This window comes from Neobacillus mesonae (assembly GCF_023715155.1).
Lineage (GTDB): Bacteria > Bacillota > Bacilli > Bacillales > Cytobacillaceae > Neobacillus > Neobacillus mesonae_A.
Genome location: NZ_JAMBNQ010000003.1, coordinates 1 through 115,343, shown reverse-complemented (window position 1 = coordinate 115,343; position 115,343 = coordinate 1). Strand labels below are relative to the sequence as shown.

Annotated in this window: 90 protein-coding genes, 1 pseudogene and 1 riboswitch (1 of these 92 running past the window's edge); of the genes and pseudogenes, 29 read left to right on the top strand and 62 right to left on the bottom strand. The window is 39.6% G+C overall.

What is annotated here, in order from left to right; all coding sequences use genetic code 11:
- Together M3183_RS04905 and M3183_RS04900 are read right to left on the bottom strand one after the other, a co-directional pair.
- Positions 1 to 1,830, bottom strand: partial view of a heavy metal translocating P-type ATPase gene (locus M3183_RS04905; RefSeq protein WP_251467080.1) — the 5' portion only. 249 nt of this gene lie to the left of the window's left edge; only the first 1,830 of its 2,079 coding nucleotides appear in the window; its start codon is at positions 1,828 to 1,830; its stop codon lies off the left edge, out of view.
- Positions 1,823 to 2,194, bottom strand: a complete 372-nt coding sequence (locus M3183_RS04900) for an ArsR/SmtB family transcription factor (protein ID WP_251467079.1) — start codon at positions 2,192 to 2,194, stop codon at positions 1,823 to 1,825. Before M3183_RS04900 ends, M3183_RS04905 begins: the two co-directional genes overlap by 8 nt.
- A gap of 196 nt (positions 2,195 to 2,390) precedes the next feature.
- Here M3183_RS04900 and M3183_RS04895 point away from each other — a divergent pair.
- A pseudogene (locus M3183_RS04895) lies at positions 2,391 to 2,822 on the top strand (DUF2071 domain-containing protein); the annotation flags it as partial.
- Positions 2,823 to 2,942: 120 nt separating this feature from the next.
- Here the strand turns inward: M3183_RS04895 and chrA are convergent.
- Entirely contained in the window at positions 2,943 to 4,073 is a 1,131-nt protein-coding gene (gene chrA / locus M3183_RS04890; RefSeq protein WP_251467441.1) for a chromate efflux transporter, read from the bottom strand.
- A 188-nt stretch (positions 4,074 to 4,261) separates the two neighbouring features.
- On the opposite strand from chrA, the gene M3183_RS04885 reads away from it, so the two are divergent.
- Positions 4,262 to 4,516, top strand: coding sequence for a hypothetical protein (locus M3183_RS04885; RefSeq protein ID WP_251467078.1), 255 nt, complete (start codon positions 4,262 to 4,264; stop codon positions 4,514 to 4,516).
- A gap of 632 nt (positions 4,517 to 5,148) precedes the next feature.
- Here M3183_RS04885 and cydS read toward each other — a convergent pair.
- From cydS to M3183_RS04865, 5 genes are all read right to left on the bottom strand, one after another.
- A complete protein-coding gene (gene cydS / locus M3183_RS27420) occupies positions 5,149 to 5,259 on the bottom strand; it encodes a cytochrome bd oxidase small subunit CydS family protein (RefSeq protein WP_396953697.1) in 111 nt (36 codons plus the stop codon).
- Positions 5,260 to 5,273: 14 nt separating this feature from the next.
- Entirely contained in the window at positions 5,274 to 6,299 is a 1,026-nt protein-coding gene (locus tag M3183_RS04880) for a cytochrome d ubiquinol oxidase subunit II (protein WP_251467077.1), read from the bottom strand.
- Positions 6,284 to 7,642 (bottom strand): cytochrome ubiquinol oxidase subunit I, encoded by a 1,359-nt coding sequence (locus M3183_RS04875; protein WP_251467076.1) that lies wholly within the window; start codon positions 7,640 to 7,642, stop codon positions 6,284 to 6,286. Before M3183_RS04875 ends, M3183_RS04880 begins: the two co-directional genes overlap by 16 nt.
- Positions 7,643 to 7,728: 86 nt before the next feature.
- Positions 7,729 to 8,577: a cytochrome c oxidase assembly protein gene (locus M3183_RS04870; RefSeq protein WP_251467075.1), complete on the bottom strand. Its 849-nt coding sequence runs from the start codon at positions 8,575 to 8,577 to the stop codon at positions 7,729 to 7,731.
- A 148-nt stretch (positions 8,578 to 8,725) separates the two neighbouring features.
- Positions 8,726 to 11,167 carry a penicillin acylase family protein gene (locus M3183_RS04865; protein ID WP_251467074.1) on the bottom strand — a complete coding sequence of 814 codons (2,442 nt, stop codon included), beginning with the start codon at positions 11,165 to 11,167 and terminating at the stop codon, positions 8,726 to 8,728.
- Positions 11,168 to 11,421: 254 nt separating this feature from the next.
- On the opposite strand from M3183_RS04865, the gene M3183_RS04860 reads away from it, so the two are divergent.
- From M3183_RS04860 to M3183_RS04850, 3 genes are all read left to right on the top strand, one after another.
- Entirely contained in the window at positions 11,422 to 12,027 is a 606-nt protein-coding gene (locus tag M3183_RS04860; RefSeq protein ID WP_251467073.1) for a TetR/AcrR family transcriptional regulator, read from the top strand.
- A 127-nt stretch (positions 12,028 to 12,154) separates the two neighbouring features.
- Complete coding sequence (locus M3183_RS04855; protein ID WP_251467438.1) at positions 12,155 to 12,898, top strand: ABC transporter ATP-binding protein; 744 nt, start codon at positions 12,155 to 12,157, stop codon at positions 12,896 to 12,898.
- Positions 12,876 to 13,937, top strand: coding sequence for an ABC transporter permease (locus M3183_RS04850; protein ID WP_251467072.1), 1,062 nt, complete (start codon positions 12,876 to 12,878; stop codon positions 13,935 to 13,937). The genes M3183_RS04855 and M3183_RS04850 overlap by 23 nt, the downstream gene beginning before the upstream one ends.
- Before the next feature lie 53 nt (positions 13,938 to 13,990).
- Here the strand turns inward: M3183_RS04850 and M3183_RS04845 are convergent, their stop codons facing one another.
- The 8 genes from M3183_RS04845 to prfB form a co-directional block, all read right to left on the bottom strand.
- Positions 13,991 to 15,181, bottom strand: coding sequence for a PDZ domain-containing protein (locus M3183_RS04845; RefSeq protein ID WP_251467071.1), 1,191 nt, complete (start codon positions 15,179 to 15,181; stop codon positions 13,991 to 13,993).
- A gap of 449 nt (positions 15,182 to 15,630) precedes the next feature.
- The gene (locus M3183_RS04840) at positions 15,631 to 17,085 is read right to left on the bottom strand and encodes a S41 family peptidase (RefSeq protein ID WP_251467070.1); all 1,455 of its coding nucleotides are present in this window, start codon (positions 17,083 to 17,085) and stop codon (positions 15,631 to 15,633) included.
- Positions 17,086 to 17,526: 441 nt separating this feature from the next.
- The gene (locus M3183_RS04835) at positions 17,527 to 18,849 is read right to left on the bottom strand and encodes a murein hydrolase activator EnvC family protein (protein ID WP_251467068.1); all 1,323 of its coding nucleotides are present in this window, start codon (positions 18,847 to 18,849) and stop codon (positions 17,527 to 17,529) included.
- A 174-nt stretch (positions 18,850 to 19,023) separates the two neighbouring features.
- A complete protein-coding gene (ftsX, locus tag M3183_RS04830) occupies positions 19,024 to 19,917 on the bottom strand; it encodes a permease-like cell division protein FtsX (RefSeq protein ID WP_251467067.1) in 894 nt (297 codons plus the stop codon).
- A complete protein-coding gene (gene ftsE, locus M3183_RS04825; RefSeq protein WP_251467065.1) occupies positions 19,907 to 20,593 on the bottom strand; it encodes a cell division ATP-binding protein FtsE in 687 nt (228 codons plus the stop codon). Before ftsE ends, ftsX begins: the two co-directional genes overlap by 11 nt.
- 307 nt (positions 20,594 to 20,900) lie before the next feature.
- Positions 20,901 to 21,254, bottom strand: coding sequence for a cytochrome c551 (gene cccB, locus M3183_RS04820; protein ID WP_251467064.1), 354 nt, complete (start codon positions 21,252 to 21,254; stop codon positions 20,901 to 20,903).
- Positions 21,255 to 21,310: 56 nt separating this feature from the next.
- Entirely contained in the window at positions 21,311 to 22,174 is an 864-nt protein-coding gene (locus M3183_RS04815) for a YitT family protein (RefSeq protein WP_251467063.1), read from the bottom strand.
- A gap of 180 nt (positions 22,175 to 22,354) precedes the next feature.
- Positions 22,355 to 23,456 (bottom strand): peptide chain release factor 2 gene (gene prfB, locus M3183_RS04810; RefSeq protein WP_251467062.1). Its coding sequence is split into 2 segments (ribosomal slippage): positions 22,355 to 23,383 and positions 23,385 to 23,456, totalling 1,101 coding nucleotides; the frame shifts between segments, so codons are not numbered across the junction.
- 279 nt (positions 23,457 to 23,735) lie between these two features.
- On the opposite strand from prfB, the gene secA reads away from it, so the two are divergent.
- Positions 23,736 to 26,246, top strand: coding sequence for a preprotein translocase subunit SecA (gene secA, locus M3183_RS04805; RefSeq protein ID WP_251467061.1), 2,511 nt, complete (start codon positions 23,736 to 23,738; stop codon positions 26,244 to 26,246).
- Positions 26,247 to 26,398: 152 nt separating this feature from the next.
- On the opposite strand, the gene hpf is transcribed toward secA, so the two are convergent.
- Positions 26,399 to 26,950, bottom strand: coding sequence for a ribosome hibernation-promoting factor, HPF/YfiA family (hpf, locus tag M3183_RS04800; RefSeq protein WP_251467060.1), 552 nt, complete (start codon positions 26,948 to 26,950; stop codon positions 26,399 to 26,401).
- A 257-nt stretch (positions 26,951 to 27,207) separates the two neighbouring features.
- Here hpf and M3183_RS04795 point away from each other — a divergent pair, with 257 nt between their 5' ends.
- Positions 27,208 to 27,702, top strand: coding sequence for a spore coat protein (locus M3183_RS04795; RefSeq protein WP_251467059.1), 495 nt, complete (start codon positions 27,208 to 27,210; stop codon positions 27,700 to 27,702).
- Between the two features lie 42 nt (positions 27,703 to 27,744).
- Here the strand turns inward: M3183_RS04795 and M3183_RS04790 are convergent, their stop codons facing one another.
- The 6 genes from M3183_RS04790 to M3183_RS04765 form a co-directional block, all read right to left on the bottom strand.
- Positions 27,745 to 28,461 carry a ComF family protein gene (locus tag M3183_RS04790; protein WP_251467058.1) on the bottom strand — a complete coding sequence of 239 codons (717 nt, stop codon included), beginning with the start codon at positions 28,459 to 28,461 and terminating at the stop codon, positions 27,745 to 27,747.
- Between the two features lie 34 nt (positions 28,462 to 28,495).
- Positions 28,496 to 29,986: an ATP-dependent helicase ComFA gene (locus tag M3183_RS04785; RefSeq protein ID WP_251467057.1), complete on the bottom strand. Its 1,491-nt coding sequence runs from the start codon at positions 29,984 to 29,986 to the stop codon at positions 28,496 to 28,498.
- A gap of 96 nt (positions 29,987 to 30,082) precedes the next feature.
- The gene (locus M3183_RS04780) at positions 30,083 to 30,979 is read right to left on the bottom strand and encodes a nuclease-related domain-containing protein (protein ID WP_251467056.1); all 897 of its coding nucleotides are present in this window, start codon (positions 30,977 to 30,979) and stop codon (positions 30,083 to 30,085) included.
- Between the two features lie 434 nt (positions 30,980 to 31,413).
- Complete coding sequence (locus M3183_RS04775; protein WP_251467052.1) at positions 31,414 to 32,253, bottom strand: DegV family protein; 840 nt, start codon at positions 32,251 to 32,253, stop codon at positions 31,414 to 31,416.
- Between the two features lie 525 nt (positions 32,254 to 32,778).
- Positions 32,779 to 33,462 carry a response regulator gene (locus tag M3183_RS04770; RefSeq protein WP_251467050.1) on the bottom strand — a complete coding sequence of 228 codons (684 nt, stop codon included), beginning with the start codon at positions 33,460 to 33,462 and terminating at the stop codon, positions 32,779 to 32,781.
- A gap of 55 nt (positions 33,463 to 33,517) precedes the next feature.
- Positions 33,518 to 34,660 (bottom strand): sensor histidine kinase, encoded by a 1,143-nt coding sequence (locus M3183_RS04765; RefSeq protein WP_251467047.1) that lies wholly within the window; start codon positions 34,658 to 34,660, stop codon positions 33,518 to 33,520.
- 362 nt (positions 34,661 to 35,022) lie between these two features.
- Here M3183_RS04765 and M3183_RS04760 point away from each other — a divergent pair, with 362 nt between their 5' ends.
- Positions 35,023 to 35,658 (top strand): YigZ family protein, encoded by a 636-nt coding sequence (locus M3183_RS04760; RefSeq protein WP_251467045.1) that lies wholly within the window; start codon positions 35,023 to 35,025, stop codon positions 35,656 to 35,658.
- A 199-nt stretch (positions 35,659 to 35,857) separates the two neighbouring features.
- Positions 35,858 to 36,853: an LCP family protein gene (locus tag M3183_RS04755; protein ID WP_251467043.1), complete on the top strand. Its 996-nt coding sequence runs from the start codon at positions 35,858 to 35,860 to the stop codon at positions 36,851 to 36,853.
- Positions 36,854 to 36,930: 77 nt separating this feature from the next.
- Here the strand turns inward: M3183_RS04755 and M3183_RS04750 are convergent, their stop codons facing one another.
- The 12 genes from M3183_RS04750 to M3183_RS04695 all read right to left on the bottom strand — a co-directional run bounded on the left by M3183_RS04750 (position 36,931) and on the right by M3183_RS04695 (position 56,997).
- The gene (locus tag M3183_RS04750; RefSeq protein WP_251467041.1) at positions 36,931 to 37,977 is read right to left on the bottom strand and encodes a glycosyltransferase family 4 protein; all 1,047 of its coding nucleotides are present in this window, start codon (positions 37,975 to 37,977) and stop codon (positions 36,931 to 36,933) included.
- 198 nt (positions 37,978 to 38,175) lie between these two features.
- Entirely contained in the window at positions 38,176 to 38,916 is a 741-nt protein-coding gene (locus tag M3183_RS04745) for a WecB/TagA/CpsF family glycosyltransferase (RefSeq protein ID WP_251467039.1), read from the bottom strand.
- Positions 38,917 to 39,032: 116 nt separating this feature from the next.
- Positions 39,033 to 39,833, bottom strand: coding sequence for a teichoic acids export ABC transporter ATP-binding subunit TagH (tagH, locus tag M3183_RS04740; RefSeq protein ID WP_251467037.1), 801 nt, complete (start codon positions 39,831 to 39,833; stop codon positions 39,033 to 39,035).
- A gap of 51 nt (positions 39,834 to 39,884) precedes the next feature.
- A complete protein-coding gene (locus M3183_RS04735) occupies positions 39,885 to 40,715 on the bottom strand; it encodes an ABC transporter permease (RefSeq protein WP_251467034.1) in 831 nt (276 codons plus the stop codon).
- 116 nt (positions 40,716 to 40,831) lie between these two features.
- Complete coding sequence (locus tag M3183_RS04730) at positions 40,832 to 42,037, bottom strand: CDP-glycerol glycerophosphotransferase family protein (RefSeq protein WP_251467031.1); 1,206 nt, start codon at positions 42,035 to 42,037, stop codon at positions 40,832 to 40,834.
- Positions 42,030 to 42,428 carry a glycerol-3-phosphate cytidylyltransferase gene (gene tagD / locus M3183_RS04725; RefSeq protein WP_251467029.1) on the bottom strand — a complete coding sequence of 133 codons (399 nt, stop codon included), beginning with the start codon at positions 42,426 to 42,428 and terminating at the stop codon, positions 42,030 to 42,032. The genes M3183_RS04730 and tagD overlap by 8 nt, the downstream gene beginning before the upstream one ends.
- 186 nt (positions 42,429 to 42,614) lie before the next feature.
- On the bottom strand, positions 42,615 to 44,837 hold the full coding sequence (locus M3183_RS04720) for an SH3 domain-containing protein (protein ID WP_251467027.1): 2,223 nt from the start codon (positions 44,835 to 44,837) through the stop codon (positions 42,615 to 42,617).
- 323 nt (positions 44,838 to 45,160) lie between these two features.
- On the bottom strand, positions 45,161 to 47,680 hold the full coding sequence (locus M3183_RS04715; protein ID WP_251467025.1) for a glycosyltransferase: 2,520 nt from the start codon (positions 47,678 to 47,680) through the stop codon (positions 45,161 to 45,163).
- 21 nt (positions 47,681 to 47,701) lie between these two features.
- A complete protein-coding gene (locus M3183_RS04710; RefSeq protein ID WP_251467023.1) occupies positions 47,702 to 48,667 on the bottom strand; it encodes a hypothetical protein in 966 nt (321 codons plus the stop codon).
- Between the two features lie 114 nt (positions 48,668 to 48,781).
- The gene (locus tag M3183_RS04705; RefSeq protein ID WP_396953696.1) at positions 48,782 to 49,966 is read right to left on the bottom strand and encodes a CDP-glycerol glycerophosphotransferase family protein; all 1,185 of its coding nucleotides are present in this window, start codon (positions 49,964 to 49,966) and stop codon (positions 48,782 to 48,784) included.
- 195 nt (positions 49,967 to 50,161) lie between these two features.
- Positions 50,162 to 53,188, bottom strand: a complete 3,027-nt coding sequence (locus tag M3183_RS04700) for a glucosaminidase domain-containing protein (RefSeq protein ID WP_251467020.1) — start codon at positions 53,186 to 53,188, stop codon at positions 50,162 to 50,164.
- Between the two features lie 497 nt (positions 53,189 to 53,685).
- Positions 53,686 to 56,997, bottom strand: a complete 3,312-nt coding sequence (locus M3183_RS04695; RefSeq protein ID WP_251467016.1) for a CDP-glycerol glycerophosphotransferase family protein — start codon at positions 56,995 to 56,997, stop codon at positions 53,686 to 53,688.
- 405 nt (positions 56,998 to 57,402) lie between these two features.
- Between M3183_RS04695 and M3183_RS04690 the strand changes: the two genes are divergently transcribed.
- Positions 57,403 to 58,932: a glycosyltransferase gene (locus M3183_RS04690; RefSeq protein ID WP_251467014.1), complete on the top strand. Its 1,530-nt coding sequence runs from the start codon at positions 57,403 to 57,405 to the stop codon at positions 58,930 to 58,932.
- A gap of 325 nt (positions 58,933 to 59,257) precedes the next feature.
- Here the strand turns inward: M3183_RS04690 and M3183_RS27415 are convergent, their stop codons facing one another.
- Positions 59,258 to 60,529 carry a C39 family peptidase gene (locus M3183_RS27415; protein ID WP_396953695.1) on the bottom strand — a complete coding sequence of 424 codons (1,272 nt, stop codon included), beginning with the start codon at positions 60,527 to 60,529 and terminating at the stop codon, positions 59,258 to 59,260.
- A gap of 45 nt (positions 60,530 to 60,574) precedes the next feature.
- Complete coding sequence (locus M3183_RS04680; RefSeq protein WP_251467012.1) at positions 60,575 to 62,110, bottom strand: serine hydrolase; 1,536 nt, start codon at positions 62,108 to 62,110, stop codon at positions 60,575 to 60,577.
- Between the two features lie 271 nt (positions 62,111 to 62,381).
- On the opposite strand from M3183_RS04680, the gene tagU reads away from it, so the two are divergent.
- Entirely contained in the window at positions 62,382 to 63,311 is a 930-nt protein-coding gene (tagU, locus tag M3183_RS04675; RefSeq protein ID WP_251467010.1) for a polyisoprenyl-teichoic acid--peptidoglycan teichoic acid transferase TagU, read from the top strand.
- A 57-nt stretch (positions 63,312 to 63,368) separates the two neighbouring features.
- On the opposite strand, the gene M3183_RS04670 is transcribed toward tagU, so the two are convergent.
- From M3183_RS04670 to M3183_RS04625, 10 genes are all read right to left on the bottom strand, one after another.
- Positions 63,369 to 65,804 (bottom strand): S8 family serine peptidase, encoded by a 2,436-nt coding sequence (locus M3183_RS04670; protein WP_251467008.1) that lies wholly within the window; start codon positions 65,802 to 65,804, stop codon positions 63,369 to 63,371.
- A 162-nt stretch (positions 65,805 to 65,966) separates the two neighbouring features.
- The gene (locus M3183_RS04665; RefSeq protein WP_251467005.1) at positions 65,967 to 67,511 is read right to left on the bottom strand and encodes an Ig-like domain-containing protein; all 1,545 of its coding nucleotides are present in this window, start codon (positions 67,509 to 67,511) and stop codon (positions 65,967 to 65,969) included.
- A 170-nt stretch (positions 67,512 to 67,681) separates the two neighbouring features.
- Positions 67,682 to 71,950 carry a 5'-nucleotidase C-terminal domain-containing protein gene (locus tag M3183_RS04660; RefSeq protein WP_251467003.1) on the bottom strand — a complete coding sequence of 1,423 codons (4,269 nt, stop codon included), beginning with the start codon at positions 71,948 to 71,950 and terminating at the stop codon, positions 67,682 to 67,684.
- Positions 71,951 to 72,326: 376 nt separating this feature from the next.
- Positions 72,327 to 72,464: an FbpB family small basic protein gene (locus M3183_RS04655; protein ID WP_251467001.1), complete on the bottom strand. Its 138-nt coding sequence runs from the start codon at positions 72,462 to 72,464 to the stop codon at positions 72,327 to 72,329.
- A gap of 185 nt (positions 72,465 to 72,649) precedes the next feature.
- On the bottom strand, positions 72,650 to 73,945 hold the full coding sequence (locus tag M3183_RS04650) for a UDP-glucose dehydrogenase family protein (RefSeq protein ID WP_251466998.1): 1,296 nt from the start codon (positions 73,943 to 73,945) through the stop codon (positions 72,650 to 72,652).
- Positions 73,946 to 74,187: 242 nt separating this feature from the next.
- Positions 74,188 to 74,790 (bottom strand): response regulator transcription factor, encoded by a 603-nt coding sequence (locus M3183_RS04645; RefSeq protein ID WP_251466995.1) that lies wholly within the window; start codon positions 74,788 to 74,790, stop codon positions 74,188 to 74,190.
- A 170-nt stretch (positions 74,791 to 74,960) separates the two neighbouring features.
- Complete coding sequence (locus tag M3183_RS04640; RefSeq protein WP_251466993.1) at positions 74,961 to 76,082, bottom strand: sensor histidine kinase; 1,122 nt, start codon at positions 76,080 to 76,082, stop codon at positions 74,961 to 74,963.
- Positions 76,083 to 76,087: 5 nt separating this feature from the next.
- Entirely contained in the window at positions 76,088 to 76,825 is a 738-nt protein-coding gene (locus tag M3183_RS04635; protein ID WP_251466990.1) for an ABC transporter permease, read from the bottom strand.
- Position 76,826: 1 nt separating this feature from the next.
- The gene (locus tag M3183_RS04630; protein WP_251466986.1) at positions 76,827 to 77,729 is read right to left on the bottom strand and encodes an ABC transporter ATP-binding protein; all 903 of its coding nucleotides are present in this window, start codon (positions 77,727 to 77,729) and stop codon (positions 76,827 to 76,829) included.
- A 356-nt stretch (positions 77,730 to 78,085) separates the two neighbouring features.
- Entirely contained in the window at positions 78,086 to 78,235 is a 150-nt protein-coding gene (locus tag M3183_RS04625; protein WP_251466983.1) for a hypothetical protein, read from the bottom strand.
- Positions 78,236 to 78,455: 220 nt separating this feature from the next.
- On the opposite strand from M3183_RS04625, the gene M3183_RS04620 reads away from it, so the two are divergent.
- On the top strand, positions 78,456 to 79,511 hold the full coding sequence (locus M3183_RS04620) for a multicopper oxidase domain-containing protein (protein ID WP_251466979.1): 1,056 nt from the start codon (positions 78,456 to 78,458) through the stop codon (positions 79,509 to 79,511).
- A 101-nt stretch (positions 79,512 to 79,612) separates the two neighbouring features.
- Here M3183_RS04620 and M3183_RS04615 read toward each other — a convergent pair whose 3' ends face one another.
- A complete protein-coding gene (locus M3183_RS04615) occupies positions 79,613 to 79,777 on the bottom strand; it encodes a hypothetical protein (protein WP_251466977.1) in 165 nt (54 codons plus the stop codon).
- 127 nt (positions 79,778 to 79,904) lie between these two features.
- Positions 79,905 to 79,962: riboswitch (cyclic di-GMP riboswitch) on the bottom strand.
- Positions 79,963 to 80,139: 177 nt separating this feature from the next.
- Between M3183_RS04615 and M3183_RS04610 the strand changes: the two genes are divergently transcribed.
- On the top strand, positions 80,140 to 80,883 hold the full coding sequence (locus tag M3183_RS04610) for a M15 family metallopeptidase (protein WP_251466975.1): 744 nt from the start codon (positions 80,140 to 80,142) through the stop codon (positions 80,881 to 80,883).
- 481 nt (positions 80,884 to 81,364) lie between these two features.
- On the opposite strand, the gene M3183_RS04605 is transcribed toward M3183_RS04610, so the two are convergent.
- The 3 genes from M3183_RS04605 to wecB all read right to left on the bottom strand — a co-directional run bounded on the left by M3183_RS04605 (position 81,365) and on the right by wecB (position 84,694).
- Positions 81,365 to 82,552 carry a toxic anion resistance protein gene (locus M3183_RS04605; RefSeq protein WP_251466973.1) on the bottom strand — a complete coding sequence of 396 codons (1,188 nt, stop codon included), beginning with the start codon at positions 82,550 to 82,552 and terminating at the stop codon, positions 81,365 to 81,367.
- On the bottom strand, positions 82,549 to 83,205 hold the full coding sequence (locus M3183_RS04600; RefSeq protein WP_251466971.1) for a 5-bromo-4-chloroindolyl phosphate hydrolysis family protein: 657 nt from the start codon (positions 83,203 to 83,205) through the stop codon (positions 82,549 to 82,551). The genes M3183_RS04605 and M3183_RS04600 overlap by 4 nt, the downstream gene beginning before the upstream one ends.
- A 340-nt stretch (positions 83,206 to 83,545) precedes the next feature.
- The gene (wecB, locus tag M3183_RS04595; RefSeq protein ID WP_251466969.1) at positions 83,546 to 84,694 is read right to left on the bottom strand and encodes a non-hydrolyzing UDP-N-acetylglucosamine 2-epimerase; all 1,149 of its coding nucleotides are present in this window, start codon (positions 84,692 to 84,694) and stop codon (positions 83,546 to 83,548) included.
- 221 nt (positions 84,695 to 84,915) lie between these two features.
- Here wecB and zupT point away from each other — a divergent pair, with 221 nt between their 5' ends.
- Positions 84,916 to 85,725, top strand: a complete 810-nt coding sequence (gene zupT, locus M3183_RS04590) for a zinc transporter ZupT (protein ID WP_251466968.1) — start codon at positions 84,916 to 84,918, stop codon at positions 85,723 to 85,725.
- Between the two features lie 805 nt (positions 85,726 to 86,530).
- Positions 86,531 to 86,809, top strand: a complete 279-nt coding sequence (locus M3183_RS04585) for a hypothetical protein (RefSeq protein ID WP_251466965.1) — start codon at positions 86,531 to 86,533, stop codon at positions 86,807 to 86,809.
- A gap of 82 nt (positions 86,810 to 86,891) precedes the next feature.
- Here the strand turns inward: M3183_RS04585 and M3183_RS04580 are convergent, their stop codons facing one another.
- Positions 86,892 to 87,332 carry a ferritin-like domain-containing protein gene (locus M3183_RS04580; RefSeq protein WP_251466962.1) on the bottom strand — a complete coding sequence of 147 codons (441 nt, stop codon included), beginning with the start codon at positions 87,330 to 87,332 and terminating at the stop codon, positions 86,892 to 86,894.
- Between the two features lie 331 nt (positions 87,333 to 87,663).
- Between M3183_RS04580 and ilvB the strand changes: the two genes are divergently transcribed.
- On the top strand, positions 87,664 to 89,355 hold the full coding sequence (gene ilvB, locus M3183_RS04575; RefSeq protein ID WP_251466959.1) for a biosynthetic-type acetolactate synthase large subunit: 1,692 nt from the start codon (positions 87,664 to 87,666) through the stop codon (positions 89,353 to 89,355).
- Positions 89,356 to 89,463: 108 nt separating this feature from the next.
- On the opposite strand, the gene M3183_RS04570 is transcribed toward ilvB, so the two are convergent.
- Complete coding sequence (locus tag M3183_RS04570; RefSeq protein WP_251466955.1) at positions 89,464 to 90,303, bottom strand: YitT family protein; 840 nt, start codon at positions 90,301 to 90,303, stop codon at positions 89,464 to 89,466.
- 91 nt (positions 90,304 to 90,394) lie between these two features.
- Positions 90,395 to 90,946, bottom strand: a complete 552-nt coding sequence (locus M3183_RS04565) for a GbsR/MarR family transcriptional regulator (protein ID WP_251466953.1) — start codon at positions 90,944 to 90,946, stop codon at positions 90,395 to 90,397.
- Between the two features lie 394 nt (positions 90,947 to 91,340).
- Here M3183_RS04565 and M3183_RS04560 point away from each other — a divergent pair, with 394 nt between their 5' ends.
- From M3183_RS04560 to M3183_RS04550, 3 genes are read left to right on the top strand one after another with little or no spacing between them, the layout of a single operon-like run.
- Positions 91,341 to 92,732 (top strand): quaternary amine ABC transporter ATP-binding protein, encoded by a 1,392-nt coding sequence (locus M3183_RS04560; protein ID WP_285878626.1) that lies wholly within the window; start codon positions 91,341 to 91,343, stop codon positions 92,730 to 92,732.
- Between the two features lies 1 nt (position 92,733).
- Positions 92,734 to 93,585: an ABC transporter permease gene (locus tag M3183_RS04555; protein ID WP_251466950.1), complete on the top strand. Its 852-nt coding sequence runs from the start codon at positions 92,734 to 92,736 to the stop codon at positions 93,583 to 93,585.
- A 2-nt stretch (positions 93,586 to 93,587) separates the two neighbouring features.
- Positions 93,588 to 94,499: a glycine betaine ABC transporter substrate-binding protein gene (locus M3183_RS04550; RefSeq protein ID WP_251467436.1), complete on the top strand. Its 912-nt coding sequence runs from the start codon at positions 93,588 to 93,590 to the stop codon at positions 94,497 to 94,499.
- A gap of 99 nt (positions 94,500 to 94,598) precedes the next feature.
- Here the strand turns inward: M3183_RS04550 and M3183_RS04545 are convergent, their stop codons facing one another.
- The 3 genes from M3183_RS04545 to M3183_RS04535 form a co-directional block, all read right to left on the bottom strand.
- Positions 94,599 to 95,051 (bottom strand): NUDIX hydrolase, encoded by a 453-nt coding sequence (locus tag M3183_RS04545; RefSeq protein ID WP_251466948.1) that lies wholly within the window; start codon positions 95,049 to 95,051, stop codon positions 94,599 to 94,601.
- A 51-nt stretch (positions 95,052 to 95,102) separates the two neighbouring features.
- Positions 95,103 to 95,561 (bottom strand): hypothetical protein, encoded by a 459-nt coding sequence (locus tag M3183_RS04540; protein WP_251466945.1) that lies wholly within the window; start codon positions 95,559 to 95,561, stop codon positions 95,103 to 95,105.
- Positions 95,562 to 95,700: 139 nt separating this feature from the next.
- Positions 95,701 to 97,149, bottom strand: coding sequence for a S8 family peptidase (locus tag M3183_RS04535; protein WP_251466944.1), 1,449 nt, complete (start codon positions 97,147 to 97,149; stop codon positions 95,701 to 95,703).
- A 349-nt stretch (positions 97,150 to 97,498) separates the two neighbouring features.
- Between M3183_RS04535 and M3183_RS04530 the strand changes: the two genes are divergently transcribed.
- Positions 97,499 to 98,116 (top strand): 3D domain-containing protein, encoded by a 618-nt coding sequence (locus M3183_RS04530; protein WP_251466942.1) that lies wholly within the window; start codon positions 97,499 to 97,501, stop codon positions 98,114 to 98,116.
- Positions 98,117 to 98,188: 72 nt separating this feature from the next.
- On the opposite strand, the gene galE is transcribed toward M3183_RS04530, so the two are convergent.
- Positions 98,189 to 99,160 carry a UDP-glucose 4-epimerase GalE gene (galE, locus tag M3183_RS04525; RefSeq protein WP_251466940.1) on the bottom strand — a complete coding sequence of 324 codons (972 nt, stop codon included), beginning with the start codon at positions 99,158 to 99,160 and terminating at the stop codon, positions 98,189 to 98,191.
- A gap of 204 nt (positions 99,161 to 99,364) precedes the next feature.
- Between galE and M3183_RS04520 the strand changes: the two genes are divergently transcribed.
- The 4 genes from M3183_RS04520 to M3183_RS04500 all read left to right on the top strand — a co-directional run bounded on the left by M3183_RS04520 (position 99,365) and on the right by M3183_RS04500 (position 104,217).
- The gene (locus M3183_RS04520; RefSeq protein ID WP_251466938.1) at positions 99,365 to 100,183 is read left to right on the top strand and encodes an N-acetylmuramoyl-L-alanine amidase; all 819 of its coding nucleotides are present in this window, start codon (positions 99,365 to 99,367) and stop codon (positions 100,181 to 100,183) included.
- A 149-nt stretch (positions 100,184 to 100,332) separates the two neighbouring features.
- A complete protein-coding gene (locus M3183_RS27295; RefSeq protein WP_311315349.1) occupies positions 100,333 to 102,456 on the top strand; it encodes an SPOR domain-containing protein in 2,124 nt (707 codons plus the stop codon).
- A 186-nt stretch (positions 102,457 to 102,642) separates the two neighbouring features.
- Complete coding sequence (locus M3183_RS04505) at positions 102,643 to 103,941, top strand: NCS2 family permease (protein WP_251466937.1); 1,299 nt, start codon at positions 102,643 to 102,645, stop codon at positions 103,939 to 103,941.
- 117 nt (positions 103,942 to 104,058) lie between these two features.
- Positions 104,059 to 104,217: a hypothetical protein gene (locus tag M3183_RS04500; protein WP_251466934.1), complete on the top strand. Its 159-nt coding sequence runs from the start codon at positions 104,059 to 104,061 to the stop codon at positions 104,215 to 104,217.
- A gap of 735 nt (positions 104,218 to 104,952) precedes the next feature.
- On the opposite strand, the gene M3183_RS04495 is transcribed toward M3183_RS04500, so the two are convergent.
- The gene (locus M3183_RS04495) at positions 104,953 to 105,567 is read right to left on the bottom strand and encodes a GntR family transcriptional regulator (RefSeq protein ID WP_251466931.1); all 615 of its coding nucleotides are present in this window, start codon (positions 105,565 to 105,567) and stop codon (positions 104,953 to 104,955) included.
- 147 nt (positions 105,568 to 105,714) lie between these two features.
- Here M3183_RS04495 and garR point away from each other — a divergent pair, with 147 nt between their 5' ends.
- Both garR and M3183_RS04485 read left to right on the top strand, forming a co-directional pair.
- On the top strand, positions 105,715 to 106,602 hold the full coding sequence (gene garR / locus M3183_RS04490; protein ID WP_251466928.1) for a 2-hydroxy-3-oxopropionate reductase: 888 nt from the start codon (positions 105,715 to 105,717) through the stop codon (positions 106,600 to 106,602).
- Positions 106,603 to 106,611: 9 nt separating this feature from the next.
- On the top strand, positions 106,612 to 108,054 hold the full coding sequence (locus M3183_RS04485) for a four-carbon acid sugar kinase family protein (RefSeq protein WP_251466925.1): 1,443 nt from the start codon (positions 106,612 to 106,614) through the stop codon (positions 108,052 to 108,054).
- A 109-nt stretch (positions 108,055 to 108,163) separates the two neighbouring features.
- On the opposite strand, the gene M3183_RS04480 is transcribed toward M3183_RS04485, so the two are convergent.
- Positions 108,164 to 108,937: a DeoR/GlpR family DNA-binding transcription regulator gene (locus tag M3183_RS04480; protein WP_251466924.1), complete on the bottom strand. Its 774-nt coding sequence runs from the start codon at positions 108,935 to 108,937 to the stop codon at positions 108,164 to 108,166.
- 268 nt (positions 108,938 to 109,205) lie between these two features.
- Here M3183_RS04480 and M3183_RS04475 point away from each other — a divergent pair, with 268 nt between their 5' ends.
- Positions 109,206 to 109,979 (top strand): triose-phosphate isomerase, encoded by a 774-nt coding sequence (locus M3183_RS04475; RefSeq protein ID WP_251466921.1) that lies wholly within the window; start codon positions 109,206 to 109,208, stop codon positions 109,977 to 109,979.
- 56 nt (positions 109,980 to 110,035) lie between these two features.
- Here M3183_RS04475 and M3183_RS04470 read toward each other — a convergent pair whose 3' ends face one another.
- Positions 110,036 to 111,394: a four-carbon acid sugar kinase family protein gene (locus M3183_RS04470; RefSeq protein ID WP_251466919.1), complete on the bottom strand. Its 1,359-nt coding sequence runs from the start codon at positions 111,392 to 111,394 to the stop codon at positions 110,036 to 110,038.
- A 298-nt stretch (positions 111,395 to 111,692) separates the two neighbouring features.
- Positions 111,693 to 112,718 carry a 4-hydroxythreonine-4-phosphate dehydrogenase PdxA gene (gene pdxA, locus M3183_RS04465; protein ID WP_251466917.1) on the bottom strand — a complete coding sequence of 342 codons (1,026 nt, stop codon included), beginning with the start codon at positions 112,716 to 112,718 and terminating at the stop codon, positions 111,693 to 111,695.
- A gap of 263 nt (positions 112,719 to 112,981) precedes the next feature.
- Here pdxA and rpiB point away from each other — a divergent pair, with 263 nt between their 5' ends.
- Both rpiB and glpX read left to right on the top strand, forming a co-directional pair.
- A complete protein-coding gene (gene rpiB, locus M3183_RS04460; protein WP_251466915.1) occupies positions 112,982 to 113,443 on the top strand; it encodes a ribose 5-phosphate isomerase B in 462 nt (153 codons plus the stop codon).
- 136 nt (positions 113,444 to 113,579) lie between these two features.
- Positions 113,580 to 114,551 (top strand): class II fructose-bisphosphatase, encoded by a 972-nt coding sequence (gene glpX, locus M3183_RS04455; RefSeq protein WP_251466913.1) that lies wholly within the window; start codon positions 113,580 to 113,582, stop codon positions 114,549 to 114,551.
- Positions 114,552 to 115,343: the final 792 nt, after the last annotated feature.

Here is a 115,343-nt window from a genome sequence, read left to right as displayed (position 1 = left end):
CGTATCCGTCCCGGCGCCGCCCATTGCAATGCCGACATCTGCTGCCGCAAGTGCAGGTGCATCATTCACACCGTCGCCGACCATGCCGACTCTGCCAAATTGAGTTCCTATTTTCTTCATATAATTCAGCTTATCCTCCGGGAGCAGCTCTGCTTGAATGCTGGTGACACCTGTCATCCGGCCGATTGCCTCAGCTGTTTGCTGATTGTCACCTGTCAGCAGAATCGTATGATGAATTCCCAGCCGATGAAGCTGTTCAATGACAGACTGACTGCTCTCGCGCACTTCATCGGCAACCGCAATCAATGCGAGAATGTCACTTTTCGTTCCGGTAATCATCACCGTTTTTCCATCGGTTTGAAGCTCCATAATCTGCTCCATGATCTCCGCCGGTATTGTTTCAAATAATTTCATATTCCCAATCCGATAGTCGACGCCGGCAATGGATCCTTTTATGCCCATGCCTGTCAGCGCTGAAAAATTTTCCACTGTATATTTCTTATTCACATCTGCTGCTTTTTTGATAATTGCGCCGGCAAGCGGGTGCTGGGACATACTTTCAAGGGCAGCTATTTTTTCAAGCAGTTCGCCGTCATTTGAATAATTGATAAAGTCAGTGACAACCGGTGTTCCATTTGTCAATGTCCCTGTTTTATCAAACGCAATAGCTTTTAACGCGCCAAGCTCTTCTAAATAGCTGCCGCCTTTGATTAACACCCCATTGCGTGCAGCATTCCCGATAGCTGTAACAATCGAAACCGGTGTTGAGATTACCAGTGCACACGGGCATCCTACTACGAGTACGGCAAGGCCTTGATATATCCATTCCTGCCAATCTCCTAAAAACAATGGCGGAACAATTGCAACAAGTGCAGCGACCGCCATTATAACCGGCGTATAATATTTCGCGAAACGGTCGACAAACTGCTGTGAAGGTGCTTTTTCTGCCTGTGCATCCTCTACTAATTGGATGATTTTTGCGATGGTTGTATCATCAGCAAGCTTTGTAACCTTCACTTTTAAAAAGCCTTCTTCATTTAATGTCCCGGCAAACACCTCATCATGGACTGCCCTTTCCACTGGAACGGATTCGCCGGTAATTGCCGCTTGGTTTACAGAAGAAGCACCTTCGATAATCACGCCATCCATGGCAATCATCTGCCCCGGTTTCACCAGCATGATATCGCCGATAACGATATCCTCCGCTTTTACCACCAGCTCCTGGCCGTTACGAACAATGAGAGCTTCTGACGGCGTCATTTCCATTAAAGAGCGGATTGAATTCCTTGCCTTATCCATTGAATACCCTTCAAGGACTTCGCTGATGGCAAAAAGAATCACGACAACCGCCCCTTCACTCCACTCGCCAATTATTGCTGCACCAATGATGGCAACTGTCATCAGCGTTTTCATGTCAAATTCAAGATGGAACAAGTTTTTTAAACCCGTTTTAAAAAGCCGGAAGCCTCCGAGCAAAATCGCCATTGCAAAAAGAATATTGCTTGAAAAAAGGTAACCGGTGATTAGAAACAGCCCCGACAGTCCTAGAAGGGAATACCGTTTCCAAAGCGGCTCTTTTGGAAGATCTGGCATTTTTTCTTTTTCGGGATAAAGTGTTAAGTTTTCAAACGCACCAGCTTCATGCAATTGTTCAAGACTTGCATTTCCATAGACTGTAAGTTTTGAAGCGCCGAAGTTAACTTGTGCATCCACAACACCATCCAGGTGCTGTACGTTCTTTTCGAACTTGGCGGCACAGCTCGTTCAGGAAAATCCCTGTACGCGGTAGACTTGTTTTTCAAGAGCCTCTCCCTCATTTGAACTATTCACGTTCTGCCACCTCTTCCTGGTGCTCTAAGGCGATATGAATTAATTGTTTTACATGATCGTCATCAAGGGAATAATAGACGAGCTTGCCTTCTTTGCGGTATTTCGCAAGACCCAGGCTCCGTAAATGCCGCAAATGGTGAGAAGCGGTCGCGGTCGTAGCCCCGACAATATGAGCAACGTCGCAGACACAAAGCTCATTTTCCAATGTAAGAGCATAAGCAATTTTCATCCTGGTTTCATCGGATAATGCTTTAAAAATCTTCGTCACTTCAAGAATGTGACTTGTTTTCGCAAGCTGCTGCCGGACGTTTCTTGTTTTATCATTATCGACACATGTAATCTCGCAAACATCATGATCTTTCATAGATTCACCTTCTTCATTCAAACGTTCATTTGATTATATCTTATTCAAATACCGGTTTGAATGTCAATCATTTTGAAAGATGTTTTTAAAAATGGGCTGGATGATAAAGCAGACTTGGGAACATTTATTGTTTTGCCATTGGGAGGCTGCACCAGAACAGCTGCAAAACCTTATCCCAGCTTAACTTGAGTTAGATTTATTTGCCGGCAAAGCTTGGCTGACGGTCCTATCATTTAGGGTTAATCATCAGCGTTTTCGGTTTCTGCCGGAAATTCCACTTTTGAATCGGTATTTAGAGTTGAATGTCAGAACATACGTGAAGGTTGGGGATACAGCAGGTGTTTACTTTTTCTCGCTTGACGCTAATCACTTGCCTAGTGTCGCAGGAGCACGATTGGCTGCATTGCCTTATCATTTTGCAAAGATGGATTTTTTTCGAAAGGAGAATGAGTTTGTTTTTAATAGTAAGCAGGTATTCAGATTTTCTATGAGTTATACACCCAGTGCTGTGTGTTCGCGGACGATTCCCGAAACTTTGGACGATTGGCTGCTGGAGCGCTATTACTTATTTACAAAAATGGACCGCTGTTATTACACGGGAATATCAGCCACAAAAGCTGGAGTGTAAGCGGGGCAAATGTGGAGTTATTAACAAATTCAGCGGCACCATTGAATTTATCAGGAGAACCTCTGCTTGTTCATTATTCTTCAACAAAAGAGGCGTTTTTTTTTTCATTAAAACGGGCTTTTAAAAAATAACGCCTCCGACTGCCCCCAAAACCACAATGACCCACGGCGGCAGTTTCCAATACGCTAACAGGCTGAAAAGAATAGCGGCCAGTGCAAAGTCCTTTGGTGCTAAAATGGAACTCGTCCAAATCGGATTATAAAACGCGGCAATCAAAATCCCCACCACTGCTGCATTAACCCCGATTAATGCCCCTTTAATCCTCGGGTTTCGCCGCAGTGTGTTCCAAAAAGGCAGCGTGCCTAAAACGAGAAGAAATGCCGGCAAAAAGATCGCCAATGTGGCGAAGACTCCTCCTGCCCACCCTTTGGCGACAGCTCCAATGTAGGCCGCAAACGTAAATAACGGTCCAGGAACAGCCTGGGCTGCACCATATCCCGCAAGAAACTCTTCCTTCGACAGCCAGCCCGTTGGGACAAATTCCCGTTCCAACAATGGCAGCACCACATGCCCGCCGCCAAACACCAATGAACCAGAGCGGTAAAAACGATCAAATAACGTCAGCCAATAGGAAGAGGTGATTTCTTTTAAAAAAGGAAGAAAAATGAGCAGGGCAAAAAATAAACCTAAACAGACGACTGCAAAACGATGTGTTAGTGGAAACGATATTTCCGCTGCTGTTTCCTGCTCTTCTTTGTTTTGTTTAAAAATGAGCACTCCAGCAGCTGCCGACAATAGGATAATGCCAACTTGTGTAAAGGCGGCCTGCCAAAACAGTGTGGCAGTCAATGCAAATAAGGCAATTGCTTTCGTCGGTTTATCAGGTGTTAATTTTTGCGCCATACCTGCGATAGCATGAGCAACAACCGCCACCGCAACAATTTTCAAACCATGAATCCAGCCTGCTTCATAGATGTCCATTCCCTGCAGGAGTAACGCAAATAGGATTAAAATTGCCGCAGATGGGGCAGTAAAGCCGATGAAGGCTAATACTCCGCCGAGAACACCCCCTCGTAGAACACCAATTCCGATTCCAACCTGGCTGCTTGCGGGTCCAGGCAGGAATTGACAGAGTGCCACTAAATCGGCATAACTGTTTTCATCGAGCCATTTTTTCCGCCGGACGTATTCTTCATGGAAGTAACCTAGATGGGCGGTGGGCCCGCCAAATGATGTGAGTCCGAGTCTCATTGAAACCAAAAGAATTTCCAATAAATTGTTTCGATTGGACTTCGCCAATACCTCATCTCCCTCTGCCGCTTCTCTATATATATACTTTAGTAAATAATGACAGAAATGCCAATCAGAAAGGGGCTGAAAAGGAAAAATTACTCTTAAAATAAATTCATTTTTACCTTCATGGCTTTTTAGGGGTACCATTGGGGAAAATATTCACTTCATTTTTACCTCCGGGCCTTGATTCCAGCATGGTGCAGGAAAAATATTCCTTTTATTTTACCGTTGGAGTCTTATTCGGTGCTCTTTTGGGCAGAATCAAGCCCGCTTTTTTACCGCCGGGCCTTGATTCCAGCACGGTAAGGGAAAAATCTACCCTTTATTTTGCCGTTGGATTCTTATTTGGGGCTCTTTTGAGCAGAATCAAGCCCGCTTTTTTACCGATGCTCCTGTTTTGAACTCGTTTTGGGAAGAATTACTGCCTTTTTTTACCCGATGCTCTTGCTTTGATCTCGCTTCGGGAAGAATTACTGACTTTTTTTACCCGATGCTCTTGCTTTGAACCGCTTCGGGAAGAATTACTGCCTTTTTTTACCCGATGCTCTTGCTTTAATCTCGCTTCGGGAAGAATTACTGACTTTTTTTACCCGATGCTCCCGTTTTGAACTCGTTTTGGGAAGAATCACCGGCTGTTTTTTACCGATGCTCTTGCTTTGATCTCGCTTCGGGAAGAATTACTGCCTTTTTTTACCCGATGCTCTTGCTTTGATCTCGCTTCGGGAAGAAATTTGCCTTTTTACTATTACCACCCCATGAGTATGGGTAGGGGCAATAGAACACGCCTCTTTTTACCGCAGCCTCTCTTTTACAAGCTCCACAGGAATTAGAGCATGTTTCTTTTTACCTTAAACCACCTGCTGCTCGCTTTAGGGGCAATAGAACGCGCTTCTTTTTACCAAACCTCACCTACTGCACGCTCTTCGGGCAATAAAGCTCGCTTCTTTTTACCAAACCTCACCTACTGCACCCCATCCGGGTAATAGGGCTTGTCTCCCCTAACATCTTTAAAACACAGCGAAGGAAATGACACCTACTTCCGCCCCTTCCTCACCATATTATCCATCGGAGCGAGCCAGAATGCCGCTGCAATTGAGGCAAGCACGACCAAAAACGGTGCATAAAAGATTAAGAAACTTTCCAAAAGAATTTCCCTCCCTATACATGATCATCACGATTGCCTTGTACATATTCCTTGTTAAACAAAAACAGCCGCAGCAGCAAGTACAACGATGGGAGCAACAGTCCAAGCCCTGCAATAAACGCAATCACCAAGGCAGTAGCCATCGCCTCATTTGTAAAGCTGTCATAAATCGTGAGATGCGGATACATTAAATACGGATAATGTGAGATACCATATGCCAAAAAAGCAAGTGCGAACTGCCCGGTTAACAGCGCAAATGCCAGACCATAGGCAATCCGCTTCCAAAGCAAGTACACTGTTCCGGCAAACAAAAGCACGGACAGCCCAAACATCCACCAGAGTTCAAGAAGCCGGCTGTAATGCTCAGGGTTATGAGTCCGCATTTCCACAATGATGCCTGCGGCTGTAATAATTGCCGGAAGCGACCAGCCAAGCGCATACCTTCGCAGGAGCTTAACCGCTCCCCAGTCCTTCGCTTTTTGTGAATACCATGTTAAAAACACAGCAGAAATATACAAAACCGACGTCAGACTCAGCACAACAATGCTCCATGATAACGGACTCGTGAATAATGACCAATAATCAAGCACTGGTCCGGAACGCTCGAGCTGAACAAAGCCGCCCTCGGAAATCGTCAATACAATCGACAAGGACGCCGGTATAAACAATCCCGTAAGGCCATACAAAAGGGTATAACGCCGATGTTTCAACCCTCCATATATCGTAAAAGCATAGTAAGCACCGCGGATGGCTAACAAAATTATTGCTATACTGGCAGGCACAAGCAGTGTCGAACCATAATAGTAGGCTGTTTTTGGAAAAAACCCTACAATCCCGACAAAGAAAAACACTAAAAAGACATTCGTCACTTCCCACACCGGGGACAAATATCGTTGAATCACCTTTGTTAAAATATGCTGTCTTCCTGTTAATGCACTGTAAGCATTAAAGAAGCCCGCACCAAAATCAATAGAGGCCACAATTATATAGCCAAACAGAAATACGCCCAAAACGGTAATTCCAATTATTTCAAGGTCCATTTTATATCACCTGCTTTCTCTGCCCGCCGGTCAGCTATTTCCTGTTCCACCGGATTGCGGCGGAACATCCGCCATAACACCAGCATACTTCCAATCCCTAGAATCAAATACAATCCGCAGAAAAGCCAAAGCATCGTATCGACTTGACCGCTTGTCGTAGCTGCAGTACTTGTCCGCATAATTCCTCTAAGAATCCACGGCTGCCGTCCTACCTCCGCAAGCCACCAGCCAGCCTCAATCGCAATAATCGATAATGGACCGGCGAGAACGAGCAGCCAGCGAAACCATTTGGATGAGATAAACCGCCATCTAAGCCACATCCCCGCCAGATAAGACACGGATAGACCAACCATCCACATTCCAATCGTGACCATTACATCAAACAAATAGTGAATATAGAGCGGCGGAATATCCTCCTCGGCAAATTGATCTAAACCAATCACACTGGAGTACAGACTGCTGTGGGCCAAAAAACTGAGGGCATATGGAATTTTTATCGCATATTTCACTTCATCATCAGCGAGAACTCCGTACAACATGAGCGGGGCGCCTTCTTCTGTTTCAAAATGCCACTCTGCAGCAGCTAATTTTTCCGGCTGATATTCCGCTAAATATTTGCCGGAGAAATCCCCGATAATTGCAGCAGCAATAGAAAAAACAAATCCAAGCTTCATTGTTAAAAATAACGCTTTTTTATGATATGTATGGCTTGAGCCTTTCAACAGCCGGTATGCCCCAATGGAAGCCAGCACAAAAGCAGAAGTCATATAGGCGGTCACCAACACATGCGCCACTTTCGTCGGCATGGCCGGATTGAACATTGCTATTATTGGTCTGACATTCACAAGCTGGCCTTTCACCAGATCAAATCCCTGGGGCGCATTCATAAATGCATTCACAATCGTAATAAAAATGGCTGAAAATGATGCCCCAAGTGCAACCGGAATTAACAGCATCAAATGTCTTTTCTGATTTTTAAACCTGTCCCATGTGTAGAGATAAATGCCTAAAAAAATGGCTTCAAAAAAGAAAGCAAATGTTTCCATGAACAGCGGCAGAGCAATTACATTACCCGCCAGCTCCATAAAATTCGGCCACAACAACGAAAGCTGGAGCCCAATCGCCGTCCCGGTCACAACACCAACTGCAACTGTTATGACATAGCCGCGAGTCCACCGTCTCGCTAATAAAGTGTAGTGTTCATCCTGTTTCTTAATTCCTACCCATTGAGCAATCATAATCATCAGCGGAACGCCAACGCCGATGGTTGCATAAATAATGTGGAAGGATAATGTTAATTCAGTCAAAACCCGGCTAAAAAATACAGCCTCTTCATTTCCCATATCTCATTCACCTTTTCCTTATCCCGAAAAAATCCGTCCAATAATCGATAATCCCAAAACAAATGCCACAATAAAAGAAAGCCATATCAGCCCTCGTTCCTGTTTTTTATAAATAGAAATTCCCCCTTTCCATTACTTTTCTCCAATTCCCAATGTTGTACTCTTTTTCCAAGACGAAAAGTAAACAAAATCGAAACTTTATGGATTCCCAGCATCAAAACTCCTGCCAGCACTTGGTCCCATTGCGAGTGATAACCAGAAGGAAGGATTGGCAAACTCCCATACCCTGAAACGGGCATACATAGGGATGCAGTCATTTTCGTCAAATAAGGCGAATCCGCCCCGCCCATCATGGCACTGACAATAAACAGCAGACAGGCTGGCATTAAAAATAACCCGCTTAGAAAAGCAAATCGTTTCTTTTCTGCCATGGATTGATCCCGGGCAGCAATGGGCCGCCACATGGCAAATGCCAAAGCGAGCAGCAGGATCCGATAGCCATATTGAATAACTGAGTATTGCATACTAAAAGTTAACACTGCAGGAACATGGTACAGTAAGAACAAAACAGCAAATATGATTAATGATGCGAACGGCTTTGGAAAAATTTTCACTGCTGGAATCGTGCTTATTTTTTCAAAAAAGAGCATGGGAATCCCTAATAAACAAAGCGGTGGAAAAATAAAAAAGAGAATGCTCATTTGCACCATATGGGTGCTAAAGGTAAGATGACTCAGCGCCGAAAGCGGGCTCCCGATCGTTACATATAAAACAGCTAAGCTGCCAAAAAATAAAAGCGGCTGAGGCTGATAGATCTTCAATTTCGTGAAATAGATAACAAATATTACATAGACGAGGGCGACGAGCAGCAGAACGGTTAACAGCGGTTTGTTCCAAACCAATTGTCCGCTTAAAAGCAACCAATCATAAAACATGAATCCTTCCCCCTCTGTCCTTATTCCTCTAGCTGCAGATACGACTCATGCTTTATCATTTCGCTATTTAAACTAATATGATAAAATCCCAAATTTAGAATAAAAAGAGCCCAGAAACGATGAACGTCTCTAGGCGCTTGAGCTTGTCTTATTTATTAAATTGTAAGGTATCCACCGATTCGGCATTCGCCTTTACATCTTTATCTGTAAATAGAATCGGTTTGAATTTCCAATTGGCATACATATCGATTTGATCTGCATAATGCTGGCGGACGGTCCCATCCTTACTGATAAAGCCGATCTGTCCTGGAGGCGTGATGTTGAAACCATGGGGGCCTTTCTTCGTCATTTCCACATAGTGATTCTCACTTCCCCTGTTCATTTCAGGAATAGGCTTATCAGATCCAAGTCCATGCGGGAATCCAATAAATGAACTGCCGCCAAAGGTTGTCATCCTTACTTTTGTTAACCATTGATCCATGTTTCTGCCATGCTTTTTTTCCAATTGGCTTAGCGTTTGTTCCAGGCTGTCAAGAATCAGCTGATCACGAGATATCCCATTTAACCAATCATAGTGGACGGGTGATTCGGCTTTTTTGCCTTGAAAGGTTCGTAAACACACGCCGCAGCCATATCCATGGTCAATGATATCCTTTAGTTCTCCATAACTGTCACCTAGATCTGCTTTAAATAAGGTATCAACTACATTTGCCCACCAGTCTTCAAAAATCGTAACTGCAGGGCTGTCATAATTTCCGTCCTTGTTCAAATCTTCATTGAGATTATTCCAGTTTTTGAGATATTGATACACTTCAGCGTATTTTGGATTTTTAGGAAGATTAATCTGAAGCGCTTCTAGTAAATAAGGTTTAAACCACTTTGTTCTTAAATTGGCTAGACTTGCGTTGTAATTGAAGTCATTGATTTTTTTTAACGTAATATTGTCAGCCGCTTTGGCTTGGTCTATATATTGCTGAACCCTTTGATCTGCGGTCCATCTAAAGCTTAACTCCCCATTCCGCCAATTAGAAGCCGGTTTATTATTCCAGTTAGCCACAAAGCCGGACTCTGGATTGATGATATGAGGATTGTTTTTAGGATTTAGAAATCCCTTCCAATCATATTCACCGGTTCCAGGTGTTGGCAGACGGTCATCAACGCGCTTGTCGCGGTTAGGTATCTTTCCAACATGGAAATAGGCGATATTTCCTCGTTTATCCGCATAATGCCAGTTAAGTGACATGGTAAATTTCCGGGCGGCTTTTTCAAAGTCATTCAAATTTTGAGCATAGTTTGATTCCAAATAGGCAGACCAGCTTTGTGCTTCCGTTCCGCGGAATGCCCACGCCTTACTATAAGCAGTATGGGTTGACTCATCTAGATAAATGACAGGGCCGTGAACAGTTTCGTAAAACTCTTTTTCCACACTTTTGGATTTCCCGTCTTTTGTGTGAACCGTAAAGGTCTCAACCCGCTTCTTCATATCATGCCATTTGCCCTTGTAAAAATATTGATGCGGATTGTCCGGGTTTATCTTCTCGCTGAAAATATCGACAACGTTGCCGTACCCCGCTGTTGCGGTAAACCCAATATCCTTAGTAGCACCGAACATAATAAATGGATACCCGACAAAAGCCGAACCTTCAATGTTAATTTTAGGGGAATGAAGTCCGACTTCATAGATAAACCCTGGGGCCGTGAGCCCTACTTGTGGTCCCCCGTACACAATCGCATTTTCGGACTTTGTCTTTTTAGGCCCTACAACCATAGCATTACTTCCTACCTTCAGCGGAAGGCCTAGTTCATGGGAATGATCCTCAAAGTTTTGCCGTAGTTTCGAAAGCTTGCCGGCAGCTGCCGTAACTTCTTTGGAAACCTGCTTCCCATTTTCTCTTGCCTCAGCTTGACCGGTTATTCCGCCATTCATGATACTGGTTGGTGATGCTGGGTCATCGACTGGGAAAATATCATCAAACATTTTTTTAGCTTTTTCAGCCCCAAATTGCTGTTTAAGTTTTTCTAAAATCGCTGCGTTTTGAACTTCCTGCTCCTGGTCCATAAAGACCGTCATCGATGACATAAACAATCTTAATACATCAACATCTGTCCATGTTTCCGGAGTGACATGGTAGTCATGAAACTCTTTCGATAATAATTGATCCGGATTTTTTAACGCTTCTTTCACATACTGGGTGATTCCTTCAGCAAAATAGGTCATTACTTTTTGTGAAAACGGATCCATTTTTGTGATCATTTGTTTAATCTCTTGATCACTGTAACCATCCCGCCTCATTCTCATATCGAGATCCAGGTATTTTTCTCCAAAAACTGACGCTGTCTTCCCTTCATTGCTAAGACGGAACATCATCATCTGGAATAAACGATCTTGTGCCATCGTATAGCCATAGGCACGGTATAGAGATTTCGTTGATTTTGCATAAATGTGCGGAACACCATATTGATCTCGAACAATTTTTACAGCATTTGTATTTTTGGAAACAGGCTGGTCTTTTGGCTGTTTTGCAAAAACCTGGGTAGAAGAGAAAACTAACATAAAAGTAGTGAAAAATACTAGAATACGCTTGTACATAAATACCCCTTCTCAATTGTTTTGTTGATTTTTCAAAATTAACTTAGTATTAAGATAACCAAAATAAATGTAACGTTACAAAACGTAGTATAATTTACAGTTATAGCATAGTAAATAATTTTCAGTTAATTTACAAAAATCAGTAATATTGGCATATGAAAATAAAACTGTAAAAAAGGAATACTTTTCCATTTTATACTTGTTTGCTAAATCATATATTGTGTTGAACAATGGTTCATAAAGGAGTGCTAACGATGAAAGAACGCATAGCAGATAAACGGGTGCTTCATACCAAACGGCTAATTAGAGATACTCTCACAGAACTGATGGAGGAAAAGGGATTTGAAGGGGTCACCGTTCGGCATTTGACTCAAAAGGCAAAAATTAACCGAGGCACCTTCTACTTACATTACCGGGATAAGTATGATTTATTAGAGCAAAGTGAAAATGAAATGATTCAGGGAATCGAAGAAATTGTTAATGATATCAAACCAATGGAAGCCATTGCCTATACAAGTCAGGATGAACCGTTTCCGATCATCCTGAAGCTATTTGAATATTTTCAGGAAAATGCAAGTTTTATGAAAGTCATCCTTGGTCCAAAGGGAGATGCTGCATTTCAAGTAAAACTCAAGGAATTAATTAAACAAACTTTTCTTCAAAAAATTGCTGATGGAGTCAGCAAGAACAATATGCTTGTCCCTGTTGATTTCTTGATTTCCTATGTCAGTGCAGCCCATGTAGGGGTGATCCAGCATTGGCTTGAAACCGGAATGGAAAAGTCTCCTCGTGAAATGACCTTAATTTTAGTCAAAATGACCTTATTTGGCCCTGGGTATGCCGCTGGATTGAATAGGTAACTGACGACATTGAACACTTTGCCCATTATTGTTCATTGTAATTCAACCTTCAGCATTTTAAGATTAAGGTATAGAAATAGTCAACACGGTGTTCATTCATCTGTTGGCTTTTGAGGAGGGGATTCACCTGAATTCAACCATTACAGTCGAAAACGTCAATAAAAGCTTTGGAAAAAAAGCAGTTTTGAATGATGTCAGCTTGACGATTGAAAAAGGACAATTGTACGGTCTAATTGGACCCTCTGGAGCCGGGAAGACAACATTAGTAAAAATGATTGTCGGTATGGAAAAAGCCGACTCTGGTTTGATTCATGTACTGAATGAAACAATGCCGAATCTCGATATTTTGCAGGAAATCGGCTATATGGCGCAATCTGATGCCCTTTATGTGGAGCTGACCGGCGAAGAGAATTTAAAATTTTTCGCCTCCCTATTTAGACTGAATAAAGAAGAACAAAAAAGACGGATTGCCTATGCTTCAGACTTAGTGAATCTGCGCGATGATTTAAAGAAACGGGTTTCTGCCTATTCCGGCGGGATGAAACGGCGTCTTTCACTCGCAATTGCACTGATTCAGGATCCAAAGTTATTAATTTTGGATGAACCGACGGTCGGAATTGACCCAGAATTAAAACTTTCCATTTGGGGAGAGCTTTTACGATTGAAAAATGAAGAAGGAAAAACCATTATCGTCACGACCCATGTCATGGATGAAGCCGAAAGATGTGATGTCGTTGCAATGGTGCGGGACGGCCGAATTTTAGCAAGCGGTACGCCAAGTGAATTAAAAGACTTATACAGTGCTGGCAGCTTGGATGAAGTATTCCTGAAGGCGGGGGTGAAACAGCATGAGAATCTCAGCCTTAATTAAACGAATTGCCCGGCAATTGCTGCGGGATAAACGAACATTAGGACTGATGTTTGTTGCCCCGCTCCTCATTTTAACCCTGATGTACTTTCTATTTAACGGGAATACGGTTGATTCCAAATTAGGGGTTACGGGAATGGATGACAGCCTTGTAACCGGCTTTGAAAAAGCAGCTATTCAGGTAAAAGAATATGATTCCGCCTCAAAGAGCACGGTTGTAGATGATGAACTGGATGGACTGCTTAAGAAGGATGCCGGTTCCGGAAAAATGACGTTGATTTTGCGTAATGACGATCCAAGCAGAGCCAAAGCATTGCAAATGAAAATTAATCAGGTCATCGCGGCACAGGCTCAGGCTAAACTCATCCAGCATCGTCCTGAACTTGCTGGCATGACAACGGGAGCCATCGATACAAACTATGTATATGGTGATAAAGATACTGTATTTTTTGATGTGTTAAGTCCCATTTTAGTCGGCTTCTTTGTATTCTTTTTTGTCTTTATTATTTCTGGAATCGGGCTGCTGCGTGAGCGGACAACAGGGACTTTAGAGCGGCTGATGTCTACGCCAATCCGCCGCTGGGAAATCGTCACTGCCTATTTGGCCGGCTATGGAATATTTGCGGTGATTCAAACCATTATTGTCGTGGTCTTTGCCATAACCGTACTGGATATTGTCATGGCTGGGTCCATTTTGCATGTGATTTTAATTAACTTATTATTAGCACTGGTGGCCCTTTCTTTAGGGATTTTATTATCTTCATTCGCGGCTTCTGAGTTTCAGATGATGCAATTTATTCCGATTGCGGTAGTTCCGCAGGTATTCTTCGCCGGAATTTTTCCTTTGGAAGGGATGGCCGGCTGGCTTCAGGCAGCTGCCAAAATCATGCCGATGTACTATGCCGGTGATGCTTTAAAGGGAGTCATGTATCAAGGTGCTGGTTTAAGTGAAATCAGCGGCGATCTCATCGCCCTTGTCATCTTTGCTGTCATTTTTATTGTATTAAATATTTTAGCATTGAAGAAGTACCGGACACTATGAAGATGGAAAAAAGCCAAAGGATTGGATCCCTTGGCTTTTTGAGTACATTCGATTCATGCGCCTTTTTCATAATCATGGTCATCCTGAACAAAGAGCAGACCGAGTTCATGATGATCGCCATCAAAAAGTGCACGTTGGACGAAGCGGATTTCACCGTTCTTATCAAGGACATCAAGTTTACAATGAGCACGGTTCTTCTGCAATGCCTCATAGAACGTTTTTTCATCGCGGACAGCTATTCCATTGACCTTGGCAATGGTCTCTCCAACCATCAGCTCCATTTTACTGGCCGGTGATTCCGGAATAATTCCAATAATCATCAAGCCATTGTTCTTTTTCGAAAAATAAAACGGCCGGCTGTCATCTGTTTGATGGGCGATAAATGCAATTGTTTCACGGCCGATAACCGCTAATGCCGCAAGTATAATGGAAACAAGCGGATACCAATAACCCACAACTGAAATGATTGTCGTGAGGATTCCCAATCCGACAACCTGCCGCCCATGCCTGTCAATTGCTTCTTTTGGTAAAGTGCCTTTAACCTGCTGGTGGAAACCAATAGCAAACGGAACAAAAATAAGGGCGTATTCTTTGGCTCCTAAATGAAATACCGGCCACCAGTCAAATGGAAGCTGCAATGCCTCACCTGGAATCAGCATAAATAACGGCAGCATCCAAAGGCGTTTAACCTCATGGACACCAATAGTTTTCCCTCGCTTACTTTTTGCCAGTTTCGGAGATGTTCCTTTTATTCCGTTTTTTAAAATAAGAATTCCTTCAGCTATTAATAAAAGTCCAAGAATCACTACTATGGAAGGATAAACAATTCCACCTATCGAATCAAACGTATTTGAGAAGAATGGAATCGACCAATGATTTTGTGAAAATAAGCTAACAGCAAAAAATGCAGCTCCCACTGTATATGCTGGCGACATCCAGCGTATGTTTGTCGTAAATGATAATAAAATGGTGATGCCGGCAATGAGAACAATTGCTGCAAATGGAACTGTGATTCCTGCTGCTATCACGATAACAGAAAGTGATAACCCGATGATCAATCCAAGCGGAAATAACTGCCGAAGCTCAAAATATGCATCCTCTGCTCTGACATGGAAGTTTTTCCGTTCACGTTTCACTCTCATGACACCCAATATTCCGGATAGGAACACAAGATAGTATAAAACAGGATGAAGAAATAACTTGCCTGTCCCTTTTAAAAGCTCCACAAGCCATATTTGCACCATTCCTTCCACCTGCCTCTATTAAAAATTTCAATTTTTTTATGTAAAAGACTCTTATCTTTTATTCTACCAAATTAGAACCATAAAGTGAAACTTCAATCAGTGGGTTTTTTGCCACTGATAGTTAGTTGAACCAATCGGGTTTTTACGGGCAGTTTTCAGCTAAACATTGAAGCGGGCGTCTTTGTGCCCGTTAATGCGGGATAAGACCTATTGCTGGTTTTAGAAAACAGTCATTTATGTTCTTCAATTTACTCGTCGGTCGTTTGTAGATGCTGATTCCGCCGGTTTTGAGCTGAATTCCGCCAGATTATGATTTTTTCCGCCTGATTGTCTTCTATTTCCGCGGAAATTTCCGGTGATTCCGCGGGAAACGACAAATTTTCCGCCAATCCTGCCAGGACAAAAAACAGCGAACCACCTGAAATGAAGTGTTCGCTGTTCCTGTTAAACTATTTCACTATCAGCCTTAGCGCTGTTTGCAGCTGTAGATCATTTTTTTGTTTTTTCATTTCTTTAATAACTGCTTCCTCTAATTTCCTAGCAGTCACTTCATCAATTTCCCCTGTTACCGGAAGGTCATTATACTGCTGGAATCCTTTTACAGCTGTTACGGTTTCTATACTAAAGTAACCGTCTGTTCTTCCAGGAGCAAATCCTAACCCTGCTAAAATTTCCTGTGCATTTTTTACCTGCTCATTGTTCATGTCCATTGTAAGCGGCTTTTCAATTTGAAGCGGGTGGGTGGTAAAAATAGCAGGCTGCTCAATCTCCACATCCGGTTTGATTCCCTTTTTGTGAATCCAGTTTCCGTCAGGTGTCAGCCATTTATATAGAGTCAATTTTACATTGCTTCCGTCTTCCATTTGAATTGCTTGTTGGACGGTTCCTTTACCGAAAGTGTTTTCTCCAATAAGCTTATATCCGGCAGCTTCCTGTAATGCTCCCGCTAAAATTTCCGAAGCTGATGCACTTCCCTTGTTGACTAAAACTAAAATAGGGTAGTCTTTTTTCTTTGAAAGATTGGAGAAGAATCGGCGTTTTTCTCCATTACGCTCTTGAATCTGGATATATGGTTTATCCTTCGGCACCAGCTCTTTTAAAATATCTTCAACACTGATTAACAGTCCCCCTGGGTTGCCGCGGACATCAATAATCAGTCCTTTAATATGATCATTTTCCAGCGCTTTTAGTTCTTTTTTAAAATCTGCCGCAGTATTTTCAGAGAAGGAGGTAATTTCAAGATAGCCGATTTTCTTGCCGTCTTGTTTCTTTATATCGCTGTGTACTGTTTCCAGCGGGATTTCATCACGCTTTACTTTTATTTCAAGCGGTTCATTTAATCCATTACGGGCAATATTTAAGGTTACGTAAGTCCCTTTTTTACCGCGGATTTTCATCGTCGCTTTGCTTAAATCGAGGCCTTCTACACTTTTTCCATCTACTCTTAATATCTCATCATTTGGCTTTAGTCCAGCCTTTTCAGCCGGTGAATTTTTAAATGGTGAGATAATCACAATTTTCCCGTCAACCATGCCGACTTCGGCACCGATTCCTTCAAATGAAGACTCCAAGGTTTGGGTGAATTGTTTGCTTGTCTCCTTGTCCATATAAACAGAATAAGGGTCTTTTAAAACAGAAAGCATGCCTTGAATTGCGCCTTCCTCAAGTTTTTTCTCGTCCACCTTTTCCACATAACGATTTAATATAAGATCATATGCTTGCTCGACCATTGATAGGTCTTCGTCCTTTGTGCCATTTGAATTCACGTTCATACTTTTCGGATCAGCATGATCAAGAGCTGAATTTCCTTCTTTTTTTTCTAAAATTTGTATCCCGGCATATGTTCCCCCGGCACCTATTAACAGTGAAAAAGTCATTAATAGGGCAACCCATTGTCGATTCATCTAACTCCTCCTTGTGAAAACTCCTGTCTATTCGTTCAAACACTTCGTATTTCTGCCCCACTAATAATAGGTATGACAAGAATGGACAGGTTATGAATGAGAAAAATGAATCTATTAAGAAAACCACAAACCCTTCAGAACAAGCACAGCTTGTTCTTGCGATGATTATTCTCAGCAGTTATCTTTAGTCAGCCCCGACTAGCAACGGTTCCTCTGCTTTTGGGCACAAGGTTATTGGCCGCGGGATGGTTAAAGCTGACGTCATGTGTTATGTGCAGGATACCCTTGAAGCTTATTGGAGGCAGCAATCCGGCTGGGAGCTCCTCGAAAAAGCTATCGCTTTTCCTTCGTGCGCTGCTAATACTGCCGAAGCCTTCCTTGTGGTGCTGGTCAATTTCTCAAGTCCCATTAAAAAAAGGAAGAGGCTCAGCCTCTTCCTTTTTACACACCTGGAATAATTCCAGATGGATTAATTTTATTCCGTTTGTCGTATTCCCATTTTCCCTTATGCAGTTCAAAGTGTAAGTGAACACCGTCAGCAGCACCTGTTGCACCCTTCGTACCGATCCGCTGGCCTTTCTTTACAACCTGACCTTCATGAACCGATCTGCTGCCGCTTGCCATATGGGCGTAAATGCTCGTATACAGCTGGCCATTTACAATGGAAGAAATGAAAACACATTCTCCATACGATGAGGACAGATATGATCTTGAAACTACTCCGTCTGCAACAGCAACAATCGGGTCACTACTTGTTTGACTGCCAAAATCAATTCCATTGTGGAAGGAATGATCATAGGACCTATAGCCATATCCGGAGGTTACCGGCCCGATTGTCGGTCTGGTGAAAGCACCGCTGGATACAGCAACATGGGGTTGTGAAGATGCAGTTCCTGCTGAACCTGAAGATCTTGTTGAACCCGAAGATGCAGTTGATTTGCTTTGAATTTGTGCCTGCTGTGCCTTTTTCTTAGCTTCAGCTTGTCGTGCCTTTTCCAGCTCAATCGCCTTATTGATGGCATTTTCTTGTGATGAAAGAATCTGCTCCTTCTCTTTCAGACTCATGACATTTTTTTCTTCCGCGGCTTTTTGACTGTCAAGAGTTTTCAATAATTTATTTTTTTCAGCCTTTTGTGCAGCTAATTGTTGATTCATATTCTTTAAGTCTGACAGCATTGTTTCAAGACCGGCAAGATCATTTTTCACCTTATCCTGCTTCTGCTGCAGTTCTTTTTTGTCTGCTTCCTGCTGTTTTAATATTGCCTGATCAGCCTGTACTAGAGTTACCACTGCATTAGCCCGGTCAATAAAATCACTAAAGCTTTCAGCTCCAAATAATACATCAAGGTAGTTAACCGCTCCCCCGTTTTCCTGGTAACTGCGGGCACGATCCTTTAATACTAAACTTCTTTTTTGCATCCGCTCCTGAATAATTTTAATATCGTCCTGGAGCTTCGCAATCTCTGTTTTTGTTTCACTTATTTTATTATTCTGGTCATTAATTTTTTTCGTCGTTTCATTAATCGTTATTTCTAGCTGCTCTAAAGAAACACGTACATCAGATTGTTGTTTCTGAATGCTCTTAATTTTATCATTTGCTTTATCAATATCTGAATTAACATCTGCTTTCTTCTCATGAATCTCATTTATCTTCCCATTTAATTCAGAAAACGATGCAGCTTCTGTTTTTGCGGCATATCCTGTAAATATCGTGCCAAACCCGACCGTTGCCGTAACAGCAAGGGTTAGAACTGTTTTCTTCATCCGGATTTTCCTCCTATTTTGATACTCTATGTATAGTTACATCATTCTTTATCTGTATAACGATAAAATTGATAGTATCGTTGTTTTCTATCTAAAAAGTATGGCTATTACTTCAATTTTCGATAAAACATTAAAATCAGGAAGGGCCGTAAATTAGCCCCTTCCTGATTCTCATTACGCTTTTAAAAATTTTCTAACGGACATTAAACTTCCCCATACACCGATCAAAGCACCCATTAATAGAAGAATGCCGGATACTTGATACATGAACGGATCAAATGGCAGAATCTTAATAAATGTGCCGTCAAGCTTAGGGTTGATATAATCAAAAGCACGGTAATAGGCAATTGAAATTAGAATGATTGGTAAAATTGCACCAAGAATTCCAAGCCATAGTCCTTCAAGGAAAAATGGCCAGCGAATAAAGGAATTGGTTGCCCCTACTAACCTCATAATTTTAATTTCTCGTCTTCTAGCAATAATTGTAATTTTAATAGTATTTGAGATTAGGAAAATCGCCGTAAAGAACAGACCGATGATAAGCACAGCTCCGACATTCCGGCTTGCATTAATAAACTTAAACAGCTTTTCCACTTTATCCTGGCCATATTTTACCTTTGCCACAAAGTTAAGTTTTTCAATCTTTGAAGCAGCCTTCATTGTATCGCCTGGGTTCTTTGTTTTAACAATAAATACGTCATTTAATGGGTTGTCCTGTTCAAAAAGCTTAAATGCCTTTCCTTCATCACCCATACTTTTAACTAACTCTTTTAATTCATTTTCTTTAGATGAAAATGTCACTGTTTTCACTTCTGGAATCTTTTGAATAGCCGTTTTTAATGTATCTTGATCATGTTTATTGGCTGCAACGTCGATGTGAACGCGGATTTGGACATCCTCTTCCACTGTCTGGGCCACTCTATTTAAATTCATCATTATCACAAAGAAGACACCGACAAGGATGAGGGTAACCGTTACAGCACTTACGGATGCAAATGTCATCCAGCCGTTTCTGCCAAGACTTTTAAGACTTTCGCGAGCATGCCGGCGAATCGTACTAACCTTCATAACCATATTCACCTCTTTGCTCATCACGTACAATTTTTCCGCCTTCAATAGCTATAACACGACGTTTTAATGTATTTACAATATCTCTGTTATGGGTTGCCATCACAAGCGTTGTTCCGCGATTATTAATTTCTTCGAAAATCCTCATAATTTCCCATGTTGTTTCAGGGTCAAGGTTACCGGTTGGTTCGTCAGCAATAACCACTTTTGGTGAGTTTACAATGGAACGTGCAATGGATACACGCTGCTGCTCACCGCCGGAAAGTTCAGTTGGAAGCATTCTTGCCTTATGTTTCAATCCAACAAGATCAAGAACCTCCATCACCCGTTTTTTAATAAATTTTGGTGAAGCCTCAATTACTTCTAATGCAAACGCAATATTTTCATAGACTGTAAGAGTTGGAAGCAATTTGAAATCTTGGAAAACCACTCCTATATTACGTCTATAGATAGGCACCTTTTTCATTTTTATTTTAGCCAAATCAATGCCGTTCATATGGATAGTCCCGGAAGTAGGCACTTCCTCACGATATATCATTTTTATGAAGGTCGATTTCCCAGCACCGCTGGGGCCAACGATATAGACAAATTCTCCCTGATCAATACGGACGTCTATTCCATTAATGGCCGTTACACCATTTCGGTACTTTTTATATACCTCTTTCATTTCTATCATAGTTATCACCCATATTTTAATTGTGAATAGCTATTATTCGACAATTTTCTATTTGTGTTTACAAAAACGAACACATTCTCAACATAATGCGCAAAATTTCGCATGGCTTTATTATAACATCAAAAATCGTCGATAAAAGCCATAAAAATATTACAGTTTTATTTCAAAGAATACAAATACTGACAATTTATTCTATTGATGGAAATATATCTTTTCATTGGAATATTCATTTTGTCGAACTTTTTATAAAAATAAATCAACAAAAAAACACCCTATCCTAAATGATAGAGTGTTTAATGATGGTCTATTATTTTTTTTCTGAAAGCCATTGAGCAACTTGTTCAGCATCGTCGCCTGAGACAATTCCGGGCGGCATTGTGCCTTTATCACCCGTTTTACCATTTTCTGCTATTTTAAGAATTTCATCTTTTGAATATTTAGCTCCGATTTTTGAAAGATCTGGACCCATTCCGCCTTTCAAATCACCGCCATGACAGCTTGAGCATTTTTGATCATAAATCTTTTGTCCGCCAGCTGATGCAGTATCTTGTCCGCCGCCGCTGCTGCTGCCGCTATCTGAGCTATCAGAACCGCCGCCGCAGGCAGCTAATCCCATTACTAAAGCAGCTCCCAATATCATTGTGCCTAGTTTTTTCTTCATTGCTACTCCCCCTAAAGTGAAAATAGTGCCATCAATGCTTAATTATACCAATTTTATCAGCGTTTGAAACCCTCTCCCAGTACCTCGGCAGCATCCATAACAACGACAAATGCAGATGGGTCGAGGCTTTTGACCAATTGTTTCAATTTTGTGAACTCCGTTTGATCTACGACACACATTAATACAGGGCGCTCTTGATCGGTAAATCCTCCATATGCAGAGAATTTGGTAATACCACGGTCAATTTTATTCAAAATTCCTTCCCGGACTTCATCTAGGTTATCGGTAATAATCATCGCCATCTTCGACCTTCCAAAGCCGATTTGAATCAAATCAATGGTTTTACTGGTCACATATAGCCCAATTAAGGCATATAACGCTTTTTCTATATCAAAAACCAGCGCAGCCGCAGCCACAATCAGGCCGTCAATCATGATTACACATCTTCCAAGTGAAAAACCAGTGTACTTATTGACGATTTGGGCCGCTAAATCCGTACCGCCGGTGGATGCATTCCCGCGAAAAACAATCCCCAGACCCAGCCCTACTCCAATACCGCCAAATAAAGCTCCAAGCAAAGCATCATGTGTCCAAGGTTCCCAGCTCTTGGTTACGAACACAACAAACGGGAGAAAAGTTGTTCCAATTAATGTCTTCACGCCGTAATGTTTCCCCAATAAAACCACTCCGGCAATAAATAAAGGAATATTAAAGGCCCACTGTACATAAGCCGGCTCAAGGTCCAGCACAGATTTTAAAATCGTACTAATCCCGCTGACACCGCCTGATGCAATTTGGTTAGGGAGCAAAAACACATTAAATGTGATCGCAATAATCGCTGAACCGATCAGCACAAAAATATAATCGAAGGCCGCCCTGATTTTTGGATTTGTATCTGCCAAATGATGAATTCTATCCATTATAATTCTCCTCAAATAACATTTTACCGAAGTGAGTATAGCATGGGGAAAATGTGGTGTAAATGCCAGCAAAACAGCGTGCTAAAGCGGTAAATTATTTAATAGTTTTTCCTGTTAAATTCGTTTTAACTAAATGCTGGTAAAAAAGCCTTTGCCGGACATTTGGCAAAGGCTTTTTGTTTATGAAATTCTTGATCGCAGATATGCATTAATAAACTGGTCAATATCTCCGTCCATTACCGCTTGGACATTTCCTGATTCAACTCCGGTGCGATGGTCCTTCACCATGGAATAAGGATGAAAAACGTAGGAGCGGATTTGGCTTCCCCAGCCAATTTCTTTTTGCTCTCCGCGTATTTCTGCCAGCGCTTTTTCCTTTTCCTCCACTTCTCTTTGGTAGAGTTTTGCTTTTAGCATTTTCATCGCATGTTCACGGTTTTGGATTTGTGACCGCTCTGTTTGACAAGAGACCACAATTCCTGTCGGCACATGTGTAAGGCGAACCGCTGATTCCGTTTTATTAATATGCTGGCCGCCTGCACCGCTTGCACGGTACGTATCAACACGAAGATCTTCAGTCCGGATTTCAATTTCAATTTCATTATTAAACTCCGGCATCACATCACAAGAAACAAATGATGTATGACGGCGTCCAGAAGAATCGAAAGGGGAAATCCTAACCAAACGGTGAACACCTTTTTCCGCTTTTAAATAGCCATACGCATTATGACCGTTGATGCCAAGTGTAACACTTTTAATACCAGCCTCATCACCCGGCAGATAATCAAGAGTTACTACTTTAAATCCCTTACTTTCAGCCCATCGCGTGTACATTCTAAGCAGCATCGAACCCCAGTCCTGTGATTCAGTACCGCCAGCACCTGGATGAAGCTCTAAGATTGCATTATTTTTATCATATTCATCGCTTAATAACAGCTGAAGTTCAAAATGATCTAAACGGTCTCTTAACTCTTCAAGCTCTGTTTCAAGCTCTGCTTGAAGTTCGGCATCACTTTCTTCTTTTACCAGCTCATACGTTAATTCCAGATTTTCATAGGAATCATTTAGTTCATAAAATCCATTAACCTGGTCCTTCAAACCATTTGCTTCATTAATAACTTTTTGCGCTGCCTGCTGATCATTCCAAAAGTCTGGATGCAGCATTGTATCATCTAATTGAGCAATCCTGGCCTCTTTATTTTCGAGGTCAAAGAGACCCCCTAAAGTCCGCTAAAGTCTCAGCCATTTTTTCAAGAGTATTACGAATTTCTGCTAATTCCATATTTTCCACCTCTATACATAATGTACAAAAAATTACTTTGCTAATTCCTTCATTACAATTGTCCATTTTATATTATACCGTGGGAGACGGTGAAATTTCAAAAATGACTTAGAGTTATTCATTTTCTATTTCAACCTATATTATATGTATCATGTCCCTTTTGTTGTCACTGAAGTGATTATAATGGTAAGATATAAAAGGAAAAATATCGAAAGTTAATAATAGTTTTTTTAAAAAAATCATTGCTTTTTTAAGTAAAAAAGGAGCGGTTCTTCAAATATGGGGATTTTAAATAAAGTCTTTGATCTGAATAAACGCGAGTTAAAACGATTGGATAAGCTCGCATTGAAAATTGATGCACTTGCTGCTGAAACGGAAAGACTCAGCGATGAACAGCTTCGTGAAAAGACAGAAGAGTTCAAGGCACGTTATCAAAAAGGGGAAACACTTGACGATCTCCTTGCAGAAGCATTTGCGGTCGTTCGTGAGGGTGCCCGCCGTGTGCTTGGCCTATATCCATACCATGTTCAGCTGATGGGAGGTATTTCTCTTCATGAAGGGAATATTTCCGAGATGAAAACAGGTGAAGGTAAAACATTAACGGCAACTATGCCGGTTTATTTAAATGCCCTTTCAGGTAAGGGTGTTCATGTTGTAACCGTCAACGAATACCTGGCAAGCCGTGACGCCACAGAAATGGGCCAGCTGTATGAGTTTTTGGGATTAACCGTCGGACTTAATTTAAATAGTATGGACAAGGATGAAAAGCAGGAAGCCTATGCTGCTGATATCACTTACGGAACAAACAATGAATTTGGCTTTGACTATTTGCGTGATAATATGGTCCTTTACAAAGAACAAAAGGTACAGCGGCCGCTTTATTTTGCCGTCATCGACGAGGTTGACTCCATCTTAATTGATGAAGCGCGGACACCGCTGATTATCTCTGGTTCGGCACAAAAATCAACCACACTTTACATACAGGCAAACGCCTTTGTCCGTACGCTGTCTAAGGACGTTGATTATACGTATGATGAAAAAACTAAGGCCGTAATGCTGACAGAAGAAGGAATCAGCAAAGCAGAAAAATCCTTTGGCATCGACAATCTTTTTGATATTTCACATGTCACGTTAAACCATCACATCAATCAAGCATTGAAAGCCAATGTCACGATGCATCTGGATGTAGATTATGTTGTCCAGGACGGCGAGATTGTTATCGTTGACCAGTTTACCGGTCGTTTAATGAAAGGACGCCGCTACTCAGAGGGATTACACCAGGCAATTGAAGCAAAAGAAGGCGTCGAAATCCAAAATGAAAGCATGACAATGGCTACTATTACATTCCAGAACTATTTCCGGATGTATGAAAAATTAGCTGGTATGACTGGTACTGCAAAAACAGAGGAAGAAGAATTCCGTAATATTTATAATATGAACGTAATCGTCATTCCTACAAATAAACCGATTATCCGTGATGACCGCGCCGATTTGATTTATGCCTCGATGGAGGGTAAATTCCATGCTGTAGTCGAAGACATTGCGGAACGCCATCAAAAGGGACAGCCTGTTCTAGTCGGTACGGTAGCAATCGAAACATCTGAACTTGTTTCGAAAATGCTGACAAAAAAAGGGGTACGTCATAACGTCTTGAATGCGAAAAACCACGCACGTGAAGCGGAGATTATCGCAGAAGCAGGACATCAGGGTTCAGTCACCATTGCAACCAACATGGCAGGACGTGGTACTGACATTAAGCTTGGCGAGGGTGTTCGTGAACTAGGCGGTCTTGCTGTTATCGGCACAGAGCGCCATGAAAGCCGGCGTATCGATAACCAGCTGCGCGGACGTTCCGGCCGTCAAGGGGATCCTGGTGTAACCCAGTTCTATCTTTCAATGGAAGATGAGCTTATGCGCCGCTTTGGTTCTGACAATATGAAAAATATGATGTCGAAGCTTGGGATGGATGATACCCAGCCGATTCAAAGCAAAATGGTTTCACGTGCCGTTGAATCTGCCCAGAAACGTGTTGAGGGGAACAACTTTGATGCTCGTAAACAATTATTGCAATATGATGATGTTCTTCGTCAGCAGCGTGAAATTATCTACAAACAGCGGGATGAAGTATTAGAATCGGAAAACCTGCGTGAAATCGTTCAAAATATGATTTTACGTTCCATTGAACGCAATGTCAGCAGCTTTGCACCAGCACATGAGGACGAAGAAGAGTGGAATCTCCAAGGAATTGTTGATTATATCCATGCAAACCTTCTTCCCGAGGGCGATATTACGTCGGATGACCTGCAGGGTAAGGATACCGATGAAATGGTCGAACTTATTTTTGTAAAGGTGAAAGAACGTTACGCAGAAAAAGAAGAGATTCTTGCTCCTGAGCAAATGCGAGAATTTGAAAAAGTAGTTACCTTACGGGCTGTCGATTCCAAGTGGATTGATCATATTGATGCTATGGATCAGCTGCGCCAAGGAATCCATTTACGTGCCTATGGTCAAACCGACCCGCTTCGCGAATATCAGCATGAAGGCTTTGCCATGTTTGAATCCATGATTGAATCCGTAGAAGACGAGACAGCTTTATATATTATGAAAGCAGAAATCCGCAATAACTTGGAACGGCAGGAAGTCGCACAAGGCCATGCCGTGAATCCGAAGGAAGACGGCGAAACTGTTAAGAAAAAGCCGAAAGTGAAAAAGGAAAATATCGGCCGTAATGACCCATGTCCATGCGGCAGCGGCAAAAAGTATAAAAACTGCCACGGGGCAGCGAAATAAGATAATTGAAAGAGCACTGGCGATACCAGTGCTCTTTTTTTAATAGAAATCCTGACTGGGACTGGCTGCGGAATAAAAATTGTTTTGCTATAAACAGGCTCACTTAAAAACGCTGCCCCAATATAGAGGCAGCGTTTTATCATGTGTCTTAATTATTGTGCTTCAATTAAGCCATAGCGGCCGTCTTTACGTTTGTAAACAACGTTTGTACGGTTTGTATCGGCATTGGTGAACACGAAGAAGTTGTGGCCTAATAGGTTCATTTGCAGGATGGCTTCTTCACTGTCCATCGGCTTTAAGTCAAAGCGCTTAGTGCGCACTAGTTCTAGTTCATCATCGTCCTGAACTTCAGGATTCGTATTTGTATTTGTATTTGTTAATTGGAAAGGCTCAGCACCTTTTTCACGGAATTTACGGTTGATTTTTGTTTTATGTTTACGGATTTGACGCTCTAATTTATCAGAAATCAGATCAATTGCAGCATACATATCACTAGTTGTTTCTTCAGCACGCAGCACTAAATTTTGCAGTGGAATGGTTACTTCCACTTTAGACGTTTTATCTGGATTGAATCTAAGATTCGCATTTACTTTTGCATTAGGTGCTTCGGTAAAATAACGCTCCAATTTAGAGATCTTCTTTTCTACATACTCTCTGATTGCTGGAGTTACCTCAATGTTTTCACCACGTACGTTATAATTCATCTGTGGACTCCTCCTTTTTTAAGGCTATGTATTTACATTTCTATTTTACCCTATGTTTCTCCTGCTAACTCGAGTAAATTTAGTCGAAATAATGACAAAAACATCAGGCATATAGTGAAATACACAGCACCGTGTTTGATGAGAAGAACATATGTTACTGCTTTCTTCTCTTTTATTTTAAAATAAATTGGGACAAGTTTCCATGAAAGTGCCTATGGAATATAGTAAATGCGAATGAAGAAAAAGGAGGGCCCTTCATGAATCAAGAAGAGAGAAAATTACTGGCCTGGCATGAGACAATGGAACTGCATGAAATGGTTGCTTTCCAATCGACCGGGCTGATGAAACTAAAAATGTCCATAAACAGAGTTACTGACCATGAGCTAAAGGAACTATATAGAAAATGTATCACCGACCTTGAGAGAAACCTTAACGAACTGTTAAAGTTTTATCCGCAGGCCCAGGGCTATCAAGCCCGTGAAGATGATGAACGCGAGGATCTTGGATTTTTCGCTGCAGATCTGCTTGCTCTATCTAAAACTTTGGTACGGAACCTTGCTGCAGCAATCACTGAAACAGCCACTCCTGCTTTACGCCAAACCTTTACAAGACAGCTGACCGGAGCCATCGAAGGCCATGCAAGAGTATTTCATTATATGCATAAACACGGCTATTATCCTGCTTACGACTTAGGCCGCATGCTCGGCCATGATATGGAAAACGCAAATAAAGCCCTGAAAATGAGATATTAAAAACGTTGGCGGCAAGCTTTAAGGATGCCGCCTTTTCAGACTTTATCGGGCAATCGTCAAAGAATGGATACTTTCTGCCCCTGCTTGTTTTAAAAGTTTTGCTGCGTGTCTCAAAGTGGAACCAGTGGTGTAGATATCATCAATTAGAATGATTTTTTTACCTTGAATGTCAGCATTGTGTTTAAGATTGAATACTTGCGGCAGATGAATCCGTTCGTTTCTAGATTTTTTTGATTGTTTTTCAGAGTGGATGCGGGTCAGAATTTCCGATGAAGGAAGGTCTGCCTCCCGGAGAACTGCCGCTGCCTGATTAAATCCTCGTTCATATAACCTTTCTTCACTTAGCGGGATGGGCACAAACAAATCGGTATCCACATTTTTTACCAATTCCTTGACATAAAGGGCAAATCCCCTTGCCAGGATATAATCTCCACGGAATTTGAACTTGGCCATAACTTTTTTCAAAAAATCATTGTAAAGAAATAGAGAGTGATTTTCTGTTAAAAACCCCTTCCACTCTTCATCCCCTTCCCACCTAAAACAATCATGGCACAAGTCACCATGACGGAATTTTTCTTCTAATAAATGTAATGGACGGCTGCAGATTCGGCAGGTTTCCCCATCTATTTTTTCAAACTTTCTTTCACATTCTTTGCAAATTAACTGCTCTTTTTCAATGGAAAAAATGGCTTGCCAGCCAACGTCAGGCAGGATTGCTTGGTGGCAGATTAGACAGTGATTTTGCTGAAATAATTTCATTTGGGACCTCTCTCTATTTGATTTAATAAAATGTTCACAGGTCAATCAACCCACGCTTGACCCCTTCCCGGTTCATACTCATAATCTGCCTCCTTGCCTTAATCATGGCTTCTGTTTTGCCGTAGTGAAAAAACGTCACCGCTCCAGTTGGATGGTCCTTGCTCCTTCCTGCCCTGCCTGCAATCTGTACCAAAGCACTTTCTAAAAAAATGCCGTCCTCCGCCCCTACAACTGCAACATCAATTGCAGGAAACGTGACACCCCGCTCGAGAATAGTTGTAGTCAGCAGCAAAGCTATTTCTTTCGACCGCATCTTTTGGACTTTTTCCTTCCGTTCAGGGTCTTCAGCATGTACAGCTTCAATATTTGGAGTTAACGCCCATAAAACAGGGAGAGCTTTTTCCATGAGGGGAATATGCGGGAAAAATATCAGCGCCTGCTTGCCTTCATCAAGCCGCTTTTTAATCCATGTTAGGATATTGGGCGGAAGCTTGTTCTTCTTTAGCCGTTTTTGCCAGTTGCCGCACCAGGTGAATTCAGGAATAGGCAATGGATGGCGGTGAAACCGGGCAGGAATGGTGGTATAAGCTCTTTTTCCGGAAAGACATTCTTTCTGCCACTTGGCATTCGGGGTGGCAGTAAGGTAAATCATCGCTGATTCTTGTTTACGGGCCTGAATCACAGCTTGCTGAAGGGATTCCTCCACCGTATATGGAAAAGCGTCGACCTCATCTAAAATGATGGCATCAAACGCATGGTAAAATCTTTGCAGCTGGTGTGTGGTAGCAATAGTCAGCGGAGCATACAGGTGACGGTCTGTGCTGCCGCTATAAAGCGAGGCCACCAAGATGTTCGGGAAAGCGGCTTTTAACCGAGGTGTCAGTTCAAGAACGACATCTGTTCTGGGAGCAGCGATGCAAAGCCGTTTATTCGCAGCAAGACCTGCCTCAATCCCAGCGAATAGAACCTCTGTCTTCCCCGCCCCGCAAACCGCCCAGATAAGCCACTCTTTATTTTGCAGAATAGCATTTTTGACCCGTTCTGAAGCTTCCAATTGTCCTTGAGATAATGTCCCCTGCCACTCCAACATTTTTGAGGGCAGTGAGCTGTCAGGTGCCGGACCATTCCAGCCAATTAATGGTGTACACTCGCTGATTCTCCCCATCATCAGACATTTTCGGCAATAGAGACAGTCTTCTCCGCAGCGAGTACATGGATAGATTGCAAACCATTGCTGCTCGTTATTCCCGCATCTGGCACAGACCGGCGTTTTTCCAGCATACTCTATCCCTTTTCGAAAAGTAATGTATCCATGATCATAATGATTTTGAATTTCTTCAAGCTGATATGGGAGGTCATCTATTAGAAGCTGTTTTCCAATGAGAAGCTTTTGAAGTTCCGGATTAAATGAAAAATTAGGATTGAGCGGCGGCTGGGGGATAATATTGAACTGGGAGATTCTTAGCGAATTTGGGGCAAAACTTTTTCCAGCTATAAGTTTATTATTTTCTATTCGGAATCGCATGGAGGTACCTCCTGGGGTGTAAAAGAATATACTCTATTTCTAGTAGTTCCTGTAAATGGAAGATGAAGTGAACGCAGCTTCTTCTGGGCGATATGATTAGATGGGAACAAAAAGAAAATGGCGGAACTTTGAGTTGGTGATCGTTGGTTTGTATAAGCAGCAATAATCATGAATGGCCTCGCGGAAAGTTTCATGAGAAAAAGTAAGAGTATGGCAGGACGGGCATCTCCATTTTCCTTTTTCATACCACATTGGAATATAGGAACAATAAGGGCACCGGACACCCAGCAAAATATCTTTTTCCACAATCCCATATTCCTTTAAAATATCAATTATTTCGGGGACATGCTGGTTTAAGAGCAGTTTCCCTATATCTATCAGCGATTCATACCTAATTTTTTTACCATTATATTGCCTTTCTAAACTATAAATCTTATTAAAAATATCTCGGGCTTTGCAAATCTTTTGAGCATCTCTTATGGTTGAGGAATGGGTTTTTAAAATCGTTTTATTACTGGCAAAGAAGATGAGAAAATCAATGGGAAGCATATGAAATCCTTTTTGATTGAGCCACTTTTCTAAGAGAACCCGGTGCCATCTTGCCTGTACCCGCGGATCCTCAAACACTTCTTCTGTTCCATCATCATTATGGCGGATAAGTTGATTAAATTTATCATCGAAAAATAACGTACCTTGGATGTTTTTAGATTCAATGAGGAGAATAAAGTTTTGAGAAAGTAATAGGTGATCGATTTGCAAGCGGAAACCATTGAGTTCTAAATGGAGGTCATGAATGATGTGGTATTTGTCATGGGGAAGCTGTTTCAGGTATTGGCTTAAGATTCTTTCTCCCCAATATCCAGCTTTTCTTCTTGCCAGACTGTTTTCAATTTCAGGATGCTTTACATGACCAGGGATGAGACGTCGTTTAAGTGCTTGTGTCTTTAGAAGTCTTTGCGGAGGAGCCAATTCTTTTAAAATCAATGAAATCATCACTCTTTCCGTTTAGTTTTTGATAATATTCTACAAAACTTGTGGAATTCCTCCAAAGAATGTTGAATTTTTTCGATTATATTGTGTTGGTTGATTCGATTGATAATAAGGGATTCCGCGGGGTTTGGATGGAATCCCGCGGGTCCGCTCCGGTATTCCGCCGATTTTTGCGTTTTTTCCGCCGATTTTCTTCCTTATTCCGCGGAGTTTCTCATTATTTCCGCCGGACGCCTTCCCAGTGGGCAGCTTTCCTTGGGAGTGCGCCTTGCCCCCGGTACTTTTGTTGGATTCCGCGGGTTTCTGATAAAATCCCGCGGAACTGCTCCGGTATTCCGCCGGTTTTCACATTAATTCCGCGGAGTCCCCGCGCCCCCGTATAAACTAAAGACCATTCCAGCCAAAAAGGCCGGAATGGTCCAAAAGGTCAACCAATTTTATTTTTTCATCCAGCCCATTCCCATGGAGCCTTCTCCTAGATGTGTGCCGATCACTGCTCCGAAATAGCCAATGGAAAACTCAACATTCGGATATAATGCAGCTAGTTCTTTTCGCCATTCATTTGCCTCTTCTTCACGGTTGGCGTGAATAATAACAGCGCGGTATTGTTCGCCGCTGGATGCGTCCTCGCCTAATAAATCGGCGATTCGTTTTAATGCCTTTTTTCGTGTACGGATTTTTTCAAATGGAACAATCACTTTATTTTCAAAATGCAAGAGCGGCTTTACCTGGAGCAAACTGCCAATGAAGGCGGCTGCTCCGGATAGCCGGCCGCCGCGCTGGAGATGGGATAGGTCATCAACCATAAAATAAGCACGGGCGGACTTCTTCAACTCTTCCAAACGGGCAATGATCGCTTCGGGGTTCTCTCCCCTTTGTGCCCATTCGGCCGCTTCCAATGCATAAAATCCTTGAACCATACAGCTGATTTCCGAATCAAACGCATATACCTTTATGTCTTCCACCATTTTGCCGGCCGTGACTGCTCCTTGATAGGTACCGCTTATGCCGCTCGAGAGATGAATACTGATGACGGCATCATACTCCTTGGCCAAATTCTCAAACAGCTCAACAAATTGGCCGATTGGCGGCTGGGAAGTGGTAGGCAGATCCTTGGTCTTAACCTCTTCGTAAAACTGGTTCCATGTAATATCAATTTCTTCTTGATAGACCTCGTTTCCAAAAATTACATTCAACGGGATCATATATATATTCCACTTTTCAAGCATTTTTATCGGAATGTACGCGGTACTATCGGTAACAATTGCCGTTTTCATTGCTATCCATCCTTGTCTTTTTCAACTAACCATACTTGTTTAATATTTTAGCTGAAGGCTCTTTTCTAAAAGATTGTTGCTTTTTGCACCCTTTTTAAGATTCGTTCAAAAAAAAGAGGTAGAAATTCCCGTTATTTAAGAAATTGGATGTTAATTAGCTGAAATAGACGGAGGAATTTCCCTTATTTGATTTTGAACTGCTAAAATCGGGTGCTTTTCATTGAATAACGGAAAAAACTCCGCTTATTTTTTACTATTTAAGCTTAATTTTGCAAATAACGGGAAAACTTCCGCTTATTTTTTTACTTCCAAGGGGGCTATCCTGTAATCCAGCTTTTTCGCAGAGTCCGCTTATTCCTAAATAGAATAAACCACCGCTTTTCTTGGCATAACAACATAGTTTACGAAAACAGCCTAGCTGAAAAAGGAACAAATTGCATTATTAAGCCTTAAAATACGACTTTTGCAAAAAGCAGCTGTAAAAAAGCACGCAGCCGGTTGAACTGCGTGCCCCTTTATATGAACTTACCTTACTTCTACCCAGCCATTTTTAATAGCGGAGACAACAGCCTGTGTACGGTCGTTGACATTCATTTTTTGTAAAATATTGCTGACATGGTTTTTAACGGTTTTTTCACTAATGTAAAGCGCCTCGCCGATTCCGCGGTTGCTTTTTCCATCTGCAAGCATTTGCAATACTTCACATTCACGGCGGGTTAATAAATGCAGCGGGCGGCGGATTTCTGTTGCCGGCACATAGGAACCGCCCCGGGTAGCACCAGCAGCAAGTTTACGATATTCATTTACCAAATTATGTGTCACCTTTGGATGGAGGTATGAACCGCCATCAGCGACCACACGCACTGCTTCAATTAAAGCATCTGCATCCATTTCTTTTAATAGATAACCCATGGCACCGGTTTGCAGTGCATGTGTGACATAGTTCTCATCATCATGAATAGATAAAATGATTACCTTTGTTTTCGGATATTTTTCAATGAGTTCGCGTGTAGCTTCAACACCATTCATTTGCGGCATGTTGATGTCCATAATCACCACATCAGGAAGATGTTCTTCAACAAGTGATAAAGCCTCCGTACCGTCATCACCTTCTGCTACAACCTGGAACGATTTTTCAAACTCTAATATTCGTTTTACCCCTTCTCTAAAAAGCTGGTGATCATCGATAATAACAATTTTAGTAGTCATTTCCTGCTCCCTCCTATTTCCTATACATGTATCCATAAAAATATTCTCTTTATTTTTAGTTAATGAATGGAACACGGATAAATACTTCGGTTCCTTTGCCGATTTTTGAATTAAAGGTAATTTCCCCATTCAACAGATCGACCCGTTCCTTCATGCCGATAATCCCAAAGGATTCCGGTTTTTTCTGATTCATATCGAAACCGACCCCATTGTCCTTAATGAGAACATCAACAGCCGTCTTGCTTATTTCCAGCCTTACTTTAATTTGACAGGCATTCGCATGTTTCAATGCGTTTTGCACCGATTCTTGAATCAACCGGAACAGGGCAACTTCATATTTTGCCGGCAGCCTTTCCTCCAGTCCTAAATTCTCAAATTGAATGCCGGACTGATTATGATATTCTTCAATCGTTCGTAAGTATTTTCTTAGCGTAGGGACAAGGCCTAAATCATCCAATGCCATTGGGCGCAAATCGTAAATAATCCTGCGGACTTCGTAAAGCGCAGATCGCACCATCTTTTTAAAACTTTGAATCTCCATTAAGGTTGATTCCGGTCCTTCTTCGCGATAGACACGGTCAATTAAATCAGAACGGACAATGACATTTGCGAGCATTTGTGCCGGGCCGTCATGAATTTCCCTGGAGAGACGTTTACGTTCTTCCTCCTGAGCCTCAATAATTTTCAGACCAAAATCCTGCTTCGCTTTGGCATGTTCATATTGTTCACCAAAATATTTTAAATCGCTTTGTAAATAATTCATGACCACAGAAATTTGTGATATAAGCTGGTCAGCCCGTTCAATCGTTTCACCCAGTCCGACAAGCCTTTTGCTTAAGTCCTCACTTTTTTCCAGCAGCTGTTTTTTAAACTGCCAGTTAATCGAAAGGTCCATTTGCAGCTGATGTGCTTTTTCATAGGCTTCGCGGATTTCTTCTTCGGTAAAACTTTTAAATCTCCTACTTACCTCTGAAAGCCTGTTTCGGGCCTGATTGACCTGTGCCTGAAGAATAACTTCCTCATCCAGAATTTTTGTCATAGTCTGTTTGATTTCTGCTAATTCATTTGTTAACTTTTCGTAATCTTGCCGGCATTGCTCACTAATTTGAAAAATGTCACTTTTGCTGCATGTTACGGTTTCAATCATTTCCTCGCGAATTTCATCAATTGATTTAACTTTAATTTGTTCTAATTTCATTCCCATTACCTCCAGGGGGGTATTTCCCTATAGGCCTAATACACATTTTACCTTTATATACAGATTGTACCAATGAAAATGCTCAACCCCGCTTACCTATTGGCCCAAAATACCAAAAACATAGTATAATATAATGATACTATCCCATCATTAATAACTAAATTTTATTTCACTATTATATCATTCGAACTTTACACCCATATTAAAGGTATATTTCATTAACTTTTTAAAAAAATTTCAGGACTTTTGACGGACAACTTAAATCTTATAAAATAAATAACGGTACAAGCAAGGAAATGCAGGGTTTTTAAACAAATTTAGCATGGCTTCGTCAAATCCCATTTTAAAGGAAGGAACATTTGATGCTGAAAAATTACTATACAGTTAAAGAATATGGTGAACATGAAATTATTATCCAAAAATCCCGCTTTATTGCTCAAATAAAACGGGCAGAGACAGAAACTGAGGCACAGGAATTTATTCAAGAAATTAAGAAAAAGCATTGGAATGCTACCCACAATTGCTCTGCCTATTTAATCGGCGAGCATAACCAGATACAAAAAGCGAATGATGACGGTGAACCTAGCGGTACTGCCGGTGTCCCAATCCTTGAAGTATTGAAGAAAAAGAACCTCAAGGATACCGTTGTCGTTGTCACCCGTTACTTTGGCGGGATTAAACTAGGTGCTGGAGGCCTGATTCGTGCTTATGGCAAAGCAGCTTCTGAAGGCCTTCAAACGACAGGGATTGTCGAAAGAAAATTGACACAGGTCATTCATGTCAAAATCGATTACACCTGGCTTGGGAAAATTGAGAAAGAACTTCGTGCTTCAGAGCATAAAGTGAAAGAAATCCATTATTTAGATATTGTTGAAATTGAAACGTTTGTTACTGAAAGCCTGGTACAGGACTTCAGTGACTGGATGATTGAACTAACCAATGGACAATGTACGATCCAGAAAGGTGAAACTGTTTATTTAGAAGAATCTGTAAACTAAAAAACATTTATCTTTTGACAATGATTATATTTGCACTTGCGGAATATTACAATTGGGAAAAAAGTCAGACTCCCAATATGATAAGTAATTTTTTACCTTTTTTCAAAATTCATTTTACCAATCTGACAATCTATTATAAAATATAAAATAGGCATTATTTTGTCAGATTTCGACAGTTTTCTATTTAAGGAGGAAAGGTATGTCTATTAATAGACAATCTTATAAACAATACCAAAAGGTAAAAAAACGAAGGCGAAAACGAATTTTTACATGGATTGTAGTTCCATTATTAGTCCTGGTTCTTGGGGCTGGAGTTTATGCGGGCACACTGTATAAAAAAGCCGAATCAGTCATGAATAAGTCCTATAAACCGATTGAACGTGATTCAGCCCGGCCAAAACCGCTGACAATTGATAAAACTTCGATTTTATTCGTTGGGGTCGATGACAGCGAGAAACGAAAAAATAACGGACCTGCCCGTTCTGATGCTTTAATACTGGCAACATTTAATAAAAAGGATAAGTCCGTTAAGATGCTCAGCATTCCACGTGACTCTTATGTATACATTCCAGAGAAAGATATGTATACAAAAATTACCCATGCACACGCTTATGGCGGTGTAAAAATGACACTGGATACGGTTGAGAATTTACTCGACATTCCGGTCGATTATTATGTAAAGATGAACTTTAATGCGTTTATTGATGTAGTTAATGCACTTGATGGTATTACGGTCGATGTTCCTTATAAATTATCTGAACAGGACTCAAAAGACCATGCAAAAGCGATTACACTGGAAAAAGGAATGCAGCATTTAGACGGTGAAGAAGCCCTTGCTCTTGCACGTACCAGAAAAAAAGACAGTGATATCCAAAGAGGCGAAAGACAGCAGGAAATCCTTAAAGCTATTATGACCAAAGCAGCCTCTGTTAAATCTCTTGGAAACTACACTGATGTGATAGAAGCAGTTGGGAAAAATATGGAGACTGACTTAACATTTGATCAAATGAAATCATTCCTTGGATACCTTCAAGGAGGAAATAAATTAGATATTGAATCTCTTAGCCTTGCTGGTTCTGATGCCTATATTAATGGTGTTTATTACTATCAGCTGGATGATACGAAATTAGCAGCGACAAAGCAGGTATTGCGGAATCATTTAAACTTAACTGAGACAGCAAAAGCAGCAAATTAACCTGGGGAAAATTCCCGGGTTTTTTCATTTTCCAAAATAAAAACCGGTAAGAAGCAAGAGACCCGTTCCCATGCTTCCTACCGGTTTTTCAACATTCCCATGATACGTAATAATGGTTTGTAGTTCTTATTGATTAAGCCAATATTTTCGACAAATATTTCAATCGCTACGAGCAGTATGATGACAAAGATGATGGAACCCCATACCGTTGTCATTGTAAAAATAAAGGCTGCTAGTCCAAACATAGCACTCATCGCATAAATCAATAGTACTGTTTCACGGTGGGTATAACCTAATTTTAAAATACAGTGATGAAGATGTGATTTATCTGGTGCAGACAATGGATTTTTATTATACAGCCTTCTGATAATCGCAAAAAATGTATCTGAAATAGGTACACCTAGTATGATGATTGGTACAACAAAAGAAATAACCGCAATGTTTTTAAAACCAAGTAAGGACAAAACGGAAATCATATACCCTAAAAACAGGGCTCCTGAATCACCCATAAAAATTTTTGCAGGGTGGAAATTATATTTTAAAAATCCTAAGGTGCTCGCTATTAAGATAACACCCATTGTCATAACGTAGACATTCCCCATGACAACCGCCATTGCCGTAATGGTGAGTAAACCAATCGATGAAACGCCTGCAGCTAATCCATCTAAACCGTCGATTAAATTAATGGCATTTGTGATGCCGACAATCCAAATAACAGTTATTGGAATGGTTAGAATCCCAAAATCGATACGCCCATTAAATGGCAGATTGATAAAATCTACATCAACACCGCCCCAAAGTACAACAATCAGGGCAGCCGCTATTTGAAGGATAAATTTTACCTTAGCAGAAAGATCGTAAATATCATCTAATACACCTGTAATTAAAATAATGGCGCCGCCTGCAACAATAGCTGCATGATATGGACTATCAGGCCTCAAAATCAAAATTCCTAAAAGGAAGCTGATATAGATGGCCAAGCCGCCCAAACGAGGCATAATTTGATGGTGTACCTTGCGATGATTTGGCTGATCAGTTGCTCCTACTGTAAAGGCAAGTTTTTTTACAACTGGCGTAATAAGAATGGAGCATACAAAACATAATATAAAGGTCAGGTACAACATACAGACCCTCCTTACGGATAGGATGCCCCTCTAATTTGATTTAGAAACAGGCACATATTACTAAACACAACGATTATTATAGCATAAAAAATTAACATGGAATACATATTAAAATCACAAAAAATTTACAATTTAAATAAATTATGACTTTTACATTTCTCTCACTCATAAATTTGACGAAAATATCCCCTAAAAGTTTCACTTAGGTGATTCTGAAAATTTTACTTTTACAATCTGAACTAAAAACCGAGGCAGTGCCAGCATACGTTTCCATCTTGTCGGCTGTTTAAGCAAACGATAAAACCACTCTAAATTCATTTTACGCCAGAATTCCGGCGCCCGCTTTACCTCACCCGCCAGCACATCAATACTGCCGCCGACTCCCATAAACAGCCCCTTAGAAAAATGAGGCAGATTTTCTGCAATCCATTGTTCCTGCCTGGGAAATCCTAAAGCAACAAATACAATATCTGGTTTCGAAGCTTTAATCTCCTCCGCAACCGTCCCTTCTTCCCAGTCAAAAAAGCCATGATGACTGCCGGCAATTTGAAGCTGCGGATAACGGCTGGCAATATTGGCGATGGCTTTTTTATTGGTCTCTTCTTTGCCGCCCAATAAATAGATCCGCCACTTTTGCTTATTGGCAAGTTCCAGCAGCCTTACGGTTAAATCAAATCCAGCAACCCGTTCTTGTATGGGGGTTTTTAAGATTTTGGAAGCCATTACAATACCGATGCCATCAGGAACTACTATGTCAGACATTTCAACGATTGCTTTATAATCGGGATGCTCATGTGCATACATAGCGATTTCCGGATTGGCGGTGACGACAAAACTTTTTTTGTTGCTGCTTATCAATTGTTCGAGAATATCAACTACATCATTAAAGGATTTATTAATGAAATCAATTCCTAAAATTCGCACTACATTTGTTTCCATATAGAAATATTCCTTTTTAAGTTATTTTACTAATTAGCATGTCCAAAAAGAAAACCTAAATAGGCTTTAAAAGGGCCTTTTTAGGTTTTGAGAACTTTAGTTATTTTAAACTAATGTTAGATTGTTGCTAAACCTCTTTGTTTTTGCGTGACCTGTTCGCGGAACTTTTTTTGTTCTTCTTTTGACATGGATTTGTATTTCTTTAAGAATTTTTCATATTCGGGTATGACTTCTTTTACAGGTCCAAATTGCTTTATTTCCCCATACTCCAACCAAGCAGCTTTTTCACAGAATTCCTTTATCTGCCCCATTGAGTGACTAACAAAGAAAATAGTTTTTCCCTTCTCTTTAAACTCAAACATTTTATTTTTGGACTTTTGGGCAAAAACTTGGTCCCCTACTGACAATGCTTCGTCAATAATCAAAATATCAGGATTAACCGTAACCGAAATGGCAAAACCGAGACGTGACTTCATCCCGCTTGAATATTTTTTAACCGGCTGGTCGATAAAATTGCCAATATCCGCAAATTCTATAATTTCCGGTTCCATCGCTTCAATTTCCTTCTTTTTAAAACCAAGCATTAAACATTTCAATTCAATATTTTCCCGGCCGGTTAATTGGTTATTCAACCCGGAGGAGATTGCAATAATCGATGTTTGTCCAACCGTTTCCACCGTACCTGAAGTAGGAGGAATAACGCCAGCAATAATATTAGATAAAGTTGATTTTCCTGAACCATTTACCCCGACAAGGCCAATTACGTCCCCCTGATTGGCAGTTAACGAAATATCCTGCAAAGCATAAAAGTCTTCTCCATAGCCGCCGGGCAGAATTAAATCCAACAGCTTTTCAGAAGGCTTCTTATGCATTTTATATCTTTTATATACATTCTTCACAATTACTGTTTCACTCAAGAAGAATCACCTCAAAATTTGTAAAGCCTGTTTACCTTCTTCAGATAATCATTATAAATAATCAACAAATCGATTTCTAAATTTCAAATGCAATATAGAACCAACTAAGAAAAAGACAAGGGTTATTCCCCAGAAATATAGAGTTAATGTTGAGTCTTCCCATATATACCATGATGTCCCTAATAAGGATGCTCGATAGCCTTCAACAATATAGTATAGCGGATTTAATTTTAATAAAAACGTTAAATCCATATTTTTAAATTCCAATTTGTCTGTATGCCATAATAACGGTGTTAAATACAGAAGCATTCTGGTTATCGATTGAATAATTTGCTGCACGTCTCTAACAATAGTTGATAATGTTGATGTGATAAGTGCCAAAGCGAGTAAAAAAATCAATGTAGCCAGCATAAAATAAGGCAATTGAATAAAATAAACAGTGAGTTTAAACTGAGTAAATTGTAAAATAATTGTTACCAGTGCAACAAGCATTAAATGTGAATAAAACCCAGCCATAATAACATATGATGGAATAGCACTCATCGGAAAACTCATTTTTGCAATTAATTGCAGTCTTGAATAAATTGACTTTGAAGTACTGGTAATCATTGGATTCACGAAAAACCAAACTACCATACCTGTAACCATCCATATAAAAAATGGAGCCTGGACCCCATTATCTAATGTAATTTTTTGGCCTCCACGGATACCAACTCCAAATATGAACCAATAAATCACTAGTTGAATTGCTGGATTTAGAACTTCCCAAAACCTTCCTAGATAATTATTTACATTTGCACTTTTCATTTCAAAGGCTGATAACCTTAAAATTAAATAAAAGGAACTAATTTGCTCCTTAATTATGGTGATCATTGACTTCATGAAAAATTAGTCCTTCCTATAGCAAGTATAACCTTGTTCATTATACATTAATTTCCCCAAAGTGGCATAATAAAAACAAAGCCTCGAGCAGTAAATAAGACTCTCGAAGCATTTGTTTAATTATATTCAGTAATTTTGTCATACTCTTTAAATCCTTTTGATACATACAGATAATTAACTAAGTTTGAACTAGAATTACCTCTGGAATATTTATTCCAATATTCAGCATAATAATCAATTTTCGTTAAATCAAAACTCCCCTGTTTAATCAATTCAATAATAGTATCCGTATCTTTTACAATTGGCCCTGGCAGATTGTCTTCAAATCCATCTATTACACCGCGCATCTCCTTATATTCTTCCAAATCATAAGTAAAAAAGATAATAGGTCGATGTAACAAAGAATAATCAAATGGGATAGAAGAATAGTCTGTAATTAATATATCAGCTATAACTAATAGGTCATTTATTTCATACTTATCTGAGGAGAAATTATAAACGAAGTTAGATGTCACTGCCATTAAATCCTGCAAATTTTGAATAGCAGGATGCAGCCGTAGAATTAATTTATACTCATCACCAAGTTCTTGATGCATTTTTTCGATATCGAGCTTAAGCGAAAAATCATCTATTTGAAAATCGCGATAAGTTGGTGCATATAGAATTATCTTTTTCCCAGCTAAGCCGGGATGTTTTACTGTTAAAAAGTCTAATACCTTTTGCTTTTCTTTTTCATTAAAAAAGAAATCAGTCCTCGGTATTCCTGTCCTGAGGATATTTTCTTCCTCCAGATTAAAAGACTTTTTAAAAGTCTCAGCCATTACATCGGAACCGACAACCACTTTATGAAACCTATTATAGACTAGTAAAAAGCGTTGATTAGCCTTTTTACTTCGATTTTTTATTGATTTATCTTCAAGACCAAATTTTTTCATGGCACCAGAAGCATGCCATAATTGAATGCATTCGACTCCAGCCCTAAATCGAGTAGATGCTAAAAAGCCATAATAATTATCAACTAATATATACCGGGATGTAGCCAAATGGTAAACGGATTTAAACCAGTTTAAAATAGAGAACGTTTCAAACGGTATTTTTTTCACGCCCTGATAGTCCTTAAATTTAATAATGCTTTTTCCTTTACAAAGGAAAATAATCTCCGTTTTAATGTTTTTCTCCTGCATTTCCTTAAATACATATTGACTGTTATCTCCAAAGCTGATAACAAAGGTAGTTTTATCCTTGAGCGGCATACGATTAAAAAATGAAAACACACACTTAAAGACAAATAAATACAAAGAAATGGCTAGTTCTCTAGCCATTCTTTACCACGTTTAAGTCGTTTTTAATTTTGGATGTAGAAATGCCAATAGTCCTTGGCAAATAAACAACCTCGCAATATTCTTTAAGGAAATCAAATTTGCCTTTCCAATCGTCACCCATAACAAAAATATCGACATTATGGTCAATGACATCTTGAATTTTTTGATCCCAAGTATTTTCAGGAATGACTTCGTCAACATAACGTATTGATTCCAAAATCATTTTTCGATTTTCAAAACTATGATAAGCCTGTTTATTCTTCCCTTTGTTAAATTCATCAGTGGATAAACCAACTATAAGATAATCACCTAATTCTTTTGCACGGCGAAGTAAATTGATATGTCCAAAATGGAGCAAATCAAATGTTCCGTAAGTTAAAACCTTTTTCATGAGTGATAATCCTCCTAATTTTATTATAGGAAAACGAATAATTTTTTATTCAAAAAAAGTCGAATTTTGTACGTATTAATATACACCATACCATTATAAATCTATGAATCTTAAATTTCAATCATAAACATTTCCAATTTATAGCCAAAAAAGCAAAAAGGCTGACCTTTTAAAGTCAGCTTTTAACTATTGAAGTTCCATTTTAATGTAGGATTTACTTACCCACCCTGTTTTCCCGCCCGATAAGTTTACTTGATACCACTCTTTCGTTGGGTCGGTAATAATCTTTTGATTTTTGTCTAAAGCTAAAGATACATATTGATTTAATTTTAAAAGGCCAATAATGTTTTTATCTGGTGCTGAACGTATATTCAGGGAAGAAGCATTCACAACCCTGCCTAAGTTTAAAGCCGAAATATAATCTTTATATTTAGAGAAGCTAATATTGCTTAATGTATATTGATTTTTATTTAATTGTACCTTAACTTTAAAATCATTAGATTTTTCAAGCATGGTAAAAACTGTTCCTTTTTTTATTACGCTGGATAAATCTTTTTTAGCAAGCACCTGAATACCTTCTGGAAATTGATCGCTTCCCACTGGTATACCTGGGACGGAAAAATATCTTGTATCAACCTTTGGATTTTCATAATTGGTCTTATTAAATCCCATAATATTTTGCATATGCTTTGCTATCCCATTTCCCCAGTTAGGATCACTAGCATACCAAAAATTCATACCTATGCTTTTGCTATCAATCCGTTTTCCATTATTATCATTAGTTCGATATCCAAGCATAGCTCCTTCAAAATGTTTGCCATATGGATTTAGGTAATCAGCTTTCATTTTTTGGGCAACATAATTGATACATTGTTCTACTGACGAAAAACGATAAGCACTCACAAAAGGTGTGGCATCATAGGCGCCGTAGCCAAATAAGTTCTTTTTCTCTATCGATATAACTGAAGTCCCAAATCCGCTTTCATGGATGGCATGCGCAGCCAGGTATAAGGCATTAACTCCATACATGTTCCCAGCATCAATAAATGCTTGTCCTTTATTAAGAAGAACGCTCTGCGAACCATGCCTTTTATAATTCTTAGTGATATATGCATTTATCTGCTGTGCCGTGACGTTAGATTTAGTCCGCAGCTCAATAAACCGGTAATCTGTTAGTGCATATTCTTTTAAAAATCCACTTGAAACATATCCAGTTTTCCCGCCATATGTTACTTTGTACCAGCCGTCATTTAATCTTTCTGAAGATGTAATAGTTGTACCGTTAGGGATTGTTATGAGAATCTTGGTTCCTGCTCCTGATTCACGTAAATTTAAATCTGCTGTTACCAAGTAAGACTTTGTTACATTAACAGTAGTTTTTGTTTGTGTCTGTGGTTGCTCTGCTTTATTGACAGCAGCCGAAGCACTGTCGGCTGGCTTATTTACAAGTATTTTTGTTGGTTGTGTTTCTATTTTAACTGGTGCTGTTTGAAGATATGATAGTAATATATATCCTGTTTTTCCTTTATAAGTTACAACTGCCCAATCACTAATACTTTTTGCTGAAGAAACAATAGCACCTTTTGGGATTTGCATAACCTTGGAGTATGTACTTCCATATGAAGAATACATATATGTATTAATTTTTACTTGGAAGTCTTTTTTCGCAAAAGACTTAAATGATGCTTTAGTAACGTCACCGCTAAACACATAATAGTTTTTACCGTTGTATGAAACCTGATACCAAGTCTGCTTTATACTATTAACTGCCTTCTGTGTTGAATACAATCCAGTTTTATTTGAAACACTTGTCAGCGCTCTTTTTGTATTAGGCTCGGAATAAAGTTTAGCCGTCTTCTTGGTAAAATAATTTGTTCCAAGTGTCTTTGTATAAATATTGTATTCTCTTAGATAATCACCGCTGATCCACCCATATTTCGTTACTTTTTTACCTTTTGAAACATACGTATAGCTAACTTTATACCATTTTCCATTTTTTTGATATGCAGTTACTGTTTTTCCCTTTTTAACAGTTATAATTATTTTGTTTTTAGTGCCGACTCCGGACCGCAAATTTACGTTTGTCGAAGTGAGGAAATTAGTTTTCGTAATGGCTGTTGTTTTAACAACAGCTGTAGACTTTGTAAATGATGATTTAGTCACACTAACTGATTTTTTCTTTATGTATGAACCGCTGACCCATCCATTTTTTGATATATTTTTCCCCTTTAATTTGTATGTATATGTTACCTGATACCAGCTGCCCATTCTTTGGGATGAGGTAATCGTTGTTCCTTTGGGAATAGTTAGAAGGTTTTTATTTTTGGTACTTGGACCTGAGCGCAATATTACATTGGCAGTTGTTTGATAGGTGGTTTTGCTAAATTTAACAAGACTAGCGGCCTCCACATGACCTAGATTATTAGATAATATGGCAGAGATGTACTTATACTTGCACTTCCAAATAATATCCCGGTTGATAAGAAGACCACTTTCCCCATGTTCTTCAATAAATCCACTTCCTTTTCTCTCTCCTCAATTCTACAATTTTAGTAAACTTCTAATTATATAGTAGAAAAATCCCACGAATTTTCTTTTATTATCCAGTATTATGACGAAAAATGAAATAGGCAAATATAAAAAAATTAAAAATACTTTCCTGTATAAAAAGACCCAAAAACCATTTTAAGGTTCTTGGGTCTTTAATGCCTATAATACATAATTCAGGTCTTTTACATACTATTTTCAAGTACCACTTGATTAAAACGTTCCATTGCCTCGCTGTTATATTGATGATAATCAAATTTTTTAAATGCACTTTTATCTTTTTGCTGAACAAAGTTAATAATACTTTTTGCCAAGGCCATTTCATCATTATTTATTAAAGTGCCATATCCACCCTCCAAAACGCTTCTTACACCTGTTACATCGGTCGCAATAATTGGTTTTCCAATAATCATAGCCTCAAGTAATACCAATCCTTGCCCTTCATAATTTGAAGCAAGGATAAAGCAGTCACACTTACTCAGCAATGCAAATGGATTTTCAACTTGCCCTGTCAGAAACACCTTATTTTCCAGTTCTAAGTCTTTAATTAGGGTTTGAAGTTGATTTTTCAAAGGGCCCTCACCCACGATATATAATTTCATGTGCGGCTCTTCTTTCAATGCTGTATAAAAAGCCCTGATTAACTTTTCATGCCCCTTTTCCGGGGAGAGCCTGCCGATTGAAATAAAATTAATTTCGTCCGTGTTGGGCAATACCGCACCTTTAAACCGGATAAGGGAACTATCGATTTTTGTTTCCAGGACTAAATAAGAATTTCCTTCATAACGGGCGGTTTCCCGGCTTTCTTGGAGCTCTAATACCTTATTGCTATTTACCAGGTTATGAATATACGTCATTTTTTTCTCTGCATTTGGAATAAACTTCTTTAAGTTCTTATAATTGGCCTCATGAGTTGAAGGAGCAACAGATAGAATTTTATCGTAATACTTATATGTAGAAAAAACGACTCGTAAATTCTTTCTATGCTTATACCTGCCATTATTTTTTTTATAATATTCTTTAGCCATATCACTATGCAGATAAATAACTTTTTGTTTTATATTTGAAAAGGCGAATAATAAACTCCAAAGATTGCTATAACCGCCAAAATTAATGGCAATATCAAAGCGGGTGTTGCCAATTAGCCTTTTCAGTTCGAGTTCATACACCTTTTTCGGAACCAGGCGTTCCATTATTTTTCCATGAACCCCTCTGAAAAGCGTTAATTGATGACGATAACTATCCCATAAGGAACGATTGAGTTCTCCAGGTCTATAGATAAAATGCACATTCTTATGGACCTTTCTCATGTTATTCCATTTTTCCTCTTTACCTTTATGGTTCTCTATCACGACAACTTCGTATCTGTCATAATCGATTTGATCTAATAAGGTTAATGCAGACATGGTAATTCCATTATTATAAAAAGCACCGCAATACATTAAAATTTTCTTCTTATTGGTTAAAGTAGAAATCAATTTATTCTTAGAATTCTGCTGGAATACGATATCAATAAACCTTGAAGATGCCTTGCCGTCATCATGATAACAATATGTCTGCTTATAGTTTTCATATTTCTCTTTATAAATTCTCATTGTCGTTTCTTCATCCAAAATATAATCTGCTGCATCATTCATTCTGCGGCAAAGCGGACCCGGTAATGTAGGTAAAGGCAGGTAAAAACCGCGTTCTTCGGCATATTGTTCGATATCATCCCCATAAAAAATAATCGGTTTACCTGTATGAAGAAACTCGAAAAAAATGCTGGAATAGTCGGTAATTAAAATATCAACGCCTGCTAACAGCATATTGGTATCATACCAACTAGGTACACACATATCCTCTAAACTATTTTCCTGAAAAAATTTATAGGCAAAATAATGCGATTTAAGCAGTACCACATATTTATTACCCAGCAGCTGTTTTAATTTCGTCACTTCAGTAAGCAGTTTTTTACTCGTATCTGTTTCCTTTCCAACTGTTCCGCGCCATGTTGGAGCATAAAGGACAACTTTTTTATCCAAAGGAATCCCAAGAAATTCTAATACATCCTCTCTATTTGCCGCAAAAGTTAAGTCCACCCGAGGGTAACCAATGTCAGCTATTTTTCCGGAGAATATTTCCTTTATATCATGGGATGTTAATAATTTTTCATAGGTAAATTGATTTGGACTTACCAACAAATCGGTTTGCAATAGATTCCGTTGAATATTTTTATGATCACTCATCCCTGCATTTTTTATATCTTTCCCTAATGTCTTTAATGGCGTTCCATGCCATGTATTGATATAAACCTGTTCCTCTCTTTTAACAAAATAAAAGGGAAAGGAAGTATTATTGATTAAATATTTTGCTGTTGCCAAATACCTTATATAGTTAGGATCATGAACAGCAATTATTTTCACATTAGGCTTTTTACTAAAGCTTTCAACCAAAGGATTCATTTGATTCACTACTATTACATGTGTGAAATGTGTAAAATCCTCATGTTGAATCAGTTCTAAAAAGATGGCAAATGGATTCCCGGTAAAATTTTGTCCATGATAAGATTCATACAAGATCATGTGTTTATCTACTGGATACTTCTCTAAGCATTTACTGTAAGCCGCCCTTATTCGAAAGCCCTTGTTTCGAAGATATTCATTTACCGGCTTTCCCGCCACTCTCATTCTTCTGATTACACCTTTTGCAATTCTCTTATACAAAATGAATACTCCTCCTCGGGATTATGTGTTTGAAACTTTAATCCCTAATTGCTGATTTAGTTCTTGATATTCTAAAAATGTATACCAGCTGCTTTTGATCTTTTTAGCTTTAGGTAATTTCCTGCGGACAGAATTAATAAAAGGAATTTCCAACTGAAATTCATCTTGGGAAATCGAGACAAATATGTCATATATACCAGCTTCTAGTTTCAGTTGATGGTAATCAATATCGGCTTCAAAACCTGCATATTCATAATTTAATGTATTATTTCCATGGTTAGGATGCTTCGACAACCAGTCAATATATTGGTTCGTCATTTCCATCTCTTGTATAACCTGATCATCCCGACTTTTAAACCGAAGTGTCTTTTTCGCAGATTGTATACTTTCTTGATGGAATCCAGGTATATAAATAAAACCGCTTAAGCTGGCTCGATTCCTTCTCCAGTTAATGGAGTCTAACCGACCATTGGGAACTGGAATAAAAAAGTCACAATGATTAATTAATTTATAGGGATCATATAATCGATTTATCAAATAAAGCCTGTTATCTACACCATTTGTTCTTGCCATAGATTCGATTGTGCTTTTTAAAGGTCCGGTACCAATAATAAAAAAATATATATTTTCATACATCCTCATATTTAAGAGTACTTCTTCAATGGCCTCTTTTACTTTATCTCCAAATAAATACGTCATAATCGAAATATTAATCGTACTTTTTTGGGGACTTTTGATTCCAAGTGCATCAATACTGCCAAGCTCATTACTCATTTCCAGCAGTAAATATTGTTCTCCCTGAACCTCCATAAAATCTTTTTGATCCGGTTCTTTTTTTTGAAGATAAATTGTATTGGCTACGTATTCATTTTTACTCTGTTGGAAAACAGACATTATCTCGTTGGCGGTCCTTTGATTGGGATCCATATCTTTTACAAGGCGATAGGAGAAAATTGGGTCCTCTTTATATTGAGAATGAACTGCCATAATTTTTTAATCCCCTTTCTCAAAAAACAGATTTACGATATTCCTATTTTCTCCAAAAAAGCGTTAAAAAAACCCAAATACACTAGGCATTTGGGTTTTTTACGCTTTATCCTATTATTTATTTTTTAATATAACTTGTTTAACCACTCTTTCAGCGGCATGCCCGTCCTCTAAGTAACAAAACTTTTGGTAAAACTCATTCATTTTATTGCTGTAGATTTCACTCTTATCATAGCCTTTTATAGCATCTATTACTTCTTCAGTCGTTTGTACCAGCGGTCCTGGTGCCTTTTCAGCAAGATTGAAGTAAAATCCTCTAATATCTTCCTTATATTCATCCAAATCATAGGTAAAGAAGATCATTGGACGTTTTAAATTTGCATAATCAAAAAATACTGATGAGTAATCGGTAATCAACAAATCACTTATTACATACAGCTCTTGAATATCTTCATGCTTTGAAAAATCAAAGACAAAGCCTTTAAATTTATCTAAATTAAAGTTTTCTGCCACCAAGTAATGCATTCTAAGAATAACAATGTATTCATTTCCCAACTCATTCTGCATTTGAGATAGGTCTAAATGTAGATCAAATTTATATTTTCCTACCTGATAAAACTGATTATCTCTCCATGTAGGTGCATAAAGAATGATCTTCTTATCCCTAGGAAGATGATGAGTTTCTTTAAACTTTTCCGCAATGTCGTCTCGCTCTGGCTTATAAAAGATATCATTTCTGGGATACCCAGATTCAATTACTGTCTTCTCAAACCTGAAAGCACGCCTAAAGATTTCTGTAGAATACTGGTTGGGGGAAACTAAGTAATCCCAGTTTCTTGATTCTTGATAAAAATGCTGTTTATAGTCGTCTGTAGTCGTCCCTGGCATTCGTACTTCTTTCATATCAAATACCAGCTTTTTCAAGGGAGTTCCATGCCAGGTTTGCAGGTAAATGGTATGCCTGGGTTTTGGTATCCATAACGGCATACGGCTGTTAGTCACCCAAAATCTTGCTCTTGACATTAAAAACAGCCATTTAATTGAAAAGCGCTTGGCATAATGGACTCCTTTGTCTTGAAATCCCTTTTCAAAACGAGGGTCAACACTCCATATTAATTCAAATTCGGGATGGTTATCTTTTATAAACTCATAAATCGCTCTTGGATTATCGCTATATTGCTTTCCAAGAAAGCTTTCAAACATAATTAAGTTTTTCTTTGCTGGTAAAGTTGAAACTAATTGAAATAATAATTTGTATGCCAATTTGATTATGGGTAATTTTTTCAATGATGATATCAACCGTTTGCTCTCCTAACCATAATTTTTTACAATTTTAATTCCTTCCTAATATAAATTATTTATTTATAAACCAGTGTTGTCAACATAGTAAATCATCATTTTAAGCACACCTTTTAAAGGCACCTCTATTAAATTATTTTTTAAAAAAAGAAAAAAGGGGGAAAGAATTTCCTTTCGACCCCTTTTCAAAATATATTAATTTTTTATTTCCTTAATAAATTGACCTGAAACCCAGCCAGTTTTAGTGGAACCAGGAAGGTAAACATTATACCAGCCATCCTGTTTTATAGGATTTCCGTCTTTTACAACTGCTTTTAAATAACCGTTCGCCTTAACTGAACCAATCTTACTTCCATCAACAGGCTGATTTCGAATATTCAAGTTTGACCAAACATTGTAAACCTGGAGTAAGTTATCTATCTTTATGCTGTTTCCATATACCCAGCCGCTTTTACCATTAATTATGATGCGGTACCATTGGTGATCATATGGATAATCTCTGCTAACTTTTACATCTGTGTTATACCCTAGAACGGTAATCTCAGAAGACGCAGATAAGTAATCCATATAGGTTGAACCGGAGGTATATGGTAAAGTTCTTAGACTTACATTCTCAATTATTTTACCAGAAATCCCCTTTGGAAAGTCAACTATAATATCTTTTGGATATGGCAGACCTGCAGGTATATTCCTGCTCAGATTAGAAGGGGCACTTCCTTTTAAAGGTAATTCAGAAACCGACGAATAGTATTTCCCACTATAAGGATCCATACTCTCCATTAGACTTGCAATTCCATTCTTCCAGTTTTGATCAGTAGCATATCTAACATTCATTCCCCTTAGGGTTGAGCCATATTCTGAATAATAATAGGCTGCACCAGGTGTTAAATAGTTAGTTCGAACCTTGTATGCCACTGCTGCAATACTATCTTCAATTGTAGGGAAGTAATATCCGCATGTAAATGGACATACATCATAGGCACCATAACCATAAAGATTATTTTTATATTTTATAAGGTTTGAGCCTCCCCAGCCCGTTTCCCAAATGGCATGTGCAACTAAATATAATGCATTAACACCATATTTATTTTGGACATTAATGAAGTTTTGAGCATAATCCTTTAATGGACTTGTCGGTTTCACCCTATTAAAATAATTTACTATATCGTTAGCAGTAATATTGGCAGGCTTTCTTAAATCTAAATCTAAGTAAGGACGGGTGGTGACATCGCTGACACTTATATAACCCGTATGTGCCTTTCCTTGAACATAAACTTTTGCTTTAAACCAAGAAGAAGTAAAAGTTTCAACCTTTAATTCTGAACCGCTTCGATATGATTTTAATACTGATGCACGTTTTGAAGCGTAAGAATACACTTTGATATTTTCTTTCGCCCAAACCTGTTTAGTTGAAGGTGCATCAACAGCGTTTTCTACATCACTTGATGCAATATACCCATTTTTTTTCTTACCATTAATATAGACGGTTGCAGAGTACCATCCATCTATAAAAGATCGGTAGGTTAAAATACGCCCCTGATCATAAGACTTCAATCTTTTTGAACTCTTTGATGCCTGTTCATATACTGTTGTCGGCTCTTTTAATGCCGCTCCAGTATATGTTTTCTGATTTTCAAAAGCATTTTTTACATCATTGACATTAATATATCCCGTAACTGCTTTTCCTTTGATATAAACCTTACACTCGTACCAGCCTGAAGTTAAAGTTTGATATTTTAGTACAGTACCTGCAGGATATGATTTTAATTCAGTCGAAGAGACAGACGCTTTTGTATATATTTTTGTAGGGCTTTTAAGTGCAACCCCATGAAGTGTTGTGGCTTTATTGGTCAGATTCTCTACATCTGCCTTAGAAATATACCCCGTAACTGCTCTGCCTTTAATATAGACGGTACATACATACCATTCAGAAGTTAAAGTTTTATAGACTAAAACGGAACCTTGATGATAGGTTTTAATAATATCTGAACTTTTCGCTGCACGTAAATATATATTCGTTGGATTTTTTAAAGCAATTCCTTTAAATTTACTCTGTGAATTAGTAATATTTTCAACATCACTTGCCTTAATATACCCTGTTTCATATTTTCCGTTAATATAGACGGTACATACATACCATTCAGAAGTTAAAGTTTTATAGACTAAAACTGAACCTTGATGATAGGTTTTAATAACATCTGAGCTTTTCGCTGCACGTAAATATATTTTAGTTGGATTTTTTAAAGCAAGCCCTTTGAATTTACTTTGTGATTTAGTAATATTCTCAACATCACTCACCTTAATATACCCTGTTTCAGCTTTTCCATTAATATAGACAGTACATTTATACCAGTCATTTAAATAAGTTTGGTATTTTAATATACTTCCTTGAGAATAGCTTTTTAATTCTTGAGAGTCAGTAGAAGGTGTTTTATAAACTTTAGTTGGATTTGCTAATCCAATTCCCTGAAGAACAACAGGAGTAATAGTTTCCTTTTTTACATCAGCAGTAAGCGAAAAGGTACTGATTTTGTTTTTAGCTTCTTCATTTTTTGCTGCTTCTTGTTCTAAAGAATTAGTAGTAGATTCAGTGTTCTTTTGAATCCCTTCATTTTGGACTTCTGGTACACTTTCTTCCTCTACTGCAGGACTATTTGCTGCATCTTGTGAAGGCTCATTTCCGCTTTTGTTTAAATCTGGGGTGTCTGCTGTATTTTCAGAAGCCTCATTTTCACTTTCTTTTAAAGCTGGGTCATCTGCAGTATTCTGAGAAGGCTCATTTCCACCTTCATCTAAAGCTGGGGTGTCTGCTGCATTTTGTGAAGGCTCATTTCCGCTTTCTACGGCAGCTTCCTTATCCCCTGCCCTATTAGTTCTAAACTCTTCAACTTTTGATAAGTCTACTACATGGTTATTTTCCACATAACCCATCAGTGTTTTCTGCCGTTGATCATCTAAGTACTGAACTAAGGTATATTCTTCCCCTTCTTCTATTACCGTTACAGCCGTATCATCCTTAATTGACCCAATTATTGATGAAGTACTTGAAGCTCCTTCATATAAATTTATACTTCCGTCAATTTCATCGGCAAATAATACAACCTCTATTTTTTCCTGCTCTTCATTTGTCCCCATAGCGTAAGCTGATGGTTGATTTGGAATAAACTGCAGAAATAAAAGAAGAATAAGAACATAAGAACTTATCTTTTTAGCTTTACTCACTTAATATTCCCCCGAATTAATTATTCCTCCTTATCAATGTTTTGATCCTATCCATAGTTAAAACGCTACAGCTTCCAGACTATGAATTTTGCCAATTTCATTGAAAATAAATATTTTTATCCCTCCTTTTTAAATGCTCAACTATTAATCTAACAAATTACGACAAAATCGGCTACAAATTTACGAAATTTCCAATAAAAATCCTTATATTTTTTTAAATCATCCTAATTTACTTTAAGAAAAACCTTACCTTTTGTCCCGACAAAAAGAACCTTTGATTAATTACCAAAGGTCCTTTCAATATTTTTTATTTAGGCTATGTTAAACTTGGCTGTCGATTCGCTCCAGGCACTTCGCTTTCCGCGGGCGTTCCGGGGAGCCTCCTCGGCGCTAACGCCTGCGGGGTCTCCCCTGGCACGTACTCCCGCAGGAGTCTTCGTGCCTTCCACTACAATCAACAGGGTATATAAAATCAACACCACTCTTTAACAGAGTCTTTATTTAAAAAATTGATTTACAAGTCGTTCAGCTGCTTTTCCATCTTCCAAGGAACAGTATTTTTCTCTGAAAGCTTCATACTTACCCTTATATTCAACTTTTACTTTTTCAATATTCTCTATAGCCTCAATTATATTTTCGGTATTAAATAAAAATGGTCCAGGTGCTTCTTTTTCAAAATCCATATAAAAACCGCGGACATCATTTTTATAAGTTTCCAAATCATAGGTATAAAACAAAATTGGTTTACCTGTATTAGCAAAATCAAACATGACGGAGGAATAATCTGTCATAAGGATATTGCTGATTAGTAGTAATTCCTGGATATCAGAATAATTTGATACATTTTTCACAAAGTCCTTAAGCTCCTCTGGAATAGAAAGTTTGTTACTAATTACGACATGCATTCTTAATAACAAAATATACTCGTCACCAAACTTTTCCTTTAGCTTATCCAAGTCCATATTGATATTAAAGACAAATTTATTATTGCTGCTCGTCTCATTATCCCTAAAAGTTGGGGCATATAATATGAACTTTTTATTTGGTGGAAGCTTCAACCTGTTTTTTACCTTTGAGATAATTTCTTCCTGGCCCTCTTGATAAAATAAATCGTTTCTTGGGTAACCAATTTCTAAAATATTACCTTCATACTTAAAGGCACTTTTAAAAGCATTGGTGGCATACTCACTTGGTGAAATTAAGTAATCCCATGTTTGAGTGGCATTATATACTCTATCAAGGTAACCCTCATCTCTACCTTGAACATGTTCGATATCAAACAACATCTTTTTTAAAGGTGTACCATGCCATGTTTGAATATAAGTAGTCTCTTTCCTTTTTTGTATATAAGTAGGGAAATTTTGATTGTTAATCCAATAACCAGCTTTTGCTAAGTAATAATAATATTGTGGGCTCAGTCTCTTTATTTTAATTGTTTTAGGATCTTTAAAACGAATATTTTTGTTAATAACCCAAACTTTTTTATATGGAAGATTTTGCTTTGTTATTTCCTCATAAATAACCCGCGGGCTGTCAGCATACTGTTTACCAACGCCGCTTTCAAATAATATAAGGTTTTTCTCAACCGGCAGCAGTTTTTTAGCCAGTTTATAGAATCTTTTCATTACCGGGAAATAGTACCTTGTTTTTCTAAATCTATTGGCAAATTTAATGACAAGATCATTATCCATTAACTTTTCCATTAATGTCTTTTTTATCGGCAGACTTTTTACAACATCATAAATTCTCTTTGAAAAGTTTAGATCACGATATTTTAAAAATTTATCTGCCCTTTGTTTATTACGCGGAGACATTTTATAATGGTTCTCAGCATAATAGTGAAGCCTATCTAAAATATCCTCTAAATTTGTGACGATATCTCCCGGCAGGTCATTTTCTAAATCCAGATGGGACGGCCTTTTTCCGATAAATCTGTTTCGATCAAACTGATAATATATAATCGGTTTATATAAGAAGCTAAAATCAAAACCAACACTTGAATAATCGGTAATCATGATAGCACTTTCTTTTAGCAAATACTGTACATCTACTTCTCCTTGATTTATAACCCTTACAGGTGCACCTTGGAAATGGTAAGAAAATTTTTGCATATTTGGATGTAAACAAAGTATCATTTCTAAATCATTTTTGTCAGCAATCGCATGCAGATCAGGGCTATAAACAAGCTCTTTATATCTCTCAAAGTATTCACTTTCTAAAAATGCCTCATCTGTAGTAATCCAATCTCTCCATGTAGGTATAATTAATAATTGTCTTTTAACCTTAACATCATTAGCAAGAAGCCTGTCAAAGCGGGATAACCCTGTAACAAATACCTCTTTCGGATTATACCCAAAGTCGTTAACAATCATTTCCTTCTCAAAATCAGAACTGACAAGAAAAGCATCTGTGTGAAAACCGGAAGTTTTTTTCCCATAGTTGGCGATCATATTTTTCGTTCCCATGACACCATGCTGTAGAAAAACCTTTACACCCTTGACAGCTCTTTTAAATCTTCGGCTTCTAATTGGGTACAGATAATCAGGATGATGAGAACCAATAATTCTTGTTGCCATTAACACATGCCAAATATGTTCCTTTGATTTAAAGTCAAGAATATTCCCTAAATGTTCTACATTTCCCCTCTCTGGAGAGTCTTTTTCAATGACGTAAAAGGCATTTTTATTAGGATGATTTTCCCTCATATATTTAAAAAAGTGGTATCCCGTATCCTGCGCCTTATACGGTCTTTCCCCGATAATCCATATGTCCTTATGTTTATTAAAAAGCCGTTCTATCCAAGCCGTTTTTAATTTCTTCTGTAAATAATGGAATGTCTGCTTATCAAATTCAAATACTTCTAAAGATAAGTTGAATCCTTTAAACGTGTAGTATGGTGTTATAATTGAGACATTGTTTCCAATAGTAGAGTAGATTTCTTTAATAAACATCTTTGCCTTTAATTTTGGCCGGCCTACACGAACATACTTTTCTTCACTCTGGTCATGGAATTGTATCTTCAGAAATAAATCGTAAACATCTTCTTTTAAGTTGGTGCCGTCTAAAATCTTGTTAAAATTAATTTCGGTTTTATAGTTGTAACGATTGAGACCATATTTTAAAGACGTTTCCTCTTCATTCCAAATAAAAGATACACTTGTCTCTAGTTCTGCTTTACTATCTCTACCTTTTATAATCAATTTGCTCTGTATAATTTTAGATCCTTTTGTAAAAATTTTACCTTCAACCGATAATTTATCATGGGCAGTTTTTAATTTTTCGATATGAATAATTGGAGGAATAAATGGTTCCTTGTTAAAAGCAATGGATAGGTTTCCTTTTTTTGTTAAATAACATATCGCCTTTGTATCATAATTATATATGTAGTTAAATCCTTTAATATTTGTATGTAGGAACCGCCCAAAACGAATAAGATATTCAGCATAGTTAACTCCATTTTCCTCAATAAGGTCCGCTTTTTCTTTTAGTTTTGCTAAAGCTGTATCACTAACACGCTCTGTAGGAACTCTAATTTTGAGATACCAATCATAATTGGATTCATCATAGGAGGAAGCTAACCTTTTCATTAAATTATAAAGATCAACTTTAAAATAAAAATTCTCATTTACTGCTTCATTAGTTCCAACTCTAATCTCTTTATCATCATTACGAAGCTTCAACCATAATTCTTTCACAAAATAACCTTTTGATAAATTCCCATTTATAAGCAGAAAATTTTCTTCATCCTGTACGATATTGATGTTTTCTTTTATAGAATTAGACTTTTTCTTTTTTCTGTGAAACAACATTCTAATCACCATACAATTCTTTAGTGAATTTATGTACCTTTTTTGTTTCTTAATGTACATAGTTTTTATGATAAATGTTTTTTTTTTTTATTACAAATAATGCATATTTAATTTTAGGTTTCTTTAATTAGTATAATTTATCCATTAATTTATTAGTAATATGGATTTCTTTTTTTACAGTATTTATGGTTCAACAGTTCAAGGCAAACAGGACATCGTCATTTTGTAGTTATTACTTATCAATGGATTAAGGACTCTTGAAGCAATAGGCAGTCATTGTTGATATTCTTCAGCAAAAGATGAGCTGTCTTTTTATTGGTAAGATAAAGTGAAAAAAAATAAGCAAATGTGATATTATCTAAAAAGGGAAAATAATAAATTCATTCTAATGAAGGAGAAATAATAATGAAAGCTTCGATGTTTTTTTTATTAAATTCTTTGGATATACAACGTGGAGGATTAACAAAAGCTTCATTAGCACAGGCAAATACATTTGCAGCTATGGGTTATGATACTCATATCCTCACATTTAATTTTGATACAAGATATCAACAAATTCGTGAAGAATTAATAAAACTTGGAAAGCTAAACGAAAATGTAAAAGTTTTAAATCTTTATGAAGAGCTTTGTGGAGAAGAAGATTTAACTGCCAGACCAGTTCCTGACGAATCTGGATATTTAGATCCTCATATCGGACATAATGCTTTTAGAGTATATGAAAACGGACTTTATACAAAGTATAAAAAATATCATGAAAATGGACAATTAGACTTCATTGATTATTTTAATGAACAAAGATATAGAATAAAAAAAGAGGTGTTTGATGAATATGGTTTAATTAGAAAAGTTTCTTTTATGGATTTTTTTTCAAATAAACCAAGACAAATGGTTTTTTATAACAGTAATTCTCAAGCTTATTTATCTAAATGGGTGAATCCAGAAACAGGAAAATCATTCCGAGTAAACTGGATTGGAGAGGATGGAACTATTAAAGCGATTTATAAAAATGATGATGAGCTAAAAGTAGATTGGATTGAACGTATTATTAAATATGTTGAAAACCCAATATTGGTTGCAGATGCTCGAAACACAGACATATTAGTGATAAATGTAAAAAACAAGAATGCTGCTAAAATTTGGCGATTACATAGCAATCATCTTGCTGAACCATTTGAAGCCGATTCTAATATAGCTTCTACAGTTAAAACTGGGATTGAAAATTTAGATAAATTCGACGCAGCCCTTTTCCTTACAGAACAACAAAAAGTTGATATTGAAAATAGATTTGGTAAAAAAAACAATTTATATGTTCTCCCTCATGCAATAAAAACAAATATTAAAACAGGATTATTTAGTCGTCTTGATTTAAATAAAGACGAAAAGCTAGCAGTAGTTATTAGCAGGTACTCGTCCATAAAAAATTTGGATCATATTATTAAAGCATTTGAAATCGTTGTAAAGGAAATCCCCGATGCTAGACTTGAATTTTGGGGAGATGGTGATGAAAAAGAGAAGCTGCAAGGTATGATTCAAAAAGCAAATCTTATGAATAATATTAAATTAAATGGATACACCCATACACCTTCTAAAATTTATCAAAGAGCTCTCTTCAGCATTTTAGCTTCAAAAACAGAAGGATTCTCTCTGTCTATACTAGAAAGTATGTCTAATGCTACACCAGTAGTGAGTTACGATATTAAATATGGTCCGAATGAATTAATTGACAATGAAGATAATGGAATTTTAGTTCCTAAAAATAATATAGATTTATTTGCAGAAGCTATGATTTCCATGTTCAAAGAACCTAATAAAGCCATAAAGATGGGAAAAGCTGCTCTAAAAAAAGTTGAAAAAAAATTTAACCAGAAAGATTATGCAGATACTTGGGAGCGCATTATTATGACTGCTCTTAAGATTCGTAAGGAAAATAATTAGAAAGTACATTTTTTCCTAAAAATTGATATACGATTTTAAATCGAATAAAGATTAGAAAAAGACTACTTTCTCTTTATGGGCACTGAAAATCTCTTAGTAATTTGAAAGAATAAAAAATTAAAAACGGTTCAAAATTCAAACGTGAATTTTGAGCCGTTTTATTTATTAGAGATTTTAAATGAATTAGTTTCACTTAAGAAGTAACCACAACAACTTACAATTTGATGCAAATTAGAACCAGAGCATTCGGAACTAATTAAGGAGCTTTGTTGTCGGCACGATGTATTTCTACAATTTGAAGCCCAGGGGAATTTTCTCCTGACGTTTAATAAGATATTGCTCTTTTACTTTGATTACCCCAGATCCTATTAAACTCTTTTTTGCTGATTTTAGCACCTTTTTCTCCAGTCCAGCAATCATTATAGTAATAATAATTTTGATCATAACCCGTCAAAACTAACGCGTGAATGGAAAAGCCATGCATAGGCGAAACCAATACAACAATTGGTTTACCATTAAAAAGCTGCTTTTCTATTGTGGCATTGCTTTTTCCAGTTAGGTTAACTGAACTACCAGCATATTTTTTCACTAAATTCATTAAAGCAGGAGGATAAATTGTCCATCCATGTTTTGTAAATGGGTTACCTACGTACCCTTTGTTGGGATTAGAAGAATGTCTTGGCATTTGTTTTGCTAACGAAACCTTGTTAACACGTGCACCTTTATATTGAAGCATCATAGTAACAGCAGTAATTTCACAGCCTGTTGGCAGTTCTGGTCTTTGTTCAATTAATGGCACGTTCAATTTTTTACTTATAATTTTACTTCCGTGCCTTCCATAAACAGTTTTTGGTTGATATTGATACCATGCAAGAATTCGTTTTGTCCCTTTTTCCTTTTTTTCTGCCTTTGTAAGGTACCCTGAAGAGTTAATAATAAATACATAATTTATATTTTTTCCATGGGAACCATAAACGGTTTTCGGATAGTATTGATACCAAGCGGTAATCCGCTTTGTTCCTTTTTCCCTTTGTGTTGCTTTTGTTACATATCCTTGTGAATTCATATCAAATTTATATTTGATGTTTCTCCCATGGGAACCATAAACGGTTTTCGGATAGTATTGATACCAGGCGGTAATCCGCTTTGTTCCTTTTTCCCTTTTTGTCGCTTCTGTTACATACCCTTGTGAATTCATATCAAATATATATTTGATGTTTCTCCCATGGGAACCATAAATTGTTTTCGGATAATACTCGTATTGTCGGCTAATTTTTTGAGTCCTCTTATCCAAATTTTGAGCCTTAATTACGTATCCTTCTCTATTAAGTTGGAAATTATATTTAATTCTTTTTTGGGATTCTTCTGATGTAGTTCCCGGATAAAATTCTTGTATCTTTACAAGTTTGCCATATTTATAAATTTTAGCACTGGTAATTTCACCCGAATGATTAAAAGTGTACCTCACATTCTCCTCCTCATTAACAGTTGGAGGGGTATCCTGCGCCTTTGCATTTACAACATAATTTTGGGATAGGGATAGAAATACAAATGTAAATGAAAATATTAACACCAAAACTAATAACCTCTTATTCATTACAATCTCCCATCTATAATATTCGTTTAAAATTGCCTATAAAGATTACTTTCTTCCTTTTTCTATTACTTCCGGAGGTAATTGTTTTCCATAAACTACTTTTAAATTATATTGATACGAAGAAAGAATCCTCATCGTACCTCTCTCTCTAAATGTACCTTTTGTTATGCGGCCTGAAGAATCTAAATTATAAATATATTTTATATTTTTTCCATGAGTGCCATAGACAGTGTTTGGATAATATTCATACATTGAAAGGATTCGTTTTGTTCCCTGTTCTCGTTTTGAAGCCTTTTTCACATGTCCTAAAGAATCTAAAACAAATATATATTTAATCATCATTCCATGTGAGCCATAATCTGCTTCAGGATAATATTGATACCTCGAAAGGATTCGTTTTGTTCCTTTCTCTCTTTTGGATGCCTTAATTACATCCCCTGAAGAATTGACATCAAATATATATTTGATGTTTCCCCCATGCCGGCCATATACAGTATTTGGATAATATTCATAATGACTTGTGACTTTATGAGTTTTCTTATTGTATTTTTCTGCATGTTTAATAGTCCCATTGCTATTCATATCAAAACTATATTGAACACTTTTGCTTGAGGGATAATATTGATTGATTTTCATTAACTTGCTTCCAGAGTATATTTCAGAATAGTTAATATTCCCCCGGAAGTACGAGCGAATTTCCATATTCTTTATTGTTTCGCCCTTTTTAGTTGCATTTTTTGCTTTATGGTGCTTATAAACAATCGCCGCCAAATCAGCGATGACTTTTTGTGACTTGGCATATGAAATATTTCTCGTCATAACGGCCAGCACGAACGGCTTTTTATCATAAACAATTGCTGCATCATTATATATTCTATCCTCTGGAATCATCCCTACCTTATGGGCAACAGGCACTCCTTTAATCCCTCTTGGAATCGTCGTATTATACACGGTCTTTTCCAAATACCCGACGAGTTCCTTACCATAGGAGCTTTTCCCCGCAAATTGATACAGCTTGGCAGCATAGATTGTCAAGTCATTCGCCGAGGTCAAATTCTGGCCTTTAGGATACGCATACTGTCCGCCAAGGCTTTTCATATATTTAATAAAATTTCCTGGACCGATATATTCTTTCAGCATGATAAAGGCAATATTATCACTGTAGATCATCGCATATTTGACTAAATCCCGAATGGTAAAATAGGTTCCAACTTTTTTATGCTGAATAATGCCGCTTCCTCCATAGTAATGATAGCTTTTGTATTTCAGCTTTTTGTTTAAATTAATTTTCCCTTTTGATGCCTGTTCCATTATGTATATGGCAAGCGGCAGTTTAATCGTACTCGCGGCACGGCCGGATGTTTTGCCGTTAATTTGAACCACTTCACCTGTTGTTAAATCCTTATATTGAAGTGTAACTGTACCACCAGTTTTTTTTATGAAATTTTTTAATTCAGAAGATAATTTAGTTGAAAATCCCGTGTCAGATGCTGCTACAGTCTTCAAGTCGAAGCTTGGTAAAATGAGCGAAAATATCAAGAAAACCACCAGAATCATCCTAAAAACATGTCCAATTTTCAATTTTCCCCATCCTTTTTCTATATCCACAGTATTTTATCTCTATTATTCTAGCAAAAAAATCCAATTTATTATATATTTTTTACTATTTTTCGTTTTTAAATATAGTTGGCTAAAAAGGGCTAAATTCTTACTAAAAAACAACTACAGCGAAAAATTCCTTCCAACTTATCCAATAATTTTTTAACACAATTTCAAAAATATGTATGAAATTTCGACGAAATCTGCTATTCTATTACATGTTCAATATTTTCATATTTGGAGGAAATAATAGATGAGAGCTGAAAAAAAGAAGAAGAAACGTGTATGGCTCCGAATTACTGGAATTATTATTTTAATACTTGCAATTGGCATTGGCGGTTACGCCTATTCAGTTTATAAATCTCTTACAAATGCAGTTGAAACGATGCATCAGCCTCTAGATCGAAAGTCCGATAAACGTCCAGAAGAAGTTTCATTACAAAAACAGCAGCCATTCTCTGTACTGCTCTTAGGTGTTGACCAGCGGAAAGGTGACAAAGGTCGTTCAGATACAATGATTGTTTTGGCTGTTAACCCTACTTTGAAATCCGTTAAAATGTTAAGTATCCCTCGTGATACCCGTACTGAAATTATCGGCAAAGGGACAGTGGATAAAATTAACCACGCCTATGCCTTTGGTAATGAAGAAATGTCAATGAACACCGTTGAGAATTTCTTGGATATTCCGATTGATTATTATCTTAAAGTGAATATGGAAGGTTTCAAGGATATTGTTGATGCAGTAGGCGGTATTACGGTAAGCAATGACTTGGATTTCTCCCAGGGCGGCTATCATTTCCCTAAAGGAGAAGTATCGTTAGATGGAAAAAAAGCATTAGCCTTTACCAGAATGAGACATGAAGATCCTCGCGGCGATTTTGGCCGTCAATTGCGTCAACGTGAAATTATCCAGGGTGTTATGAAAGAAGGGGCAAGCCTTTCATCCTTGACCAAATACCAAGGAATCTTTGCAGCTCTTGGAAATAACGTTAGAACCAATCTCACTTTTGACCAAATGATGGATATTCAAAAGAACTATCGAGGCGCTGCTGGAAGTGTAAATCAAATGACTGTTAAAGGCAGCGGAACAAAAATTAACGGCATTTATTATTATATTGTGCCAGATGCAGAAAAACAGCGTCTGCATGACGAATTAGCAACGCAATTAGATATTAAATCATAATCGAAAGGACCTTCTGTCATTACACAGAGGGTCCTTTTTTATTTCATCAGCACCATATCATTTTGTTAACTCAACATGGATAGTACCAGTAAAGCCCTGAGCTGAATGGTATTGATCCGAAACTTTTATTTGAAATTGATAATCCCCATCTAAAACTAGTTTGTTCTCCTCATCTGTTCCATTCCATTGAAAAAATTGTTTTCCTGCTAATTCACGCACGTCAGTCTTAATAGTCTTTATAAGGTTCTCTCCTTGATAAATGCCAATGGTGACAAGTACAGGTTTATTAAGCTGATACTCAATGGTCACTAGACCTTCTGTTTTTAAGTAAATATCCTTATTTACCTGTACGCTTGGAAGGCGCCAATCCTGCAAAGTCAGACGTGGACTGTTTACTATTGCTGTATTTCCGGCAGTGTCTTTTGCCTGAACAAAATAATAGTATCTCCCTTCTGGCACTATAGCATTGCTATCATTTTTTCCGTTCCAGCTTACTTTCACAGTGCCTGGCTTTACTTGCTTATTGATTAATTTTTTTAAAACGATCCCTTTGTCATTTTTTACAGAAACAATTAGGTTTGCCGTTTCTTTTAAAACAAGTTTTGCTGTATGGTTTGTTTTAATATCCATTTTAAACAATCTAGAATCTAGTATTAGCGCCACATTAGGTTTTACAGTATCCATCATGATAGGCACCTTTTTCGTTTTTCCCGCTTTATTATGACTGTCAAGCAATGAAATAACTAGATAGTATTTAGAATCTTTTACTGTTTTCCCTTTTGAATTCTTTCCGTCCCAAACGATTGAATGTCTGCCAGCGGATAATGATTTCTTACTAATTAGGGTCTTCACAGCTTTTCCTGTCTGGTCTGTTACCATGGCTGTAACCTTAGCTTTTTGCGTTAATTCATATGGAATGGTTACCTTTCTACTTATTGGTGAAAAAGAGAAGCTGCCAGAAACCAGGACCTCTGCCTTTGTATGATTGACAACCTTTATAACTGTGCTTTTATAAACGGTTTTTCTGCCGTTGGTCATTTTTAGTTCGGCTTTGTAGGTGCCTGTAGAAACAAACCTTTTACTGTCCGTTTTTCCATCCCAATAAAGGGTGCTTTTCGAGTTGGAAATGGGTTTGTTGGTGAATACCTTTCTTAACACAGTCCCTTTGGAATTTTTGATGGTTAGTGAAACTTTCCCATTTCCCGTTATGTTGAACACGATGCCAGCCTTATTCCTTCCTGTCATGGTAAAAGTTTTGGGCACCGTTAAGTTGGAAATGGGAACAGCCGTATTGGATACCGCTTTATTGGCATCAATTCTTCCATAGCCATATAAGGAGTCCCATCCTTTTGCTCCAAGATCAACAGTAGATTTTTTTAAAATCGTTTCTACCTGTGAAGGGGTTAGAAATGGGTTCCTTGAAAGGACTAAAGCGGCAACTCCTGAAATAACCGGTGCAGCCATGGATGTCCCGCTTTCTAGGGCATAGCTGCTTCTGGTAATAGAAGAATAAATGTCGACCCCGGGTGCTGCTAAATCCATATAATTGCCGCGATTAGAGAAAAAGGCATGCTTGTCCTCTTTTGTGACAGCACTTACTGCTAATACGGACTTATAGGCTGCGGGATATTCTAATTCATTTCTGCCATCATTGCCGGCGGCCGCAACCAGTAAAACACCTTTGGACCTTGCGTAATTGATGGCTGATTCAAGGGCATGATTCGTTCCCGGGCTTCCGATACTCATATTAATAATGTCTGCATGGTGATCAGCGGCATATTTAATAGCACGAACAACTGATTCCGATGTAGCTTCATCCCCATTAAAAACATTAATTGGCATTATTTTTACATTTGGAGCTATTCCTGTTGTTCCTTTGCCATTTATGCGGGCTGCAATAATTCCAGCAACATGTGTCGCATGTAATTGCGGAGAGTAACTTGTCTTCCCATTTACAGCATTATAGGGAGCAACTATTTTCCCCTTTAATTCCGGATGATCCTGCTGTACCCCGTCATCAATGACTGCAACTGTAATGGCAGATGAACCTTTTGTCTTATCCCATGCTTTTGGCATTTGAATTTTATCCAAATACCACTGCTTTTGATAACTTGGCTCTTTTGGAATATAGGTTTTTTTGAACTTATAATTTGGTTCAACCAGTGCGACTTGCTTATTTTTTAATAACCTGATGGCAATTTTCTTTAAATCAGTGCCTCTAGGTGCTTTAACGGTAGAAAAATCACCATTTAATAATTGGGAATCCTGTTTCACTTTTGCGTGTTCCAGTATGGCGGCCTGTTCTTCTTGAGATGTTTCCGGGGTAAACTTGACAATTAACTCCTGTTGAGCAAACTCATTTTTATCCGCAAACAGAACATTTGGACTGATTTTTTTCTGCGGATTATTTCCTTCTTCCGCCGAGGCTGCTGGGACCATAAAAATCAGGCAAAGGGAAAAAAGGATTATTGACCACGTGAATGTAGGTCTCACAAATACTCCCCCGTTATCATTCTAATAGATTTAGGTTTTATATTAATAACATTCTAGCATGTTCGTTGTTAGTTGAGGTGCCTCTTAAAAAATATAATTTTTGACATAAAAAGCCCTTGACTAGTCCCTTAGTATAGGGATTTCATCAAGGGTTTTAATAGATTAGTTTGCATGTTCCTCAGTTGTTGGTTTACTTGGAACACTAGCTGCGGTCACAGTTACCGATTTTACTGTTGGATTATTTGCCTTGTCCTTAACCATAACTTTAATTTCAATACCAGCCTTTTGTGGCGAAATGGCTGCCTTAAAGGTTCCTTTTGTATCAACCGCTTTTACTGGATAATTTGTAGTACCAATTGTCACATGAACAGCTGCACCTGGTTCTGTTTTAATCGTTACTTCTTTCGATTGATCTGTAACAGGGGCAATTGTCGCAGCTGGAGCAGTTTTATCTAAGACCGTCACACTCTTTGCTGTGGTGTTCCCTGCCTTATCCTTAGCAATAACCATCACTTTGGTGCCGGCTTTTTGCTGTGGAATGGCTGCCTTAAAGGTCCCTTTTGTGTCCACTGCTTTTGCCGTATAATTTGTTGAACCAATTGTCACATGAATAGCTGCACCTGGTTCTGTTTTAATCATTACTTCTTTCGATTGATCTGTAACAGGTATAATTGTCACAATTGGAGCAGTTTTATCTAAGACCGTTACACTTTTTGCTGTGGTGTTCCCTGCCTTATCCTTAGCAATAACCTTCACTTTGGTGCCGGCTTTTTGCTGTGGAATGGCTATCCTAAACTCTTTATTTGCTTTTGCCTGAATTTGTTTTGAACTCCACTTTCCGATAACAACAGTCACTTTTGCGTTTATTTCTGTCTTGACAGTTATTACTTTTTCTTTATCGGATACTGGTTTTAGTGTAAGGGATGGAGCTGTCCGGTCCAGTACCACAACACTTCTCGCTTTACTTACATTGCCGGCTTTATCCCTGGACGTGATGATAAGTTTCTTTCCTGCCTTTTGACGTGGAATGGCAACATTAAATTTACCTTTTGAATCCGCCGCTCTGCTGTATTTCTTCGACCCGATTGCCACAGTAACCATTGCTTTTGCTTCCGTTTTCCCAGATACATTCTTCGATTGATCTGAAACTGAAATTACGGAAGGAACTGCCGGCGCTTTGGTATCTACATTTTTGAAAAATGGCTTCGCCAGCTGGTTAAAAGTCTTGGTCGAAGAAGTAATTTTAACTTTTGCTCCTACCTTGATTTTGTCGAATAATTTTTCGATCTCCCAGTTATGCATCCGGATGCATCCACCGGATACGTGCTTCCCAATGGAACTTTCATTATTGTTTCCGTGAATTCCGTATGGGTAGCCGCCATTTTCCTGTTTGCTTAGCTCCATCCATCGTTTCCCTAATGGATTTCTTGGCGACCCCCCTGGGATATGACCTTTGTACCATGGACGGTTTTTTACTTTTTTTCGTATGTAAAACGTTCCTTCCGGAGTCAGCCGCGATGTTTTCCCTGTTGCCACGGCATATGTTTTTACTAGTTTTCCATTATCATAGAATGCAAGTTTATTACTTTTTTTATTAATGATAATTAATTGCTTATTTGTACTAGCCTCAGCCTTCTGTACTTGAGGAAAGGATATCATGACTAAAAATAAAACTACTAAACCAATAGACAGACGTTTCGCCATCATTACACACCCCGCATACTAATTTCCATATATTCAAACATTAGCACATATAGGAAATTTGTAACACTACTATTTTCATAAAAATTTCGCTATTATTTTACAAAATTCTATCTATCCCAATTTGACTAAAAAAGAGAGGACTGCATGAGCAATCCTCTCTTTATCTATCAAACCTAAACGGCTTTCTTCATTTTTGTCCGGTCTGCCTGGAGCACTCCATTATCATCAAAGAAATACCATTTTCCTTTAATCTTTGTCCAGCCCGTCTGCATGACGCCTTTGTTGTCAAGATAATAGACTTTATCTGAAAGTTCCAGCCAGCCCTTCTGCATGATGCCATTTTCGTCAAAATAGTAACTGCTGCCGTCTATTTCCTGCCAGCCTGTTTGCAGGTCGCCTTCCGGATTAGCATAGTATTGCTTACCTTTCACTTTAAACCAGCCTGTTTCTAATTGGCCTTTATGATTAAAGTAATAATGGCTGCCTATTACTCTAGCAAAACCGGTCAGCCTATTCCCATCTGCATCAACATAATATCTTTGGCCGCCTTGATCAAGCCAGCCTTCCTTTACAACACCATTTTCATCAATAGAATAGCTGACACCATCAATTTCAATTTTTCCTGTCTGCCTTGCTCCTGTTGCTGGATCAAGATAGTAAGTTTTTCCGTCTGCTTCAAGCCATCCTTTTACTTTTTCGCCGTTTTCATCTAAGTAGTACCAGCTGCCGCCAGATTCCACCCAGCCTGATTTGATTTCTTCTGCTGCCGTAATTCTGCCTTCTGTTTCAGGTGAAACAGGGTTATTTTTTGTAAAGTATTCTTCCAATACATCAGCATCCAAAATCAATAGCTCATGGATACGACCTTCATCCTTAGCTTTCTTAAACATGGTATAGCCGTCGCCGCCGTCTGCCACATATGCATTGGTTGCAACAGAGTAGGTTTTCTTTTTATCGATTGGCGTAAAGCCATCGTTTGTCTTCACTTCGACTTCCCAAACTCGTTCCCCTGCTGGTTTGTTTGGATCATATTGGAACTTAAGGCCTGACACCTGCATAAACTGGCCGGCGCCGCTTTCCACTTTAGCCACACTATGTTCAAGTGCCTGCCAGATTTCATCCCCTGTTAAATCTAATGTAACGAGCAGATTTCCAAACGGCATAACCGTGTAAATATCTCCAAGTGTTACGTCGCCCTTGTCAATGGATGCACGGATTCCGCCGCCATTTTGCATCCCGATGGTGGTTCCATTTTGTAAAATTTCATTCGCTCTTTGGGCCATCGCATCGGCAATTAGGTTCCCTAAATTTGTTTCTTTCGTGCGGACATTGGTTCGCTCACCGTCTAAGAAAACATTGGTATGTCCGACAACCGTCTTTTTCAGTTCCTCAAGCGGTGCTGCAAATTCATCCACTTTCGCTTTTGCTGTTTCATCTTCTGAAACCTTTGCAAGGTCAAGCAGGCTGCCATCCTGGCTTTGGATGACACCTTTTTCGTCAAAGCTTACCTTTAGAACACCTAGATAATTGAGGTACTCATTTGCCTGCACAATGACGGTTGGTTCTGTTTTTTCAATCACAACCGGCTTTTCAAGCTTTGTATGGGTGTGTCCGCCAACAATGACGTCAATTCCTTCCACCGTTTTTGCCAGTTCTTGGTCTGGTCCATACCCTAAATGGGACAAGGCCACAATTTTGTTAATGCCCTGCTCTTTAAGGGCTGCGACTGTTTCTTTTGCTTTTGCAGCCGCATTTTCAAACACAATTTGTTTAGAAGGGCTGGCAAGGAATGTTGTATCCTCTGTTGTTAAGCCGAAAATACCTACTTTTTCACCGTTTATTTCTTTTATAATGGCGGGATAAATATTTCCGCCTGCCTGTTCAGTGCTTATTTCATTTTTAAAAAGAGGCCCCAGTATAGGGTCGCTGGTCACATTGACATTAGCACTGACGATTGGAAATTGTGTCTCTTTTATAAAATTAGATAATTCCTCAGATGTTTTATCAAATTCATGGTTTCCGAATGTCATAGCATCATATTTTAGATTATTCATGAACCATAGATCTGCTTTTCCAAGATATTGATTGAAGAAAAGGGTTCCTGAGAAAACATCACCTGCATCTACAAGGAGTGCATTTGGATCCTTGGCTCTTTCCTCCTTCACTGCCGTTGTCAAGCGTGGATACTGTGCCACATGGGCATGTGTATCGTTGACATGCAGAATAGTCAAGTCAATCGGTTTTGGTCCCTGTTGTTCAGTTTTTAGGTCAATCTGTGCCATAACCGGATCATGGTCACTGACACGTCCTTGTGCTTCCACGAATGGAGAGTTGATATGGACGATATCAATTTCTGCACGGTCTGCTAAGTTATTGGAAACCAGCATATGATCCAGTACCTGGGAGTTTCCTTGATAATTATAGGTAAAACGCTCTGGTGCCGGCACTTTTTCAATTAAGTTGGTGAGTTCATTTCCCTTTAATTTTGTTAGCGGATTGGAGAATTCATAGTCATTTAAGTCCCCAAGGACCACGATGTTGGCATCCGCATTTTTACTTTTTACCTCTTTAATAAAGCCATTCACCACACCGGCAATCTTCATTCTTTGTTCTTCACTGCCTAAGACCGGAGGCTGATTTTTTCCAAAAATCGGCTGGTCGCCGCCCTTGGAATTAAAATGGTTGGCAATGACAATGACATCTTCACCATTAAACGTGAATTCTGCAGCCAATGGTTTTCGGCTGGAATCAAATGCTTCATTTGTTGGGTCAATTCTGCCAGGGTTCAAGGTAAGGGAACCATTTTCATAGCCGACTGACTCTGTTGCTGTTCCTTTAGTGCCCGGCTTTAACGTGACACGGTCAGGGTTATAAATGAATCCAACGCGGATGTTTCCGTTCGGTACACCGCCGTCCTGATTTTCGACCGGTGCAATATCGGTCCATTGATAGGATGGGCCGCCATTCGCTTTAATGGCATCGATTAACGCCTGATAGTTTTCAGATGCGTCTGTGCCGCCAGCTGATTCCCCATTATTGTCCTGAACTTCGACAAGTCCCACAATATCAGGTGTTTCTAAATTGTTCATAATGGATTTGGCAATTTTATCTGTCTTTGCAGAATCAGCCTTCGAATAATTTTCCATATTGTAGCTGGCAATGGTCAGCTTGTCCTCTTTTTTCTCAAGGTTCGTTACTTCTTGTTGATAATCGCTTTCCACGAGCGGCGGAAGGTCATCTTTATTGGTTAATAGTTTATAGTTTTGGAAAGTGTACGTTATAACACCTGTTACGGTTCCATTAAAAGAGTCTCCTGTTTTCGAGACGAAATTTCGGTCGCCGAATAATAAATGAATCCGTTCAGGGTTCATATTATCCTTTGTAATCGGCACCCCGCCTGGTGTCGTGTAGGTTTTTCCTGCCGCTTTGCCGACAATAACCGGAATTTCACCGTATTTCTGCGGTGCAACAGCTGTTGGGTTTTCTACCCCAACTCTCATACCTTCGATGCTTTCGTAGAAATCAATCCCGTCCTGTGCAGGATCAAATTCACTAAATTGGTCATTATCCACAATTTGCGTCGGCGGGTTGATGTCTTTTCCGATGATTAAAGCTTTCGGCAATTCCTGTCCTTTTGCGTGAACGGTGATGTTTCCTGCGTTTGCATCAATTTCTGTAGTGGCAAGGTCCGTTTTCAGCATATCACTGTAGCCTTCAAGCACCCATTCTTTGACTAAGCCGGTAACCGAAACGAGATCACCCGCTTTGACGCCATGGCTCTTTTTATATACTAAAATTCCTTCCGATGTTTTTGGATTGTTATCAGAATTAGGATCCTGCATATAGAAATTGCTGCCGTCCTTTACAAAGGTGACAATTCCAACAACATCCTCCACATTTTGGCCTTTATATAGTGAGGTATGAGACTCACCTTGGATTTCGTGGATTTTGACCCCATCAGCCGGTGGATCAGTTGGAGTCCAAGGATCGCCCGGATTTTCCGGCTCTCCGCCTTCAGTAAAACGGATGTCTGTTGGTGATTTTAAACCCGGAACACCAAAATAAGCCGTTAATGTTCCCGAAATAAAAACTTCTTTTCCTATATAATCTGGATGTGAGCTTAAATTATAGTTATCTCTTAGCTCTCCTTTTGGCAGCTGGACTGGTAGAATTTTATCTTTATCTGTTTCATTGGGACGATCAGCAATAGCTATGTTTGTTTCAACAGTAAACGGCGGTGTTGTTTGATAAGACGGTCCGGTTTTGGTAACACCGACAATATACCCCTTCACCACAGCTGTACCCGAATTGTTCGCAATCGCCTCATCTACGGTGATGTAATTCTCAGCCGCATGTGCATGATGGAGGTATGGCAGCAAGAAGCCAGCCATCATGGTAAAAATAGCAGTAAAAATAAATAATTGTTTTTTAAAAAAACTCATCCTCTTCCCTCCTGTTTTTAATTAAATTGTGGAAAAACAAAGTTCCCCCTTTATTTAGATTTCCCACTAGGGATTCAGTATCCTGTCCAATGAGGCGATCCTTTACCTCAAAGCAGGTTTCCTTCTATCTGTCACATTCTTCTCTTGGAAGCTCCCTAGGAAGGCTTTCACCAATCATTCTAGTGAACTTTTTTTGCCTAATCTACGATATTTTAGTACTATTTCCATCACTATCCATGTGACAAAATACCCAAAATTGTTATATTTTACAATAACTTTACAATTAGTAAAGAATAGCAAGTATGGCGGAAAATAAAAAAGGAAGAAGGCCCCGATGTATACGAGACTTTCTTCCTTTTTAGAAAACATGTCAAAATTATTTATTTAACTGCAAGCGTTTATTATGTTTATCTTCAATTTCCTTTTCAATTCGTGCTATTTCTTTCTTATCCGAGAGAATCTCCTTTTTATTGTTATTAATCAGCATTTGCATATTGACTATTGGTCTTCTCATGTCTAATGTTCCCTTCTCTTATTTTTCAGAATTTTTTATTATATTTTAAATATATCATAACATTGTGAAATAATAAACAATTATTTTATCCACATAGATACTTTGTCTACAAATCCTCCAAAAACAGCGTTAAGCACCATGTGAAAATTCACATGGTGCCTTAAATTTGCAGCCTGCTGGTTTAATTAATGGTTAGCAAATCCAGTGTAGTGAAACCCTAATGATTCTACCGCGGTTTTGTCAATCATGTTCCTGCCGTCGAAAATATGTGGTTGTTTCATTAGGAGTTTGATAGCTGGCCAGTCGAGCCGTTTATATTCGTCCCAGTCGGTGCAGAGAACAACTGCGTCGGCTCCTGAAACTGTTTCAGCTGTTGTCGCAAACTGCCGGCAGTTTGCCCCGAGCGGGTATCCTTCCAGTTTTACCACAGGATCATGTGTCCTGACATGTGCTTTCTCTTTGAGTAAATAGTCCATTATTACAAGACTTGGCGACTCCCTCGTATCATCGGTGTCTGCTTTAAAAGCAATACCCAGGACGGCAACCGATTTATTCGTTAAATCGCCGCCTAAAGAATGTTTAATTTTATTCAAAAGATAAAGAGATTGTTCCGCGTTTACCTGTACGACTTTTTCCAAAATCGTGAGGGGGATGCCATTGGCAGCGGCAGTTTGCAGAAGGGCATTCACGTCCTTAGGGAAGCAGGAGCCTCCGTAGCCCATTCCTGCACGCAGAAAATGAGGTCCAATCCGGTGGTCAAGGCCAATCCCCCGCGATACATCATTCACATTAATTCCGAGCCGGTCACATAATCTTGACAGCTCATTAATAAAGGAAATTTTCATCGCAAGAAAAGAATTGGCAGCATATTTAATCATTTCCGAAGCCTTTGGATTCGTTTCAAGTATTGGACATTGAAAGCCTTGATAGAGTTCCCTCATGGACGCTCTGGCTTTTTCGCTTATGGTGCCGATGACAATTCGATCTGGATGGAGGGCATCATACATGGCCGACCCTTCCCGCAAAAATTCGGGGTTTGACACAACATCAAATGGAACAGGTTCCTTTTGTCCTGCCCTTATCCACTCTGTCACCTGCTCCGCCGTCCCCACTGGAACCGTACTTTTGGTTACGATAACCTTATATTCCTTCATATACTTTCCAATCGATTCTGCCACATTTTTTACATAAGTAAGGTCAGCGCTTCCATCTTCCTGCATTGGCGTACCCACACAGATAAAAATAACATCATTCTTTTTTATTGCCTTTTTCGTATTATCAGTAAAAGATATATTTCCAGCTTGAATATGCTTCTCAAGCAGTTCTTCAAGCCCCGGTTCATAGAAATGCAGTTTACCAGCTTGCAGGGCTTCTATTTTTCGCTGATCAAGGTCGAGACCGGTTACTTGGTGACCCATTTCGCAAAAAATGAGTCCCGTAGTCGTCCCTACGTACCCTGTTCCGACAATTAAAATTCTCACAACTGACTTTCCCCTTCCTCATCACTTAAAATTACCCGTCCATACCTCTTTGGAACTAGTAATAATGTATTCTGAAGCGCAGATTGAGGAAGGTTGTCCATAATAGAAAGGGCGCTAATCAAGCGCGGTGTTTAGGAGTGACACCATCTATTTGTGTGATTTTTCACATATCCGTCCGTTGGAGATAGCCTGCTGTCCAAGGAGGGCGTCAGACACCGAAGGCTTGCTCACTCCTTCAGTCCCTAGATCCACCCCTTCTCAGCAGCGATGTTGGCGGCTTCTGTCCGGTTTTTGGCTCCAAGTTTTTGGAGGATTTCAGAGATATAGTTGCGGACTGTGCCTGATGACAAATATAATTCATTGGTGATTTGTTTGGTTGTTTTTCCTAAAGCGGCTAATCTAAGAATCTCTTGTTCTTTTGATGTAAGCGGGTTTTCCTCACGGATGACATGAAAGGTAAGTTCCGGACTGAATACCCGTTTTCCAGCCATCACTTTACGAATAGCATCGGCAAGCTCATTAATCTCACCATCTTTTAGTAAATAGCCATGGACCCCGCTTTTGACGGCCCGTTCAAAATATCCTGGGCGGGCAAAGGTGGTTAAGATAATGACTTTGGCTGAATTTGAATTTCGCGTCAGTTCTTCTGCTGCTTCCAGTCCGTTTAACACCGGCATTTCAATATCCATTAAACAAACATCCGGCTTGAGCTGTTCAATCTTCTTAATTGCCTCTTCCCCGTTCATCGCCTGCCCAATGACCTCCATGTCCGGTTCCATATCGAGCAATGATCCCAAGGCCCCCAAAAGCATCCGTTGGTCCTCTGCAATAAATAAACGAATCATCCTGCTGCCCCTCCTGCTTTTTTAATAATATCAGAATTTATATGTTTCCAACTTTGAGATTTGTCCAGCGCAAGCAGCCCAGCCCCTCGATGGTCTACAGCCACTCCAGAATTGAAGAAGTCAATGAACGCCTTCTATTCAGGAGCGTCTTATGCTATGCCTGAGGCTGACTAAGGCGCTTGCGCTTTTCTTATAATCGGCACCGTCATCTCTAATACGGCACCATGATGATTGGTAAGGGAGAGCGATCCGTCCATTAAGGCCAGCCGCTCCTTCATCCCCCTTAATCCATTGCCAAATTGATTATTTTTCGCTGCCCCCATCCCATCATCACGAATCACTATTTTCATTTTTTCCGAGCTTTGCAGGATAGAAATCGAACAGTGGGAGGCGCGGCTATGCTTAACCACATTGGTTGCCGCTTCGCAGACACACATCCCGATAATATTCTGCGTAAATGGCGGGATTCTCGAAAAATCTGCATCCCCCTCATACTGATAAGTAATTCCGGCAGTCCGCAAAATTTCCTGCACATGGACAAGCTCCTGAGCAATGGTTGTTGAGCGCATGTCACTGACCAGTTCTCTGACCTGTTTTAATGCCGTCCTTGAGGTTGTTTCCATTTCCTTTGCCTCATGCCGTGCCCGTTCTGGGTCAGCCGCTGTCAGACGCTGGATCAGCTGGCTTTTTAATGTCAAAAGGGATAAGGTATGACCAAGCGTATCATGAAGATCGCGGGCAATCCGCACCCGTTCTTCCCGTTTCACCAGTTCTTCAATTTGTTTTCGAGCCAAATCCAGTTCTTTTTCCAGCTCCAGCCTGCGGTTCATCGAGCGGATGCCAAATGGCGAAATCAGCATGACAATCAAAAACGGCACAAAATAGATCAGCTCAGTGGTGGAAAAGAATATGTTTGTCCGGGCGATCTTGATAAGGAATGGAATAATCTCCACTCCCGCTAAACATAATAATCCAAGTCTGAATGCTTTTTTGTCCCGGTACCAGCCGATAAAGTTTGCTGGAAAAAAGCCTAAAAAGATGTGGTTTAAATCATAAAACGTGCTAAACAGGAACACGATGGCCAGTTGAACAGCCAGCCAGTAAGTAAAGCTTTTTTTTCCAATTAAAAAATATAGCTGGCGGTACGACACCAAAAAGACGAGCACCATCCCAAAGCCAATAAGCTGCTTAATTCCTGTCTCCTTCGTCAAATAATAGACGGGAAAGCCGATATAAATCAGAAATACATAAGGAAAAAAGCCTAACTGCTTTGGAAAAATAGAAATGTTCAAATACCTCACACCGCTTCTTGTTTTCTTCTAATATATTTCGATAGTAACATGAACAGGACTAAATACGCGACCAATAATAGGATATTTTTCCATTCAGGAGCATGCCCGGAGGCAATTTCCCAGGCGCCGCTGCCAAAATGGTAGGACGGCAGCCATTGGGCAATGGTCTGCATCACTTTGGGCATGACCTCAATCGGCATCCATAGGCCGCCGGAAACTGCCAGCACCATGTACAGTACATTGCTGACGCCTGCTGCTGTTTCTACTTTTCTCATTAATCCTATTAATGTACCAATAGCGAGAAATGGCAATGAACCTAGTAAAATCCATAAGCCGCTCATTACCCATTCAACGGCTGATAAAGAGATATTGTTGATCAGAGCACCTGCGATAAAAATAACGGTAATCGATAGTATATGAATCACACTTTGCCCTGCCATTTGGGCCGCAAAATAGACACTGTCAGATAATGGAGTAATGCGCATAAAGGTGGACCAGCCTTGCGCACGCTCCTGCACCATGCGGATGCCAAGCGTCATTATAGACGAACCCATCACACTAAAAACCGTCATGGACATGAGGTAATGTGCCTGCCATGCTCCCTCATCCTGTGGGTGGGTGTTGACAACATTTGTGAAAATATAATAGAAAAGGATTGGCATCATGAGGGACCAAAATACAAAATAGCGATTTCTCAACACCCTTATGATTTCCATTTTGCACTGTACTTGAAAAACTCTCATTCTATATGGCCTCCTTTGTTGTACTGGTCAGCTCTTCAAACGCCTCTTCGAGTTTACCCCGTTCAATTTGAATATCCCGTGCCCCTAACTTTTCTTGAAAAAGCAGCTCCAATACCCGATCCGTGTTACTGGATTGTACATATACACGGTTATTTTTTCGATAGATATCATCAATTTCGCTGTGATGATACAAGGGTTCCAATGATATATCGGGGGCGGCCGTAAAAGAAACGGATGGTTTGGCTATTCTTGCTTTAATTTGTGCCGGCGCCCCATCCGCAGCTATTGCCCCGTCTTTGAACAGCAGAATTCGGTCAGCGGCATCATCTGCTTCCTGAAGATAGTGGGTCGAAAATATGATCGTTTTACCTTGTGCTGCAAACGTACGGACAGTTTGCCAAAAACGCTTCCTTGAGGTAATGTCCATGCCGACGGTAGGCTCATCAAAAATTATCAGTTCAGGATTACCGGCGAGTGCAAGAGCAAAACTTAACCGCCGCTTTTGTCCGCCAGATAATTTTTCTGCCCGCGTTTTCAAATCTTCTTCGGTCAATCCAGTCAGATTGACCAAATCTTTCACGGGGAGAGGATGCGGGTAATAGCTGCGAATCAGCTCTAAAATTTCACGGACCTTTAATCCTGGCATGACACTGACTTCTTGCAGCATCGTCCCGATTTTCTCCCGCACCTGCTTTTCTTGCGGCTGTCGGTTAAATAGTTTCACCTCTCCCTCTGTTGGTCTCAAAAGACCCAGGATCATGGAAATCGTTGTGGTTTTTCCTGCACCGTTCGGGCCCAGAATGGCCACCACCTCCCCCTTACTAATTGAAAAGGAAATATTATTCACCGCTGTCTTCTGGCGGAATGATTTTGTCACATTTTTTAACGTCAATACTTCTGTCATACTCGAACACCTCCTGATTTCTTACTTTCATTGTACGTTCCGGGGAGGACCATTCTTAGTAAGAAATGTCATAAAAATAAGGTGACAATTGTCATCTTTTTAAGAGACGTTGTGAATGAGATAACATGTTGCCTGACTCCTCTTTTTCACATGTTATCCCTAAGATATTAACAAAAACGCCCTAGTTATTAACAAAATATTTTAAATATCCACAAATTTATTCACAATTCAATTCGCTTCATTCACGTGTTTTTTGTTACTCACCAGTTATCCACAAAATGTTAATACTTATTAACAATTCACCCTTGTTTATCCACACTCCAAAGTCAATTATCCACATCACATAAAAAGAGAACCTAATCGTTCAGGTCCTCTTCCGGCTTCGCATTTTCATTTTCCTTATATTTTTCTACAATCGTTTTTAGCTCTCCAACATCCCCTTTGGCATTGATGATCTCGAAAATTTGGTTTAACCCTTCACTTGTTTGATCCTGATTTTCTTTCATAAAAACCACCCTCCTTTTTATGAATAGAATGCCCAATAAATCAAGAGTTTATCACCATTATCACAGTACTTAAAATGATTTGTTCAACTATTCACAAATTGTTCACCGACACCTTCTCTTTAAGTGACCTCTATCACTAGAGCGGTTTCTTAAAAAATTAAAATGAAGATGTAAACAATAATTAAATTAAATTTTAGGAGTTAAATTGGAGGGTATTAAAATGAGAAAGTTGACAAAATTTGCTGCGGTAATGGTCACTTCTGTCATGGTATTAGGCGCTTGTGGAAAAGTGGATAATTTGTCTGTTGACAAAAAGGTGGAGGCTCAAACAACAACAAAAGCAGATGCACAAGTCTTCGGCCCCCATGAAAATCTCAACCAAAAACCAACTCCAATCAAGATTAAACGTACTGGTGCACATGAAGTAAATATCGAAATGACAGCTCAAATTACAGACATCGAACTGAGTGAAGGGGATATGTATAAAGCTTGGACATTTAATGGCGAAGCTCCTGGACCTGTCATTGTCGTAAATCAAGGCGATAAAATTAATTTTACCCTGAAAAATATGGATCCTGCCATCCCGCACAGCATGGATATGCACGCAGTCCATACAGCACCATCTAAAAACTTTGTAGATGTAATGCCTAACAAAACCGGTTCTTTCAGCTATCCTGCCGATAATCCTGGAGTATTCATGTATCACTGCGGCACAAAACCTGTACTTGGCCATATTGCTAACGGAATGCACGGAATGATCATTGTAAAACCAGCTACAGGATATCCTACAGATTCTAAAGTAGATCGTGAATATGTAGTCATCCAAAACGAATGGTACAAATACAATGACTTAAATGACATGACAAATGGTGTACCCAAGTATGTGGTATTTTCTACAAAAGCTTTAAAAGATGGAGATGTAAATACGAACGGTACGGTCGGCGCCCTGCAAGATCATCCGCTGCTTGCCAAAGTCGGCGATAAAGTCAGATTCTATGTACTAAACGTTGGTCCAAATGAAGTATCCAGCTTCCATGTAGTAGGCACCCTGTTTGATGATGTCTATCTTGACGGTAATCCTGAAAACCATTTGAAAGGCATGCAAACCGTTATGCTGCCAGCTAGCGGAGGGGCGGTTGTCGAATTCACTGTGACAGAAGAAGGAAGTTATCCAATTGTCACACACCAATTCAATGATGCTACTAAAGGAGCTGTCGGAGCTTTAAAAGTAACAAAAGACGGCAGCGATGATAACAGTAAGGTAATGTCTCACTAATTAGAAGAAGAGTGAAGCGGCTTTACCAGCCCGTTCTCGCTGTACAATACTTTCAAGCACCCGAAAAAAGCGCCGGAACTTCATTGTCCCGGCGCTTATCTTTATATCCTCGCTCCCAGCTCTACAGCCTTGCTGCTGTGATACACTGCTTTTATCTTTAATTTGATTCGTAATTCCTCGCTCATGCAATCCTGCTGGAGCAGTTCGTTATGCCGCTGCTGCAGGAGATGATAAAAATACTTGCCTTTTAATAAAATTTTCAACACAAAAACCCCCCTCTAATTAATGCAAAGACATAAATCGCAGGAGATCGTGTTCGGTAACTGGCGAGCATCGTCTTAAAAAATCATAATCACCGCAAGACATTTTTAAAATCCAAAGACTTTCCTATAAGACTACAGCCCCTATAGCTTTGCGTCCCCACTTTTCAATAGGTTTGCCGTTTCGTACGATTTATGTGTTTTTTTTTAGCATAAGAAATTGGTTTAAATAATAAAAGAGCCAAAAGACCTAGACGCAGGAAAAGCCCATTTGGGAAAATTCCTTTGCCTGCGAATGGGAGGTTTTAGAGTCTAGAATCGTGTCGATACTGAGAACAGAAATGACTTTTTATAAGAGGATGTTACTCATGAAAAAAATCTATTCTGTTCTCATATTACTCATCTTGTTAGGAGGATTTTGGGGCGCCGGCTGGGTAAAAAAGCAACTGACACCAGAAGAAGAGAATCCGGCTGTGCCAGTAAATAAGCTTGAAAAAACACAGAGTGATTCCATCAACATGACTTCTAATCCCAAAATTATCCCTGTACTGGTGAATAAACAACATAAGCTCCCGGAAAATTACGCGCCTGCTGATTTAGTGGAACCATCAATTGAGTTTATTTTTCAAGAGAAGTCTGAAAAAAGAAAAATGCGGTCGGAAGCTGCCGCTGCCATTGAGCAGCTGTTTGCAGGGGCAAGTGAAGACGGCGTAAAACTGCTTGGGGTTTCCGCCTACCGGTCACATGCAACTCAAGAGGCCTTGTTTCAATCCTATGTTAAGAAAGACGGGTATGAAACAGCACAAACTTACAGTGCTCTGCCAGGAACAAGCGAACATGAAACAGGACTTGCCATTGATGTAACAGGAGGAGACGGAAAATGCGCTGCCGCGGATTGTTTTGCCGGTAGTACCGAGGCAAACTGGCTTGAAAACCATGCTGCCGATTATGGATTTATCATCCGCTATCCAAAAGGGAAAGAAGAGATCACCGGTTATCAATATGAGCCGTGGCATCTCCGATATGTGGGAAAAAAGGCAGCAGCAGACATTGCTGGGCAAGGAATAACTTTGGAAGAGTACGATAATTCCGTACCTGTAAATACCAAATAAAGGGATTTTGTTTTATTCCTTGCTTAAAAAAACTTATTTTTTTGAAACATAAGAAGTTTTATCCTTAATTGAGGAACCAGTGATATTTAAAATAAGCGGAGTTTTTCCGGTTATACTGCAGAATAGAGCTCGGTTCAGTGTATATAAGCGGAGTTTTTCCGATTAAGCAAAGCAAAATGACCCGTTTTCACGTTTTTCGAGTCAATAGTCGGAATCTTTCCGTCTATTTAAGTTATTTTCAGTGATATTTCCCAATTAAGAGAAAATTCTCCGCTTATTTATCAAACTCACTTTAGCTTCTAATGAACTTGTTCCTTAATAAAAGAAAGTTAAAAAAAGGCATAGAGTATTTGCATCTCTATGCCTTTTTGACTGTGAATTGTTTTGTGAAATTTATGTGATTTGCTAAGTGTTTAAGTTTGCTATTTACATTTTTGCACCTAACAAGTAAACCCGTTAAAAAACTTTTGGGGCTGTTTTGTTATTTACCCTTAACTTCTAATAGTTTGAGTCGGAGTTCGTTTTCCATTGCTGCCAAATCCTGTTCAGCCAAGCGGCGTTTATTCCGGCCTTCTTCCTGAATGCGCAATGTTTCTTCCAAAGTGCTAATCAGATTTTCCTGCGTTTTCTTTAGTGTTTCAATATCCACTAAACCGCGTTCATTTTCTTTTGCGGTTTCGATTGTATTCGTTTTTAGCATTTCCGCGTTTTTCAATAGCAGTTCATTGGTAGTTTTAGAAACCTGCTTCTGTGCCTCCACGGCATGCCGCTGGCGAATTAAGGTTAATGCGATGGCCACTTGGTTTTTCCATAATGGAATGGCTGTGACAATCGACGACTGAATTTTTTCCACAAGCGCCTGGTTGGTATTTTGGATCAGGCGGATTTGAGGTGCACTTTGAATGGTGATTTCGCGGCTCAATTTTAAATCATATAACCGTTTGTCCAAACGGTCGGCAAATTGGATCATGTCGTTCACTTCTTGGAACTTCATTTGATCCTGGGTCGCCTCCGCCTGCTTTTTTAAGTAAGGAATTGTCTTTTCGTGCATCTCTTCAAGCTTAATTTCTCCAGCAGCAATATACACGTTTAGGGCATGGAAATATTCTTTATTTGTTTCATAGAGCTGTTCAAGCAGTTTAATATCCGATAATAAAATATTTTTGCTGCGGTCAAGTTTAACGCTGATTCGATCGATTTGAGCTCCTGTTTTTTGATATTTTGAAAGGGCCTCCTGAAGCGAGCCGGAAATTTTTCCAAACATGCGGGCTAGTAAGGATGGCTTCCCATCCTTTAACTCATCCGGATTCACCTGATTTAGATGCTTCATTAAATCATTAATGATTTCCCCAATTTCGCCGACATCTTTTTTCTGGACATGCTCAAGCATTGTTTGTGAGAAGGACAGCAGCTTTCCTTGGGCCTGGGTGCCATATTGAATCATCGCCTGATGGTTGGCCGGGTCAATCTGCTCGGCAATCTGATACGCCTTGACACGGTGCTCTTCTGGAATTACATCAATCAGCTTTACCGGCTTCGCTTCTGCTGCTTGCGGTGCTGGCTCCTTTTTCGGTTCCAGTTCGAATGGATCGCTGCCAAATGGATTAGCCAGAATATCATTTAATAAATCACTGGATTGTTTATTTATATTTGGATTATTCTCAGTCATTTTAACCACCTATTCTCATCAGGAAATTTAGAGTCCTTTTGTTTTTTTATCGTATGCTTGGCAACATCAATTTCAAAGTTTAAATCCTCTACATCGTCGGAAATCACACGATATAAATCATTCTCTAAAACTCTCGTCATTTCATTCAGCGTCCGGCGTGTTTCAATAAGGGATTGATTGATTTCTAAGTTTTTTTTCGGCTGGGAGGCTAAGAAACTATATTTTTCAGTCAGTTCCACAACGGAATCCAAGTGTGAAAAATAAAAAGGTTCTGCCTGATAAAAACGCTTTGGTTCTTTCAAGGCTAATTTCTGGATTTTCTTTGTGATTCTTACGATATCAATTCTTTGTTTAACAGAAGAAATTTCACGAATGGAAAATAGTGATTTATTGAGGCGGCGGATCTTTTTATTAGCCTCTGCCAGGTTTTTTCTAATATAACGGAATTCCTTCATAGTCAGTTGATGTTTCTTTAAAAAACGTCTATTCATCATCAAAGATAAAATCACGTGAACGACAGCCCCTCCTGCTATAGCATACGCAAAAGACGGCAGGATGTTTTGTCCTAATATGAAAAAGCTGACCACCCCTGTTAACACTGTAACAGGCACAGCCACAAACGATCGGATGATGAGTGAAACAATAGGGTTCATGATTATCGACTCCTAATCGGCTAATGAAGGTGAAACATACTATTAATACGTATGACTCAAAACAAATGTTTCATTTTCTACAAAGTAAATTCCACCTATTTACTTCCACAATACATGAAAAAACTCCTGCTTGCCATAGACCCTAAACCGAAACAATTCTAGGACTTGAGACGTATTTTGAGGATTGATTTTGGGAAGCTCCTGCCTCAGGCATACATTTTTACATTAAAATTCCCCCTTGCCATTTGAACAAGGGGGACGCTCAAAGTGATTCAGTTCGTTTTATTTCAAGCAATACATTGATTATAGCATTGATGATTTCCCAAAATCAGAGAATATTTCAACCTTTAAAATCCGGTGGTCTTCGTTCACTATATCCAAAGTGGTAAAGAATGGCCTCTCTAATTCTTTTAGAAGCATGGCCGTCTCCGTATGGATTGGAAGCTTTAGCCATTTGATCATGTACAGCTTGATTAGACAAGATCTCATCAGCTAGTTCAAAGATTGTTTCCTCATTTGTACCTGCTAATTTCAGGGTACCCGCCTTTATACCTTCTGGGCGCTCTGTGGTGTCACGCAGCACCAATACTGGAACACCCAGGGATGGTGCTTCCTCCTGTATACCGCCAGAATCAGTTAAAATTAAATAGGCCCGGGAGGCAAAGTTATGAAAGTCAATCGCATCCAATGGTTCAATAAGATGGATGCGCTCATTGTTTCCAAGCATCCTGTCGGCAATTTTTCGTACAACCGGATTCATATGGACCGGGTATACCACCTGAACATCCTTATGCTTGTCCACCAGGCGCAGAATTGCACGGAACATATTTTCCATTGGTTCTCCTAGGTTTTCCCTTCTATGCGCAGTCATTAAAATTAACCGGTCATTGCCAACCTGATTTAATACAGGATGCGAGTAATGATTTTTCACTGTTGTTTTTAACGCATCAATCGCCGTATTCCCGGTAATAAAAATGGCATCTTGAGGCTTATTTTCCGCTAATAGATTTTGTCTCGCTTGAACTGTCGGGGCAAAATGCAGATCCGCCAAAACACCTGTCAGCTGGCGGTTCATTTCTTCTGGAAAAGGCGATTTCTTGTTATACGTCCTTAATCCTGCCTCCACATGACCAATCGGAATTTGCTGATAAAATGCTGCTAGACCAGCCACAAATGTTGTGGTTGTATCGCCGTGAACTAGGACGATATCAGGCTTAGTTTCTTCAAAAACACGGCTCAGGCCCTCTAAACTCCGAGTAGTCAAATTTAACAGGGATTGTCTTTCCTTCATAATATTCAAATCAAAATCTGGCGTAATTTCAAAAATATGCAGTACCTGGTCTAACATTTGACGGTGCTGGGCTGTGACCGTTACCATCGAATTAATTTTATCTGGGAATTTTCTTAATTCTTTTACAAGAGGGGCCATTTTAATGGCTTCCGGCCTTGTTCCAAAAACCGTCATGACGTTTAACGGATTATTTTTCATACAAACCCTCCAGTGGATCTACTTGAACACATTTCTTATTGTTAAACTTATACCCATCATAACAAATTTCCAACAGGCGGGAAAAGAATTCAAATTTTAGCTTTAACCACCTCTCAAACAATTTGTTTCATTCAGGAAACATTTCTGAGCAGGGGCATATAACATACATTAACACGATTCTATTTGCTGAAATTTATTCCATTAAAGGAAGTGACATAAAGGTGACTGAGAATCTTCTTTTAGCATTCGGCTTAACACTATTCGCAGGCCTCGCCACAGGGATTGGCAGTGTACTAGCGTTTTTTACATCTCATACAAATACAAAATTTCTTTCAGTAACTCTAGGATTTTCCGCTGGGGTTATGATTTATGTGTCAATGATTGAGATATTTGTCAAAGCGAAGAATGCCCTTATCCATTCAATGGGGACAGTTCCAGGGAATTGGATGACGGTTGGGGGATTTTTTGCAGGAATGCTGTTGATTGCTGGAATTGATAAATTTATACCAAAACAGACCAACCCTCACGAACTTCGAACCGTCGAGGATATGTCGCCTGTCAGCGGCACAGCGAAACAGCCTGATCTTTTAAAAATGGGAACCTTTACTGCCTTGGCAATCGGAATTCATAACTTTCCAGAAGGTATTGCCACTTTTACCTCCGCACTGCAGGACCCAAAGCTCGGCATTGCCATTGCCGTCGCGATTGCTATTCACAATATTCCAGAAGGAATCGCGGTTTCCGTGCCGGTTTATTTTGCCACTGGTGATAAAAAAAGAGCTTTTAAACTATCATTTTTATCCGGATTATCAGAGCCGATTGGTGCCCTTGTGGCCTACCTGTTCTTGATGCCGTTTCTAAATGAAGTCATGTTTGGAATTATTTTTGCCGCCGTTGCCGGAATCATGGTGTTTATTTCACTTGATGAATTATTGCCGGCAGCGAAGAGATATGACGAAGCCCATCTCTCTATTTATGGTTTAATCGGCGGAATGGCCGTAATGGCTGTGAGTTTGCTGCTGTTTATTTAAATTTTTGGATTAGTATGTAAAATTGGATAATTTTTTATAAAGCGCGCGCGCCTATGGGAGATTCGAAATTGAAGGCTTAACATTTTTGTCCCATAGGTGCAGGCTTTTGGACTGTTTTTTGTTGTACCACTTATTTTTATCCCAATAGAAGCCTTCTATGGGACTAGTTTGTTAGAGAGGCTTTCCTTTTGTCCCATAGAAAAGTCCTATGAAACAATTTTTCTTTAAAAACCTGAATTTTGTCTTTTGCTGCTTTGTGGAATACCGTTGTGCCCCTGTAAGTGTGGTAAGTTTTTAGGTTACCTTATTTGATAATTTAGAAGAGCCTTTGAGGATGTAGATAACCGCTGCGTGACCCCAAGTCTAAATAAAAAGACCGTTGAACACTTACCATTTATCTACGTGACCCATAAACCAAAATAGAAATCCCGTTGGCATGTAGACTCCCTCTATGTGACCGTAAACCGAAATGAAAAGACGGGTATTGGCGCTAAGCTCTTTACGTGACCCCATACTGTAACAGGAAGGCCATTGAGGACCATACAAATTCTGAGTTACAAAAGATAAATAAACTCCAGCGCAGCTAAAATAAAGTAATGGCAAATCCTTTGGATTTCGTTATTCATTTTAATCATTTTCACAAAATTATATTAACGTAAGTGTCTTTAAAACTGTTGTTCTGGAAAAAGTTGACCTTTCTCCTTTTCCTGTAAAAATTAAAAAAAGCAACAAGCCCTCCCATCGTGTCCATGTATAAATGGCCAAAAGAGTTAATATTTATTACTATAGCTTTGGATAAGGGGGGATGCTTCTGAGAGGTGTTAGATGGATTCAAAGGATTATTGGTGTTCTTTTTTTAGCGGGTGGCGTTTATCTTATTTTTGTAACCCAAGAGTTCTTCGGTACCTTGTTAATTATATTGGCATTTTTAATATTCCCCACTGTCGAGAAAAAAGATAAATCTACAAATAATGAATATGGTTATTCCCAAGAACGGTACAATGAAGCGGCAAATGATTACGACAGTCCTTGTGAAAGCGGAGATTCAGATAGCAGCAACGCTTCGGGGGGAGATCGGGATTAAGCACTTACCTGTAAATCCACTTATAAAATAAAAAACCCCTGTTAACTTGACCAGACAAGGGAACAGGGGTTTTTTATGCCTTTTATTTTGCCTTTGTAAAGAAATATAAAAACCAGACTGCATGATTTTGCTCATCGATTGCTGCTCGTCGAAATGCTCCTTTTATGAATTGATCTGCAGCAGCATCGGCAATTTCCATATAAAAGTCTACTGTTTTTTGTTCATCCTGAAGAGCAAATTCCACTCCAGGCAGATAGTGTCCAGGACAATCTTCCATTATCTTCGGCTGTGGTGCCCGCCCCGTCAATTGACGATAAATCTGGACAAATTGTTGATAATGTCTTACTTCGTCCTGACGTATTTCAAGGATTCGCTCCCTCTCGCCCTGATTTGGTGCTAAGTTTGCCAGCTTAGCATAACAATCAATGGCACTATATTCTCCATTTATTGCTTTTTCAATATCACTGATGAACTTATTGGATTGCCTGTGTATAGCATCATGGTAATTTGTAAAAGGATACACCTGCCGCACCCCCTTGTTGATTCACTACTATCCTACGGCTGGGGAAACCTTCGTGTGCATGTATCCATTTGTTTAGCAAAGTACAAGCACCTTGTCGACCATCAACGTTAACATTCACTCTTATATAAAAAACTCTTCCCTATTTCTTCAAAATCAGCAATATTCCCCGGGAAACTATCATTTTTTGACAATATTTTTGTCTATAAATACCCCTTCACCCATAAAAGGATTACAAAATTTTATAAAAATACCCTTTTTATGATATATCTCACATACATACATTGTTTAATAATTTAAAATATTTCTTAAATCATAGAAATCAGGTGAGGAAATGTTATTTGTTAAAGAAGCTACAGGAGCTGAGATTTTATTTCGTTCTTTAAGCCAGTTTGGGGTGGAGTGTGTGTTTGGCTGTGATCATGTACGGCATATGCTGGATGAATCATCATTAGATAGATTACAAATTCGATATTATCAACTGAAACATGAACAGGCCGCCGTTCATGCAGCAGATGGATATGCGCGGGCAACAGGGAAGCCCGGAGTAGTTCTTCTTACAACTGCCGCCGGGGTTACAAATGGGGTTACAGGGGCTGCCACGGCTTTCAGTGACTCTGTTCCACTAGTTATAATTGCTGGTCCGCTGCTTTCGAATCAGTACACAAATACAGCTTTGCGGGAACTTGATATTTCCGGCGTGATGATGCCCGTTACAAAATACTCCACTAAGATCAACCCTGTCACAGACACTGGTTTCTATTCGTCTCTTAAAGCCGCTTTAACTATCGCAGCCGATGGAAGGCCTGGGCCTGTTTTAGTAGAATTGACAAATGAAACCGCCCCATACCAGGTTAAAGAGTTACCCAAAAACAGCCGTTATACAAAAACAATCGCTTCGAAGCCGATTATTGAAAAATCGATGGAATCAGCGAAGCAATATATTGAGAAGGCCGCAAAGCCAGTGTTATTTATCGGCGGAGGCGTGATTGCAGCAGAGGCTGCCGAAGACTTAAGGGAGATCGCCAAAAAGGCACATATCCCAGTTGTCAGTTCCTTATTAGGGGTTGGCTCTATGGATGCGGGAAATCCCCTTTTTCTTGGGATGCTTGGGATGCACGGAACCTTTGCTGCCAATAAAGCCGTACACCAGTGTGATTTATTAATAAGCATTGGAGTCCGTTTCAGCGATCGTGTAACCGGCAAAATAAGCGGGTTTTCACCAAAGTCCAAAAAGATCCATGTTGATGTCGACCCGGCGGAAATCAATAAAATTATTCCTGTTGACCTGCCCATTGTCAGTGATGCCAAAGATTTCTTAAGCATACTTAAAACAATGCTGGATTACCCAAAAATACGGGCAAACTCAGAAAGCTGGACTAATGAAGCAGTGGAATGGAAACGAACGGTGCCGCGGTTTACTACATCCAATAGTATTTTAAGTCCGCAGACGGTGATCCATCTTCTTAATGAATATGCTGATAAGGATACCATTGTGGTTACCGATGTCGGTCAGCACCAAATTTGGACAGCCCATTATTATGACTTTACCCAGCCGCGGACACTGCTTACTTCAGGCGGTTTAGGCACAATGGGATACGGCCTTCCGGCTGCCATTGGAGCAGCAGGTGCTTTTCCAGGCAAACCAGTTATTTGTGTTTCAGGAGACGGCAGCTTTCAAATGAATCTGCAGGAATTGGTGACGGCAGTAAAATACCGCCTTCCCATTAAAATCGTCATCTTAAATAATGGCTATCTAGGAATGGTCCGGCAATGGCAGGAGTTATTTTATCAAAAACGTTATTCTGAAGTGAAAGTCTGCTCACCTAACTTCGCACTGCTGGCGAATGCATACGGCGCAAAGGGTTTCTCAGCGGGAACAGAAGAAGAAGCAAGGCAGATTATGAAAGAGGCATTTGATTGTAATGGTCCTGTCGTAATGGAATTCGATGTTGAAGAAGAAGAAAATGTTTACCCAATGGTCCCGCCAAACAGCAACAATCACCAAACGATTCTTCCAAGATAAGAAAGGCGCAGAAGCTGGAAAATTTTGAAGTCAAAACATATAAATTCTGGTGTATGAAAAAATGCTGTAAGACAAAAAGGTCATTACAGCATTTTTTCCAAAAGACAATTAAACAGCCGCTTTATATCCCTTGCCAATCATCTCATGGACATTATGAACGGTAACATAAGCATGATCGTCTGCATCCCGGATAATCCGCTTTAGCTGGACGACTTCCTGTTTATTAATGACAATATACAGCACCTTTTTGTCATGACCGGTATAGCCCCCATGGCCGTCTAATACAGTGAGGCCGCGTGACATTTTTTTCGTAATCGCATTTAGCACTTGTTCAGGGTTATTGGAGATAATCAGCACGGCAACACGTTCGTCTAATCCTTCCACAATGAAATCAATTGCTTTTGATCCGATATAAACAACAAGCAGTGTGTACATAGCTTTTTCCAAACCAATGACAAAAACAGATCCTGCAACAACAGCAACATCAATCATCAGCATTGCCTTTGCTATACTCAGACCAAAATATTGGTTTGCCAGCTGAGCTAAAATGGAGCTGCCGCCGGATGTACCGCCAGAACGAAAAATCAGCCCTAATCCCACTCCTGCCAAAAGCCCGGCAAATACTGAGGCCAGCAGTGTATCTTCGGTGATTTGCTTTCCAACATCCTCTGTTAAAAATAAGAAGAACGAGCAAGCCGCAACGGAAATCAGGGTGTATATAAACGTTCTCTTTTCAAAAAATTTATAGCCGACCCCAATGAGCACTGCATTCAGAATAAAGTTTACCAGGCCTGGCGACCAATGAAACAAATAGTAGGTTACAATGGTTATCCCCAAAATGCCGCCCTCTGACAGTGTGTTTGGAATCGTAAAATAATTGACTCCCAATGCAAAAATAAGAGAACCAGTGAATATTAACAGCATATCTTTTAATAATCTTTTCATCATTTGGTCCATCCTGTAAGATTCGTTTTATTTAATGATACAACATGACGTCAGCTCGAGGAAATAAAAAAAACGGCAGCCTTTGTAAAAACAGCTACCTTTTTTTCGGAATATATTGAAAGATCTCTCCAGATTCAAAACTGTCAACCAAACGATTCAGCCAATCATAATATTCGAGTGCAGCTAAAATCTTTTCACAATCTACCCGTGCCATATTCTTAATTCGTTCATCTGTCTCGTTATCTTCTATTAATAGGTGAAGTTCTGTCAGTGACTTTTCCATTGCCGACACATTAATGTTAACACCTGCACGCCATTTAATAGTAAAGAAATCGATAAAGGTTTGATACCAATCAGGCTCGGCTTGGTAAAGGTCCTTCCTTACCCCTTTTCGCCAGACCTTGTCCACCATTTTTAAATCCATCAGATTCCTGACGGATGTACTCATGCTTGTCTTGCTCATTCCAAGTTCATCTTTCATCTCGTCTAATGTCATCGGATCTTCTTGAAAATATAATGCGCCATATAAACGACCTACAGATTCCGTTACACCATATAAATGCATATTTTGTGAAATGGCATCAATTACCCGTTCCCGGGCCTGAATCAGCCTTTTCTCACCGTCCATGTTTGCTTTCACACCCATTCCTTTTCATATCCTTTTTATAGACTAACATGTTTCTTTTAAAAGTAAAGGATTCAAAAATGGAGGAAACGGGAGTTATTTGGAGGAATTATAAGAATAATACAAATTTACTTCGTACAGTTTTTTCTGTACGTACTTTATAAACGAATATTGCCGATTACAAACATTGCCAATACAACCTATAAAATCCTACAATAGTAAAGTCATAGTTTGTTTGGTTTCAGATATCACAAAAAGGACATTTTTCGCCATTTGTCCGCCTAATGCACACATTTTTCTAATATTTATATTTGCTGCAGGCGAAAATTTTCACTGCCAGGTGAAAGGCGTCATAAAAATAGGTGTATAAAAGTGGTACTCAAATTGAACCGCTTTTGTAAAGGAAGGTGAGTTTATGAAGAAAATCGAGGTCCGGAATGTCACCAAAGTGTTTGGAAAGTCTAGAAAGGCGATTCAGCTTTTGCGTGAAGGCGAATCAAAGCAAAACATTTTGAAGAAGACCGGAGCTACGGTTGGAGTGAATCAGGCTAATTTTTCAGTAGAAGCCGGTGAGATTTTTGTCATCATGGGGTTATCCGGGAGCGGTAAGTCTACATTGGTCCGGATGCTGAACCGGCTGATTGACCCTACTGTTGGTGAAGTATTCATCGACGGCCAGGACATCGTTAAAATGAACAAGGTACAGCTAAAGAACGTCCGCCGCAAAAAAATCAGTATGGTCTTCCAAAAGTTCGCCCTTCTCCCCCACCGTACCGTGCTTGAAAATACAGAATACGGGTTAGAAATTCAAGGTGTTCCAAAAGAAACCCGTTCAATGAAAGCAATGGATGCCTTGAAGCTTGTTGGACTTGAAGGCTATGAAAATCAGTACCCCCAAAGCTTGAGCGGCGGTATGCAGCAGCGGGTCGGACTGGCAAGAGCACTGGCAAATGATGCGGATATCCTGCTGATGGACGAAGCATTCAGCGCACTCGATCCATTGATTCGCAAGGACATGCAGGATGAACTGCTTGAACTTCAGGCAAAAATGAAAAAAACGATTGTCTTTATCACTCATGATTTAGACGAGGCATTAAGAATTGGGGACCGTATCGCCCTCATGAAGGATGGATCTATTGTTCAAATAGGTACAGCAGAGGAAATCCTCATGAACCCATCAAACGACTATGTTGAGAGATTCGTAGAAGACGTTGACCTTTCCAAAGTCTTAACTGCAGGTCATGTCATGAAACGGGCAGAGTCTGTTTCTATTGAAAAAGGCCCAAGGGTTGCTTTAAAAAATATGAAAGAACTAGGAATCTCGAGTATTTATGTCGTGGATAAAAAGAAAACATTGCTTGGAGCTATAACGGCTGCAGATGCCAAGAAGGCGCTTGAACGCGGTGAAAGCCTGACAAGTATTTTACAAGAGGATCTTCAGACGGTTTCTCCAGATACCATATTGACCGATTTATTCGAAAAAGTTTCCACTGCCTCCATTCCGGTCTCAGTCGTGGATGAAAATAATCGATTGCTGGGGATTTTAGTCAGAGGGGCTGTAATTGGAGCACTTGCCGGAAATAATTTTGACTTAAATACGATGTCAGCTGCAAAAATAGAGGCTGCTGCAGGCAATCTGGAAAAACTCGAACAGAGTGGTTTACCAAACAGCTCTAATCAGCCAATGCTGACTGGTAATGATGATTTTTCAAGCCAGTCAGAAGGCCGCGGGCAGGATAACACCAATAAATCAAGTTTTTCCAGCCCGGCGGATGAGACGCCGAACTATGATAGAGAGGTGAACTAATATGGAAAATTGGCTTCCAAAGCTGCCGATAGCCGATTGGGTTGATGCCTTTGTTACATGGCTGACAACAAATCTGGATGCTGCATTCAGCGGGATTACTACTGTATTAGAAGCTGTTGTGGATGGAATGGTTGCTGGTTTTAGCTTTATCCCATCCTACGTATTTATGATTCTCTTAACCTTAATTGCATGGAAAGCTGCAAATAAAACGATTGCTCTTTTTACCCTCATCGGTTTATTTCTCATCGCTAACCTGGGCTACTGGGAACCTATGCTGCAAACATTGGCATTGGTGTTAGCAGCCGTTATCATTTCCATTCTTTTAGGAATCCCATTAGGAATTTGGGCATCACAAAAACATTCAGTGAAACAAGTTGTTACACCAATTTTGGACTTTATGCAGACGATGCCGGCTTTTGTTTATTTAATTCCAGCGATTTTCTTCTTTAGTATTGGGGTTGTTCCAGGTGTTGTGGCATCCGTCATTTTTGCCATGCCGCCGACCATCCGCTTAACCATTCTCGGAATCCAGCAGGTTCCGGACGATATTATTGAAGCAACTGATGCTTTCGGTTCAACCACCAGCCAAAGGTTAATTAAGGTACAGCTACCTCTAGCCATGCCAACCATCATGGCAGGAATCAACCAAAGCATCATGCTGGCACTGTCGATGGTTGTTATCGCCTCAATGGTAGGGGCTCCAGGGCTTGGAGCAGATGTTTACCGGGCTGTAACGCAAATTCAAATTGGGAAAGGGTTCGAAGCGGGTCTTGCGATTGTTGTAATTGCCATTATCCTCGACCGGATTACCCAAAACATTGGAAAAAATAAAAAACATGGAGGTACTGCTTAATGATGAAATTAAAGAAAAAATGGATGCTGCCATTACTTGCTGCACTTTTAACAGTTGGACTCGCTGCTTGTGGGTCAGATAAGGCGGACAGCAATAAAAAAGATGCTGGTTCCAGTGCTTCAACAGTTGGTGAAAGTGTTGATTATAAAATTATCGGAATTGACCCTGGTGCAGGTTTAATGAAGGCCACCGCCAAGGCTCTTGATGAATATAAATTGGATGATTGGCAGCTTGTGGAAGGGTCAAGTGCCGCAATGACTGCAGCATTGAAAAAAGCCTATGACAAACAGGAGCCAATCATTGTAACTGGCTGGACACCTCACTGGATGTTCGCAAAATTCGATTTAAAATACTTAGATGATCCAAAGAGCGTATTTGGACCAGACGAAACAATCAATACGGTTGTACGAAAAGGATTGAAAAAGGATTCTCCGGAAGCCTATAAAGTATTAGATAATTTCCACTGGACGCCAGAAGACATGGCCAAAGTGATGAGCGATATTCAAGCCGGCGAGAGCCCAGAGGATGCAGCTGCAAAGTGGGTAAAAGATAATGCTGATAAGGTCGCGGAATGGACAGACGGTGTAAGCAAAGTATCCGGCGACAAACTCACTCTTGGCTATGTGGCATGGGACAGCGAAATTGCCAGCACAAATGTTATTGGCAAAGTTTTAGAAGACCTTGGCTATAAGGTTACATTACGTCAAGTTGAAGCCGGGCCAATGTGGACCGGGGTTGCTGACGGAAGCTTAGACGGGATTGTCGCTGCTTGGCTCCCTTCCACTCATGAAGATTATTACAAAAAATATGAAGGCAAATTCGAAGACCTCGGCGAAAACCTAAAAGGCACCAAACTTGGTTTAGTCGTTCCATCTTACATGGATATTGATTCTATTGAAGATTTAAAGAAATAAAGTGAAACTTCAATTTACGCCCGTCAATTCGGGATCGTGCAAAAAGGCTGACTCTTGAGTCAGCCTTTTTTGTATCATTTTCCGTGTTTGTCCTCTACCTTATTCTACATATTTTGTATAACGTTGTATCATTGTCCGAACTAATGCGGTTGTTCTGAGAGGTAAATCAGTGACTTCAAAAAATTGGGCATCCAGTGTTTCAACACCGTCAATTTTAATTGTCCTATTTTTAATGTCTGTTGAACGGTAGGCAATCGTCACCGGATAAAATTCATCCCCGTTTTCAAGCTTAACAAAATACTGCTTGCCCGAAAAAACGCCTACCAATTCAAGCGCACCAATTTCAATCCCAGTTTCCTCAAAAACCTCTCTTCTTCCCGCCTCTTCAGCAGATTCTCCCAATTCCAGCAAACCGCCGGGCAGACTCCAATCGCCATTTGGTCTTTTTTGCAAAAGAATTCGGTCTTTCTCATCCATTACGCCAACCACGGCACCAACTAAAATCAGCGGCCTTGTACCAACCATTTTCCGCAAGTCTTCAATATACCCCATTCGGAACCTCCAAAATCATGTTGTCTGTCTTTAGATTAAAAACCTATAAGATCACGGTTTATAATCCCATAGAATCTTCCATTCTCCCTTTTCTTCTACTGCAAACACATCCTGCTGCAAATCAAAATGGCCGTATTTTCCTTTATAAATTTGCGTTACAGGAACTTTATAAACATTTTTCAAGTCCGGTCCAGTCTTGGACATTTTCCAGCTGTCTAATTTTTCCGGTTCACCAAGCGAATATGTAAAAGTTTCCACACCAAAATGATTCATAAAAACATGTGCCCGGTCCTGTATATAATTGCCTTTGTTGAACTTCTTCTTCATGGCTGGATGGAAAAGCTCCCAGGACTTTGAAAAATCCCCTTCTTGTTCATAAAGATAAAATTGATTGACCGCTTCCTCCGCTTGTCCCCCGGAAGAAGAAAAAAACCATTTCCATAATAAAAAAATAACTGCCAGCATTAACACGGCTATCATTACTTTAATTAGACCTGTTTTTTTAGCCATAGTCAATTCCCCTTTTTCAAAAGGTCTTTTTTCCATGAATATGAATGTCCATGTCCAAATAGAAGGAAAAGCTTCATGCAAAAAGGCCATAAAAAAAAGCCCGCACCTGTTCTTACCTGTACGGACCAAGCTTTTTTGATTAGCGATTTAATGCATTATATGCATTCAAATGGCCTGCGCCAAAATATTTCTTGTCTGTCCCACTCACAGGATCAACTGCGGTTTTATAAAGGAGATCCTCGAGCTTTGCAGGAGACATTTTTCCATACTTATCTATTAATAAAGCGGCAACTGCTGATACTTTCGGCGCAGCCATGGATGTACCAATCATCCAGGACCACCCTCCAGTACTATTAGCACTCAAGTTAAATTCCTTTTCATATAAACGTTTGGCTATATACTCATCAAACCAGCCTTCTGCCTCGGCCTGATCATATACCCTTGCATCACCGCCAACCGCGGCCATATCAATAAACCCAGGACCATAATTTGAATAGTTAGCAAGAACATCATTCACACCTGTCGCTGAAACCGTCACAACCCCTGGAATACTCCCCGGCACTTCAAATCCAGCACCCACAAAGGATAAGCCATTACCAGCGTACTCGGCATTGAGGTATTCCATGACTTCTTTTTTGTTTGTCGCATTCAGTCCTTCGTTACCGGCAGCTACCACTACAAGCGAACCTTTATTTGTTACATAATTGACAGCTCGTTTGTAGGCTTGGAAGTCTGCAACATCATTGCCTAGATTTGTTTTTTTACCTGTTTCAGGGTCAACATAAAAAGCCTGACCAATGACATCAAAGCCGCCCAAGCTCATAGAGATGACATCTACTCCATCATTTGCTGCTGCAATCATTGCCTTTACAATCCAGGCAGTTTCAGCTGAACTAGTTCCAAATACCCGGTAAGCACGAATTCCGATATCCGGTGCTGTCCCAAGCATGGCACCATTCCCGGCAATGGAACCTGCCACATGACTTCCATGGTTATGCTTATCATCGAAAGCGGCTGGATCACCAGTTTCAGCCGGTTCTTCCCCTTGAAAGCCGCCTGCTGGAACAAAGTTTTTCGAGCCCGGCAGCAAATTTTTTACCAAATCGGGGTGGTCACGGTCGATTCCCGTATCAACAATGCCGACAACAACATGATGGGAGCCCGTTCCCAGCTTATAGCTCTCCCCATTATTTGTAATCTGCTGAATATCCCACTGAAGTCCCCATAAAGCAGCCTTGCCTGTATCAACGCTTGATGGCACTGCCGCCTTAATTTCATGAGTTTTCGGCAGCTTCCACGCAATGGATGGATTGGCTGCACTGACACCCGCTAAACCTCTCAAGTTTGAAAAAGCTTCAGAGGGGGCTTTAACCTGGACAAATCCAATTTCAGGAACCTGGTAAACAACTTCTCCCCCCAAGCTTTGCACCTGTTTTTGAAAGCCCTCAGGAATACTATTTTGTTTAAATAACACTGAATAATATCCCATTTCAGCCCCTGCTGTTCCCTTCGCTCCCGCAGCAGAAACTGCTGGAAGAAAAGAGAGTAATAGAATGATACTTACAATCACTGTAGAAAGTCTCTTCAATCCACATTCCCTCCTAAAAAAATGTAACTGATACTCCAGTATGTAAAAAACAAAAACGTGGAGAACAGTCTTTTTTATTATTAGGTAATTTGAATATTTTGTAAATTTATATTATCAGCTTCCTTTTGACAAAATCATTCCATACTTTAGGACTTTTTCTTCATTAAATAGCTATAAATCTGTCATGTATGGAAGGAAAAACACCATTTTTGCAAGATTATTTTTTTAACGTAACAGATATTAAGCAAATAGACCTAAACCCGCTCCATTTTGTCACGAAACTAGTAAACTGCTGAAATAAATCTGTAATACGAATGTGCTATCTTTATCCTATGAAAGGGGTTTTATTATGAAGAAATTCCTAGTAACACTTGGTTTAGCAGGTCTCGTATTATTCGGCAGCACAAACGGGGCATCAGCAGCATCTCATACATATACCGTTAAAAAGGGAGATTCCCTTTATAAAATCGCGAAAACCTATAAAACTTCGGTGACCAATTTAAAAAAATGGAATCACCTTCGATCAACTATTATTTATCCAAAACAAAAATTAGTAGTTTCTAGTTCAATTAAATCGAGCAATAAAAAAGCAGCACCGGTAAAAAAGGCAGCAACTGTGAAAACAAAATCAGCTGCCCCAGCAAAAACAGCAGCTAAAACTAAAGCATCGACAGTCGTGAAAACATTGACCGTTACAGCAACTGCCTACTCTGCAAGCTGCAAAAACTGTTCAGGAATTACAGCTGCAGGGTTAAATCTAAAGAAAAATCCAAACTTAAAAGTAATTTCGGTAGACCCAAGGGTGATTAAATTGGGCACGAAGGTGTATGTCGAGGGATATGGGTATGCCGTTGCCGGTGACACAGGCGGCGCCATGAGAGGAAACAAAATAGATGTGTTTATGCCTTCCAAAGCCAAAGCCATCCAATGGGGAAGAAAAAAAGTAAAAGTAAAAATCTTAAAATAATAATGAAAGGCTGCAGTTATGATCTGCAGCCTTTTTTAGTACATATATAGGAAGGGTCTTCCCTTCTCAATTCTAGTATTTTTGATTTTGGTGCCAATTCCAGGCATCCGCAATGATTTGTTCCAGGTTACGTTCTGCTTTCCAGCCGAGTTCGTTAAAGATTTTTTGAGATGAAGCAACGAGTCTAGCTGGGTCACCAGGGCGGCGGTCGGCCATTACCACATTTGCCTTAAGACCTGTCACCTTTTCACATGTCTCAATGACTTCCTTCACCGAAAACCCTAGTCCGTTTCCTAAGTTGTAAGTTTCCGCTGACTTCTCCCCATTTAGCAATGCTTTAAGCGCCAGAATATGGGCGGAAGCCAGATCTGTCACATGAATATAATCGCGGATACATGTACCGTCTTCGGTTTCATAGTCTGAACCAAACACAGAAATCTGTTCCCTAGTTCCTAGTAGATGCTGGAGAATAATCGGAATTAAATGTGTTTCCGGGTCATGGCTTTCTCCAATTGCCGCTGATTTATGAGCTCCTGCTGCATTAAAGTAGCGCAGCACGACATATTTTAATCCATAAGCTTTTGAAAAATCAGCCAAAATCTGCTCAACCATTAATTTTGAACGGCCATATGGGTTGATAGGTGCAGTTTGAGTGGTTTCATCAATAATATCTACATTTGGAATCCCGTAAGTAGCTGCTGTAGAGGAAAAAATAAAGTTTTTCACCTTAAATCTTTTCATCACTTTTAACAGCATAACAGTAGAGGCCACATTATTTTCATAATATTTTAAAGGATCGACAACTGACTCCCCGACCAAGCTGTTTGCTGCAAAATGCATTACGGCTTTTATCGGATAGCTTCTAAATACCATTAATAAGTCGTCTACATTACCGAGGTCACCTTTTACAAAAATAGCCCGGTTATCAACAGCTGCGCGATGACCGGTCGATAGGTTGTCCAACACAACAACCTCTTCTGTTTCCACTAATTCTTTTACAAGATGGCTGCCAATGTAGCCAGCTCCGCCGACAACGAGAATCATAGTACATTGCTCCTTAAATAAGATTCTTTCAATCACCTTATGTATTATAACATTTTTGTAAAAATTGCGCTTGTTATAGATTATCATTTGGAATTTATCCAGGTATTTCCTTTCTATCAATCTCTTAAAGCTTCCCTGAGACATTTACCCGGTCAAATATAGCATTTTCTTCATAAAATAAAGATATGAATAGGAGGAGATAAAATGAAACTTTATTTAGACCCAGGTCATGGCGGCAATGATCCAGGTGCCCAGGGACACGGGCTGAATGAAAAAGACATTACCTTAGATATCGCACTTAAATTACGTGCGATTCTAGAAAATGATTATAAAAATGTGTCGGTTAAAATGAGCCGGACGAGTGATACCACGAAAAGCCTAAACCAGCGGACAAGTGAAGCCAATCATTGGGGGGCTGATTATTTTTTGTCGATTCACATTAATTCTGCGGACCGTTCTGCAGAGGGATATGAAGACTATATATACAGCGGCTTATCCAGCTCCAGTACAACCGCAAAATATCAAAATATCATTCATGCAGAAGTTTTAAAAGTCAATGAGCTAAGAAATCGCGGGACAAAAAAGGCTGACTTCCATGTCCTCCGAGAATCAGCCATGCCTGCCATTTTAACGGAAAACGGTTTTATTACCAATGCACATGATGCTTCCCTCATGAAGGAAACGTCCTGGCGCCACAAGGTGGCACAAGGTCATGCCAATGGTTTGGCCAAAATATTTAACCTTAAAAGAAAGCAGAACCCGGATTCCAATCCGCCGAATCCTTCTCCAGGAACGCTTTTTAAAGTGATCGCCGCTTCATTCAAATCCAGGGAGAATGCTAATGAATTGACGACAGCATTACATGCAAAAGGCTTTGAAGCATTCGTAAATACCACTACGATTTCTGGAGAAACCTGGTACCGCGTCCAGGCTGGCGCCTTTGCAAACCGTGAGAATGCAGAGGATCGGCTGGATCAGCTCAAAAAAGCTGGATTCCAAGACGCCTTTTTGGCCGCAGAATAATCAGATTCTTCACCCTGCCCTTTTATCCCATATTTTCATATATAAATAATGGAAGGTTTAGGCTGTTTGTACTGTTTTCATCACGAATTCCAACCCCTTCCATATTCTAAATATGTAAAACCATTTTACAAGAATGGGGGATACGAAAAATGAAGCTTTATTTAGACCCAGGTCATGGCGGCAATGATTCAGGTGCCCAAGGACATGGGCTGAACGAGAAAGACGTGACACTGGATATTGCACTCAAATTGCGCGATATCCTGCTCCATGACTATGAAAATGTACAAGTAAAAATGAGCCGGACAAGTGATACGACTAAAGGCTTAAGCCAGCGGACAACGGAAGCCAATCATTGGGGGGCTGATTTCTTCCTAGCCATTCACATCAATTCGGACAACCAAACTGCTCAAGGATACGAGGACTATATTTACAGTGGTTTATCAAATTCCTCTAGTACAGCCAGATATCAAAATATTATCCATTCTGAAGTGTTAAAAATGAACCAATTAAAAGAACGCGGCACGAAAAAAGCCAATTTTCATGTACTCCGCGAATCAACAATGCCAGCCATGCTAACAGAGAACGGCTTTATTGATAACGGCCATGATGCCGCTTTAATGAAAAAATCTTCCTGGAGGCAGGATGTCGCACAGGGGCATGCCAATGGTCTTGCCAAAGCATTCGGACTGAAAAGGAAAACTAGCGCACCACCGAAGCCAGCCGCACCAAAAACGCCTGCCAGTCCAAGCAAACCGGCAGAAACGGTGACCGGAACGGTTTATGAAGTAATGGTTGGATCCTTTACCTCAAAAGCAAATGCCGAGGATAGGGTTAAGGAGCTTGGGAAAATCGGGGTAAAATCGTCGATTGTAACGGCTCAAATTTCAGGAAAGACTTGGTACCGTGTCCGGGTTGGGACTTTCTCCAGCCGTCATCCTGCAGAATTACTTCTTAACGAGATGGAAAAGGCAGGATATAATGATTCGTTTATCGTCATTGAAAAAGGAAAGGCTGCTGACAATCCAAGCCAATCTGGAACGAGTTTTGAGGTCATGGTTGGATCTTTCACCTCAAAAGCAAATGCCGAGGATAGAGCAGCTGAACTTAAGAAGATGGGGATGAAACCAGAGATTGTAACGGCTCAAATCTCAGGAAAAACCTGGTACCGTGTCCGGGTTGAGGCTTTCTCCAGCCGCCCGCCTGCAGATACACTTCTAAATAAGATGGAAAAAGCCGGGTATGATGATGCGTTCATTGTCATTGAAAATGGCAAAGCTGCTGACAATCAAGGCCAATCTGGAACGAGTTTTGAGGTCATGGTTGGATCTTTCACCTCAAAAGCAAATGCCGAGGATAGGGCAGCTGAGCTTAAGAAGATGGGGATGAAACCAGAGATTGTAACGGCCCAAATCTCAGGAAAAACCTGGTACCGTGTCCGGGTTGGGGCTTTTTCCAGCCGCCCGCCTGCAGATACACTTCTAAACAAGATGGAAAAAGCCGGGTATGATGATGCGTTCATTGTCATCGATTCAGGCAGTTCGGTTACTCAAAAAAGCAGCCAGAGCGGAAAAACAGCTGGGGCTGGAAGCAGTACTCCAGGCAGCGGAAATGCAAGCGGGAATGCCAACAAAAGCACAGGGACTGGAAGCAGCAGCCAACCGAGCAGTGACGGAAGCGAATCCAGCAGAGATACAGGCAGTGATTCCTCCAATAACAATCCTGTCATTGACCCGGTTAACGGAAATCCATCTGGATTTACCATTTTAGGACCAACTTTTCTTTCTCCAGAGCATATGAACCGGTTTGTGAAGACGATTAATCCGAAAGCGCCTGATTTAGGAAGTTACTATCTCATCTTTGGAGATTACTATGGAATTAGAGGAGACGTTGCCTTTGCACAAGCCATACTGGAAACAGATTATTTTCGGTTTACCGGTGATGTGAAACCTGACCAAAATAACTTCGCAGGTTTAGGGGCAACAGGATCCAAGGTCCGGGGAGCAAGTTTCGTAACTCAAGAAGAAGGTGTACTTGCACAACTGCAGCATTTATTTGCCTATGCCACGACAAACAAATTACCAAGCCAATACCCGCTGGTCGACCCCCGCTTTGACTTAGTGGACAGAGGCTCTGCTCCGACATGGTACGCCTTAAACGGAAAATGGGCTGTTCCTGGCCGAGATTACGGGCAAAATATTATAGATATATATGAAAGAATGATTCACACAACCATTCAGCACCTGGAAACCACCCGGCAAAATCTTAATTCTTAAATCGTTTTTCAAAAAAGACCTGGGATACAGGTCTTTTTTGGTGCTGTCCATACCGTGAACCCCATTTCCAGCTCTAGGATAAATCACAATTTATTTGGGAAAAATAAAATTCTCTATTGAAATCCTGATATAAAACGAATATTATATTTATTGCTGTTAAAATTGTTCGTGTTTACGGAGGACGCTATGTTTAAATTGAAAGAAAATAATACAAATACCAAAACAGAGTTGATTGCAGGGATCACAACTTTTTTTACCATGGTGTATATTGTTGTGGTAAATCCATTCATACTTTCTGATGCCGGAGTTCCATTTGATCAGGTTTTTACTGCCACCATCATTGCCGCTGTTGTCGGTACACTCTGGATGGCGTTTTTTGCAAACTATCCGATTGCTATTGCACCGGGTATGGGTCTCAACGCTTACTTTGCTTATTCAGTTGTCGGCGGTCCGCAGCATATACCTTATGAAACAGCCTTTGCTGCTGTGTTTGTTGCCGGAATCATTTTTGTCATCTTATCCTTGACACCCCTGAGGGAAAAATTAATCGAGGCTATCCCGGAGAACTTAAAATATGGAATAACTGCGGGTATTGGTCTGTTTATTGCCTTTATCAGTCTGCGGTTGACCAAAATCATTACGGCAGACCCTGAAAATTTGGTACGGCTGGGTAATCTGCATACATCATCAGCAGTTTTAACCATTATCGGTCTTGCCGTCACCCTTATATTGATGCTATTTCGACTGAATGGAGCCTTATTTATTGGAATGATTGTTACCGGTTTGATTGCCTTCTTCACAGGCCAGCTTTCATTTGAAAAAGGGTTTATCGGCTTTCCGTCTTTGCCGGAAGGATTAATGATTGAAAGTCCAGTTACCGCCTTTGGCGATGTGATTCAGCACAGCCTTTATGCTGTGGTATTTTCCTTTATTTTAGTTACAATTTTCGATACCACTGGAACCATGATTGGGGTTGCCAATCAAGCGGGATTAATGAAAGGCGACAAACTGCCGCGTGCCCGTCATGCCCTGCTTTCCGACTCTTTGGGAACAGCTGTCGGGGCCATATTTGGGACAAGCCCGACGACTGCCTTTATTGAATCAACATCAGGAGTTGCTGCCGGCGGCCGGACCGGGCTGACATCGCTGACCGTTGCGGTTTTATTTATCATATCTGCTTTCTTTGGTCCGCTCGTCAGTGCTGTTTCCGGTCTATCAGCGATTACCGCGCCTGCTTTAATTATCGTGGGCAGTCTGATGATGGGGAGCATCGCTAAAATCCGCTGGAATGAATTAGATGAAGCCTTCCCGGCATTTTTGACCATCTTGAGCATGCCGTTAACGTCAAGTATTTCAACTGGTATTGCTCTTGGATTTATCAGCTACCCGGTGTTAAAATTGGCCAAAGGAAAATGGCGTGAGATTCACCCGCTGCTTTATGTATTTGCGGTACTATTTTTTATACAGCTGGCATTTTTGCAGTAATATTATGATAAGGAAAATCGGCGGGGTGTCTTCCCGCCGATTTTTTTAGCACTTTGGTATTAAATTCTTTATTAATCCTTCCCAATTTGGCAATGCTAAATTTTGGAGGTGATGGTATTGTCTTTAAATCCAAATTACCGCAGAAATTCATGGGATGAGGAATGGAACAGCGCCGAGGTTCAAAACGAAATTCTGTCATCCGGTATCACTCGTGAGGAATGGGAACAAACCAGAATCATGGACAATTTAGATGCAGAATATGATGATGATTGGTGAAGAACAAAAAGCACAAGCACCTGCGAAGGGGGACAGCTTATGAACTCGAGGGGCTGGACGCTGCAGTGGATTCAAGTAACTAGTTCGAAGTTATCCACATAAAACATTTTTTATATTTTCCTATAAGAGGCTAGCGCCAACGAGAAAATTTAAAGACTGGTTCCTGGGGTTTACCATGGGTTTGTCTTCAAGAGGCTTTTTTTAAAGACTGGTTCCTTGGTTTTACCACCGGTTTTATCTTCAAGAGGGGGGATTAAAGACTGGTTCCTGGGATTCACCACCGGTTTTGTCCTCAAGAGCCGGGATTAAAGACCGGTTCTTTGGTTTCACCACCGGTTTTGTCTTCAAAAGGCGGGATTAAAGACTGGTTCTTGATTTCACGACCGGTCTGATCCTGAAGAAGATTTCTTATTCTGCGAACCATAAACGCTCTTTTGACTTTACGGGGACGCAGGTTATTTAACCTTAACCTCGAGCTGCTAAAAGCAAAATCTTTGTGCTGGATAATCGAAGAGCTTCATCATCGATGAAAATGGATAGGCGCTGCAGCTGACATTTTCCAAAGTTTTAAATTTTGTTTACCTTTTACATAAGACCAAAGCCATCCACCCGCACAAGTTGCACCAAATGGCTTTGGTTCTTTCATCCTCTAAAAATGATCACTAAATAAATCTCATTTAGAATACATAATGGACACTTGGAAACTATACGGCCGTCCCCCCACGTTCTGTACCCTTACATTAAATGCAGACAAAAATCCAAATCGGCCTGCAGATGGTTTTTCATCAGTATTTCAGCCTTCTCTCCATCTCCCGCTTTTATAGCTTGATAAATTTGCTCATGTTCATCAATTAAATGAGGGCGGTTGGAAAAGACTGCCGTTTTTCGAAAAAGATAAATAATCGATTGCATCCTGTCGATAATATCAATCATAACAGGGTTATTGCTGGCAGTGACAATGATTTCATGAAACCGTTCATTTACGTTCATGATTTCATCCCTCGTCCCTTTTCTTGCAATTTCTACACATTCGTACAAAGAATGGAGCTCATCTTCTCCCAAAAAAGAGGCCGCACATCTGGCAGAATACCCCTCCAAAAGAATCCGCACTTGAAACAGATTTCGAAGGTCTTTCTCAGATGGTTTAACCACCCTTTTGTTGACAATCAACCCCTCGTTTTCCAATTTACGAATAGATTCTCTTACGGGTGTTCTGCTGACTCCCAATTCTGCTGCGATTTTTTCTTCAACTATCTTAGTACCGGCCGAAAGCACCCCATTTAAAATCCAATCCCTAATCACTTCATAGGATTGATGATAGGCAGGACGAGAACGTTTCTTTTCTGTCATTCGCTCACCTCAAAACTCTCTTTTTAAATTATTGTATACAAAATTAACAAAAATGTATACAAAACTAATAAAAACGCTTACAATACAGATATAACAAAATAGTAAAAAAACTGCGGAATACAGCAGCTAAAAAGAGGAGGCTTCATCATGAAACGTACTATTGGTTTTATTGGATTAGGCATTATGGGGAAACCGATGGCATTAAATCTGTTAAAAGCTGGACATTCTTTAATTGTAAACGATCTTGTTCCAGAAGCAGTCAACCAGCTGACAGCTGCCGGTGCAACAGCGGCACAATCAGCAAAGGAAGCTGCCGAAAAAAGTGACATTATCATTACTATGCTTCCTGCGGGCCAGCATGTAAAGGCAGTTGTCCTAGGTGAAAACGGGGTTTTAGAAGGCGCAAAGGAAGGTTCCATCCTTATAGATATGAGTTCAATTACCCCTGATGTTTCCAAAGAGCTTGCCAAAAAAGCGGAGGAAAAAGGTGTTTATATGCTTGATGCCCCAGTATCAGGCGGCGAAATCGGCGCCATTAATGGTACACTTGCCATTATGGCCGGCGGTAAAGAAGAAATCTTTGAAAGTGTTGCCCCTGTTCTTTACGATATGGGAGAAACGGTCGTATTGGTAGGCGATAATGGTTGCGGTGTAACAGCCAAACTAGCCAATCAAATTATTGTAAACCTTAATATTGCAGCCATGTCTGAAGCCTTGGTGTTAGCAGCGAAGGCAGGAATTGATATTGAAAAAATGTTCCAGGCCATCCGCGGCGGTTTTGCTGGAAGTGCAGTGCTTGAAGAAAAAGTACCAAAGATTCTTGAACGGAATTTCGTTCCAGGCGGCCCTATCTCTATCAATCTGAAAGATATGAATAACGTCATGACTACCGCTCATGAAATTGGTGTTCCGCTTCCATTATCAAGCCAATTATTAGAAATTTTCCATGCATTAAAGGCAGATGGACTGGAAAAAGAAGACCATTGCGGTGTGGTTAAATACTATGAAAAACTAGCAAATGTTGAAGTGAAATAGGTGAATGGGATGTTGAAGAATCATTTAACGACTGACAATCTGCTTACCCTTCCAAAGGTTGACGCAAACAGTGTAGATGATAAACTTTCAGAAGCACTTGCCTCCTTAAACAAAAAAATAATCGTTTTAGATGATGATCCAACCGGGGTTCAAACAGTCAATAATATTTCTGTTTATACTGACAGCTCTGTTGAAAGCATCGAACAGGGATTGAAAGAAGACAACTTGATGTTCTTTATCCTGACTAACTCACGTGGGTTAACAGCAGAAGAAACGACAAAATATCATCGTGAGGCTGCAGCCAATATTGTACAAGCAGCCAATAAGCTTAACCAGGAGTTTATGATTATCAGCCGCAGTGACTCTACATTAAGAGGACATTACCCGCTTGAAACAATGGTTGTTAAGGATACCATTGAATCCTTGGACTCGGACCTGAAAATAGATGGAGAAGTAATTCTGCCGTTTTTTAAAGAAGGCGGACGTTTAACGATAAACAATATTCATTATGTGCAATACGGCGGGGAACTCGTGCCTGCCGGCGAAACTGAATTCGCCAAAGACAGGACATTTGGATACACGAAATCCCATTTAGGTGAATGGATTGAGGAAAAATCGAATGGAAAATACACAGCGGAAGATACTTTGTATATATCCCTTGAACAACTGCGTGGATTAGAATATGAAAACATCACGAAACAGCTTCTTGGAGTCCATGATTTTAACAAAGTGGTTGTGAATGCCGTAGATGAAATCGATGTTAAAATTTTTACGACTTGCTTAGTACAAGCCATCAATGCAGGCAAGAACTTCCTGTTTAGAACTGCGGCTGCTTTTCCAAAAGTAATTGGCGGAGTACGTAATAAAGCACTTCTCACCAGGGAAGAGCTGATTACTGAAGAAACAGGGAATGGCGGACTCGTGATGATTGGTTCCCATGTCAAAAAAACCACCGAACAGCTTGAGGAATTAAAGACTTTAGAAACAATCGAATTTATCGAATTGGACAGTCATCTGGTTTTACACCCTGCATTATTCAGTAAAGAATGCCGCCGTGTCCAGGACTTAACAGAATCGCTTCTCCAGTCAGGGAAAAATGTCGCAGTTTATACTCAAAGAGAGAGACTTGACCTTGGACCTGACAAAAAAGAAGAAGAATTAAAGCTTTCCATAGCCATTTCTGATGCGGTGACAGGAATTGTGGATAAATTACAGGTCAGACCTAATTTCTTGATTGCCAAAGGCGGCATTACTTCAAGTGATATAGGAACCAAAGGGCTGAAGGTAAAAAGAGCAACCGTTGCCGGACAAATCAGGCCGGGAATCCCTGTCTGGAAAACTGGTGATGAAGCCAAATATCCTGGCATGGCCTATGTCATTTTTCCCGGAAACGTGGGAACAAAAACCGATTTAAAAGAAATCGTTCAGCTACTAAGCCAAAAAGGCGAATAAGTTCAAAAAGACTGACCCAGGATTTAGTCCCAGGTCAGTCTTTTCCTTGGTTACGCTTTCAATTACTTTTTCCCGTGATTAGTTGAAACGGAATTTAAACAATTCAAGATTATTCTGCAATTTCTAATTGAATTGAATTTTTCCTGAAATAATCACTTACTTCATCCGATACAGGCTGGTCTGTGATGAAAAGGTCGATCTCACTTGGACGGGCAAATGTGGCAATCGAGCTTTTATTGATTTTACTGTGGTCAAGCAGGGCAATAACCTTATCGGAAACGGAAACCATGACCTTTTTTAATTCTACTTCATATAAGCTGAAATCAGATAACCCGTCTCTTGTGTTAAAAGCATGTGCCGAGGTAAACAGCAGGTCAATATTGATTTTTTTCAAAAGCTCTTCTCCAAGAAGCCCTTCAACCGAATTAGATGAATTGCGGACAATCCCCCCGATAATAATGACCGTCAAATAAGGGTTTTCCTTGAGCATCGCTGCAGTAGCAATCCCGCTTGTGACAACCGTCAGTCTCATTTTGCTGTCTCTTACATATTTTGCGAGTTCAAAGCAAGTAGTACTGGCATCCAAAACAATACATTGGCCCTCCTGAATAAATTGAAAGGCTTTATAGCCAATTCGCTGTTTTTCAGCTCGGAACTTCTTTTCACGGATTTCATACTTTTTATCTACTGTATCAGAATCTTCATCCTTCACCATGGCTCCTCCATGAGTTCGGATCAAAAGCCCATTTTTCTCCATCTGATTTAAATCAGAGCGAATAGTGGCAGCAGAAATATTCAATAAATCGGTCAATTCATTTACCGTCACAGTTCCCTTTTCCGTAAGCATTTCAAGAATCATATTTCTGCGTTGGTCAGCGAACATAATCTCACCCTTTCATCTTCTTTCATATTTATGAATTATTCTTTTTTTTATATAAAGTATAAGTCCAATCATATTATATAAGAAAAGAGTTAAAAAGTCCTTTTTTTCATAAAATTCATCTTTACCTTTTAAATTGGTTGGGTTCTTTTCTTTCATTTATTTTCCCTTTTCTTTAATTATATTAATATTTGACAGATATCAATAGCAAAAGATAGAATTATAATAATATACAATAGTTTTAAAAAATAGCATAAAAGTTGGTGGCAAAATGGATAAAGTTTTTATCGGAACAAACTGGAAAATGTATAAAACCATTGAACAAGGTAAAGCATATTGTCAGACATTAAACGATATAGCTCATAACCTTGACAAAAGGATTCAGCTTTTTATTATTCCTTCCTATACTTCCCTCATTCCCTTAAGGCAAGAAGTAGATTCCTCCCGTATTCTATTAGGTGCCCAAAATATGCACTGGGATGACGAGGGGCCGTATACTGGTGAAATCTCTCCTTCTATGCTAAAGGAAATCGGCATTGATATAATTGAATTGGGCCATTCCGAAAGACGGCAATACTATAATGAAAATGATCAAGACCTCAATAAGAAAGTTCTTGCTGCCTTGAATAAAGAGTTTATCCCGCTTCTCTGTATCGGAGAAAAGCTGGAAGATAAAGAAATGGGCATCAGCAAAGAATCCCTTTCCATTCAGTTAAAAATTGGCTTAAAAAATGTCACCAAAGAACAGGTTAACAAGGTGCTGATTGCTTATGAACCAGTCTGGGCCATTGGAGCCGGCGGTACGGAAGCTCCTTCGGATTATGTACATGTGATGCATAACCATATTCGGAATGTATTAATCGAACTTTTTGAAGAGGAAGGAAAAGACATCCCCATCCTCTTTGGCGGCAGTGTCAATCGCGGCAATGCCATTGGTTACTTAGAAGGCAAGAATGTAAACGGATTGTTCATCGGCCGTTCCGCATGGGATTTGCAAAAATTCGAACCTATTCTGCATGACATTGAACAATTGCTTAAACGTTAGATATACAAAAAAGCTGCTGTTTGAAATCAAGAAACAGCAGCTTTTTATAAATGCCTTTAAACGGTTATGGCTCCCGGACAAGGGCTGGCAGATTCCTCAAAGATTCTTTTCACAATTGAAACAGCTGTATCATTTGAACCTGTTAACCCGCCCTTTCCAACAACAACAAGTCCATCAAACTTACCGCCGATAATCCGGCCAAGATCTGCCTGTGGAATGACATAGTCAACCAGTTCGATCCCTTTTGCCCCTAGCACTTGAAGGACATTTACCATCGTATCGCCGCCTGTCATATAGATTCCCTTTATATAGTCCAGTTCTTCACTCAATACCTGTGCGACAATTCCGCCTAAACCTTTATTGATATTTCCAGCTGCTTCTCCAGGAGCCAATCCTAATTCCTTCTCTTTTTCTGCTAAATTGAGGACATCTCCTGTCAGAGAGGTTTCCAATAATACAACATTGTGTTTCCGACTCTGTATCATTTTTAATGTTGCTGCTGCTGCCCGTCCAATTTCAGATGGTGCCGTCTTGGTTACATCTATCAAATCTTTTGCAGAAACCGGTACTTTACTTGCCCAGTTTTTTTCAGACAACGTTTTCATTTGTACTTTCGTCACTGGAGTTGCGCTTCCCGCTACAACTAAAACCATACCATTCATTTCAGATTCGGAAATTCCCCCGCTGCTTAACTCATGGCTTTCAGCTTTAAATCCCTTGGCAATGGCAAGTTTTTCTGTAAATGGCCCCGGATCAACAGCTAACACATTCCACTCAAGCTTTGTCACAGCCTCTGCAATCATTTCTACATCTTCAGTTGTAATGGCATCGGCAATAATGTATTTAGCCCCTTTTTCTCTTTCCTGCTGCAAGCACTGTTTTACTGACTCTTTTCCAGCAAGCAATGCGGAAAGCGGGACAAAACCGATTGGATGCTCTGTCTGCTGTGCCATTAAAGCAGGGACATATGATTCAGTAACAGGTGTTCTCACATCTTGTGCAACAGGTGTTTTTGACAGGGCTGTTCCATCAATAATGGAATATCCCCCAACAACTATTCGTTTTGACTGCGGCATGGATGGGACTACGACTGCCATCGTATCCGGTGCTAATTCTTCAAGCATGGCATCCACTTCATAGCCAATTCCGCCCCTTAAGGTTGTATCCACTCTTTTTGAAAAATAGACAGCCCCTTTTTCTTTTAAGGCCCTTACTGCCGATTTCACCTTCGGCTGTGCTTCCTCTTTCTTTAATGCCCTGCTGTCAGTGCTGATGACTAAAGCCTTATGCTCTGCATCGCTATCCAATGATTTTTCGTCAAAAAAGGCAGCTGCAGAAATTCCGGCCCTCGCTAATAAAACACCGACAGTCGTAGCTCCGGTCAAATCATCTGCCACAATACCGAGCTTACACATTTCTTTCCCTCGTTTCTAAGCAATTTCTATTAGAAAAGCGTAAGCGCCTTGGTCAGCCTCAGGCATAGCATAAGACGCTCCTGAATAGAATAGACGTTCTTTGCCTTCAATTCAGGAGTAGCTGTAGACCATCGAGGGGCTGGGCTGCTTGCGCTGGATAATTCTCGAAGTCAAAACTTATACATTCATATCGTATAGAGAAAGGAGCAGAAAGAACGTTTGTTTTCTGCTCCGGTTTTTCTAATTTAATCAGAATTATATCTTGCACTTTCGAAATATCTCAAAGCACTTCCGCTTGTTAAGCTTGTTCTACTAATGCTTTTTGTTTCATCTTCCAATAATCAATGGCTACCAGTGTAGCTTCAAGCATACTGACAGAACCTGCGATTCCTTTTCCAGCAATGTCAAAGGCAGTTCCATGATCGACTGAGCTTCTCATGAATGGAAGTCCCCATGTAATGGTAATGGATTTTTCAAAATCATACGTCTTACATGCAATATGTCCTTGGTCATGGTATAGAGATAAAATGGCGTCATAATTACCTTTTAAGCCTAAGAAGAAGACGGAATCTGCCGGAACCGGCCCAACGGCATTCATGCCTTGTTCTTGAGCCGCTTTAACTGCTGGAATAAGTTCATCGGCTTCCTCTGTACCAAAAAGACCATTATCAGAAGCATGCGGGTTTAATGCAGCCACGGCAATTTTTGGATTCTTTAATCCAATACCCGTCATTTCATTATGAATCTGCTTCACACAATCCAATACTCTTTCCTTATCGGCATAGTCAATCGCATCTTTTAGAGATTTATGACGGCTGACAAAGAATACTTTTAAATTATGGCAGTTAAACATGGTAAGAGCATAATCTGAATGAGTTAATTCCCCATAAATTTCAGTGTGGCCTGGCTGCGGGCAGCCTGCAAGCTTAATGGCCTCTTTATGAATTGGCGCAGTGGCAACTACATCAATTTCCTTATTTAATCCAAGCTCGATTGATTTTTTGACATAATCATAGGCCATTTCACCGGCTAATTTCTGCACCTTGCCATATTCGATGCTGCCACAGTCATAATCGCCTGTTTCCAACACATCGATTGTTCCATATTGGTACTTGCCTTCTGACGGCTTGTTGATTTTATTTACTGCAAAATCGCAATTTCTAACTTTCATTGCACGTTTCACTATATCTACTGATCCAATAAGAAAAGGATTGCTTTCTTCATATACTTTTTCGTTCATCATTGTTTCAACGGTGATTTCAGGACCAATCCCTGCAGGATCACCAATTGTAATCGCAACAATCGGTTTTTTAATAGTTGTCATGCTTTCCGCTCCTTTTATCATTAAGTATCTCTAAGAAAATGCCTATTCATGCGTTATCGAAAGAAAGCACACGATATTCGCTTTCTTTATAACATTTCAATGAATTTTATAGTTTAATAGTATGTTTTTTTTCGAATTTTGTCAATTAGTATCCTCTGTTTTATTTCAATTGCTTTCAAATAACAAAATAAACACGAAAGTAATTGACAAAAACGAAAATAAATGAAAAAATGGAAATAAATCAAATAGAGGAAGTGATCTTCATGAAAATTGGTGTTGGTTGTGACCATAATGCATTTAAATTGAAGGAAGAAGTTAAGGCGTTTATTGAAGAACTAGGTCATGAGGTTGTGGATTACGGCTGTTATTCAGAAGAGGCTGTGGATTATCCAGGTGTTGCTTTCAAAGTCGCGACCGATATTAATGAAGGAAATGTAGAAAGAGGAATTCTTTTCTGCGGTACAGGTATTGGAATGTCTATTGCTGCAAACAAAATTCCAAATATTCGTTCTGCTCAATGCCATGATGAATATTCTGCAGAGCGTGCACAGTTGAGTAACAATGCACAAATTATTACGATGGGATCAAAAGTTATTGGACCAGAGGTAGCAAAAAAGATTGCGAAAACTTATCTTAGTGTATCTTTCCAAGGCGGAAATTCTGCTAGAAAGATTCAACAAATTATGGATAAAGAAAAAGAATACCTGCAAGGTTCTTGCTGCTAATCCCGCAGCACAATAGCACTCTTACAATGGTAAAAAGACTAGTTAAACAGTTTTCAAGTTTAACAGCCTTTTTACCATATTTTTTAACTATGTACTTCCTTTTTTAAGAAAAATTTCTAATTGGAGGAACTTTGATATGCAGCTGATTAATAAAGAAGAAAGCTATATATGTAATCACAATTTGATAATGGACTTTTTGCAGGCATCTCAACTGGCTGCTGCTGCATCTTTTCCATGGATTGGCCGGATTAATAAAAATGAAGCAGACGGTGCTGGAACGGAAGCCATGAGAAAGCGCATGAATCAAATTGATATGACAGGTGTTGTCGTGATTGGTGAGGGTGAAATGGATGAAGCCCCCATGCTTTATATCAATGAACGGCTCGGAACAGGTCATGGCCCCGAAGTAGATATTGCGGTAGACCCTGTAGAAGGCACAACACTGATGTCCAAGGGGCAGGAAAATTCACTTGCCGTCATTGCAGTTGCGAAAAGAGGCAGCCTATTACATGCCCCTGATATGTATATGCAAAAAATTGCAGCCGGTCCGAAAGCAAAAGGATGTATTGATATCAATGCTTCCTTGACAGAAAACATTCACTCCGTTGCGAAAGCATTAGAAAAAGATTGTAAAGATTTAACCGTCATGATACAGGACCGTCCCCGCCACGAAGGGTTAATCCAGGAAGTCATTCAGACAGGAGCACGGGTGAGACTATTCTCGGATGTCGATATTACCGGTGCGATTGCAACAGGCCTTGATGAGATTGATGTTGATCTATTAGTCGGAACAGGCGGCGCCCCTGAAGGTGTAATCGCTGCTGCTGCCTTAAAATGTTTAGGCGGAGATTTCCAAGGAAAACTAATTCCTGAAAATGAGGCAGAATATAACCGCTGTATAGAAATGGGAATCCCGCATCCCGACAAATCATTCACCATAGATGAGATTGTGAAATCCGATGACTGTTTCTTTGTCGCAACAGGCATCACAGATGGTCTGCTGTTAAAAGGAGTGATTGAACTGGAAAATAGCAAAATGCAGACCCATTCTCTTGTGATTGCTGGCGGAACTATTAAAAGCTCCCAATTTGTATCTTCAAAGTTCTAGCAAAACCATTTAAATAAGAACGTGTATCTGTCAGCCTAACGGGTTTACTATGTGGGGGAAACCAGTAATTAACCGTTAAAATCAATGGTCAAATTCGCAGGTTTTTTACTAGAAACTTCTAATGATAAATCACATTTTGTATTGACTGCTGAAATTGGGTGAATCTTGTACCTCGGGGATAATCAAGGCGATTGGCTACTGTAACTGGTTCATTCGAACTCTTCCGGGAACCAATCTAGGCGATTGGCTACTGTAACTGGTTGATTCGTGCACCTCGGGTAGCCAATCAAGGCGATTGGCTACTGTAACTGGCTGTTTCGAACTCTTCCGGGAGCTAATCAAGGCGATTGGCTACTGTAACTGGTTGTTTCGAACTCTTCCGGGAGCTAATCAAGGCGATTGGCTACTGTAACCGGTTGATTCGTGCACCTCGGGGAGCCAATCAAGGCGATTGGCGACTATAACTGGTTGTTTCGAACTCTTCCGGGAGCTAATCTAGGCGATTGGCTACTGTAACTGGTTGTTTCGAACTCTTCCGGGAGCTAATCAAGACGATTGGCTACTGTAACTGGTTAAATCGAACTCTTCCGGGAGACAATCAAAGCGATTGGCTACTGTAACTGGTTATATCGAACTCCTCCGGGAGACAATCAAAGCGATTGGCGACTGTAACTGGCTGTTTCGAACTCTTCCGGGAGCTAATCAAGGCGATTGGCTACTGTAACTGGTTGTTTCGAACTCTTCCGGGAGCTAATCAAGGCGATTGGCTACTGTAACCGGTTGATTCGTGCA

Bases quoted from the DNA above. Each gene is read 5' to 3' on its own strand.
- M3183_RS04900 (WP_251467079.1), bottom strand. From the start codon at position 2,194: ATGAAAGATCATGATGTTTGCGAGATTACATGTGTCGATAATGATAAA.
- chrA (WP_251467441.1), bottom strand. From the start codon at position 4,073: ATGAGACTCGGACTCACATCATTTGGCGGGCCCACCGCCCATCTAGGT.
- M3183_RS04880 (WP_251467077.1), bottom strand. From the start codon at position 6,299: ATGGACCTTGAAATAATTGGAATTACCGTTTTGGGCGTATTTCTGTTT.
- M3183_RS04875 (WP_251467076.1), bottom strand. From the start codon at position 7,642: ATGGGAAATGAAGAGGCTGTATTTTTTAGCCGGGTTTTGACTGAATTA.
- M3183_RS04870 (WP_251467075.1), bottom strand. From the start codon at position 8,577: ATGTTTTATGATTGGTTGCTTTTAAGCGGACAATTGGTTTGGAACAAA.
- M3183_RS04865 (WP_251467074.1), bottom strand. From the start codon at position 11,167: ATGTACAAGCGTATTCTAGTATTTTTCACTACTTTTATGTTAGTTTTC.
- M3183_RS04860 (WP_251467073.1), top strand. From the start codon at position 11,422: ATGAAAGAACGCATAGCAGATAAACGGGTGCTTCATACCAAACGGCTA.
- M3183_RS04850 (WP_251467072.1), top strand. From the start codon at position 12,876: ATGAGAATCTCAGCCTTAATTAAACGAATTGCCCGGCAATTGCTGCGG.
- M3183_RS04845 (WP_251467071.1), bottom strand. From the start codon at position 15,181: ATGGTGCAAATATGGCTTGTGGAGCTTTTAAAAGGGACAGGCAAGTTA.
- M3183_RS04840 (WP_251467070.1), bottom strand. From the start codon at position 17,085: ATGAATCGACAATGGGTTGCCCTATTAATGACTTTTTCACTGTTAATA.
- M3183_RS04835 (WP_251467068.1), bottom strand. From the start codon at position 18,849: ATGAAGAAAACAGTTCTAACCCTTGCTGTTACGGCAACGGTCGGGTTT.
- ftsX (WP_251467067.1), bottom strand. From the start codon at position 19,917: ATGAAGGTTAGTACGATTCGCCGGCATGCTCGCGAAAGTCTTAAAAGT.
- ftsE (WP_251467065.1), bottom strand. From the start codon at position 20,593: ATGATAGAAATGAAAGAGGTATATAAAAAGTACCGAAATGGTGTAACG.
- cccB (WP_251467064.1), bottom strand. From the start codon at position 21,254: ATGAAGAAAAAACTAGGCACAATGATATTGGGAGCTGCTTTAGTAATG.
- M3183_RS04815 (WP_251467063.1), bottom strand. From the start codon at position 22,174: ATGGATAGAATTCATCATTTGGCAGATACAAATCCAAAAATCAGGGCG.
- secA (WP_251467061.1), top strand. From the start codon at position 23,736: ATGGGGATTTTAAATAAAGTCTTTGATCTGAATAAACGCGAGTTAAAA.
- hpf (WP_251467060.1), bottom strand. From the start codon at position 26,950: ATGAATTATAACGTACGTGGTGAAAACATTGAGGTAACTCCAGCAATC.
- M3183_RS04795 (WP_251467059.1), top strand. From the start codon at position 27,208: ATGAATCAAGAAGAGAGAAAATTACTGGCCTGGCATGAGACAATGGAA.
- M3183_RS04790 (WP_251467058.1), bottom strand. From the start codon at position 28,461: ATGAAATTATTTCAGCAAAATCACTGTCTAATCTGCCACCAAGCAATC.
- M3183_RS04785 (WP_251467057.1), bottom strand. From the start codon at position 29,986: ATGCGATTCCGAATAGAAAATAATAAACTTATAGCTGGAAAAAGTTTT.
- M3183_RS04780 (WP_251467056.1), bottom strand. From the start codon at position 30,979: ATGATTTCATTGATTTTAAAAGAATTGGCTCCTCCGCAAAGACTTCTA.
- M3183_RS04775 (WP_251467052.1), bottom strand. From the start codon at position 32,253: ATGAAAACGGCAATTGTTACCGATAGTACCGCGTACATTCCGATAAAA.
- M3183_RS04770 (WP_251467050.1), bottom strand. From the start codon at position 33,462: ATGACTACTAAAATTGTTATTATCGATGATCACCAGCTTTTTAGAGAA.
- M3183_RS04765 (WP_251467047.1), bottom strand. From the start codon at position 34,660: ATGAAATTAGAACAAATTAAAGTTAAATCAATTGATGAAATTCGCGAG.
- M3183_RS04760 (WP_251467045.1), top strand. From the start codon at position 35,023: ATGCTGAAAAATTACTATACAGTTAAAGAATATGGTGAACATGAAATT.
- M3183_RS04755 (WP_251467043.1), top strand. From the start codon at position 35,858: ATGTCTATTAATAGACAATCTTATAAACAATACCAAAAGGTAAAAAAA.
- M3183_RS04750 (WP_251467041.1), bottom strand. From the start codon at position 37,977: ATGTTGTACCTGACCTTTATATTATGTTTTGTATGCTCCATTCTTATT.
- M3183_RS04745 (WP_251467039.1), bottom strand. From the start codon at position 38,916: ATGGAAACAAATGTAGTGCGAATTTTAGGAATTGATTTCATTAATAAA.
- M3183_RS04735 (WP_251467034.1), bottom strand. From the start codon at position 40,715: ATGAAGTCAATGATCACCATAATTAAGGAGCAAATTAGTTCCTTTTAT.
- M3183_RS04730 (WP_251467031.1), bottom strand. From the start codon at position 42,037: ATGGCTAGAGAACTAGCCATTTCTTTGTATTTATTTGTCTTTAAGTGT.
- tagD (WP_251467029.1), bottom strand. From the start codon at position 42,428: ATGAAAAAGGTTTTAACTTACGGAACATTTGATTTGCTCCATTTTGGA.
- M3183_RS04710 (WP_251467023.1), bottom strand. From the start codon at position 48,667: ATGGCAGTTCATTCTCAATATAAAGAGGACCCAATTTTCTCCTATCGC.
- M3183_RS04695 (WP_251467016.1), bottom strand. From the start codon at position 56,997: ATGTTGTTTCACAGAAAAAAGAAAAAGTCTAATTCTATAAAAGAAAAC.
- M3183_RS04690 (WP_251467014.1), top strand. From the start codon at position 57,403: ATGAAAGCTTCGATGTTTTTTTTATTAAATTCTTTGGATATACAACGT.
- M3183_RS27415 (WP_396953695.1), bottom strand. From the start codon at position 60,529: ATGAATAAGAGGTTATTAGTTTTGGTGTTAATATTTTCATTTACATTT.
- tagU (WP_251467010.1), top strand. From the start codon at position 62,382: ATGAGAGCTGAAAAAAAGAAGAAGAAACGTGTATGGCTCCGAATTACT.
- M3183_RS04665 (WP_251467005.1), bottom strand. From the start codon at position 67,511: ATGATGGCGAAACGTCTGTCTATTGGTTTAGTAGTTTTATTTTTAGTC.
- M3183_RS04660 (WP_251467003.1), bottom strand. From the start codon at position 71,950: ATGAGTTTTTTTAAAAAACAATTATTTATTTTTACTGCTATTTTTACC.
- M3183_RS04655 (WP_251467001.1), bottom strand. From the start codon at position 72,464: ATGAGAAGACCAATAGTCAATATGCAAATGCTGATTAATAACAATAAA.
- M3183_RS04645 (WP_251466995.1), bottom strand. From the start codon at position 74,790: ATGATTCGTTTATTTATTGCAGAGGACCAACGGATGCTTTTGGGGGCC.
- M3183_RS04635 (WP_251466990.1), bottom strand. From the start codon at position 76,825: ATGAGAGTTTTTCAAGTACAGTGCAAAATGGAAATCATAAGGGTGTTG.
- M3183_RS04630 (WP_251466986.1), bottom strand. From the start codon at position 77,729: ATGACAGAAGTATTGACGTTAAAAAATGTGACAAAATCATTCCGCCAG.
- M3183_RS04625 (WP_251466983.1), bottom strand. From the start codon at position 78,235: ATGAAAGAAAATCAGGATCAAACAAGTGAAGGGTTAAACCAAATTTTC.
- M3183_RS04620 (WP_251466979.1), top strand. From the start codon at position 78,456: ATGAGAAAGTTGACAAAATTTGCTGCGGTAATGGTCACTTCTGTCATG.
- M3183_RS04610 (WP_251466975.1), top strand. From the start codon at position 80,140: ATGAAAAAAATCTATTCTGTTCTCATATTACTCATCTTGTTAGGAGGA.
- M3183_RS04605 (WP_251466973.1), bottom strand. From the start codon at position 82,552: ATGACTGAGAATAATCCAAATATAAATAAACAATCCAGTGATTTATTA.
- M3183_RS04600 (WP_251466971.1), bottom strand. From the start codon at position 83,205: ATGAACCCTATTGTTTCACTCATCATCCGATCGTTTGTGGCTGTGCCT.
- wecB (WP_251466969.1), bottom strand. From the start codon at position 84,694: ATGAAAAATAATCCGTTAAACGTCATGACGGTTTTTGGAACAAGGCCG.
- M3183_RS04585 (WP_251466965.1), top strand. From the start codon at position 86,531: ATGCTTCTGAGAGGTGTTAGATGGATTCAAAGGATTATTGGTGTTCTT.
- ilvB (WP_251466959.1), top strand. From the start codon at position 87,664: ATGTTATTTGTTAAAGAAGCTACAGGAGCTGAGATTTTATTTCGTTCT.
- M3183_RS04570 (WP_251466955.1), bottom strand. From the start codon at position 90,303: ATGATGAAAAGATTATTAAAAGATATGCTGTTAATATTCACTGGTTCT.
- M3183_RS04565 (WP_251466953.1), bottom strand. From the start codon at position 90,946: ATGGGTGTGAAAGCAAACATGGACGGTGAGAAAAGGCTGATTCAGGCC.
- M3183_RS04560 (WP_285878626.1), top strand. From the start codon at position 91,341: ATGAAGAAAATCGAGGTCCGGAATGTCACCAAAGTGTTTGGAAAGTCT.
- M3183_RS04555 (WP_251466950.1), top strand. From the start codon at position 92,734: ATGGAAAATTGGCTTCCAAAGCTGCCGATAGCCGATTGGGTTGATGCC.
- M3183_RS04550 (WP_251467436.1), top strand. From the start codon at position 93,588: ATGAAATTAAAGAAAAAATGGATGCTGCCATTACTTGCTGCACTTTTA.
- M3183_RS04545 (WP_251466948.1), bottom strand. From the start codon at position 95,051: ATGGGGTATATTGAAGACTTGCGGAAAATGGTTGGTACAAGGCCGCTG.
- M3183_RS04540 (WP_251466945.1), bottom strand. From the start codon at position 95,561: ATGGCTAAAAAAACAGGTCTAATTAAAGTAATGATAGCCGTGTTAATG.
- M3183_RS04530 (WP_251466942.1), top strand. From the start codon at position 97,499: ATGAAGAAATTCCTAGTAACACTTGGTTTAGCAGGTCTCGTATTATTC.
- galE (WP_251466940.1), bottom strand. From the start codon at position 99,160: ATGATTCTCGTTGTCGGCGGAGCTGGCTACATTGGCAGCCATCTTGTA.
- M3183_RS04520 (WP_251466938.1), top strand. From the start codon at position 99,365: ATGAAACTTTATTTAGACCCAGGTCATGGCGGCAATGATCCAGGTGCC.
- M3183_RS27295 (WP_311315349.1), top strand. From the start codon at position 100,333: ATGAAGCTTTATTTAGACCCAGGTCATGGCGGCAATGATTCAGGTGCC.
- M3183_RS04505 (WP_251466937.1), top strand. From the start codon at position 102,643: ATGTTTAAATTGAAAGAAAATAATACAAATACCAAAACAGAGTTGATT.
- M3183_RS04495 (WP_251466931.1), bottom strand. From the start codon at position 105,567: ATGACAGAAAAGAAACGTTCTCGTCCTGCCTATCATCAATCCTATGAA.
- garR (WP_251466928.1), top strand. From the start codon at position 105,715: ATGAAACGTACTATTGGTTTTATTGGATTAGGCATTATGGGGAAACCG.
- M3183_RS04485 (WP_251466925.1), top strand. From the start codon at position 106,612: ATGTTGAAGAATCATTTAACGACTGACAATCTGCTTACCCTTCCAAAG.
- M3183_RS04480 (WP_251466924.1), bottom strand. From the start codon at position 108,937: ATGTTCGCTGACCAACGCAGAAATATGATTCTTGAAATGCTTACGGAA.
- M3183_RS04475 (WP_251466921.1), top strand. From the start codon at position 109,206: ATGGATAAAGTTTTTATCGGAACAAACTGGAAAATGTATAAAACCATT.
- M3183_RS04470 (WP_251466919.1), bottom strand. From the start codon at position 111,394: ATGTGTAAGCTCGGTATTGTGGCAGATGATTTGACCGGAGCTACGACT.
- pdxA (WP_251466917.1), bottom strand. From the start codon at position 112,718: ATGACAACTATTAAAAAACCGATTGTTGCGATTACAATTGGTGATCCT.
- rpiB (WP_251466915.1), top strand. From the start codon at position 112,982: ATGAAAATTGGTGTTGGTTGTGACCATAATGCATTTAAATTGAAGGAA.
- glpX (WP_251466913.1), top strand. From the start codon at position 113,580: ATGCAGCTGATTAATAAAGAAGAAAGCTATATATGTAATCACAATTTG.